The organism is Caulobacter endophyticus (assembly GCF_029543245.1).
Classification (GTDB): Bacteria; Pseudomonadota; Alphaproteobacteria; order Caulobacterales; family Caulobacteraceae; genus Caulobacter; species Caulobacter endophyticus_A.
Genome location: NZ_JARQWV010000011.1, coordinates 55448 through 165533, shown reverse-complemented (window position 1 = coordinate 165533; position 110086 = coordinate 55448). Strand labels below are relative to the sequence as shown.

The window sequence follows — 110086 nt, the reverse complement described above, 5'->3', positions numbered from 1 at the left end:
AGCCCTCCCCATGGCGGGGACGGGTTTGATTATGCGGGCGGTTTGAGCGCGTCTGATTGAATTGGATGAGAAAGTTGCAAGGGGTTGGATTGGTTGGGTTCTTTGATGAATTCGCCGTGGATGGACGCTGCTCTATCCCCGTCCGGGCCGCAAAACGCCCCCCTTCCCCCTTGATGGGGGAAGGGCCGGGGTTGGGGGTGGTTGCGGCGTTTAGGCTTGAAACGACGGTGCGGGTTGAACCGCAGCATCACCCCCATCCCAACCCTTCCCCCATCAAGGGGGAAGGGCTTTGGGGAGCGTCGCCTTCAAGGCTGGCTGGGAGCCGCACCGATACCGCCCAGCACGCGCTGGGCCTGTGCGATCAGCGCCCGCCGACGCTCGGCGGCCTGCGCGTGCTGGCGTTCGACCTCGACCAGGTCGGCGGCGCAGTGGGGGCATTCGGTTTCGTGGGGCCAGACATACTGGTCGCAGGAGCGGCAGACCTTGAGCCGGGGCGGCAGAGCGCCGCCGGCGGCGGTGCGCTGGCGATGGGCCACGTGGACCGCGGCCGGGTTGCGGACGGGCAGGGGGATGGTCTGGGCGCCGGGTATGGCTTCGCGCACCAGGGCGAACTCGCCGATGGCGAAGCTGGCGGCCGGGGCGTCCTTGATCTTGGTCACCCGCTCGCGCCAGCCGTGGCGGGCCAGGTCGAGCACCCGGTGGTGGCAGTAGGGATTGTTGCCGCGCTTGCCCAGCAGCGACTCCGAGGTCCAGGTGCAGCCGGCCCGGCAGACGTCGGCATAGTAGCAGGTGCGGCAGTAGTCGTAGAGCTCCTCGACGTCGCGCACGCGTCCGAAGGCGATCTTTTCGCTGTTGCGCCAGATGTCGGCGATGCTCATCTCGCGCACGTTGCCTGCGGCGTAGAGCGAGGTGGCCAGTGACGGGCAGCCCTTGATCGTGCCGTCGGCCTCGATGCCGATGCCGCCCTGGCCGGCCGCGCAGCCGTTCCAGTGGTCGGCCTCGTCGCCCAGGCCCCGCCACATCCGCTCGTAGGGTCCGAAATAGCCGACATTATTGCCGACGATCATCAGGAGGCCGCGTTCCTGGCCCTCGCGATAGAGGCGGGCCAGCAGCGGCATGACCTCGAGCAACTGGTAGGGCTGGAGCAGGAGGTCGGGATTGTCGACGGCGTTGCCCATGGCCACGGTCAGCTGGATCTGCCAGTGCGTGGCGCCGGCCTCGATGATCCGCTCCATCAGCTGCGGCAGGTGGGCGGCGGTCTCGGCGCCGATCTGGGTGTTGACCGAGACGGCCATGCCGCGGGCCTTGGCCCGCTTAAGGGCGCTGATCGCCTGGTCGTAGGAGCCCGGCACGCCGCGCACGCGGTCGTGCAGGTCGGGCAGGCCGTCGATCGACACGCCGATGCCCTGCAGCCCGGCCTCGGCCGCCTCGTCCAGGCGCTTGTCGGTGAGGTTGCGGGCGCCGGTCTGGACGGCGGTGCGGATGCCGTGGGCGCGGCTCCTGCGGATCAGCTCGATCCAGTCGCGGCGCAGATAGGCCTCGCCGCCGATCAGGGTCAGCTCTCGCGTGCCCAGGGCGGCCAGGTGGTCGATCAGCTCCAGCGCCTCGGCCGGGTTCAGTTCGTCGGGACGGGGGCGGCCGGCGCGCGAGCCGCAGTGCTGGCACTTGAGATTGCAGGCGAGGGTGACCTCCCAGACCACGTGGACGGGGGTCAGCTGTTCGTAGTCCTCGTCCGTGCGGAAGCGGACGGACTTGCCTTCCGGCGTGGTCCGAACGGTGGGCGGCAAGGTGTCGGTCATGCGCGCTCTTTCCTCGAAACGCCATGGCCTGGCCCCCAAACGCGACGGGCAGGCCCCGAAACGCGATGGGCGGGCGACGTCGCCGGCGAGGCGGCGTCGCCCGCGCCTGGCTAGCTCTTGCCGCCTTGCAGCTTGGCGATCTCGACCTTGAGCAGCGCCAGCAGGGTGGGGATATCGCCGTACTCGTCCAGGTGGGCCTGGGCGGCGGCTTCGGCTTCCTTCAGGCGCGAGAGATCGCCCGAGGCGATGGCGTCGGTCACGGCGACGCCGTAGGGCTTGATGTTCATGGCCGGTCAGCCCCCGAGCTTGGCGATTTCGATTTTCAGGGCGGCCAGCAGCGTCGGGATGTCGCCGTACTGCCGGACGTGTTCCTCGGCCTCGGCGGCCAGTTTCTTCAGCTGTTCGAGATCGCCGGCGGCGACGGCGTCGGTGATGGTGACGGCATAGAGCGGTCGGAACGACGACATGGCGTTTTCTCCCCACGGGCGCGCCGACGGCTCCGCCGGTCGCGCGGTTGCGTGCTCGGCGCGGGTGGCGCGCCGATGGTCGTTAAGCTGACGGGCACTTGAAGCTGACGGGTACTGGCGGGGAGCGATGCGCGGCTTGGGCCGCGTCTCATGCGGCGCGAGGCCGACCCCCAGCACGTCGAGGGTCGGTCACACGGAGCGCCTTGTCAATTCAGGATTGTATTGATGAATCGAGTAACTTTGAGTGTTTTTACACAGCCGGACCGGTGGCGACCGGCGCGTCGTCGCGGCCGCCCCATTCGGTCCACGAGCCGTCGTAGACGGCGGCCCGCGGCTTGCCCAGGCGATGCAGGGCCAGCGACACCACCGAGGCGGTGATGCCTGAGCCGCAGGTCGTGGCGATCGGCTTTTCGATGTCGACCCCGGCCTCGGCGAACACGGTCTTCAGCTGGTCGGCGGGCAGCATGGCGCCGTCGGGACCCAGCAGGGCCGAAAGCGGGACGTTGCGCGAGCCGGGAATGTGGCCGCTGGCCAGGCCCGCGCGGGGCTCGGGGACCTCGCCGTTGAAGCGGCCGGCGGCGCGGGCGTCGATCACCTGTTCGCGGCCGGTCTCCAGGTTCTTCTTCATCTGGTCGAAGCTGCGGACGAGGTCGGCCTGCAGGCGCGGGGTGAAGTGGCGCTCCTGCGGGGCGGCGGGGCCGTCCTCGAGCGGGCGGCCTTCGGCGATCCACTTGGGCAGGCCGCCGTCCAGCACCACGACGTCCTCGTGGCCCATGACGCGGAAGTTCCACCACACGCGGGCGGCGGGCAGGATGCTGGTGCTGTCGTAGATGACGATGCGCGAGCCGTCGCCGAGGCCGAGCTTGCGCACTCGCGAGGCGAACTTGACGCCGCTGGCCAGCATGTGGGGCAGGGGCGAGGCCTCGTCGGAGATCTCGTCGATGTCGAAGAACACGGCGCCAGGGATGTGGCCGGCCTCGAACTCTGCCTTCGGGTCGCGCGGCGTGCCGGGCATGAACCACGAGGCGTCGACGATGCGCACGTCCGGGGCGTCGAGGTGGTCGGCCAGCCAGGCGGTCGAGACGAGGGGATCGGCGTGGGTCATGGCTGGCTTCTCACAGGCATACGAACTGAGGGCGGCAACTTCACGTGCGCCGCCCGAGCGCGCAAGCGCCGAAAACCTCGCCCTTCGACAAGCTCAGGGTGAGGTTTTCTAATGCTGGACCTTCAGCTTGTTCCTCATCCTGAGCCTGTCGAAGGACGAGGAACACGCACTGCCTCAAAGCCAGGGCGGCGTCGGCAGGCCCTTTTCGGCCAGGAAGGCGGGGTTGAAGAGCTTGCTCTGGTAGCGCGAGCCGTGGTCGCAGAGGATGGTCACGATGGTGTGGCCGGGGCCCAGGTCGCGGCCCAGGCGTACCGCGCCGGCGACGTTGATGCCGGTGGAGCCGCCCAGGCACAGGCCCTCGTGCTGCACCAGGTCGAAGATCTGCTGCATCATCTCCTCGTCGGAGACGCGGTAGGGGTGGTCGATGGCCAGGCCCTCGAGGTTGGCGGTGATCCGGCCCTGGCCGATGCCCTCGCTGATCGAATTGCCTTCGGCCTTCAGTTCGCCGGCGGCGTACCAGTTGTAGAGCGACGCGCCGCCCGGGTCGGCCAGGCCGATCTTCACGTCCGGCTTGCGCTCGCGCAGGGCCTGGGCCACGCCCGCCAGGGTGCCGCCCGAGCCGACCGCGCAGATGAAGCCGTCGACCTTGCCGCCGGTCTGTTCCCAGATCTCCGGGCCGGTCGTGTCGTAGTGGGCCTGGCGATTGGCGACGTTGTCGAACTGGTTGGCCCAGATCGCGCCGTTGGGCTCGGTCCTGGCCAGTTCCTCGGCCAGGCGGCCGGAGTAGCGGACATAGTTGTCGGGGTTGGAGTAGGGGACGGCGTCGACTTCCACGAGCTCGGCGCCGAGCAGTCGGATGGCGTCCTTCTTCTCCTGGCTCTGGGTGCGCGGGATGACGATGGTGGTCTTGTAGCCCAGGGCCGAGGCGACCATGGCCAGGCCGATGCCGGTGTTGCCGGCCGTGCCCTCGACCACCCGGCCGCCCGGACGCAGCAATCCTCGCGCTTCCGCATCGCGGATGATGCTGAGCGCGGCGCGGTCCTTGACCGACTGGCCGGGGTTCATGAACTCGGCCTTGCCCAGGATCTCGCAGCCGGTGGCCTCGCTGGCGCGGTTGAGGCGGATCAGCGGGGTGTTGCCGATGGCGTCGAGAACGTTGGCGGTGACGGGCATGGTCGAAAATCTGCGGCTTCGCGCGAAGAGGCGCCGTTGGAGGCAACGGTAGATCGCGATGCGGCCGCCCGGATCAACCGAGTTTTCCTGAAAGCGGCGGACGGCGGGTCAGGCTTAGTGGGCGGTGGGCTCGGTCTGGATCACGTTCAGCAGGGCCAGGCCGCCGGCCGCGGCGGTGGCCGCGCACCATGCGCCGCAAAGGCCGTCTATGCCGACGAGGCTGTTCTCGACCGCGTCGGCCATGATGCCCTCGGCCACCAGGGACGACGGCTCGCCCAAGAGCTGGTTGTCGTGCAACTCGCGGCACCAGGCGCCGACCGCCTCGACAGGCGTTTCGGCGTCGAACTGCGAAAGGTAGGTGCCGCCGTGATAGTCGAGGACCAGGGTGAAGAGCGACACGCTTGATCCTCCTCTAGCTGCGCGCCAGGCCAAGCTGGACGACATTGGTGCGTTCGGTGCGGAAGCCGGCCTCGCAGTAGCTGAGATAAAAGTGCCAGAGCCGGCGGAAGCGCTCGTCGAAGCCCAGCGGGCGGATCTGGTCCCAGGCCGCTTCGAACCGCCTGGCCCATTCGGCCAGGGTGTCGGCATAGTCCTGGCCAAAGCGCCGCACGCCGTCCCAGGACAGGCCCGCCTTGTCGGTCTCCTGCCGCAGCCGCGTCTCGCTGGGCAGCATGCCGCCCGGGAAGATATAGCGCTGGATGAAGTCGGTATGCCGGCGATAGCTGTCGAACAGCTCGTCCTTGATGGTGATGATCTGCAGGCCGGCGCGGCCGCCAGGCGTCAGCACGTCGTGGATCTTGCCGAAATAGGTGGGCCAGTACTCCTCGCCGACGGCCTCGAACATTTCGATGGAGGCGACGCCGTCGAACTGGCCCTGCACGTCGCGATAGTCGATCAGGCGGATGTCGGCCTTCTCGGCCAGGCCCTGGTCGAACAGCCGTTTCCTGGCGAAATCGTGCTGGGCCGGCGAGATGGTGATGCCGGTGACCCTGGCCCCGACCTCCCTGGCCGCATACTCGGCGAAGCCGCCCCAGCCGCAGCCGATCTCCAGCACGTGCTTGCCCGGCGCAAGGCCGATGGACTGGGCCAGGGCCTCGTACTTGCGGGTCTGGGCCGCATCGAGCGAGGCGGCGGCGTCCTTGTCGTAGAGGGCCGACGAATAGGTCATCGTCCGGTCCAGCCACTGGGAATAGAAGGCGTTGCCCAGGTCGTAGTGGGCGTGGATGTTGCGCTTGGAGCCGCTGCGGTCGTTGCGGTTCATCCAGTGGAAGATGACGTTGATCAGGTGCATGACGGGATTGCCCCGCACCAGCGCCGCCAGCTTGTCGAAGTTCAGCGCAAAGGCTGTGAGCACCGCCGACAGGTCGGGCGTGTCCCACTCGCCGGCCATGAAGCCCTCGGCGAAGCCGATGTCGCCCGAGGCGAAGGCCCGGCGGATGAAGCGGTAGTCGCGGATGCGGACCACCGCGTCGGGACCCGGCGTCTTGCCATCGATGCGCAGGGGCTTACCCGAGGGCAGGACGAAGGTCAGGGATCCGATCGCCCAGTTCTCGACGGCGATGCGCAGCGCCGTGCGGAAGGCCGGCGGCGCGGCGCGGAGGTCTTCGTCACGCCACGAGGCGGGCAAGGTGTCGGTCATCAGCGCTCCCAATCCCTTGAATGGGACAAGTAAGACCCCCGAAAGCCGAACTGTAAATGGGGCTGCTGGACACCGTTCGCCAGGAGATCAGTCGTCGCCGGCGTCTCCACGCAATTGGCGATAGGCCTCCAGCGCCGCGGCCCGGGCGCGGGGGTGGTCGACGATCGGCTTGCCGTAGACGGCCCTGGCGCCGGCGCTGAGCCGATCGGGGGCGGTCCACGGCTGGTGGATCACGTCTGCCGGCAGGTTGGCCAGTTCCGGGATCCACTGTTTGACGTAAGTTCCCTTGGGATCGAACTTTTCGCCCTGGCCGATCGGGTTGAAGATCCGGAAGTAGGGCGAGGCGTCGGCGCCGCTGCCGGCCACCCACTGCCAGTTGCCGACATTGTTGGCGAGGTCGGCGTCGACCAGGGTGTCCCAGAACCAGGCCTCGCCTTCGCGCCAGTCGATCAGCAGGTGCTTGATAAGGAACGAGGCGGTGATCATCCGTACACGGTTGTGCATGAAGCCGGTGGCCCATAGCTCGCGCATGCCGGCGTCGACCAGGGGATAGCCGGTGCGGCCTTCCGTCCAGGCCTCGAAGCCGCGCGGGTTCTGCGACCAGGGGAAGGCGTCGAACTCGGGCCGGAAGTTCTTCGTCGGCAGATCCGGCCAATGGAACAGGATCGCGTGGTTGAACTCGCGCCAGCCGACCTCGGACAGGAACTTCTCGATCTCGCCATGCGGGGCGTCGCCGGCCTCGGCGGCGGTGCGGGCGGCGGTCCAGACCTGGCGTGGTCCGATCTCGCCGAAATGCAGGTGAGGCGAGAGGCGCGAGGTGGCTTCGAGGCCCGGCACGTCGCGGCCTTCGCCATAGCCGTCGACGGGGCCCGACAGGAAGTCGTCCAGCCGCGCCAGCGCTCCGGCCTCGCCGGGCGTCCAGATGGAAAAGCCCTTGGACCAGTCGGGCGTCTTGGGATGCAGGCCCCAGCCGTCGAGGGCCTCGGTGCGGGGCCAGTGCTCGGGCGCCTCCAGCCGCTTGGGCGCGGCCTCGACCTCGACATGGGTGAGATGCGCGCGGGCCGCCCGCCAATAGGGCGTGAAGACCTTGTAGGGCTGCTTGGAGCCGTTGGCGACGGTCCAGGGCTCGTTCAGCAGGCCGGCGAGGCAGCTCTCGACAACGACGCCGTCGGCCTTGAGCGCCGTCTTGATCTGAGCGTCGCGCTCAATGGCGGCGGGTTCATAGAGACGGTTCCAGACGACCCCGGCGGCGCCGGCGTGGGCGATCACGTCCTTAAGCGCTTCCTGGGCGTGCCCGCGACGGAGGACCAGCTTCGAGCCGATCGCCTTCAGGCTCTCGGAGAGCGCCCGCAGCGACTTGTCGAGCCACCATAGCGAGGCCGCGCCCATCGGCCGCACGCCCGGGGTCTCGTCGAGGATATAGAGCGGGATCACCGGCCGACCGGTGTCGGCGGCGGCCTTCAGGGCCGGGTTGTCGGCCAGGCGCAAGTCGTTGCGCAGCCACACGATGACGGGTCCGGGGACGCCTGGATCGATCCGCACTTGCACCTTTCCGCCGTTGGGGCCACCTGTGGGGCCAATTCGGCGCCACCTTGTTCGCCCCTCTCTAACTCGGAAGTCCCGCCTTGAGTCAGCCCGTCGCCCCCAACGCCGTCATCGAAGTGAAGACGGAGACCGGCAAGGCCGTCCGCATCGGCAACGCCGAGCGCCTGACCCTCATCGCCGGTCCGTGCCAGATGGAGAGCCGCCAGCACGCGCTGGAAACGGCGCATGCGCTGAAGGAGATCGGCGAGCGCCTGGGCGTGGGTCTGATCTACAAGACCAGCTACGACAAGGCCAACCGCACCTCGGCCACGGCCGCGCGCGGCATCGGCCTCTATGACAGCCTGCCGATCTTCCAGGAAATCCGCGAGGTTACCGGCCTGCCGACCCTGACCGACGTGCACGAGATCAGCCATTGCGATCCGGTGGCCGAGGCCGTCGACGTGATCCAGATCCCCGCCTTCCTATGCCGCCAGACCGACCTGCTGCTGGCCGCCGCCAAGACCGGCCGGGCGATCAACATCAAGAAGGGCCAGTTCCTGGCCCCGTGGGACATGAAGAACGTCATCGCCAAGGTGACCGGCGCGGGCAATCCCAACGTCATGGCCTGCGAGCGCGGCGCCTCGTTCGGCTACAACACGCTGGTTTCGGACATGCGGTCCCTGCCGATCATGAAGGAGATCGGCTGCCCGGTGGTGTTCGACGCCACCCACAGCGTGCAGCAGCCGGGCGGGCAGGGCACGTCCTCGGGCGGCCAGCGCGAGTTCGTGCCGGTTCTTGCCCGCGCCGCCGTCTCGATCGGCGTGGCCATGGTGTTCATGGAAACCCACCCCGACCCCGACCACGCCCCGTCGGACGGCCCCAACATGGTGCCGCTGAGCCAGTTCGAAGGCCTGGTGGCCGAGCTGCTCGAGTTCGACGCCCTGGCCAAGCGCAAGCGGGCGGCCTAGCCGTTTCCCTTCTCCCCCTGCGGGAGAAGGTGTCGGCGAAAGCCGACGGATGAGGGGTCGATAGACATCGACCGTTTAGCGATCCAAAAGCAGCGGATGAGGCGGCGCGACCCCTCATCCGACCTCCTTCGGAGGCCACCTTCTCCCGCAAGGGGAGAAGGGCTAACTCTTGCCCCTCCACCCGCCTGTGCCATAACCTGCCCATGTCCAGACGCATCGTTCTCGTCACCGGCGGCGCCGGGTTCATCGGCTCCAACATCGTCGCGAAGCTCTGCGAGGATCCGGCGCTGGACGTCGTGGTCTGCGACTGGCTGGGCCAGGCGGGCGAAGGCAAGTGGCGCAATATCGCCAAGCACCCGATCGCCGACTTCGTCGCGCCCGAGCAACTGTTCGACTGGCTGGCCGAGCGCGGCGCCGAGGTCGAGCTCGTCATCCACATGGGCGCGATCTCGTCGACGACCGAGCCGGACGCCGACCTGATCGTGCAGTCCAACTTCGTGCTGTCGCGCGACATCTGGCGCTGGTGCGCGAAGAACAACACCCGGCTGATCTACGCCTCGTCGGCGGCCACCTATGGCGACGGGGCCCTGGGCTTCGACGGCAAGGACGACATCGACACCCTGATGGGCCTGCGCCCGCTGAACGCCTATGGCTGGTCCAAGGCGCTGTTCGACGTGTTCGCCGTGCGCGAGGCGACCCGCGGCCATGCGCCGCCGCAGTGGGTGGGCCTGAAGTTCTTCAATGTCTACGGCCCCAACGAGGACCACAAGGGCGGCATGAAGTCGGTCGTCTGCCAGATCTGGCCGAAGATCCAGGCGGGCGAGGGCGTGCGCCTCTTCAGGTCGCACCACCCCGACTACGAGGACGGCGGCCAGCTGCGCGACTTTGTCTATGTGCGCGATGTGGCCGACGTGATCGCCTGGCTGGCCAAGAGCCCGCACGTGAGCGGCGTCTATAACCTGGGTTCGGGCAAGGCGCGCTCGTTCAAGGACCTGGCCGAGGCCACCTTCGCCGCCATCGCCCGCGAGCCCGACATCACCTATTTCGACATGCCCGAAGTGCTGCGGGGCAAGTACCAGTACTTCACCCAGGCCGACATGAGCCGCCTGCGCGCGGCCGGCTACAACGCGCCGATGACCTCGCTGGAAGACGGCGTGGCCGACTATGTGGCAGGCTTCCTGAACACGGACGATCCCTACCGCTGACGAGGCCGCCCATGCCCGCCGATCCCGCCGTTGTCGATACCGATTGCTGTGTCGTCGGCGGTGGTCCGGCGGGAATGATGGTCGGGCTGCTGCTGGCCCGGGCGGGGGTGAAGGTCGTCATCCTGGAGAAGCATGGCGATTTCTTGAGGGATTTCCGGGGCGACACCGTCCATCCCTCGACCCTTCAGGCCATGGCCGACCTGGGCCTGCTTACCGACTTTCTGAAGCTGCCGCACACGAAGGTCAGCGCGCTGTCGGCGCAGATCGGCGACGAAACGATCCACCTGGCCGACTTTCGCGGCCTGAAGACCGCAGCGCCCTTCATAGCCCTGATGCCCCAGTGGGATTTCCTCGACTTTCTCGCTGACGCGGGGCGGCGCTACCCGACCTTCGACCTGCGCATGAACGCCAGGGCCGAGGGGCTGGTCGAGCGTGGCGGCCGCGTGGCCGGGGTTCGCGTCGAGACGCCGGAGGGGCCGTTGGAGATCCGCTCGCGCCTGGTGATCGCCGCCGATGGCCGCCGCTCGCTGCTGCGCGACGCCGCCGGCCTGGCGGTCGAGGACCTGGGCGCGCCGATGGACGTGCTGTGGATGCGGCTGTCGCGCAAGCCGACCGACGACCCCGAGGCGCCGCTGGGCCGCGCCAGCGCCGGGCGGATGTTCGTGACCATTCCGCGCGAGGGCTACTATCAGTGCGGCTATGTCGCCGCGAAGGGCAGCTTCGACGCACTCAAGGCGGCGGGGATCGAGGCCTTCCGCCGCCAGGTGGCGCAGGCCGCGCCGGCCATGGCCGACCGGGTCGACGAACTGGAGAGCTTCGACGACGTGCATCTGCTGACCGTGACGGTGGATCGGCTGACGCGGTGGTCGACGCCCGGCCTGCTGTGCATCGGCGATGCGGCTCACGCCATGTCGCCGGTGGGCGGGGTGGGCATCAACCTGGCGATCCAGGACGCCGTGGCGGCCGCCAACATCCTGCATGACGCCTTCGGACCGGACGATGCGGCGCTCGATGCGCGGGCGCTGGCGGTGCAGCGCCGCCGCCTGCCGCCGACCCGCGCCATGCAGGCGTTGCAACTGGTCATCCAGAACCGGCTGGTCGGAGCGGCGCTCAGCGGCCGGGCGTTGAAGGCGCCCGTCGCGATGCGCCTCTTCGAGCGCTTTCCGCGCCTTCGCCGCATCCCCGCCCGCGTGTTGGGTCTGGGCTTTCGGCTGGAGCGCGTGAAGTCGCCCGACGCCTTCTCCGGTTGACCAAGGGGCACGCTTGCGGACCCTTGCCGCGCGCGTAACCTGAACCCCGATAAGTCGCCGCAAAGGCGTCGGTCAGGGAGTGGAACATGGTCGGCATCGCCGCCTGGGGCGCCTATGCGCCGCGTCTTCGCCTCAGCCGCAAGGCCGTCGTCGCCGCCAACGCCTGGGTCGCGCCGGGCCTGGCCGGCAAGGCCAGGGGCGAGCGCTCCATGGCCAATTGGGACGAGGACGCCCTGACCATGGCCGTCGAGGCCGCCCGTGACGCCCTGGGTCCGGAAGACGAGGGCAGGACGGCGGTGGATGCGGCGATCTTCGCCTCGACGACTGCGCCCTTCGCCGATCGCCAGAACGCGGGGATCCTGGCCGCCGCCCTTACGCTGGAGCCGTCGATCGCCTCGGCCGACGTCACCGGCTCGCAGCGCTGCGGCCTTACCGCGCTGGGCCAGGCGCTGGACGCGGCGGCGGGGGGAAAGCGCGTGCTTGTCGCCGCGGGTGAGCATCGCCGGGCTCGCGCGGCCTCGCCGCAGGAGCTCGATTTCGGCGACGCGGCGGCGGCCTTCGTCGTCTCGCCCGAGGGCGGCGCGGCCACGTTCCTCGGCCGGGGCACGGTGACCGACGACTTCGTGGATCACTTCCGCGGCTCGGACGCGCAGTTCGACTATGCCTGGGAAGAACGCTGGATCCGCGACGAGGGGATCGTCAAGCTCGTGCCGCCCGCGATCCGCGCGGCGCTGGAGGCGGCGGGCGTGACCGCCGCCGAGGTCGACCATTTCTGCTTTCCGTCGGTGTTCGCGGGGATGGGCGCGACCCTGGCCAAGGCGCTGGGGATCAGGCCCGAGGCCGTGCGCGACACGCTGGGCGCCCAGCTCGGCGAGGCCGGCTGCGCCCATGGGCCGCTGCTGCTGGCCCATGCGCTGGAGGAGGCCTTGCCCGGCCAGGTCGTGCTGGTGGCGCAGTTCGGCCAGGGCGCCGAGGCGCTGGTGTTCCGCGTCGGCCAGGCTGCCGTTCGCCCCGCCCGCGGTGTTGCAGGCTCGCTCGCCGACCGCCAGGAAGAGACCAACTACCTGAAGTTCCTGGTCTTCAACGACCTGGTCGAATGGGACCGGGGGATGCGGGCCGAAAAGGACAACAAGACGGCTCTCACCACCCTCTATCGCAACCGCGACCAGATCCTGGGCCTGGTCGGCGGCCGCTGCCGCGAGACCGGGGTCGTGCAGTTCCCGCGCACGCGCATTTCCGTGGCGCCCAACAACCCCGCCGTCGACACCCAGGAGCCCTACCGCTTCGCCGAGCGCGCGGCGCAGGTGCTGACCTATTCGGCCGACTACCTGACCTTCTCGATGAGCCCGCCCAATCACTACGGCATGATCGTCTTCGAGGGCGGCGGGCGGATTATGCTCGACATCACCGATGTCGCGCCCGGCGAGGTCGAGACCGGCCTGCCGGTGAAGATGGTCTTCCGGATCAAGGACCGCGACGAGAAGCGCGGCTTCGTCCGCTACTTCTGGAAGGCCGCGCCCGATCGCACGGCCGTCGCGGCGGTCACGGCCCAGGCGGCGGAGTAGGGCGGTGTCAGAGCGCGCGCTTGACGTCGGTGGCGGCGAAATCCTCGCCCTTGAACAGCAGGGGCAGGTCGCGCGCCTTGGCCAGGGCGTAGGCGAAGCAGTCGCCGAAGTTCAGGCCGTGGCGGCCGGCGCTGAAGCGTCGATAGGCGTCGCGAGCGATTGCAAGCAGTTGTTCGTCGAACGCGACGACCGTCAGGTTGAGGTCCGCGACCAGGGCCTCGAAATCCGCCGCCGTCGCCGCGCCGAAGCGGCGATGAATGACGACGTAGGCCTCCAGGCGCGTCGGCGCGGCGACAAGCGGCCTTTCGGTTCTGACGATCGTCTGGAGAAAAGCTTCGCCCTCGGGCTCTCTCTGGAAGACCGCGATCAGGGCCGAGGTGTCGACGACGATCACTTCGGCAAGCCGTCGGCGTCGTACAGCAACTCTTCGTCGGAGCCTTCGCGCACTACGGGGGCGGCGGCGACGCGGTCCTGGATCGCCCGGATGCGCGCCAGCCGCGCCTCGATATCATCCGTCTTTTCAGGCGTGCGCTCCAGGCGCTCGCGCAGCGCCACGACAACGGCTTCGGTCAGGGTTTCCCCCGTCCGTTCCGTCAGTTGTCGGGCCAGCCGGTCGGCCTCGGCGTTGCGGATATAGAGGCTCATGGCTTCGTATATACACCCGATCAATACGCCCGAGAAGGCGAGCTAGGGAGAGACCCAAGATGGCCAGCGGCATTCGCGACAAGGTCGCCATCCTCGGCATGGGCTGCAGCAAGTTCGGCGAGCGCTGGGACGCCGGGCCCGACGATCTGATGGTCGAGGCCTATGTCGAGGCGATGAGCGATGCGGGCATCGAGGCCAGCCAGCTCGACGCGGCCTGGTTCTCGACCCACATCGACGAGATCGGCACGGGCAAGGGCGGCACGCCGCTGTCGATCGCCCTCCGCCTGCCCAATATCGCCGTCACCCGGGTGGAAAACTTCTGCGCCTCGGGCTCGGAAGCGTTCAGGGGCGCGGTCTACGCGGTCGCGGCGGGAGCCGCCGACATCGCGCTGGCGGTGGGCGTCGAGAAGCTGAAGGACACCGGCTATGGCGGCCTGCCGTTCGGCGCGCCCGGCACGCTGGCGCCGCAGGTCATGCCCAACGGCTCGGCTCCCGGCAATTTCGCGCAGCTGGCCAGCGCCTACCGCGCCAAGCACGGGGTCTCCAAGGAAGACCTCAAGCGCGCCATCGCCCACGTCTCGGTCAAGAGCCACGCCAACGGCGCCAAGAACCCCAAGGCCCACCTGCGCAAGCCCATCACCGAGGAGCAGGCGCTGAAAGCCCCGATCATCGCCGAGCCGCTGGGCCTGTTCGACTGCTGCGGGGTGTCGGACGGCGCGGCCGCGGCCATCGTCACCACGCCCGAGATCGCCCGGGCGCTGGGCAAGCATGACCTCGTCACGGTCAAGGCGCTGCAGCTGTCGGTCTCGAACGGCTACGAGAGCCAGTACAACGGTTGGGACGGCAGCCACTTCCACACCGCCCGCATAGCCGCCGGCAAGGCCTACAAGGAGGCCGGCATCGAGCGTCCGCGCGAGCAGATCTCGATGATGGAGGTGCACGACTGCTTCTCGGTCACCGAGCTCGTCACCATGGAGGACCTGTTCATCTCGGCCGAGGGGCGGGGCTGGTGCGACGTGCTGGACGGGTTCTACGACGCCGACGGCGCCGTGCCCTGCCAGATCGACGGCGGCCTCAAATGCTTCGGCCATCCGATCGGCGCCTCGGGCCTGCGCATGCTCTACGAGATGTACCTGCAACTGCAGGGAAGGGCCGGCGAGCGGCAGCTGCGCGACCCGGTGCTGGGAATGACCCACAATCTGGGCGGCGCGCCGGCCAGTAATGTCTGCTCGGTGGCCATCATCGGGCGGGAAGGGGCGTAGTGCGACGCCGCGACCTGGTGTAGTCGAGAGGCATGTCGGGACGCTTCAAGGGCTTCAAGCGCTGGATCTTCGCAGGATGCGTCCTCGTGCTGGGGCTCGTCCTGACGGCGACGTTCTACTGGCGCTACGACATCCTGCGCACGACGCTGGACCCCAAGGTCCCGTTCCAGACCTATGACCCGCCGCCGGCGCCTAACTATGCCGATCCGGCCGCCTGGGCGCTGCTGCCGCGCGGGGCCACGGGGATGGACCGCGCCGCTGACGTGTTCTTCGTGCACCCGACCACCTTCGACGGCGGCCGCGACTGGAACGCGCCCTACGACCAGCCGAAGGCGGGGCGCTATCTCAATCGCGTAGTCCTGCCCAACTACGCCGCGCCGTTCTCGCGGGTGGGGCGGATCTTCGCGCCGCATTACCGGCAGGCCAGCCTCTATACCTTCCTGACCTTGCGCGACGACGCCCGCGAGGCCCGCCGCTTCGCCTATGGCGACGTGCGCGACGCCTTCCGGGCCTGGCGCGAGCGCTACGACCAGGGACGGCCTCTGGTGCTGGTCGGGGTGGAGCAGGGCGCCAGCCTGCTGGCCCGTCTGGTCGCCGAGGAGATCGCGCCAAACGCCGCGCTCCGGGACCGACTGGCCGGGGTCTATCTGATCGAGACGGCCGTGCCCGCCGATGAGTACGGTCCGGCCGCGCCCGTTCCCGCCTGTGCTCGCCGCGACGAGGCCGGCTGCGTCGTGGCCTGGGCCTCGCTGACAGACGGTGATTTCCAGAAGGCCCAGGAGTGGCTGGGCCGCTCTCTCACCTGGATCGGCGGCGACCAACTGGAGAACCTCAACGGCCGCAAGCCGCTGTGCGTCAATCCGCTGCTCGGCGCCCAGACCGACGAACGCGCTCAGGCGAGGCTCAACCTCGGCGCCGTCAACGCCACGGGCCTGGAGTGGGGCGCGCGGCCGGCCTTCCTCAAGCGCCAGGTCTGGGCCCAGTGCGAGAACGGCCTGCTGCACACCGGCCGCCCCAAGTCGGCGTCGCTGCGCGATACCGGCTCTTGGACCGACCGCCGCAAGGTCGACGGCTACAACCTGTTCTGGGCCGATATCGAGGCCGACGCCGCCGCGCGAGTGGCGGCCCTGGGCAAGCGCGGGCCGCCGGTGATCCGGACCCCGTCGACTTAGCCGCAGCGCGAGATCGCCCGTCACGGCGCAGCAGCGCATGTTTTTACCGTCAAGCGTCCGGCCAAGCCGTCGATCCTGCCCTTTGCGTCGATCGCCGAGCTTGTTTCTCTGCAGCTCCACCACTCATGCGCGACTTGTCGCCGCTGGGAGGCGAGCGCGCTTGAACCGCGTCGCAAAAGGTCCACATAAATAACGACCATCCGCCCAGTCCCGGGCGGACGGACTGTACGACTCAGGCGCATCGTCTGAAGTGACGGCAGTCCGCATGGCGAGGCGCGGGTTCTCGCGCCGGCCGGGAGTGAAAATATGTCTGAGATCCGTACGCTTCCTGTGTTGCCCCTGCGGGATATCGTTGTGTTCCCGCACATGGTGGTTCCGCTGTTCGTGGGCCGCGACAAGTCCGTGCGCGCCCTTGAGGAAGTGATGCGCGGCGACAAGCAGATCCTGCTCGTCACCCAGAAGAACAGCGCCGATGACGATCCGGCCCCCGGCGACATCTATGATGTCGGCGTGCTGGCGACCGTGCTTCAGCTGCTGAAGTTGCCTGACGGCACCGTCAAGGTGCTGGTCGAGGGCAAGGGCCGCGCCGCGGTCGTGCGCTTCACCGAGCAAGAAGCCTATTACGAGGCCCAGGTCGGCGAGGTCAGCGAGGACCAGGGCGCCGGCCCCGAGGCCGAGGCGCTGTCGCGCGCGGTCGTCGAGCAGTTCGAGAACTACGTCAAACTCAACAAGAAGGTGCCGCCCGAGGCCCTGGCCGCGATTCCGCAGATCGCCGAGCCGGGCAAGCTGGCCGACAGCATCGCCGCCCACCTGTCGGTGAAGATCGGCGACAAGCAGCACCTGCTGGAAATCTTCGACGTCACCAAGCGCCTGGAGAAGGTCTTCGCCCTCATGGAAGGCGAGATCTCGGTGCTGCAGGTCGAGAAGAAGATCCGCTCGCGCGTGAAGCGCCAGATGGAGAAGACCCAGCGCGAGTACTATCTGAACGAGCAGATGAAGGCGATCCAGCGCGAGCTGGGCGATCCCGACGACTCGCGCGACGAGCTGATCGAGCTCGAAAAGCGCATCAAGAAGACCAAGCTTTCGAAGGAAGCCCGCGCCAAGGCCGAGGGCGAGCTGAAGAAGCTGCGCAACATGAGCCCGATGTCGGCCGAGAGCACGGTGGTCCGGAACTATCTGGACTGGCTGCTGTCGATCCCGTGGGGCAAGGCCAAGAGCAAGAAGATCGATCTGGCCGAGAGCGAGGACATCCTCGACGCCGACCACTACGGCCTGGACAAGGTCAAGGAACGGATCCTGGAATACCTGGCCGTTCAGGCCCGGACCAATTCGCTCAAAGGCCCGATCCTGTGCCTCGTCGGCCCTCCGGGCGTCGGCAAGACCTCGCTTGGCAAGTCGATCGCCAAGGCCACGGGGCGTGAATTCGTGCGCATGAGCCTCGGCGGCGTGCGCGACGAGGCCGAGATCCGCGGTCACCGCCGCACCTACATCGGCTCGATGCCCGGCAAGGTCATCCAGTCGATGAAGAAGGCCAAGACCACCAACGCCTTCGTCCTGCTGGACGAGATCGACAAGATGGGTAGCGACTACCGCGGCGACCCCGCCTCGGCCCTGCTCGAAGTGCTCGATCCGTCGCAGAACTCGACCTTCGGCGACCACTACCTGGAGGTCGACTACGACCTGAGCCAGGTGATGTTCGTCACCACGGCCAACAGCCTGAACATGCCCCAGCCGCTGCTGGACCGCATGGAGATCATCCGCATCCCCGGCTACACCGAGGATGAGAAGCTGGAGATCGCCAAGCGCCACGTCCTGCCCAAGCTGGCCAAGGATCACGGCCTGAAGGACAGCGAGTTCATCGTGCCGGACGCGGCCATCCGCGACCTGATCCGCTACTACACCCGGGAAGCCGGGGTGCGGTCGCTGGAGCGGGAACTGGGCAATCTGGCCCGCAAGACGGTGCGTGACCTGGCCCGCGAGAAGCTGACCAGCATCACGATCGACGACGCGCGCCTGGCCAAGTACGCCGGCGTCAAGAAGTACCGTTACGGCGAGACCGACGAAGTCGACCAGGTCGGCATCGTCACGGGCCTGGCCTGGACGGAGTTCGGCGGCGACATCCTGACCATCGAAGCCGTGAAGATGCCGGGCAAGGGCCGCATGACGGTCACCGGCAACCTCAAGGAGGTGATGAAGGAGTCGATCTCGGCGGCCAACAGCTACGTCCGCTCGCGGGCGACCTCGTTCGGCATCAAGCCGCCGCTGTTCGAGAAGACCGACGTCCACGTGCACGTGCCGGACGGCGCCACGCCCAAGGACGGTCCGTCGGCCGGCATCGCCATGGCGCTCGCCATGGTTTCGGTGCTGACGGGCATCCCGATCCGCAAGGACATCGCCATGACCGGCGAGATCACCCTGCGCGGCCGGGTCACGGCCATCGGCGGCCTGAAGGAAAAGCTGCTGGCGGCCCTGCGTTCGGGTGTGAAGACCGTGCTGATCCCGCAGGAAAACGAGAAGGATCTCGTCGACGTGCCGGAAAGCGTGAAGTCGGGCCTGGAGATCATTCCGGTCTCGACGGTCGACGAAGTGCTCAAGCACGCCCTGGTCGGACCCCTGACTCCGGTGGAGTGGAGCGAATCGGAGGAGCCCCTTTCGGGCCCCGCCAAGGCCGACGACGCCGGGGACGACGCAGTTCTTACGCACTGACAGTAACTTATTGTTGATAAGTAGGGCGGCGCGGGATCTTTCCGCGCCGCCTTCGTTTGACGGGGCTTGCGAAGCCCGCATACTTCCACGCGAGCGAAGCGGCGTAAGCTGTTGCAGCGCCGCCGCTTATTGGCTGGGAGACAAAAATGACCACGAAAGCCGAACTCGTCACGGCGATCGCCGAAAAGGCGGGCATCAACAAGAACCAGGCGAAGGACGCCCTGGAAGCTTTCATCGACACCGTCACCACTTCGCTGAAGTCGGGCTCGGACGTGCGTCTGGTGGGCTTCGGCACCTTCAAGGCCGTGACCCGCGCCGCCGGCACCGCGCGCAACCCGCGCACCGGTGAGACCGTCGAGCGTCCGGCCTCGAAGACCGCCCGCTTCCAGGTCGGCGAAGGCCTGAAGACCACCCTGAACGGCTGATCCCGTTTCGGATTCTAAGGGGCGGGGCGTCGGATCGATGTCTCGCCCTTTTCTATGCGCGCTTCCCATGCCGCCCGACTGCGGCTAGAAGGCGCGACCCTGCGAAGGGGCGGTTAGCTCAGCGGTAGAGCGTCTCGTTTACACCGAGAGGGTCGGGGGTTCGATCCCCTCACCGCCCACCAGGATCTCCAGCGGCGCATGCTGACACCAGGCTGTCAGCGGGCCTTGGGCAGTCTCCCGGCGTTAGACGCCACAAGGGAGATCGTCATGTCCGTCAAGGGAAGCTGCCACTGCGGCGCCACGCAGTTCGAGGTCGAGACCGCGCCGACCGAACTGACCGATTGCAACTGCTCGTTCTGCGCCAAGCGCGGCAATCTCGTCGCCTACTACCAGCCGTCCAGCTTCAAGCTGCTGACCGCTCGTGATCGCGTGTCGACCTACCAGTGGGGCGCGTACATGGGCGCGCACCATCACTGCGCCATCTGCGGCTGCGGGACCTACGGCGAGTTTTCCGATTTCAGCAGCGGCGAGGCCGACTACGACAATCCGCGTATCAGCATCAATGTGCGGCTGCTGGAGAACTTCGACCTGTCGGCGCTGCCGGTCGTGCACCTCAACGGGCGGGATGATTGGTGAGGGGGCGAAGGCGGTCATTCAAGATTTGTCATCTCGGCCGGAGGGCCGCGTTAGCGGTCCGCAGAGCCGGGATCTCCCACGTTTGAGGCGTCGCCGTCGTGGGGGATCCCGGCGCTCCGCTTCGCTACGGCCGGGATGACAATGAAAGTAGCGCTCTAGGGCCAGATCGACATTCAGCCAACCTTGCCATTGCTACCGAGTTCCCCCGCGAAGGCGGGGGCCCAAGCTGTCTTTCGAGGACAGTCAGGGCCGTGGACGACCCGCAGAAGCTGCTTGGGTCCCCGCCTTCGCGGGGAGGAACGGATTTGGGGAACGCCTGTCGGGTGAATGTCGGGCTCGTCTAAACCAGCGCCTCGAGCACCTGAGCCGCATGACGCCCTTCGGCGTCGGCGGTGATCTTTGCGCCCAGCGTCCTGGCGGCCTCGGCATAGGCCGGATCCGCCAGCAGCCGGCCTAGCGCCTCGCCGATCTTCTCCGGAGAAGCATCCGGCGACAGGGTGATCGCCGCGCCGCGATGGGCGGCGCGCATGGCGTTGTCGTTCTGGTCGCGGCCCATCGGCAGGCACAGCAGCGGGACCCCGGCCATCAGCGGGCGCAGGGTCGAGCCGTGGCCGGCGTGGGTGACGAAGGCGGCGGCCTTCCCAAGCACGGCGCCGTGCGGCGCGCTGCGGACGATCTTCACATGGGGCGGGCTCTCGAACTCGGCGGGGTCCAGCGTCGGCCCGGTCGTGACGAGAGCGCGGACGGGCAGGGCGGACAGGGCGGCGATGACGTTGCGCAGCGTCTTTTCCTGCGCCTGGTAGAGGCTGGAGAACGACACCACCACCAGCGGCGCGTCGCCTTCGGGCAAGGCGGAGGGCGCCACCCAGGCCGGATCGGCGAGATAGGGGCCGACATGAGCGAACGGGGCGGGCAGGGGATCGGGCGCGAAGTCGAAGGCCGCGCTGGTGGCCAGCAGGATGGCGTCGGCCGCGTCGAACTGGGCGAATAGATCGTCGAGCGGCGCCAGATCGTGCTCGGCGCGGGCCGCGTTCAGCGCGGGCAGGCCCGACTGGAAGAGGCCCCGCGCCATCTGGGCGACCATGGCGTGCATGGCCTTCTCCTGGTCGTCGGCCGCCGGGGCCATGCCGGCCCCGAACGGCGGGGCGCCGGGGAGGGTGGGCAACGACCAGATGTTGGCCGACAGCAGGGCGAGCTTCGTCTCGCGCGCCTGGGCCGCGACCATCACGCCCAGCAGCAGTTCCTGGGTCACCACGACGTCGGCGGGGAAGTCGTCGAGCGCCTCTAGCACGTCATCGGCGTAGGCCTGCGCCGGGCCGGTCATCACCCGTTCGAGCAGGCGTTCGATCACGGCCATGGGATTGTCGGCCTCGAAGTCGCGCAAGCGATCGTCGTCGCGGGTCTTGCCGGTCTGGAACGGCGCGGTCGTCCAGGCGCGGAACGGAACGCCCAGGGCCTTAGCGTCTGCGGCGTTGGCCGGATCGCTGATCGCCAGCACCTGGTGGCCGCGCGCGATCATGTCGGCGGCGACCATCAGGAGCGGCTGCACGTGGCCGCCGCCTTCCCAGGTGGTGAACAGAAAACGCGCCATGTCGGATACCCCCGTTTGGCTCCTCCTACGACGGGGCGCGCATTCAATCCAGGCGAAGCGAAATATGGTTTTTGCGCCGATGCGCGACGCGACGTAGGGTGGCGTCGAGGCGGCTGGACAACGGTCCAGCTTCGGAGGAACCTCCCGCCGCTCGAGCACCTTATCGCTTGGCGGCCGCGCAATACGGCTCTCTGCAGTAGCGAGGTACGGCGTGATCGATCTTCTGCTGACTCCCCCGCCGAGCCCCGAGGCCGGCGCGCCGCAGGACCAGATTCGATCTCCGATAGGCCGGCCCGCCCGTCTCATCGATACGACGATGCTCTATGCGCCGCGCAGCGGCGGCGTGCGGCGTTATCTGAACGCCAAGCGCGCCTGGCTGGCCGAGAATCGGCCCGGCGTGCGTCACACGCTGGTCGTTCCGGGGCCGCGCGACGCCCATGACGGCCATGGCCGGGTGTCGATCTACGCCGCGCCGCTGCCGTTCGGCGACGGCTATCGCTGGCCGATCGGCAAGACCAGCTGGATGGAACGCCTGATCCGTCAGCGGCCCGACGTCATCGAGGCCGGCGATCCCTACACGCCGGGCCTGGCCGCGCTGAAGGCTGGCGACGCCCTGGGCGTGCCGGTCGTCGGCTTCTGCCATACCGATCTGGGCGCGCTGGCGGCGCTGCACATCGGCGAATGGGCCGAAAAGCCCGTCCAGAAGCGCTGGGCGGCGATCTATCGCCAGTTCGACCAGGCCGTAGCGCCCAGCCACTTCATCGCCGGGCGCCTGATCGAGGCGGGGGTTCGCGACGCCATCGGCCTGCCGTTGGGCGTCGACGTCGACACCTTCCACCCCGCGCGCGGCGACCGGGCGGCGCTGCGCCAGCGCCTGGGCCTGACCGAACGCCACCGGATCCTCGTCTTCGCCGGCCGTCCGGCGCGGGAAAAGAAGCTGGACGTGCTGGTCGATGCGGTCGAGCGGCTGGGCGAGCCCTATGTGCTGCTGCTGATCGGGGCCGGCGCGGGCGCGCGGGCCAGCGATCGGGTGATCTCGATGGACTATCAGCGTGATCCCGAAGCCCTGGCCGCGATCCTGGCCGGCTGCGACGCCTTCGTGCACGCCAACGACAACGAGCCGTTCGGCCTGATCGTGCTGGAAGCCATGGCCTGCGGCCTGCCCGTGGTGGGCGTGGCGGCCGGCGGCGTGGCCGAAAGCGTCGATGAGGAGGTCGGGATCCTGGCCCAGGCGTCTGAAGGCGGGGTGTTCGCCGAGGCGATCGAGGCGCTGTTCGCCCGCGACATGGCGGCCCTGGGCCATGCTGCGCGGCTGAGGGCCGAAACCCGCCACGGCTGGACGCCGGTGTTCGAGCGGCTGACCGAGATCTACGGCCGCCTCAGCGGCTCGCGGGCCTTTCTCGGCGAGGCGGCCGTGGCGGCCGCCTCGCACTAGATAGAAAGAAAGGGACTCAGGCGGCCTTGCGCAGCTCGTCGCGCAAGGTCGCCAGGATCTCGTAGCTGCGCAGGCGCGCGGCGTGGTCGTGGATCTGCGAGGCGGCCATCACTTCGTCGGCGCCGGTGGCCTCGATCACCGCTCGCAGCTTGGCCGCCACGGTCGTGGGCGAGCCGATCGCCGAATAGCGGAAGGTGTTGTTGACGCCGGCCAGCTCGGCGGGCGAGGCGATGGCGGTGATGTCGTCGACCGGCGGCGGCAGCAGGCCGGGATTGCCCCGGCGCAGGGCCAGGAACTGCTGCTGGGTCGAGGTGTGCAGGCGCTGGGCCTCCTCGTCGGTGTCGGCCGCGCAGACCCCGATGCAGATCATGAAGTAGGGCTTGTCGAGCTGGGCCGATGGACGGAAGCCGCGGCGATAGACCTCGACGGCCTGCATCAGCTGTTCCGGCGCGAAGTGGGCGGCGAAGGCGTAGGGCAGGCCGAGCGCCGCGGCCAGCTGCGCGCCATAGGTGCTGGAGCCCAGCAGCCAAAGCGGCACGTCCTGGCCTTCGCCGGGAATCGCGCGCACCGCCTGGTCTTCCGTGGCCGGCTTGAACCAGTGCTGCAGCTCGACGACGTCCTCGGCGAAGCGGTCGACCGAGCCTGCATAGCGGCGAAGAGCGCGGATCGTGGCCTGGTCGGTGCCCGGCGCGCGGCCCAGCCCAAGGTCGATTCTACCCGGATGCAGCGCGGCGAGCGTGCCGAAAGCCTCGGCGATCATCAGCGGCGCGTGGTTGGGAAGCATGATGCCGCCCGATCCGACTCGAATTTTCGAGGTCCCGGCGGCGACGTGACCAATAACCACGGTTGTGGCGGCGCTGGCGATACCGGGCATGTTGTGGTGCTCGGCCAGCCAATATCTGTGGAAACCTAGCGACTCGGCATGTCGCGCCAGGTCCAAAGTATTGGCGAGCGCTTTACTGACCGTTGTTCCTTGAGGAACCGGCGACAGGTCGAGGACGGAAAAAGGGATATCGGCGGACTGGGTCATGTCCGCTACATGGGATGCGACCGGTCGGTAACAACCGTCTGCCGACACAATTTGTCGCAGTCGTTCCAGCGGGCGCGCGCGCAAACGGCAGCGCCAGGCGCTTAAACGAGCAATCTTAAAAAGTGGGGGAGGGGAAAGTGGCGCGAATGACGGGGCTCGAACCCGCGACCTCCGGCGTGACAGGCCGGCGCTCTAACCAACTGAGCTACATCCGCGTCGCGTAAGGCCGCAAAACCCTACGAAGCGCTCGCTTTTACCTCGGATCGCTGCCTTCCAGAAGAAGGTGGCGCGAATGACGGGGCTCGAACCCGCGACCTCCGGCGTGACAGGCCGGCGCTCTAACCAACTGAGCTACATCCGCATTTGCTGTCCGCCGAGGCGGAAGTGCGACCCGCCGTGCGGCGAGGGGCGTCTGATATGTCGGGCTGAGACTCGTGTCAACGGCGATGTCGCAGAACCTGTGGATGGCTTGCAGTTGCGATCGTTTCTCAATGTGCCCCAGGCGTTTGAAGCGTGGGAAATGCTGGGCTACAACGCGGCCGATTCAAGCCAAGGGCTGTCATGACCGCCTTCCTTCTCCAGTATCTGCCGATCGTGATCTTCATCGGGATCGCGGCCGTTATCGGCATCGTCTTCATGTTGGCCGCCGCCGTGCTCGCGCCCAAGGCGCCGGACCCGGAAAAGCTGTCCGCATACGAATGCGGCTTCAACGCCTTCGACGATGCGCGCATGAAGTTCGACGTCCGGTTCTACCTGGTGTCGATCCTCTTCATCATCTTCGACCTCGAAGTGGCGTTCCTGTTCCCGTGGGCCGTCACTCTTATGAAGTTGCCTGCCGACGTCGCCGCCTACGCCTTCTGGTCCATGCTGGCCTTCCTGGGCGTTCTCACTGTCGGCTTTATCTACGAATGGAAGAAGGGCGCCCTCGAATGGGAGTGATCGTTCCCGCCAACGGCTCGCCGCCCAATGGCTCGTCGCTGATCCCGGCGGGCTCCGCCGGTCGCTCGACCGTGCAGGGCTATGACCCCAAGCTGCACGACGCCTTCTTTGACGGCGTCTCCCAGCAGCTGGCCGACAAGGGCTTCATCACGGCCGCAGCCGACGACCTCATCACCTGGGCCCGCACGGGCTCGCTGATGTGGATGACGTTCGGCCTGGCCTGCTGCGCCGTCGAGATGATGCACTCGGCCATGCCGCGCTACGACCTGGAGCGCTACGGCTTCGCCCCGCGCGCCAGCCCGCGTCAGTCGGACGTGATGATCGTCGCCGGCACCCTGACCAACAAGATGGCCCCGGCTCTGCGCAAGGTCTACGACCAGATGCCCGAGCCCCGCTACGTCATCTCGATGGGCAGCTGCGCCAACGGCGGCGGCTACTACTATTACAGCTACAGCGTCGTGCGCGGCTGCGACCGCGTCGTGCCGATCGACATCTACGTGCCGGGCTGCCCGCCCACGGCCGAAGCGCTCGTCTACGGCGTGCTGCAGCTCCAGAAGAAGATCCGTCGCACGGGGACCATCGAGCGATGAGCCAAGACCTCGAAGCCCTCGGCCAGGCGATCGTCGCCAACTCGGCCGGCGCGATCTCGTCGTATCACGTGGCGTTCGGCGAGCTGAACGTCCTGGGTTCGGCCAATCGCGTGGTCGAGCTGCTGACCTACCTGCGTGATCACCCCGACTACCGCTTCCACCAGCTGGTGGACCTGACGGCGGTCGACTACCCCGAGCGCGCCGCGCGCTTCGACGTGGTCTACCACCTGCTGTCGATGGTGAAGAACGTCCGCATCCGCGTGAAGGTGCAGACCGACGAAGACACCCCGGTTCCGAGCGCCACGCCGGTGTTCCCGGTCGCCGACTGGTTCGAGCGCGAAGCGTTCGACATGTACGGCGTGTTCTTCGAAGGCCACCCCGACCTGCGCCGCATCCTCACGGACTACGGTTTCCACGGCCACCCGCTGCGGAAAGACTTCCCGATGACGGGTTATGTCGAGGTCCGCTACGACGACGAGCTCAAGCGCGTCGTCTACGAACCCGTGAAGATCACCGAGTACCGCGCATTCGACTTCCTCTCTCCGTGGGAGGGCGCCAAGTACGCCCTGCCGGGCGACGAGAAGGCGGAGAAGGCTTAAGTCATGACTGGCACGAACGCTCCCGCCGCGGCGACCGACTTCTTCCGCGACGAACCGACCGTTCCGGCGATCCCGGAAACCCCGGTCCGCAAGTTCAACATCAACTTCGGCCCTCAGCACCCGGCCGCGCACGGCGTGCTGCGTCTGGTGCTGGAGCTCGACGGTGAAATCGTCGAACGCGTCGATCCGCACATCGGCCTGCTGCACCGCGGCACCGAGAAGCTGATGGAAGCGCGCACCTACCTGCAGAACATCCCGTACTTCGACCGCCTCGACTACGTGGCGCCGATGAACCAGGAACACGCGTTCTGCATGGCGATCGAAAAGCTGCTGGGCGTGGAAGTGCCCAAGCGCGGCCAGATCGTGCGCGTGCTGTTCTGCGAGATCGGCCGCATCCTGAACCACCTGCTGAACGTGACGACCCAGGCCATGGACGTCGGCGCCTTGACGCCGCCGCTCTGGGGCTTCGAAGAGCGCGAAAAGCTGATGATCTTCTACGAGCGCGCCTGCGGCGCTCGTCTGCACGCCAACTACTTCCGTCCGGGCGGCGTCCACCAGGACCTGACCCCCGAACTGATCGACGACATCGAGAGCTGGGCGAAAGCCTTCCCGAAGGTGTGCGACGACATCGAGGGCCTGATCACCGACAACCGCATCTTCAAGCAGCGTAACGTCGACATCGGCGTCGTCAGCAAGGAAGACGCCTGGGCCTGGGGCTTCTCGGGCGTGATGGTGCGCGGTTCGGGCATCGCCTGGGACCTGCGCCGCAACCAGCCGTACGAGAACTACAACGAGTTCGAGTTCGACATCCCGCTGGGCAAGAACGGCGACTGCTACGACCGTTATCTCTGCCGCATGCAGGAAATGCGCGAGAGCACCAAGATCATCCTGCAGGCCGTGGCCATGCTGCGCGCCACGCCGGGCCCGGTGCTGAGCGAGGACAACAAGGTCAGCCCGCCTCGTCGCGCCGAGATGAAGCGCTCGATGGAAGCCCTGATCCACCACTTCAAGCTCTACACCGAGGGCTTCAAGACGCCGGAAGGCGAGGTCTACGCTGCCGTCGAAGCCCCCAAGGGCGAGTTCGGCGTGTACGTCGTCAGCAACGGCACCAACAAGCCGTACCGCTGCAAGATCAAGGCTCCGGGCTTCTCGCACCTGGCCGCCATGGACTGGATGAACCGCGGCCACCAGCTGGCCGACGTTTCGGCCATCCTGGGCTCGCTCGACATCGTGTTCGGCGAGGTCGACCGATGAGCCTCGAGAGCATCGCCCAGGCCCAGCTCGACGCCTACAACGCCCAGGATCTGGACGCTCACTGCGCCCATTTCTCGGACGACGTGGTCGTGGCCGGCCTGAACGGCGAGGTGGCGCGCACGGGCATCGAGGCCTACCGCGCCTTCTACGCCAAGACCTTCGCCGAGTTCCCCAAGAACAACGCCAAGCTGCTGAACCGCATCGTGGTCGGCTCGAACGTGATCGATCACGAGCACGTCGACCGCGGTAACGGCGACGAACCCTTCCAGGTCGCCGCCATCTACACCTTCAAGGGCGACAAGATCGTCCGCGTGGATTTCGCCCGATGAGCGTCCGTCGTCTCGCCAAGGAACAGCCCGAGAGCTTCGCTTTCTCGAAGGAAAGCCAGGCCAAGGCCGACTGGTGGAAAGCCAAGTACCCCGCCGCCCGCAAGCAGTCGGCGGTCATTCCGATGCTGTGGCTGGCCCAGAAGCAAGAGGGCTGGGTGCAGGAGCCCGCGATCCAGGAGATCGCGCGTCAGCTCGAGATGCCGGTCATCCGCGTTCTCGAAGTGGCCACCTTCTACGTGATGTTCCAGCTGGCCCCGGTGGGTAAGACCGCCTTCGTCCAGCTGTGCGGCACCACGCCCTGCCAGCTGCGCGGCGCGCTTGACCTGCGCTCGGTGCTGGAAAAGAAGATCGGCCCGGCCCACAGCGTGTCGGCCGACGGCAAGTTCAGCTGGGAAGAGGTCGAGTGCCTCGGCGCCTGCTGCAACGCCCCGATGGCCGCCATCAACGACTACTACTACGAAGACCTGACGCCGGAGAGCCTGGCCCAGATCCTCGACGACTTCGCCGCGGGCAAGGCCCCGCAGCCGGGCAGCTATGAGGGCCGCAAGTCCTCGGAGCCGAAGGACAAGATCCAGACCCTGACCGATCCGAAGCTGTACGACGGCTCGGCGGCCAAGAAGATCAAGATCCCGAACCTGCCCGAGAAGCCCAAGAAGACCAAGGCGGAGCCCGCCGCCTGATGACCGACGTGGCCGTCCAACAGAAGAAGCGCTTCACGACGATGATCGCCATCGACGTCGTGTGCTTCCTGCTGGCCGGCGCGGCGATCGTCGGCCACGTGGCCTTCGGCGTGGGCTGGCTGCTGCCGGCCTTCGTCCTGGCCATCGTGGCGGGGCTCGGCGCTCAGATCTGGTTCGTGGCCGGGTGGCTCAAGGCCACCAAGCCGCAGGACCCGCAAGCGGGGAGGGCGCCATGAGCGACGACCTCGCCGACAAGCGGCGGGCCTATGTGGCCACGATCCGGAGCCTGTACCGCAAGGAACGGGCCTTCGGGTTCCTGGCCAGCCTGGCCGGGGTGCTGCTGCTGATCTGGGGCCGGGAGGTCCCCGGCGCGCCAGCCTGGGCTACGCCCACAGGTCTTTTGGTGATCGGCGCCGGTTGGCTGCTTTTCGCCTATGTCATCGTCCGGCGGACGCGCTATGTCCGCACCCATCCATTCGATCCGCAAAGCTAGAGTCATGGTCGGTATCCTCGAAGACAAGGATCGCATCTTCACCAACCTTTACGGGCTCCAGGACTGGGGTCTGGAAGGTGCGAAGGCGCGCGGTTGCTGGAACGGCACCAAGGATATTCTGGACGCCGGGCGCGACTGGATCATCGAGAACATGAAGAACTCCGGTCTGCGAGGCCGTGGGGGCGCTGGTTTCTCGACCGGTCTGAAGTGGTCCTTCATGCCCAAGGAAGTGAAGGAAGGTCGTCCGCACTATCTCGTCGTCAACGCCGACGAGTCCGAGCCGGGCACCTGCAAGGACCGGGAGATCATGCGGCATGACCCGCACCTCCTGATCGAGGGCTGCCTGATCGCCTCGCGCGCCATGCTGGCCCACGCCTGCTACATCTACATCCGCGGCGAGTACGTCTTCGAGCGCGAGCGCCTGGAAGCCGCGATCAAGCAGGCCTACGAGGCCAAGCTGGTCGGCAAGGACAACATCCACGGCTGGGACTTCGACATCTACGTCCACCACGGCGCCGGCGCTTATATCTGCGGTGAAGAGACCGCCCTGCTGGAAAGCCTGGAAGGCAAGAAGGGCCAGCCGCGCCTGAAGCCGCCGTTCCCGGCCGGCGCCGGCCTCTACGGCATGCCGACCACGGTCAACAACGTCGAGAGCATCGCCGTCGCCGGTACGATCCTGCGCCGCGGCGCCTCGTGGTTCGCCGGCTTCGGCCGCCAGAACAACGCCGGCACCAAGCTGTTCTGCGTCTCGGGCCACGTGAACCTGCCCTGCAACGTCGAAGAAGCCATGAGCATCCCCTTCCGTCAGCTGATGGAAGACCACTGCGGCGGCATCCGCGGCGGCTGGGGCAACCTCAAGGCCGTCATCCCGGGCGGTTCGTCGGTGCCGATGATCCCGGCCGAGCAGTGTGAAGACCTGCCGATGGACTTCGACGCCCTGCGTAACCTGAAGTCGGGCCTGGGCACCGCCGCCGTCATCGTCATGGACAAGTCCACCGACCTGGTCCGCGCCATCGCCCGCCTGTCGTACTTCTACAAGCACGAGAGCTGCGGCCAGTGCACGCCGTGCCGCGAAGGCACCGGCTGGATGTGGCGCGTCATGGAACGCATGGCCACCGGCGAAGCCGATCCGAAGGAAATCGACACCCTTCTGGACGTCACGACCCAAGTCGAGGGTCACACCATCTGCGCCCTGGGCGACGCGGCCGCCTGGCCGATCCAGGGTCTGTTCCGCCACTTCCGCCACGAGGTTGAAGAGCGGATCGCTTCCTATCGTAGCGGTCGCCTGCACGTGCAGGGCGCCAAGCTGATCGCGGCGGAGTAACGAGAATGGCAATCGCCAAGGTCAACGGCGTCGAGGTCGAGTTCGAACCCGGCATGACGGTTCTGCAGGTCGCGGAACTGGCTGGGGAAGAGATCCCGCGCTTCTGCTATCACGAGCGTCTGAGCATCGCCGGCAACTGCCGCATGTGCCTGGTCGAGGTTAAGCCCGGTCCGCCGAAGCCGCAGGCTTCGTGCGCCCTGCCGGCCGCCGAGGGCCAGGAGATCTTCACCAACACCCCGATGGTCAAGAAGGCCCGCGAAGGTGTGATGGAGTTCCTGCTCATCAACCACCCGCTGGACTGCCCGATCTGCGACCAGGGCGGCGAGTGCGACCTGCAGGACCAGGCCGTCGGCTACGGCCGCGACGACAGCCGCTACGACGAGAACAAGCGCGCGGTCGAAGAGAAGGCCATGGGCCCGCTCATCAAGACCGTGATGACGCGCTGCATCCAGTGCACCCGCTGCGTCCGCTTCATCACCGAAGTCGCCGGCTCGCCGGAAATCGGCCTGATCTCGCGTGGCGAAGACGTTGAAATCACGACCTATCTGGGCGCCGCGGTGACCTCGGAACTGTCGGCCAACGTGATCGACCTGTGCCCGGTCGGCGCCCTGACCTCCAAGCCGTACGCCTTCGAAGCCCGTCCGTGGGAACTGAAGAAGACCGAAAGCATCGACGTGATGGACGCGCTCGGCTCGTCGATCCGCGTCGACGGCCGCGCCAACGCCGTTCTGCGCGTGCTGCCGCGCATCAACGAAGACGTCAACGAAGAGTGGATCTCCGACAAGACCCGCTACGCCGTCGATGGCCTGCAACGCCAGCGTCTTGACCGTCCGTACGTTCGCGTCGACGGCAAGCTGAAGCCGGCCACGTGGGCTGAAGCCTTCGCCGCCGTCTCGGCCAAGATCAAGGCGACCGCCCCTGAGCGCATCGGCGTCATCGCCGGCGACCTGCAGGACGCCGAAAGCCTGAAGGCGACCAAGGACCTCTTCACCGCCCTGGGCGTGAAGAACCTCGACGCCCGCCAGGACGGCGTCGCCCTGGGCGCCGGCCCGCGCGAAAGCTGGCTGTTCAACTCGACCATCGCCGGCATCGAAGACGCCGACGTCGTCCTGTTCGTCGGCACGAACCCGCGCCTCGAGGCTCCGGTTCTGAACGCCCGCTTCCGCAAGCAGTGGATCGCCGGCAAGACCCGCTTCGGCGTCATCGGCGAGCAAGCCGACCTGACGTTCGACTACGACTACCTCGGCGCCGGGGCCAAGACCCTGTCGGGCCTGGCCAAGGCCAAGAACGACTTCGTCGCCGCCTTCAAGGCCGCCGAGCGTCCCGCGATCATCATCGGCCAGGGCGCCATCGCCCGCGCCGACGGCGCGGCGATCCTCAAGGCCGCCGCCGGCCTCGCCAAGACCTTCAAGGTCGTCCGCGAAGGTTGGAACGGCTGGAACGTGCTGCACACCGCCGCCGCCCGCGTGGCCGGCCTCGACCTGGGCTTCGTCCCGGCCGAGGGCGGTCTGGCCGCCGGCGACATGCTGAAGCCGGGCGCGCTGGACGTGCTGTTCCTGCTGGGCGCCGACGAGTGCGAAAGCGCCGCCAGCGACGCCTTCAAGATCTACCTTGGCACCCACGGCGACGCCGGCGCCCACAAGGCCGACGTCATCCTGCCGGGCGCCGCCTACACCGAAAAGAACGGCCTGTACGTCAACACCGAAGGCCGCGTCCAAATGGGCAAGCGCGCCGTGTTCCCGAAGGGCGAGGCCAAGGAAGACTGGTCGATCCTGCGGGCGCTGTCGGAAACCCTGGGCCACAAGCTGCCGTACGACAGCCTGGACCAGCTGCGCGCCAAGCTGTTCGCCGATCACCCGACCTTCGGCCAGATCGACTTCGCCCCGGGCTCGGTCCCCACCGTGTTCGACCTCGCCGCCGTCGGCGGGGAAGGGGAGGCGACCGACGCTCCGTTCGAGAGTCCGGTGAAGGCCTTCCACCTGACCAATCCCATCGCGCGCGCCAGCGTGACCATGGCCGAGTGCGCGGCCAACGTCTCGGCCGCCTCCAAGATCGCCGCGGAGTAAGCCGTGAACGAGATCAATCCGCTTCTCTGGTTCGGCCTCACGCTCGGCGGCATCCTGCTGGTCGTGATCTGGGTTCTGCTGAGCCTGGCCTTCCTGCTGCTGGCCGACCGCAAGATCTGGGCCGGCGTCCAGATGCGCAAGGGCCCCAACGTCGTTGGTCCCTTCGGCCTGCTGCAGTCCTTCGCCGACTTCGGCAAGTTCGTGCTGAAGGAAATCGTCATTCCGGCCGGCGCCGACAAGGCCATCTTCCTGCTGGCCCCGCTGATCAGCCTGGTTCTGGGCTTCATCGGCTGGGCCGTGGTGCCGTTCGCGCCGGGCTGGGTCGTCTCCAACCTGAACGTCGGCATCCTCTACCTGCTGGCGATGAGCTCGCTGGGCGTCTACGGCATCATCATGGGCGGCTGGGCTTCGAACTCGAAGTACCCGTTCCTGGGCGCCCTTCGTTCGGCGGCGCAGATGGTGTCGTACGAAGTCTCGATCGGCCTGATCATCATCACGGTGATCCTGCTGGCCGGCTCGATGAACCTGTCGACGATCGTCGAGGCCCAGTCGGGCTGGATCTGGAACTGGAACGTCTTCGGCGGCGGCCTGAAGAACATCGTCCTGCTGCCGGTCATGGTGATCGCCATGGGCATGTTCTACATCTCGGCCCTGGCCGAGACGAACCGCCCGCCGTTCGACCTGCCGGAAGCTGAATCCGAACTCGTGGCCGGTTACCAGGTCGAGTATTCCTCGACCCCGTACCTGCTGTTCATGGTCGCCGAGTATTCGAACATCGTTCTGATGTGCGCCATGATCAACGTGCTGTTCTTCGGCGGCTGGAACCCCGGCTTCCCGACGGACTTCATGGCCACCTGGCCGACTTTCGCGGCCAACCTGCTGCTGGCCTTGGTGTTCTACGCCAAGATCTGCTTCTGGTTCTTCATGTTCGCCATGGCCAAGGCCATCGTGCCCCGCTACCGCTACGACCAACTGATGCGCCTGGGCTGGAAGGTCTTCCTGCCGATGTCGCTGGTGCTGGTCGTCCTGGTCGCGGCCTGGCGCGTCTTCTCGCCGGTGGCGGGATGAGGCGTCCGTTCGCCTTGGCCCTGACGGGGCTGGTCCTGATCTCGACGGGCGCCTGCGCGTCCGCCGAGCAGGCCGGTTCCTATTCGCTGGGGCGAGGGATCGTGAACTACGACGAGCTGCGTCGGGCCGGCGACAAGTGCCAGGCCGAAGGCGGATCGTTGCAAGCCAAGATGGACGGGGGAGATCCCGCCCAGCTTTCGAACTACACCTGCGTCATTCCGAAGGTTAAGCGGCCATGATGAGTCGTATCACCCAAGCCGTCAAAGGCGTCGCCCTGCTGGACTTCGCGGGCGCCTTCGGCCTGGCCATGAAGTATCTGGTCGCGCCGAAGAAGACCGTGATCTATCCGAACGAGCGCGGCCCGCAGTCGCCCCGTTTCCGCGGTGAGCACGCCCTGCGTCGCTATCCCAACGGGGAAGAGCGCTGCATCGCCTGCAAGCTGTGCGAGGCCATCTGCCCGGCCCAGGCGATCACCATCGAAGCCGAACCGCGCGAGGACGGCAGCCGCCGTACGACCCGGTACGACATCGACATGGTCAAGTGCATCTACTGCGGCCTGTGCCAGGAGGCCTGCCCGGTGGACGCCATCGTCGAAGGCCCGAACATCGAGTTCGCGGTCGAGACGCGTGAAGAGCTCTACTACGACAAGGAAAAGCTGCTCGACAACGGTGACCGTTGGGAACGGCTGATCGCGAAGAATCTGGAGTTGGACGCTCCGTACCGCTAAACGGTCGGCGCGAATCCGAGTTGGCGGCGTGTGCTTCGCACGTCGCTGTTATTTGAACTTATCAGGGGAGCACCTGGGCCAATGGCCTTGCAGGCGATAGCTTTCTACTTGCTGGCGTTCGTGACCATTGCGGCGGGTCTTCTCGTCGTTTCGGCCAAGAACCCCGTGCACTCGGTGCTCTTCCTGATCACCGCCTTCTTCTCGGCCGCAGGCCTCTTCGTCCTCCTGGGCGCGGAGTTCCTCGCGATGCTGCTGATCGTCGTCTATGTGGGCGCGGTCGCGGTGCTGTTCCTCTTCGTCGTCATGATGCTCGACATCGACTTCGAAGCGCTTCGGGACGGCTTCGCCCAGTACCTGCCGATCGGCGGTCTGGTCGGCGGCGTCCTGACGATCGAGATGATCATGGTCGCCGTCAGCGTGGCCACCAACGGCGCGGCCGCCAAGAACGCCGCTCCGCTGGCGTCGCCGGGCGGTGTCAGCAACACCGAGGCCATCGGCCGGGTGCTCTACACCGACTACATCTTCTTCTTCCAGGCGGCGGGCCTGGTGCTGCTGGTCGCGATGATCGGCGCCATCGTCCTGACTCTGCGTCACAAGCCGGGCGTCAAGCGCCAGGACATCGGCAAGCAGGTCGCCCGCACGCCCAAGACCGGAATGGAACTCGTGCAGATCAAGCCGGGCGAGGGGATCAGCGAATGATCGGCCTTCCGCATTACCTCATCGTCGCCGCCATCCTTCTGACGATCGGCGTCTTCGGGATCTTCGTGAACCGCAAGAACATCATCGTCATCCTGATGTCGATCGAGCTGATCCTGCTGGCGGTGAACATCAACCTGGTCGCCTTCTCGGCCTACCTGCACAACGTGGTGGGCCAGATCTTCGCGATGTTCGTGCTGACCGTGGCGGCCGCCGAGGCGGCCGTGGGCCTCGCCATCCTGGTGACCTTCTTCCGGAACCGCGGCGACATCGCGGTCGACGACGCCAGCATGATGAAGGGCTGACCCAGTGCAATCGCTCGTCACCATTCTCGTCTTCGCCCCGCTGCTGGGCGCGATCATCGCCGGCCTGTTCGGCCGGCGGATCGGCAACGTCGCTTCGCAAGCCGTCACCACGGGCCTGCTGATCCTGGCCTGCGCGCTGTCGTGGGTCACCTTCAGCCAATGGACCTGGGGTCACATGGAGGCCTTCACGGTCTCGCTGCTGCCCTTCATCCACGTGGGCGACTTCATCGCCAACTGGTCGATCCGCATCGACGCCCTGTCGGCGACCATGCTGATCGTGGTCACGACCGTCTCGGCGCTCGTGCACATCTACTCCTGGGGCTACATGGCCGAGGACGACAGCAAGCCGCGCTTCTTCGCGTACCTGTCGCTCTTCACCTTCGCCATGCTGTCGCTGGTCACCGCCGCCGACTTCATGCAGCTGTTCTTCGGCTGGGAAGGCGTGGGTCTGGCCTCGTACCTGCTGATCGGCTTCTGGTTCAAGAAGCCCTCGGCCAGCGCGGCCGCCATCAAGGCCTTCGTCGTCAACCGCGTCGGCGACTTTGGCTTCGCCCTCGGCATCATGACCGTCTACTGGGCGTTCGGCACGATCAACTTCGCCGAGCTGTTCCCGATGATCCAGGCGGGCGCCGCCCGCAGCTGGCAGTTCGCCGGCCATAGCTGGCCGCTGGTCGACATCGCCTGCTTCCTGCTGTTCATCGGCGCGATGGGCAAGTCGGCCCAGTTCTTCCTGCACACCTGGCTTCCGGACGCCATGGAAGGCCCGACCCCGGTGTCGGCCCTGATCCACGCGGCCACCATGGTGACCGCCGGCGTCTACATGCTGTGCCTGCTGTCGCCGATGTTCGAGTACGCCCCCGTGGCCAAGAACATCGTCACGGTCATCGGCGCGGTGACGGCTCTGTTCGCCGCCACGGTCGGTCTGACCCAGAACGACATCAAGCGCGTCATCGCCTACTCGACCTGTTCGCAGCTGGGCTACATGTTCTTCGCGGCCGGCGTGGGCGCCTATCAGGCGGCCATGTTCCACCTGTTCACGCACGCCTTCTTCAAGGCCCTGCTGTTCCTGGGCGCCGGTTCGGTGATCCACGGCATGCACCACGAGCAGGACATGCGTCGGTACGGCGCCCTGGCCAAGATGCTGCCGGTGACCTTCATCGCCATGACGATCGGCACGATCGCCATCACGGGCCTCGGATTCCCGCCGCTGCACCTGGGCTTCGCCGGCTTCTACTCGAAGGACACCATCATCGAAGCCGCGTTCGCCGCGGGCGGCCACAACCAGATCGCCATGTTCGCGTGGGTGATCGGCGTGCTGGTCGCGGGCCTGACCTCGTTCTACTCGTGGCGCCTGGCCTTCTTCACCTTCAACGGCAAGGCCCGCTGGGGTCATGACGACCATGGCCATGATGCGCACGGCGCTCACGGCCACGACGATCACGCGCACGCCGCCCATGGTCATGACGACCACGCCCACGGCGCGCACGACGATCACGGTCATGACGACCATGGCCACGGCCATGATCACAAGCCGCACGAGAGCCCCTGGGTGATGCTGTTCCCGCTGGTCGTGCTGTCGATCGGCGCGGTCGCCGCTGGCTTCGTCTTCACCGGCTACTTCGTGGGTCACCACGAGGCCGAGTTCTGGCGCGGCGCGATCTACAACGCCCCGACCAACCACGTGCTGCACGACGCGCACAACGTTGCGACCTGGGTGAAGTGGAGCCCGCTGATCGCCTCGCTCATCGGCCTGGCCATCGCCGTCTACGTCTACCTGATCAAGGGCAACGAGCGGCTGGGTCTCAAGCTCGCCGAGCGCAAGGGTCCGCTGTACGTGTTCTTCTACAACAAGTGGTTCTTCGACGAGCTGTACGACGCCACCTTCGTGCGCGCCGCCAAGTTCCTCGGCGACCTGTTCTGGAAGGGCGGGGACCAGAAGATCATCGATCGCCTGGGTCCCGACGGCGTCAGCGCCGTCTCCTACGCCGTCGGCCGCAAGACGGGCAAAGCCCAGACCGGCTACGTCTACCACTACGCTTTCGTCATGCTGCTCGGCGTCGCCGGCCTGCTGACGTTCGCCCTTTACGCATTCCGTTGAGGACGGATCGATGACTGGTCTGCTCAGCCTTACGACCTTCGCTCCGCTCGTCGGCGTGGCCCTGATCCTGGCGGCTCGCGCCGCCAAGGGCGCGGGCGCCGCCACCGACACCCTGGCCAAGTGGATCGCGCTCGCGACCACTCTGGTGACCTTCGCCCTGGCGCTGGTGCTGACGCTCCAGTTCGACGCCAAGAACCCGGGCTTCCAGTTCGTGGAAGACATCGCTTGGTTCGCCGGCCTGCATTACCGCATGGGCATCGACGGCATTTCGGTGCTGCTGGTCCTGCTGACCGCCTTCCTGCTGCCGATCTGTATCGTGGCCAGCTGGAAGTCGGTCGAGAAGCGCGTCGTCGAGTACCTGATCGCCTTCCTGGTCCTCGAGACCCTGGTGATCGGCGTGTTCTGCGCGCTGGACCTGGTGCTGTTCTACCTCTTCTTCGAAGGGGGCCTGGTGCCGATGTTCCTGATCATCGGCATCTGGGGCGGCAAGCGCCGGATCTACGCGGCCTACAAGTTCTTCCTCTACACGCTGCTCGGCTCGGTGCTGATGCTGGCGGCCATCCTGGCCATGATCTCGATCGCCGGCACCTCGTCGATCCCCGAGCTGATGTCCTACAAGTTCGCGCCGTGGATCCAGACCTGGCTGTGGCTGGCCTTCTTCGCCTCGTTCGCGGTGAAGATGCCGATGTGGCCGGTGCACACCTGGCTGCCTGACGCCCACGTGGAAGCCCCGACGGCGGGTTCGGTCATCCTGGCCGGCATCCTGCTGAAGATGGGCGGCTACGGCTTCATGCGCTTCAGCATCCCGATGTTCCCGAACGCCTCGGAGATGTTCCAGCCGCTGGTGTTCGCCATGTCGGGCATCGCCATCGTCTACACCTCGCTGGTCGCCTTCCGTCAGACCGACATCAAGAAGCTGATCGCCTATTCGTCGGTCGCCCACATGGGCTTCGTGACCATGGGCATCTTCTCGGGCAACGCCACCGGCGAGCAGGGCGCCCTGTTCCAGATGATCAGCCACGGCGTCATCTCGGGCGCGCTCTTCCTCTGCGTCGGCGTCGTCTACGACCGCATGCACACCCGCGAGATCGCCTTCTATGGCGGCCTGACCAACCGCATGCCGCACTACGCCTTCGTGTTTCTGCTGTTCACGATGGGCAACGTCGGCCTGCCGGGCACCTCGGGCTTCGTCGGCGAAATCCTGACGATGACCGGCGTCTATCAGGCCTCGACCTGGACGGCGATCGTGTCGGCCACTGGCGTGATCCTGTCGGCGATGTACGCCCTGACGCTGTACCGCCGCGTCATGTACGGCGAGATCGTCAACCCGGAACTGAAGACGATCACCGACCTCGACGCGCGCGAGATCGTGCTCTTCGTGCCGCTGATCATCATGACCCTGGTGCTCGGCATCTATCCTAATCTTGTGTTCAACCTGACCGCGTCGTCCGTCGACGGGCTCGTCGGCGCCTGGCGCGCCGCCGTGGGCGGGTGAGGGGCCCCATGACGTTCTCCGCCAACATCTCCCTCGTCCTGCCGGAACTGCTCCTGGGCGTCTCCGCCCTGGTGCTGCTGGTCTGGGGCGCCTTCGCCAAGAAGACCTCGCCGGTCTTCACCGGCGCCGCCGTCCTGGCCCTGCTGGCCGCCGCCGTGCTGGCGGCGATCAGCCCGCACGGTCACGCCTTCAACGGCGTCTACTCGGCTGACGCCGCCTCGGCCTTCGCCAAGGTCGCGATCTTCGTGTTCAGCGCCATCGCCGTCGTGCTGGGCGACCGCTGGCTCGCCGCCCGCGGCGACCAGAAGTTCGAGTTCCCGGTCCTGGTCGTGCTGTCGGCCGTCGGCATGGGCATCACGGCCTCGGCCGGCGACCTGATCAGCCTCTATATCGGCGTCGAGCTGCAATCGCTGGCCCTGTACGTCCTGGCGGCCTTCCGCCGCGACGACGCCAAGGCCTCGGAAGCGGGCCTGAAGTACTTCGTGCTGGGCGCGCTGTCGTCGGGCATCCTGCTGTACGGCGCCTCGCTGATCTACGGCTTCGCCGGTTCGACCCGCTTCGCCGATATCGCCGCCGCCTCACACGGCGCTCACGGCCTTGGCCTGCTGTTCGGCCTGATCTTCGTGATCTGCGGCCTGGCGTTCAAGGTTTCGGCCGCCCCGTTCCACATGTGGACGCCGGACGTCTACGAAGGCGCCCCGACTCCGGTCGTCGGCTTCTTCGCCGCCGCGCCGAAGCTGGCCGCCATGATGATGTTCGCCCGCGTGCTGGGCGACGCCTTCCCCGACGCCGTGTCGCAATGGCGCCAGGTGCTGATCATCGCGGCCCTGCTGTCGGTGTTCGTCGGCGCCTTCGCGGGCCTGGCCCAGACCAACCTCAAGCGCCTGTGGGCCTATTCCTCGATCGCCAACGTCGGTTACGCCCTGCTGGGCGTGGCCACCGGCGGCGAGACCGGCCTGCACTCGATGCTGATGTTCATGGTCCTCTACATGGTCGACGTCACCGGCTTCTTCGCCTGCCTCCAGGCGCTGAGCCGCGACGGCAAGCCGCTGGAGACCATCGAGGACATGGCCGGCCTGGTGAAGGAACGTCCGGGCATCGCCCTGGCCATGACCGCGTTCTCGCTGTCGGCCCTGGGCCTGCCGCCGTTCTCGGGCTTCTGGGCCAAGTTCTACGTCTTCAAGGCCGCCATGGGCTCGGGCGACGTGCCGCTGCAGTGGGCCGCCGTCCTGGGCCTGGTCGGCAGCGTCGTGGCCGCGTTCTACTACCTGCGCCTGATCAAGGCGATGTGGTTCGACGCGCCCGTCGGCGCGGTGGACAAGCCGCAACCGACCGCTCGCGCGATCGGCTTCGCCGCGGCGCTGTTCTCGTTCCCCGTCGTGCTGGTCGCGCTGGTCTGGCTCGACCCCGCCGCCAAGCTCGCGGCGGCCGCTTTCGGCCACCTCTGACGTGACGGGCGGCCCCCCGTTCGACAACGGGGCGGGCAAGGGGCCGCCCGTCGTCGTTTTCGACGAGATCGACTCGACGAACGCCGAGGTCCGCCGCCGCGCAGAAGCGGGGCGGACCGAGCCCGTCTGGATCGTCGGCCTGCGGCAGACCGCGGGCCGGGGCCGCCGGGGCCGCGCCTGGGAAACCGGCGACGGCAACCTGGCCGCCACGCTTCTGCTCACCCTCGACAAACCGCCGGCCGAAGCCGCCCAGGTCTCGTTCGTCGCCGCCCTGGCGGTGGCCGACCTGCTGGCGACCTACGTGCCCGAGCGCCTGGTCAGCCTGAAATGGCCCAACGACCCGATGGTGGGCGGCCTCAAGATCAGCGGTATCCTCATAGAGTCCGGCAAGTCGCCGGACGGCGGCCTGTGGCTGGCCGTTGGGATCGGGGTGAACCTGGCCCGCAAGCCCATCGACAGCGAGCGCCCGACCACGGCCCTGCCGACCTGGCGCGCCGAGCCGCCGCCGTCGCCCGTCGAGGCGATCGGGGTGCTGGCCGCGTCGTTCGACCGCTGGCTGGACGTCTGGATGCGCCTGGGCTTTCCCGCCATCGCCGACGCCTGGACCGCCAAGGCCCACGGAATGGGCGAACTATGCATCGCCCGGCTCGGCAACGAGACGGTCGAGGGCATAGCCGAGGGCCTCGACGGCGATGGGGCCTTGCGCCTGCGCCTGGCTGACGGCCAACTGCGCCGGATCACCGCCGGCGACGTCTTCTTCGGAGCTTCGTGATGCTGCTGGCCATCGAACAGGGCAACACCAACACCATGTTCGCCATTCACGACGGCCAGTCGTGGATCGCCCAGTGGCGGGCCGCCACCGAGAGCACCCGCACCGCCGACGAGTACGTCGTGTGGCTGTCGCAGCTGATGTCGATGCAGGGCCTGGGCTTCCGCTCGCTGGACGCCTGCATCATCTCCAGCGTCGTGCCCCAGTCGCTGTTCAACCTGCGCAACCTGTCGCGTCGCTACCTGAACGTCGAGCCGCTGGTGATCGGCGAGAACGCCCGTCTGGGCGTCGACATCCGCATCGACAAGCCGTCCGAGGCCGGCGCCGACCGCCTGGTCAACGCGGTAGGCGCCAGCATGGTCTACAAGGGCCCGCTGATCGTAATCGACAGCGGCACGGCCACCACCTTCGACGTCGTGGCCGCCGACGGGGCCTTCGAGGGCGGCATCATCGCCCCGGGCATCAACCTTTCCATGCAGGCCCTGCACGAGGCGGCCGCCAAGCTGCCCCGCATCGCCATCCAGCGTCCCGGCAAGATCGTGGGCACCGACACGGTCGGCGCCATGCAGTCGGGCGTGTTCTGGGGCTACATCTCACTCATCGAAGGGCTCGTCTCGCGCATCAAGGAAGAGCGCGGCGAGAACCTGACCGTGGTCGCCACCGGCGGCGTCGCCTCGCTGTTCGAGGACGCCACCGACAGCATCGACCACTTCGACCCCGATCTGACCATCCGTGGTCTCCTCGAAATTCACCGCCGCAATACCCACCTAGAGTCCGAATGAAAAAGCAAACCAACGACGAACTCGTCTTCCTGCCGCTGGGCGGGTCGAACGAGATCGGCATGAACTTCAACCTGTACGGCTTCGGGCCCGCCGACGACCGCAAGTGGATCGTCGTCGACCTCGGCGTCACCTTCGGCGACCAGACGACGCCGGGCGTCGAGATCATCCTGCCCGACCCCGAGTACATCGTGCCCTATGCGGACGACATCCTCGGCATCGTCCTGACTCACGCCCACGAAGATCACCTGGGCGCCGTCGCCTGGCTGTGGCCGCAACTGAAGGCGCCGGTCTACGCCACGCCCTTCACTGCCTTCCTGCTGCGCGAGAAGCTGCGCGACGCCAACCTCCTGGACGAGGTCGAGATCATCGAGGTGCCGCTGAGCGGCAGCTTCGACCTTGGCCCCTTCCACCTGGAAATGGTCACCCTGACCCACTCGATCCCCGAGCCGAACGGCCTGGCGATCAAGACCCCGCTGGGCACGGTCCTGCACACCGGCGACTGGAAGATCGATCCCGATCCCCAGCTGGGCGCGGCCACCGACGTCGACGCCCTGCGCCGCCTGGGCGACGAGGGCGTGCTGGCCATGGTCTGCGACAGCACCAACGTCTTCGTCGAGGGCGAGTCCGGCTCGGAAGCAGACGTCCGGGTCGAGCTGAACAAGCTGATCGGCAGCCTGACGGGCAAGATCGCCGTGGCCTGCTTCGCCTCGAACGTGGCGCGCATGGACACCGTGATCCGCGCCGCCCAGGCCGCCGGCCGCAAGGTCTGCCTCGCGGGCCGCTCGATGCACCGCATGGCCGCCGCCGCCCGCTCTGTCGGCCTGCTCGAGGGCCTGGACCCGTTCGTTACCGACGATCAGGCCAAGCACATGCCGGAAAACGAGATCCTCTATCTCTGCACCGGCAGCCAGGGAGAGGCGAGGGCGGCCCTGGCCCGCATCGCCGAGGGCAACCACCCGCACGTCAAGCTGTCGTCGGGCGACCACGTGGTGTTCAGCTCGCGCGTGATCCCGGGTAACGAGATCCCGATCCGCAACCTGCAGAACAAGCTGGCCGACCGCGGCGTGCGCCTGCACACCGAGCGCGACACCCCCGGCATCCACGTCAGCGGCCACCCGTGCCGCGACGAGCTGAAGCAGATGTACCAGTGGGCCCGCCCGCAGATCGCGGTGCCGACCCACGGCGAGCGCCGCCACCTGCTCGAGCACGCCGCCTTCGCCAAGGATCTGCAGGTCCCGCACGCCGTCAGCCCGCGCAACGGCGACATGGTGCGCCTGGCGCCGGGTCATCCGGAGATCATCGACGAGGTGCCGGCCGGTCGCCTGTACGTCGACGGCGGCGTCGTGACGCCCGAGAACGGCGAGGCCCTGCGCGAGCGTCGCCACGCGGCGTTCAACGGCGTGCTGGCCGTGTCGATCGTGCTGGACGGCCGCAACAAGATCGTCTCGGGCCCGCAGGTCCGTGGTCTGGGTCTGGCCGGCGACGAGGAATACCCCCTCGACGAAGCGCTCGACGACCTGGCGGAAGAGGCCGAAGAGGCGTTCAAGCGCCTGTCGGGCGACGACCGCGAGATCGACGAGACCATCGAGAACGCCATCTCGCGCGCGGTGAAGAAGGCCGCCTTCCGCATCTGGGAACGCAAGCCGGTCGTCGAGACGACCGTCCTGCGCCTCTGACGTCCGAATGAGCATCGACGACCAGACCCCGCCTGATCCCCGCGAGCCGCCGCCGCGGCGCGAGGGGATCTTCGGCCAGGGGCCGGCCGTCATCTGGTTCGAGGCCTGGCCGGTCCTGGTGACCCTGGGCCTGATCTGGATCGTCTTCGCCGCCCAGCTGGCCAGCGCGCCGCTGGGGCTGGAGGAGCGGATGCTCAGCTACGGCGCCTTCCACCCCGGCAACTTCCGGGACGGCCTGTGGTGGACGCCGCTGACCTCGATGTTCCTGCACGCCGGCTGGCTGCACGTGGTGATGAACTCGGCGGCTCTGGTCGCCCTGGGCCCCGGCATCGCCCAGCGCCTGGGGCGCGATGCCGTCGGCGGCCTGCTGTTCGCAGGCCTTTATCTGGGCTGCGGTCTGGCCGGCGTGGCGCTGGCCGGGCTGATGATGCCCGACGCCTGGCTACTGGGTGCGTCCGGCGCCATCTGCGGCCTGTGGGGCGCGGGCGCCCGCCTGGTCGGGCCGGGCAGGGAAGAGCTGCATCCGATCTTCTCCAAGGCCGTCGGCCGTTCGGCCCTGTCCTTCGGCGTGATGAACCTGATCGTCGTGGTCGCCGCCGGCGCCTACGGCTTGGCCAGCCAGCAGGGCCTGATCCTCGTCTCCTGGCAGGCCCATCTGGGCGGCTTTGTCCTGGGTCTTGTGCTGGTTGGCGTGCTGCCCGTCCGCTTCCACTGGCTGAGGGGCCTTCGCGGCGCTTGACTGCCGCGACCGGAGGCGCGGTTAGTTGGTCTCCAACACCGCACCAGCCCGGGACAGGAACCATGATCGGCAGGCTCAACCACATCGGCGTCGCCACGCCCTCTATCGACGAGTCGGTGAAGATGTACCGCGAGCTGCTGGGCGCCACCTCGGTGACCGAGAAGTGGGCCATGCCCGAGCAGGGGGTCTGGGTCTGCTTCGTCAACCTGCCCAACAGCCAGATCGAGCTGATCGAGCCCTACGGCGAGAAATCCCCGATCCACGCCTTCCTGGCCAAGAACCCCAAGGGCGGTCAGCATCACGTCTGCTTCGAGGTCGAGAACATCTACGAAGCCCGTGACGCTCTGGTCGCCAAGGGCGCGACCGTGCTAGGCGAGCCCAGGATCGGCGCCCATGGAACGCTGATCATCTTCGTTCACCCCAAGGACATGGGCGGCATGCTCGTGGAATTGATGGAAAGCCCCAAGGACGCGCATCACTGATGGGCCCGATCACCAGCGTCGCCATCTTCCTGACCATCTGGTGGACGGTGCTGTTCGCCGTGCTGCCGCTGGGCACGCGCAGCTATCACGAGATGGGAATCGAGCCGCCGCCCGGGGCCGATCCCGGCGCGCCGGTGAACCCCAACCTGAAGCGCAAGTTCTTCACCACCACCTGCGTGGCGGTCGTGCTGTTCGCGATTCTGTGGCTGGTGGTGAAGTTCCAGTTGGTCAGCCTGCCGGACCTGCCCTCGACCTACTGAAAACTTTTGCAGCCGCAGGCTGGGCGCCCAAGGGTTGTGCGACCTGCGATCTCCTGCCCGCCAAACGCCCATGTCTTGGGCGAAACGCGCGGAGCTTGTACGCCGGCGGCAATCGCATGCCCCAACAGCCGTTCGAGAGTCGTAGATTGTCATGACGAGGCCGGGTTCGGCCTTGCTCTGTGGCGTCTTCCCCGACGATGAACTTGAACGGCCGCGCGATTGAACCGCGCGGCCTTCTTTTCGTTTAGCTTGGCCAGAAGGCGTCGGGCGAAGGGAGAGGGCGGGCTCATGGCCCAACTCTTTCGACAGTCAGCCGCCTTCGACACCCAAAGCGTCATCTTTTCGCCGCGCGCGTTGCCAAGCTGAACGGCGACCGGCTATCTCAACGCCTCGAATACTCCCGGAGACGTCTCGTCCATGCGCCTGTCGCGCTACTTCCTGCCCGTCCTGAAAGAAGCTCCTTCCGATGCCCAGATCGCTTCGCACCAGCTGATGCTGCGCGCGGGCATGATCCGCCAGGAGGCCGCCGGCATCTATGCGTGGCTGCCACTGGGCCTGCGGGTGCTCAACAAGATCGAGCAGATCGTCCGCGAGGAAATGGATCGCGCCGGCGCCATCGAGCTCTTGATGCCGACCCTGCAACTCGCCGACCTGTGGCGCGAGTCGGGCCGCTACGACGCCTACGGTCCGGAGATGCTGCGCATCACCGACCGTCATGAGCGCGAGCTGCTGTACGGGCCCACCAACGAGGAGATGGTCACCGAGATCTTCCGCGCCTCGGTGCGGAGCTACAAGGACCTGCCCAAGAACCTCTATCACGTGCAGTGGAAGTTCCGCGACGAGCGCCGTCCGCGCTTCGGCGTGATGCGCGGCCGCGAGTTCCTGATGAAGGACGCCTACAGCTTCGACCTCGACGCCGAGGGCGCGCGCAAGTCCTACAACCGCATGTTCGTGGCCTACCTGAACCTCTATGCCCGCATGGGTCTGAAGGCCGTGCCGATGCGCGCCGACACCGGCCCGATCGGCGGCGACCTGTCCCACGAGTTCATCGTGCTGGCCGAGACGGGCGAAAGCGCCGTCTTCTGCCACAAGGACCTGGTCGAGATGGATCCGCCCGGCGCCGACGTCGACTGGTACGGCGACCTGCAGCCGCTGGTCGACCAGCGCACGGCCCTCTACGCCGCCACCGAGGAAATGCACGACGAAGCCGCCTTCGACGCCATTCCCGAGGGCGATCGCCTGTCGGCCCGCGGCATCGAGGTCGGCCACATCTTCTCGTTCGGCACGAAGTACTCCGAGCCGATGAAGGCCCTGGTCATGGGCCCGGACGGCAAGGAAGTGCCGGCCCAGATGGGCAGCTACGGCGTCGGCGTCTCGCGCCTGCTGGGCGCGATCATCGAGGCCAGCCACGACGAAGGCGGCATCATCTGGCCGGAAAGCGTCGCGCCGTTCCACGTCGGCATCGTCAACATGCGCCAGGGCGACGCGGCCTGCGACGAAGCCTGCGAGGCCGCCTACAAGGCGCTGCAGGCCGCCGGCGTCGACGTGCTCTATGACGACACCGATGCTCGTGGGGGCGCCAAGTTCGCCACCATGGACCTCATCGGCCTGCCCTGGCAGCTGATCGTCGGCCCCAAGGGCGTCGCCGAGGGCGTGGTCGAGCTGAAGAACCGCAAGACCGGCGAGCGCGTGTCCGAGCCGCTCGACGCGGTTCTGGCCCGCCTGACCGGCAAGGCCGCCGCCTGATGGCGTTCGGCGCGGGGCCTTTCGGGATCTGGGAACGGACGGTCGCCTGGCGTTACCTGCGCACCAAGCGCAGAAACGGCGGCGTCGCCCTGATCTCGATCATTTCCTTCGTCGGGGTGATGCTGGCGGTGTTCGCCCTCATCACCGTGATGAGCGTCATGAACGGCTTCCGCGCCGAGCTCCTCGGCCGGCTGCTCGGCTTCAACGGCCACATCTACGCCCAGGGACCGCTGGTGAACGGCCCCGACCGCGAGGGCGTGATCGCGCGCATCAAGGGCGTGCCGGGCGTCATCCAGGCCGCGCCTCTGGTCGAGGCCCAGGCCATGGTCATCGGTCCCAACCAGGTGACCGGCGCCATCGTCCGCGGCGTCAATCCCGCCGACCTGCGCGGCATGAAGCTGATCTCCGACAACATCAAGCAGGGCTCGCTCAAGGGCTATGGCGAGGGCGAGTACGGCGGCGACATGGTGCTGATCGGCGACCGCATGGCCCGCAACCTGGGTCTTTCGGTCGGCGACCCGATCACCCTGATCTCGCCCTCGGGCCCGGCCACCGCCTTCGGAACCTCGACGCGTGAGAAGGACTACGTCGTCGGCGGCGTGTTCAGCGTCGGCATGAGCCAGTTCGACGAGAGCTACGTGATGATGCCGCTGGCCCAGGCGCAACTATTCTTCGGGCGCGACACGGCCATCGACTATGTCGAGGTCAAGCTTACCGATCCCGACGACGCCAAGCTGACCAAGGCCGCCATCGAACAGGCCGTCGGCCCCGGCGCTTTCATCACCGACTGGATGGACAAGAACGCCAGCTACTTCAACGCCCTGCAGGTCGAGCGCAAGGTGATGCGGCTGATCCTCTTCATCCTGGTGGCCATCGCGACCCTGAACATCATCTCGGGCCTGGTCATGCTGGTTAAGAACAAGGGCCGCGACATCGCCATCCTGCGCACCATGGGCGCCAGCCAGTCGTCGATCCTGCGGATCTTCGTCATGGCCGGGGCATCCATCGGCCTGGCCGGCACCCTGACCGGCCTGCTGCTGGGCGTGCTTTTCTGCGCCAACATCACCGCCATCCAGAACTTCGTCGAATGGGCGACCGGCACGGCGGTGTTCAGCGCCGACATCTATTTCCTGGCTCACATCCCAGCCAAGATCGACTGGACCGAGGTGGGCGCCATCGTCACCGTTTCCACCCTGATGAGCGTGCTGGCCACCCTGCCGCCGGCGCTGCGGGCTTCGCGCCTCGATCCGGTTGAGGCCCTTCGCTATGAGTAGCCCCGTCCTTTCGCTGCGCGGCGTCGAGCGCACCTACGTCACCGAGGCCGGCAAGCTGACCGTGCTGCGCGGCGCCGATCTCGACGTCTATCCGGGCGAGGTCGTGGGCCTGATCGGGCCGTCGGGTTCGGGCAAGTCGTCGCTGCTGCACGCCGCGGGCCTGCTGGAGCGCCCGGACGCCGGCATCATCGCCGTCGACGGCCGCGACTGTTCCAAGCTTTCCGAGCGCCAGCGCACCAAGGTTCGGCTGTCGACCGTGGGCTTCGTCTACCAGTTCCACCACCTGCTGCCCGAGTTCTCGGCGGTCGAGAACGTGGTGCTGCCGCAGATGATCGCCGGGCGCCGTCGCGCAGAGGCTCGCGAGCGCGCCGTCGGCCTGCTGAGCCAGCTGGGTCTTGCCGCGCGCGTCGATCACCAGCCGGGCCAGATGTCGGGCGGCGAGCAGCAGCGCGTGGCCATTGCTCGCGCCCTGGCCAACAGCCCCAAGGTGCTGCTGGCCGACGAGCCGACCGGCAATCTCGACCCGGCGACCTCGGCGGCGACCTTCCAGGCGCTGTACGACCTGGCGCGGGGGCAGGGCGTCGCCGCCCTGATCGCCACCCACAACATGGAACTGGCGCGCTACATGGACCGCGTGTTCGCCCTGCGCGACGGCCACCTGGAGCCCCAGACGTTCTAGGCACGGGCGAGAACCTCGCCCTTCGACAAGCTCAGGGTGAGGTTTCCTGGTGCGTGGCCTTGCCCTGTTCCTCATCCCGAGCCTGTCGAATGGCGAGGAACACGCACCAGACTGAATTCAGAGTAGCGCCTGCCGCATAGCCGCGAAGAACCCCGCCTGGTCGATCTTCTTGATCACCCGGGCGTTGGGTTCGCGACGCTTGAGGGCCGGGTCGGCGATCTCGATATCCGGCAGGATCGAGTGCGAGACGCTGAGATAGCCGCGGGTCAGCTCGCCCATGGTTTCCACGTCGATCACGCAGCGCTCGGCTTCCAGCACCAGGGCCTCGTCCAGCATGGCTGCGCAGGTCAGGGCGTCGGGGTGCAGGCTGCCGTCCAGGCCCTCGGTGTCGCGGGCGAAGGCCAGCGAGGCCTCGTTGACCTTGGTGAAGAACTTGGCGCGCGGCGTGCCCAGGGCGTCGAGTTCAGCCAGCTGCGCCGTGGTCAGCAGGCCGTCGCGCAGGGTCTCGGTCCAGGTCACGACATGCAGGTCGAAGCCGGCGTTGACGACGATCTTGGCCGCCTCGGGATCGACATAGAAGTTGTACTCGGCCGCCGGCGTGACGTTGCCGACGCCGTTGTCGGTGCCGCCCATCACCCAAAGGGCCTTGGCGGCCTGGGCGATGCGGGGCTCGCGCAGCACGGCCAGGGCGATGTTGGTCAGCGGCGCCTGGGCCAGCAGGGTGATCTCGCCGGGCGCTTCCATCACCCGCCGCACGATCTCGTCGGCCGCGTGGCCGGTGGAGGGGCGCTGGACGGTCTTCGGGAAGGCCGCGTCGCTCATCCCGTCCTCGCCGAACACGTAGGCGGCGTCCAGCGGCAGGCGGCTGAACGGTCTGCCGGCGCCCAGATAGACCGGAACGCCGGCCGCCTCGCAGGCCTCCAGCGTCACCAGGGCGTTCTCGGCGTGCTGATCGAAGCCGACATTGCCGTGGCTGATGGTGATGGCCTCGACGCTGACGCCTGGGCGGCGCAGGGCGAGCATCAGGGAGAAGACGTCGTCTCCGGCGGTGTCTGTGTCGATGATCAGGCGCATGGCGCGGCTTCTGCCGTGTTCCGGCCGGGAAGGCCAGAGCCGCCCGGTTGATCCGCGACCTTGCGCCGCGCGCGACAAAAAAGCTCGCAACTTGCCTGTGGACTATTGCGATGAGAACAAAGGGGGAATATAGAACAAAAAGGCAACTGGCCGACGAGCTGTGGAGGGATGTTATGGTCCGGATCGCGCGTGAGTCTTTGGCGCTTGTATCTGTCGCCGGGTTCGTCTGGATGATGTGTTCGGTCGCCCAGTTGGTGGCCTGAGTCGGAAAGCAGCGAGGTCGAGGTCATGTCGGGTGTTGAGGGTCAGGGTTTCGTCCACCTTCGCGTCCGGTCGGCCTATTCGCTGCTGGAAGGGGCCATCAAGGCCGACAAGATCCCGGGCATGGCCGCCGCTGGCGGCATGCCCGCCGCCGGGATCACCGATCGGGCCAACCTGTTCGGCGCCCTGGAATTCTCGGTCTATTCCAAGGACAACGGCGTTCAGCCGATCATCGGCTGCGCCCTGCCGGTGAAGGGGATCGGCGCCAAGCCGTCCGAGCGTTGGTCGCGTGAGCCGACGATCACCCTGCTGGTGCAGAACGAGCGGGGCTATCTGAACCTCTCGGAGCTGTCGTCGCTGGCCTATCTGGAAAGCGGCGAGCTGGCCGAGCCGGTGGTGCCCTGGGCCAAGGTGGTCGAGTACTCCGAAGGCCTGATCCTGCTGTCGGGCGGAACCGACGGTCCGGTCGACAACCTGTTCGCCGCCGGCAAGACCGCCGAGGGCGTCGCGGCCCTGGCCGAGATGCAGAAGGTGTTCGGCGACCGCTTCTATGTCGAGCTGCAGCGGCACGGGCTGCCCCAGCAGGCGGCGGCCGAGCCGGGGCTGGTGGACTGGGCCTATGAGCACGACGCCCCGCTGGTGGCGACCAACGACTGCTACTACGCCAAGCCCGAGCTTTACGACGCCCACGACGCGCTGCTGTGCATCGCCGACGGCTCGTTCGTGGGTCAGGACGAACGCCGTCGGGTGACGCCCGAGCACTGGTTCAAGCCGGTCGACGAGATGCGCAAGCTGTTCGCCGACCTGCCGGAGGCCTGCGACAACACCCTCGACATCGCCCGTCGTTGCGCCTTCATGGTCAAGAAGCGCGATCCCATCCTGCCCAGCTTCCCCACCGGCGACGGCCGCAACGAGGCCGAGGAACTGGCGCACCAGGCCCGTGAAGGCCTGCGCATGCGCCTCGAGGGCCTGACCCTGGCGATGGATGAGCGCGTCTACTGGGAGCGGCTCGACTTCGAGCTCGGCATCATCGTCAAGATGGGCTTCCCCGGCTACTTCCTGATCGTTTCCGACTTCATCAAGTGGGGCAAGGATCACGGCATTCCGGTGGGGCCGGGGCGGGGGTCGGGCGCCGGCTCGCTGGTCGCCTGGGTGCTGACCATCACCGACCTCGACCCGCTACGCTTTGGCCTGCTGTTCGAGCGCTTCCTCAATCCCGAGCGGGTTTCCATGCCCGACTTCGACGTCGACTTCTGCCAGGAGCGCCGCGAAGAGGTGATCGCCTACGTGCAGGACAAGTACGGCCGGGACCGCGTGGCCCAGATCATCACCTTCGGTTCGTTGCAGGCCCGCGCCGTGCTGCGCGACGTCGGCCGGGTGATGCAGCTGCCCCTGGGCCTGGTCGACCGCCTCTGCAAGATGGTGCCCAACAACCCGGCCGCGCCGGTGACCCTGGCCCAGGCGATCGATATCGAGCCGCGCCTCAAGCAGGCCAAGAACGAGGACGCCAACGTTTCCAACTGCCTGGACGTGGCCCTGCAACTGGAAGGCCTGTTCCGCAACGCCTCGACCCACGCCGCCGGCGTGGTGATCGGCGACCGGCCGCTGACCCAGCTGACCCCGCTCTACAAGGATCCGCGTTCGGACTTCCCGGCCACCCAGTTCAACATGAAGTGGGTCGAAAGCGCAGGCCTGGTGAAGTTCGACTTCCTGGGCCTGAAGACCCTGACGGTGCTCGACCGCGCGGTGAAGCACCTGCGCAAGCGCGGCATGGAGGTGGATCTGGGCCGCCTGCCGTTCGACGACGCCAAGAGTTACGAACTGCTCGCCTCGGGCCAGACGGTCGGCGTTTTCCAGCTCGAAAGCCAGGGCATGCGCGACACCCTGCGCAAGATGCGCTGCGGCTCGATCGAGGAGATCACCGCGCTGATCTCGCTCTATCGTCCGGGTCCGATGGACAACATCGACACCTTCGTCGACTGCAAGTTCGGCCGAAAGCCCGTCGACACCCTGCACCCGTCCCTCGAAGGCGTGCTGCGCGAGACCTACGGGGTCATCGTCTACCAGGAGCAGGTGATGCAGATCGCCCAGATCCTGGCCGGCTACAGCCTGGGCGAGGCCGACCTGCTGCGCCGCGCCATGGGTAAGAAGAAGAAGGAGGAGATGGATCTCCAGAAGATCCGTTTCGTCTCCGGCGCCAAGGAGAAGGGCGTTCCCGAAGAGCAGTCGGGCTCGATCTTCGAACTGGTGGCCAAGTTCGCCGGCTACGGCTTCAACAAGAGCCACGCGGCCGCCTACGCCCTGATCGCCTACCAGACGGCCTGGTTGAAGGCCAACACGCCGGTCGAGTTCCTCGCCGCGTCGATGAGCCTCGATATCTCCAACACCGACAAACTGGCGGTCTTCCACCAGGACGCTCGCCGCTTCAACATCACGGTGCGGGCCCCGGACGTGAACCGCTCGGGCGCCGACTTCGAGGTCGAGAACGGCGAGGTGCTCTACGCGCTGGGCGCCGTCCGCAATGTCGGCCTGGAAGCGATGAAGCATCTGGTCGCCGTGCGCGACGAGGGCGGTCCGTTCCGCGACATCTTCGACTTCGTCGAGCGCGTGGACCCCAAGCAGGTCAACAAGCGCGCCATCGAAAACCTGGCTCGCGCCGGGGCCTTCGACTCGTTCAACAAGAACCGCGCCCAGCTGTTCGCCAACGCCGACGTGCTGATCGCCCACGGCCAGAGCGTGGCGGCCGATCGCCAGGGCGGCCAGCACGCCCTGTTCGGCGGCGACGCGGCCGCCAGTCGTCCGCGCCTCAAGAAGGTCGAGCCCTGGACCCAGGTAGACCTGCTCGACGAAGAGTTGTCGGCGATCGGATTCTACCTGACCGGTCACCCGCTGGAGGACATGGTCGGGATGCTGCGCCGGCGGCGCACCGTAATGCTGACCGAGGCCATGGCCCAGGCCGAGGCCGGCGCCGAGGCGCTGCGCATGTGCGGCATCGTCCGCCGCCGCCAGGAGCGCGCCTCCCAGAGCGGCGAGCGTTTCGCCTTCGTGTCGCTGTCGGACCCGTCGGGCGAGTACGAGGTGCTGTTCCCTCCGGAATCCCTGCGCAAGTGCCGCGACGTGCTCGAGCCGGGCAAGGGCGTGGTCATCAAGGTCCGCTCCAAGGCCCGTGACGGCGAGGTGCGCTTCTTCGGCGACGACGCCGAGCCGATCGAGAAGGCCATCGAGAACGTGGTGGCGGGCCTGCGCGTTCACCTGTCGCCGGCCGCCACCGAAATCGAGGCCCTCAAGCGCCGTATCGAGCCGGCCATGACCCAGAAGGGCGGCGAGATCAGTTTCGTCGCCGCCCTGGGCGGCGGGCGCGAGATCGAGCTCAAGCTTCCGGGCCGCTACACGCTGGATGCTTCGCTGCGCGGGGCGCTGAAGACCGCGCCAGGCGTGGCGCTGCTGGAAGACATCTAGCGTCCGAGTTTCCGTTGTTAGCGTTCGAGTTTCCGGTGTCGAGGCTTGGTTCGCATCGGTCTTGCAGTCGAAGAAGCTGGGGCGTTCTGCGCGTGGTCCTGGGCTGGAGACGGAGTCGCGAGCGACTGGTCCTTGGTCCAGGGACGGCGGCTCGCGGCGGAGAATGATTGGCGCCGGGCTATGTCGGGCGCGTTGGTCGGGTGTTCGTCCGGCCGGGGTGGCATGGCGGCGGCCTCATGAAGTGAGGCGTTGTCGGGTCCCGACCGCGGCTCGCACCTGAGAGTGTCGGTAGGCCCTTATGCCAGGTGGGAAACGCATCGGGGCCGCGGAAGATCTGATGGAAGGCCTGGGCCGTGAGCCAGCCCGGCGCTCTTGGGAGGATGCGATGACGATGCACGCTGGCGGTTGTCAATGCGGCAAGGTCCGCTTCGAGGTCGAGGCTGACCTGTCGCAGACCATCACCTGCAACTGCTCGCGCTGCGGCAAGCTGGGTTCGGTCCTGGCCTTCGCGCCGATCGACGCGTTCCGGCTGCTGTCGGGCGAGGAAGCCCTCACCGAGTACCGGTTCAATACGGGCAAGATCCAGCATCTGTTCTGCGCCGATTGCGGCATTGAGGCCTTCGCTCGCGGCGAGGCGCCCAACGGTGCGAAGATGGCGGCTATCAATGTCCGATGCGTCGACGGTGTCGACGTATTTGCTCTGGAGCCCCAGCAGGTGGACGGCAAGTCGTTCTAGCAAAGACCCTCGGGCGCGCGGGCCGGCAGTCACCCGACGATCGCTTCCGGATTCGTTCCTGCGTGCGAGGGCGGGGACAGGTGGAGGGCGTGGGGCGTTCGACCCGCGCCTTTCTCTTGGGGCTCAGCTTGGATCCAGCTTTCATGGGCACGCTCAGCCAGGGGCGCGGGGATCGTTGCCTATCGATCGGCATGGGGGCGGCGAGCAGGTTCCTTGGTCCCTCTGGACCTGTTGCGTCCGCGCTGGACTGGCTTCAGGCCCGCCACAGCGCGCGCTTTCGGTCGGGGAACGACGGTTCGGATGGGCATGAGGGCGTTCCGGGGAGGAGGAGGGCGGTCGCTCAGCTCGGCGCCCGGCCCGGAGCCGGCGCGCGTCAGCCCGAGAGCTGCCTTGCCCCGGGCGTGAGGTGTTCGGCGCGTTCATGAGCAGACGCGGCGCCTGCATGGCGGGCGCTGTCTGCGCCCCGCAGGCCTGGCCGTCACGTTCTCCAGGGATCAGCGGGCGGTGAACCCGGCCACGGCCGGAACCGCGGGCACGCCGGCCTCCGAGGCGAACGTTCGGAAGCGGGCGTCGTTGAACCCGACCTCTTAACTGCGCCCGGCCTGGACGGTGCAGGCCAGGGGGAACCTGCGCCGGTCCGTGGCGGCCTGGCGTCGCAGGCCGGGAAGGTGGCCGGGTTCCGGGTTACGAAAGACCAGCCGGCGGGGACCACGGCGCCGACCGCAGGGGAGGCGGCGACAACGCGCGGCGGCGTGGGCGACTTGGGTGCGGCGTGTTCGGCGACGGCCAGGGCGGCGAAGGCGCCGATTGCGACGGCCAGGGCGGTGATCATGGAAGCTCCGGCGATGAGGGGCCAGGCGGCCCGTCGTGAACGGCCCAGCGCAGGGTCTTGGCGGAGCGCCCTGGGCGGGGCCACCCCGATTTTCTCGTCCCAGGTTTCTCGTGGCGTTGTCCGGGGCGCAGCGACGGCCACGAGCCGCGCCAGCTGGCGTGCTGCCAAGGCCGGTCTTGCGACGGGCCTCGCGCAGGCGTTCAACGACCGCGCCTTCGCTGACCCCAAGCGCGATGGCTCCGCGCCAGGAGCAGCAGGGCCTTGCGCCCGGCGTCCGAAAGGCGGGAAAGGCCGGGCATCGGCATTCGGCTCACGGTTCGCGAACTGCGTGCGGCGCCGAGCATATTCAACCTTCTTGGCCCGCGGCGGGCAATCTCGTGCCGGCGCGGATGGCCAGGAGGTCTGTTGCGACGCCGCCGACGGCGAAGCCATGCGTGCAGCGGCGGATGTCCGGAAAGAAAGCCCCTTCCGGCCGGCGTCCGTCGGGAAAGGCTTGCATTCCCGACGTTTCACGACTATCTGCGCGCCATTCCACACGTGGACGTTCGGCAGCGTCGGGGAGACATCCCGTCGTCGCCGTTCCGGTCCCGCCTCCAGAATGGTCTGGAGCGGGGGTGTCCACGGAGGTTCAACCGGAAAAAGGATAAAGGCCCGATGGCTCTTCCCGAATTCTCCATGCGTCAGCTCCTCGAAGCCGGCGCCCACTTCGGCCACCAGACGCACCGCTGGAACCCGAAGATGGACCGCTACATCTTCGGTTCGCGCTCGAACATCCACATCATCGACCTGTCGCAGACCATCCCGCTGCTGCACCAAGCGCTGGTGAAGGTCCGTGAAGTCGCCGCCGCCGGCGGCCGCGTGCTGTTCGTCGGCACCAAGCGCCAGGCTTCGGATCCGGTCGCCACGGCCGCCAAGCGCTGCGCCCAGTACTACGTCAACCACCGCTGGCTCGGCGGCACCCTGACCAACTGGCGCACCGTCTCGGGCTCGATCGCTCGCCTGCGCGAACTGGAAACCGTCCTGTCGGGCGAAGGCCTGGGCCGTTCCAAGAAGGAACTGCTGCAGCTGACCCGCGAGCGCGACAAGCTGGAACTGTCGCTGGGCGGTATCAAGGACATGGGCGGCATCCCCGACATCATGTTCGTGATCGACACCAACAAGGAAGCGATCGCGATCCTCGAAGCCCGCAAGCTGAACATCCCGGTCGTCGCCATCCTCGACACCAACTGCGATCCGGACGGCATCACGTACCCGATCCCGGGTAACGACGACGCCGCCCGCGCCCTGCAGCTGTACTGCGACCTGATCGCCGACGCCGTCCTCGACGGCCTGGCCGCCGGCCAAGCCGCTTCGGGCGTCGACCTGGGCGCTTCGGCCAACCCGGTCGAGCCGGCCCTGGCCCGCGAACTGGCTCCGGAAGCCGCTGCTGAAGAAGCCGCTGCTCCCGCCGCCGACGAATCGGCCGCCGGCTGATTTTTCTTCGGCCGCCGGTCTCCTCGGGAGAACGGCGGCCGTCGCGCTACCGACACGCGACCGGGCTATCAAGCCCGGTCGCTAAACGTTTGAATCTGGAGATTTTCCATGGCTGAGATCACGGCTGCGCTGGTCAAGGAACTGCGCGAGAAGTCCGGCGTCGGCATGATGGACTGCAAGAAGGCCCTGGCCGAGAACAACGGCGACATCGAGGCCTCCATCGACTGGCTGCGCGCCAAGGGCCTGTCCAAGGCCGCCAAGAAGGCCGATCGCGCCGCCGCCGAAGGCCTGGTGGCCATCGCCGTGTCGGAAAGCGGCGCGGGTGAAACCGCCACCGCCGTCGAAGTGAACGCCGAAACCGACTTCGTGTCGCGCAACGACCTGTTCCAGGTCGCCGCCCGTCAGATCGCCGGCGCCGCCCTGGGCACCGACGGTTCGATCGACGCCATCACCAGCGCCAAGCTGGCCGGCGGCGAGACCGTTCAGGACCATCTGACCAACCTGATCGCCACGATCGGCGAGAACATGATGGTCCGTCGCGCCGCCAAGCACACCGTCGAGAACGGCGTCGTGGCCTCGTACGTCCACAACGCCACCGCGCCGGACCTCGGCCGCATCGGCGTGCTGGTCGCCCTCGAGTCGACCGCCGGCGACAAGGCCGCCCTGCGCGAGCTGGGCCGCAAGATCGCCATGCACGTGGCCGCGACCGCCCCGCTGTCGCTGTCGCCGGAAGATCTGGACCCGGCCGCCATCGAGCGTGAAAAGGCCGTGTTCACCGAGCAGGCTCTGGAGTCGGGCAAGCCGGCGTCGGTCATCGAGAAGATGATCGAAGGCCGCATCCGCAAGTTCCTGGAAGAAGTCGTGCTGCTGAAGCAAGCCTTCGTCATGAACCCGGACCAGACCGTCGAGCAGCTGGTCGCCGAAGCCGGCAAGACCCTCGGCGCGCCGATCGTCGTGAAGGGCTTCACCCGTCTCGCCCTGGGCGAAGGCGTGGAAAAGAAGCAGGACGACTTCGCCGCCGAAGTCGCCTCGATGACCGGCCAGGCCTAAAGGCCAGCTAAGACAGTGAGGGCGGCGGGCCTGGGTCCGTCGCCTCCATGGTCGACAAAGCAAGGGCGCGGCGCGTTTGACGCGCGCCGCGCCCTTTTTTTGCGCTTGAACGGCGACACGCCGGTCCGGCGCAAAACCGATCCCACTTTTGTGTAACGCGCTCTATGGTGCGTGCCGACGACTCAGGAAGAGCCCGGTCCATGTCCGATCCCATCCCCGCCAAGCCGTACCGTCGTCTTCTGCTGAAGGTTTCGGGTGAAGTGCTGATGGGCGACACGCCCTACGGGATCGACACCAACACCGTCCAATCCGTCGCCCAGGACATCGCCGAGATCGTCAAGTCGGGCGTCGAGCTGTGCCTGGTGATCGGCGGCGGCAACATCTTCCGCGGCATGGCCGGCGCGGCCAAGGGCATGGAGCGCTCCAGCGCCGACTACATGGGCATGCTGGCCACGGTCATGAACGCCCTGGCCATGCAGGACGCCCTCGAGCGCATCGGCGTCGAGACCCGCGTGCAGTCAGCCATTCCGATGGCCACGGTCTGCGAACCCTATATCCGCCGCCGCGCCCAGCGCCACCTTGAGAAGGGCCGCGTGGTGATCTTCGCCGCCGGCACCGGCAACCCGTTCTTCACCACCGACACCGCCGCCGCCCTGCGCGCCGCCGAAATGCAGTGCGACGCCCTGTTCAAGGGCACCAGCGTCGACGGGGTCTACACCGCCGATCCCAAGAAGGATCCGAACGCCCAGCGCTACGACCGCCTGAGCTACATGGACGTGCTGGCCAAGGACCTGCGCGTCATGGACGCCTCGGCAGTCGCCCTGATGCGCGACAGCAACATCCCGATCGTGGTGTTCTCGATCAAGGGGCGGGGCAACCTGCTCAGCGTGCTGCGTGGCGAAGGCACGCACACCGTCGTCGCGAACGCCTGATTTCATAAAGCGAAGAGAGCCCACGCCATGGCCGCCGCCGAAAAGCCCGTCCTTTCCCGCTACAAAGACCGCATGGACAAGGCCGTGCTCGCCCTGAAGGACGAGTTCGGCTCCCTGCGCACCGGCCGCGCCTCGGCCAGCCTGCTCGACCAGGTGATGGTCGAGGCCTACGGGTCGACCACGCCGCTGAACGCGGTGGCCTCGATCAGTGTCCCTGAGCCCCGCCAGATCAGCGTCAGCGTCTGGGACCGCGGCGTCGTGGTCTCGGTCGAGAAGGCCATCCGCGCTTCGGGCCTGGGCCTGAACCCGGTGGTCGAGGGCCAGAACCTGCGTATCCCGATCCCGCCGCTGACCGAGGAGCGCCGCAAGGACCTCTCGAAGATCGCCGGCAAGTACGCCGAGCAGCAGAAGATCGCCGTGCGCAACATTCGTCGCGACGCCAACGACGACCTGAAGAAGGCCGAGAAGGACAACGCGGTCAACGAGGACGAGCGCAAGAAGATGGAGGCCGAGGTCCAGAAGCTGACCGACGAAGCCATCAAGCGCATCGACGAGGCCTTGAAAACCAAGGAACAAGAGATCATGCAGGTCTGACCGTCCTCTCTGGTCAGACCCGATCAGCGGGCTCCTGGGGGATGAGAAGGGAAGGCTAAGAGCGCATGTCGCCGAAGACCGGCCTGCAGACCAAGACCGCGCGCCCCGGGGGCGAGGCCGGCGCGGGACTGCATGCGGCCATCATCATGGACGGCAACGGCCGGTGGGCCAAGCGCCGCGGCATGCCGCGCGCGCTGGGTCACCGGGCCGGCGTCAATGCGCTCAAGCGCACGGTCGAGGGCGCGCCCTCGGCCGGCGTAGGCGTGCTGACAGTGTTCGGCTTCTCGACCGAGAACTGGCGCCGTCCGGCCCAGGAAGTCTCCGAACTGATGGGCCTGCTCAAGGCCTATGTCGAATCGGACCTTGAGCGGCTCAGCCGTGAAGGCGTCCGTGTGCGGATCATCGGTCGCCGCACGGGCCTGTCGCCCGACGTGCTGGAAGTGATCGAGCGGGCCGAGCGCCGCACCGCCCACAACGACAGCTTCCTGCTGCAGGTGGCGTTCAACTATGGCGGCCAGGCCGATATCGCCGACGCCGCGCGCCGGTTCGCCGAGCAGGTGGAGCGGGGGGAGGCGAGGGCGGCTGACCTGAACGAGGCGATGTTCGGCTCGTTCCTGTCGACCTCGGCGGCGCCGGCTCCGGACCTTATCGTGCGCACCAGCGGCGAGCATCGGATCTCGAATTTCCTGCTGTGGGAATGCGCCTACGCGGAACTGGTGTTCCAGGACGTGCTGTGGCCCGATTACGGGCCCGAGCACCTCGCCGCCGCCGTCGCGGAATATCGTAGCCGTGACCGGCGCTATGGAGGCATTGCGGCCGATGACGTCGCCGTCGCCGGCTAAGCGCTTCAACTGGGGCAATCTGGGTACGCGCGTGGTTTCGGCCACGGTGCTCGTACCCACGGTCGTGGCCGCCGTCTGGTTCGGCCAGGTGTGGTTCCTGCTTCTGTTGGCCGTCTGCACCGCGCTGCTGGCGCGGGAGTGGGGCATGATGAGCGCCCCCAAGGCCCCGGTCGGCGTCGCCATCGCCGTGGGCGTGGCGGTGCTGATCTCGCTCGTCGCGGCGTTCCGCGGCCACTACATCCTGACTTGGCCGCTGGCCGCCGCCGGCGCCGCCGCAGCCGCCCTGCTGGCGCGCGGCGCGGTCGAGCGCCGGGCCGACGCGGCCTATGGCGTGATCTACATCGCGCCGGCCTGCATCACCCTGCTGTGGCTGCGGCTCAGCCCGGCCGGCCTGTCCTGGACCCTGCTGCTGTTCGCGGTGACCTGGTTCGCCGACATCTTCGCCTATGTCACGGGCAGCATCCTGAAGGGGCCCAAGCTGTGGCCCCGGTTCTCGCCCAACAAGACCTGGTCGGGTTTCTTCGGCGGCCTGCTGGCCGCGGCTCTGGCGGCGGTCGGCGTCGACCTGCTGGCCCAGGCCCTGCCGCGCCTGCCCGACATGGACCTGACCTGGCCGGTGGCCGCCGTCATCGGCTTCCTGGGCGGGCTGGCCACCATGACCGGCGACCTTTGGGAATCGATGCTCAAGCGCCGCTTCGGCGTGAAGGACTCGGGCGACCTGATCCCCGGCCACGGCGGGCTGCTCGACCGGGTCGACGGCCTGATGTTCGCCGCCATCGTCATCGCCGCGGTGCGCCTGTTCGACCAGTGGGGATGGCTGCCTTGACCGTTCGTAAGGTGGTGGTGCTCGGCTCGACCGGCTCCATCGGCGTTTCCACCCTCGATCTCTTCGAGCAGTCCAAGGTTCCGGTCGATATCCTGGCCCTGGCGGCCGGCCGCAATGTCGAGCGACTGGCGCAGCAGGCGCTGCGCTGGCGTCCGAAGGTGGCGGTGATCGAGGACGAGGCCCTGCTGGGCGAGCTGCGCGAGCGCCTGGCCGGGTCAGGCGTCGAGGCCGCCGCCGGTTCGGCGGCCGTTGCGCAGGCCGCGGCCATGGGCGCGGACTGGGTGATGTCGGCGATCGTCGGCGCGGCGGGCCTTGCGCCCACCCTGGCGGCCGCCCGCACCGGCGCCGTGGTGGCCCTGGCCAACAAGGAAAGCCTGGTCTGCGCCGGGCCCGAGCTGCTGCGGATCTCCCACGAGGCCGGCGGCACGGTGATTCCCGTCGATTCCGAGCATTCGGCCATCTTCCAGGTGCTGCAGCCGGCCTGCCTGGACCGCGTAGCGCGCCTGATCCTGACCGCTTCGGGCGGCCCGTTCCGCACCTGGACCCGCGAGCAGATGGCCGCCGCCACGCCCGAGCAGGCGATCGCCCATCCCAACTGGTCGATGGGCGCCAAGATCTCGGTCGATTCCGCGACGATGATGAACAAGGGGCTCGAGATGATCGAGGCCTCCTACCTGTTCGACACGCCCGAGGAGCGCATCGGCGTCGTCATTCACCCGCAGTCGGTGATTCACAGCCTGGTGGAGTACACCGACGGCTCGACCCTGGCGCAGCTGGGGCCGCCCGACATGCGCAGCCCGATCTCCTATGCCTACTCCTGGCCCGAGCGCCTGGCATGGCCGGCCAAGCCCCTGGATCTGGGCGCCTACGGCCAGCTGACCTTCGAGGATCCGGACCTTTCGCGCTTCCCGCTGCTGGGCGTCGCGCGCGAGGCGTTGCGTCTCGGCTGCGGGGCGCCGACCGCCATGAACGCGGCGAATGAAATCGCCGTCGCGGCTTTCCTTGACCGGCAGATCGGCTTTCTCGATATTGCCGCGTCGGTTGAGGGGACGCTGGAACGCATGAACGGGGTAGGGGACCTCGCCGTAACGGCAGGTGACGTTCTTGATACAGCCGTCATGATCGACGGTTCCGCTCGCCGTATTGCGGCCGAGGTTGTCGCTCAAAAGCGGCATTAGGAAGTGACCGGGGAGCTCTGATTCCAAGCCGATGATCGGTCTTCTGATCGCGATCGTGTCCATGGTCATCGTGCTGTCCGTCGTGGTGACGGTGCACGAGCTGGGACACTATTGGGCCGCGCGGGCCTGTGGGGTGGCGATCGATCGCTTCTCCATCGGCTTTGGCTCGCCCCTGATTTCCTGGCGCGACAAGCACGGCGTGGAGTGGCGGATCGCCTCGATCCCGCTGGGCGGCTACGTGCGCTTCGCCGGCGACGAGAACGCCGCCAGCGTGCCCGACCAAAACGATCTCGACGAAATGAAGCGCGAGATCGCTGATCGCGAAGGCGCCGCCGCGCTCAAGCAGTACTTCCATTTCAAGCCGGTCTGGCAGCGGGCGATCATCGCCGCCGCCGGTCCGATCGCCAATTTCATCCTGGCCATCCTGGTCTTCGCGGTGATGCAGGTGGCCATCGGCGACCTCAAGACCCAGGTCATCGTTCACGGCGTGGAGCCGGGCAGCGCAGCCGCCGCCGCCGGCTTCCAGCCCGCAGACGTGATCGTGAAGATGGACGGCAAGGCCGTCGAGAACTACCGCGACGTCTCGGCCTATGTCAGCCTGCGCGCCAAGCTGCCGGTCGAGTTCACCGTGCAGCGCGCCCAGCAGGAACTGAAGCTGACCGCCACGCCGGTGCTGGTCGAGCAGAAGGACGAGATCGCCGGCCGCGTGAAGGTGGGCCGCCTGGGCGTATCTCTGACCGGCCGCGGCTATTTCGAGCGCTCCTCGATCTGGATGGCCGTCCCCCGCGCCACGGTGCAGGTCTGGGACATGCTCAAGACCATCGGCTTCTATCTCGGGCGCCTGGTGACCGGCCAACTGCCGGCCGACCAGATCAGCGGCATCATCGGCATCGGCAAGACCGCCGGCGCGGTGACCCAGGCCAGCGTCGAGGGCGCGCCCGACGTCAAGACCATGATCATCCGCACGGTCGCCAGCCAGGCCATCCTGATCGCCAGCCTGTCGGTCAGCATCGGGTTCATGAACCTGCTGCCGATCCCGGTGCTGGATGGCGGGCACCTGCTGCTCTACGCCTACGAGGCCGTCTTCCGGCGTCCCCTGCGGGCCGACTTCCAGGCCGCGGGTTTCCGCGCCGGCCTTGCCTTGATCCTTTGTTTCATGCTGTTCGCGGCGTGGAACGACCTCAACCGCTACGACGTGTTCAAATTCATCGGCGGCCTGTTCACGTGAACGATCGCCGCCCGTCCATGATTGGTCCCATGAGCAAAATTCGCGCCCATAGCGCCGCGTTCGCCACCGGCGTTGCGCTTCTCTTCGGCTCCACCGCCCTGATCGCGCCGCAGGCGGCGTTCGCCCAGGCCCAGGCCTCGGGCGTGGTCCAGCGCATCGTCGTGCAGGGCAACGAGCGGATCGAGGCGGGCACCGTGCTCTCTTATCTGCCGATCCAGCCCGGCGAGACGGTCGATCCGGCCCGCCTCGACCTGGCGCTGAAGACCCTCGGCCGCACCGATCTGTTCGCCGACGTCTCGATCGAACTGGTCGGCGGCGACCTGGTGGTCAAGGTCGTCGAGAACCCGATCATCAACCAGGTGGTCTTCGAAGGGAACTCGGCCCTCAAGGAAGACAAGCTGAAGGACGAAGTGCAGATCCGTCCGCGCGGCATCTTCACCCGCGCCAAGGTGCAGGCCGACGTCCAGCGCATCATCGAACTCTATCGCCGTTCGGGCCGCATCTCGGCGACCGTGACGCCGAAGGTGGTCGAGCTGCCGCAGAAGCGCGTCGACCTGGTGTTCGAAATCAACGAAGGCCCCAAGAGCGGCGTCCTGGGCGTCAACTTCCTGGGCAACAAGGAGTTCTCGGACAACGAACTCTCCGACGTCATCGTCACCAAGGAGTCGCACTGGTACAAGTTCCTGACCAGCAACGACAACTACGACCCTGACCGGATCGAGTACGACCGCGAACAGCTGCGCAAGTACTACCGCAACCGCGGCTTCTTCGACTTCCGCGTCGTGGCCACCACGGCCGAGCTGGCGACCGACAAGAACGGCTTCGCGGTCACCTACACGATCGACGAAGGCCCCAAGTACAAGTTCGGCAAGGTCACCGTCGAAACCGAGCTGAAGAAGCTGGACGGCAACCTGCTGGCCCAGATCCTGCCGATCAAGACCGGCCAGATCTACGAGGACGAGCGTATCGAGCAGGCCACCGACGCCCTGACCTTCGCGGCGGGCGCGGCGGGCTTCGCCTTCGTGGACGTGCGTCCGCGCTATGTGCCCAACCGCGAGACCCAGACGGTCGACGTGGTGTTCTCGGTGCGTGAAGGCCCGCGCGTCTACGTCGACCGCATCGACATCGTCGGCAACACCGCCACGCTGGACTACGTCCTGCGCCGCGAAATGGAAGTGGCCGAGGGCGATGCCTACAACCGCGTCCTGGTCGACCGGTCGCGCAACAACATGCGCCGCCTTGGCTTCTTCAAGGACGTGACCATCGAGGAGGTGCCCAGCACCGCCCCGGACCGCACCAACCTGCGGGTCAAGGTCGAGGAACAGCCGACGGGCGAACTGTCGTTCAGCGCTGGCTACAGCTCGGTCGATCAGCTGGTGCTCGATGTCGGCGTCACCCAGCGCAACTTCCGCGGCCGCGGCCAGAACCTGCGCGCGCGCGTGTCGGTGGGCTCGCTGCGGCAGCAGGTCGACTTCGCATTCACCGAGCCGCGCTTCCTGGGCCGCAATTTGGCCGCGGGCGTGAACCTCTATTCGTACCGATATGACCTCAGCGAGTTCGCGGCTTACGACACCAAGTCGTTGGGCGGCGGCTTCACCATGGGCTTCGGTTTGACGCAGAACACCTCGATGAGCTTGCGCTACACGCTGCGCCAGGACGAGGTGGACGTGGCCGACAGCTACTGCATCCCCGGCCAGAACACCGTCTCGACCGTGCTCTGCGCCCAGCGCGGCGCCTACATGACCTCGCTGTTCGGCTACGGCCTGCGCCTGGACAAGCGGAACGATCCGCTGCGTCCGACCCGCGGCTTCTTCGCCGACCTCAACCAGGACCTTGCCGGCTTCGGCGGCGACGTGAACTACCTCAAGACCGAGGTCGACGGCGGCTGGTACTGGGGTTTCAACAAGGACTTCGTGTTCAGCGCCACCGGTTCGGCGGGCTACATCGAAGGCTGGGGCGGCGACAGCGTCCGCATCAACGACCGTTTCTACAAGGGCGGCCAGTCGTTCCGCGGCTTCGAGACGGCCGGTATCGGCCCGCGCGACACGCTTACCGACAACAGCGCCCTGGGCGCCAAGCTGTACGCGATCGGTTCGCTGGAGCTGACGATCCCGACCTTCCTGCCCGAGCAGTACGGCATCAAGGCCGCGCTGTTCTCGGACTTCGGCACCGCCGGCCAGCTGGACGACGTTGACCGCCAGACTTCGCCCGGCGTGTTCAGCACGACGATCAAGGACAACCTTGGTCTGCGTGCTTCGGCCGGCGTCAGCATCGACTGGAAGTCGCCGATGGGACCGATCCGGTTCGACATCAGCCGCATCCTGGCGAAGGAAGACTACGACCGGACGGAAACCTTCCGGTTCTCCACCTCCACTCGTTTCTAATCTCCACAAGGCTTCAGACGACATGTCCTCCAAGTTCTTCGCCGCCGCCGCTTCGGGCCTGGCCGCGTTCGCCGTGGCCTCGGGCGCCTTCGCTCAAGCCGCCGCCCCGCTGGCCAAGGCTCCGGCCGCCCCGGCCGCTCCGGCGATCACCCACGGCGCTCCGATCGCCAGCCTCTGCGTGTTCTCGGCCGGCGCCGTGCGCGGCACCTCGGCCACCGGCAAGGCGCTCGACGCCCGCCTGAAGGCCCTGCAGACCACCGCCGAGTCGCCGCTGGCCGCTCGCGAAAAGGCCCTGCAGACCAAGATCGACGCGTTCAACGCCGCGGCCAAGACCCCGGCCGCCGACATCAACGCCCGTGAAAAGCAGAAGGCCGACCTGGAGCTGGAGCAGAGCGCCCTGCAGCGCGACGCCGCCCACACCCAGATGGAACTGGTCGCCACCGCCGACGCCGCCCAGCAGACCTACTCGGTCGAGCTGCAGCCAGCCGTGATCTCGGCCTACCAGTCCAAGCAATGCGGCGTGCTGCTCGAGCGCAGCGCTGTGGCCATCTTCAACCCGGCCATGGACATCACCCCGCAGATCGTCAGCGCCCTGGACGCCCGCGGCAAGGCCGCGTCGTTCCAGGCCCTGGAGCGCACCAAGCTGACCCCGCAGCAAGCCGCCCAACTGGCCGCCCAGCTGCAGCGCTAAGCACTGGAAGCGCCCGCTCGGCCTTTGCGGCCGGGCGGGCGCTTTCCGTTACGGCATTGACTCGGGGCGGCTTTGGGCCGCCTACACTTCGTCCGTATCGGGCGATTCCCGGGACGGCCGTCGTCGAGAGGTTTCCATGCCGGACCCCCGCTTTTTCGAGACCCTGGGTCCGGTTTCCGTGTCCGATCTGGCTGTCGCCGGCGGCGCTGAACTGGCCGATCCGGGCCTTGGCGAGCGCCTGATCGCCACCGTCGCGCCGCTGGACGGCGCCGGGCCGGACGCCGTTTCCTTCCTTTCCGATCCCCGTCGCGCCAAGAACCTGTCGGCCTGCAAGGCCGGGGCGATCTTCATGCGTCCGCAGCATCGCGAGTTCGCGCCTGAAGGCTGCGCCGTGCTGCTGACCCCGCATCCGCAGGCCGCCTGGGCGGCCGCGACCGCGCGTCTTTACGCGCCGCGCCGCCACGAGGCCGGCGCTGCCGCCATCCATTCCACCGCCGTGCTGGAGGAGGGCGTGCGCCTTTCGCCGGGCGTGATCATCGGCCAGGACGCCCGTATCGGGCGTGGCACGACGATCAGCCCCGGCGCCGTCATCGGCCCGGGCGTCGCCATCGGCCGCGACTGTTTCATCGGCGCCAACGCCGTGGTCGGCTTCGCCCTGATCGGCGACCGGGTCAGCCTGCATGCGGGTTCGGTGATCGGGGAGGCGGGCTTCGGCGCGGCCCCCGGCGCCAGGGGCGTGGTCGACCTGCCGCAGCTGGGCCGCGTGGTCCTGCAGGACGGCGTGACGCTGGGCGCCAACAGCTGCATCGATCGCGGCGCCTTCGACGACACCACGGTGGGCGAGAACACCAAGATCGACAATCTGGTCCACGTTGCGCACAACGTGCAGCTGGGCCGTAACTGCGTGCTCGCGGCCTATACGGGGCTGTCGGGCACCACGGTCGTCGGCGACGGCGTCGCTTTCGGCGGCAAGGCCGGCGTAGCCGACCACTTGACGATCGGCCCCGGCGCCAGCATCGGGGCGTCCGCCTCGGTGTTCAAGGACGTGCCGGCGGGCGAGACATGGACAGGGTTTCCCGCGCGACCGATCAAACGGTGGCTGCGAGAAACCGCATGGCTGTCGCGCAGCGCGCGCAGCCGGGGGATGAAAGACGAGGCATGAGCCAGACCGAAACCGCGGCCCCGCAGACCGACATCGACATCGCCGAGATCCTCGCCCGGATCCCGCACCGCTACCCGTTCCTGCTGGTCGACCGCGCCGAGGCCTACGAGCCGCACAAGTCGATCGTCGGCATCAAGTGCGTGACGGTGAACGAGCCGTTCTTCCAGGGCCACTTCCCGGGCAATCCGGTGATGCCCGGCGTGCTGATCATCGAGGCCCTGGCCCAGACGGGCGCGGTGCTGATGAGCAAGTCGCTGGAAGTCGACACCGCCGGCAAGACCATCTTCTTCATGTCGGTCGACAACGCCCGCTTCCGCAACCCCGTGCGCCCGGGCGACGTCCTGCGCATGGAGGTCGAGGTGCTGCGCGCGCGTTCCAGCATCTTCAAGTTCAAGGGCGTGGCCAAGATCGGCGACAAGGTCGCCGCCGAGGTCGAGTTCGCCGCCATGGTCGTGGAGACCCCGACGAAATGACGAAAATCCATCCGACCGCCATCGTCGACGCCGGCGCCCAGCTGGGCGAAGACGTCGAGATCGGGCCGTTCTGCATCGTCGGCCCGGACGTGACCCTGCAGGCCCGCGTGCGCCTGCTGTCGCACGTGGTGGTCGATGGCGTCACCACCATCGGCGAGGACACCGTCGTCCACGCCTTCTCGGCGCTTGGCGGTCCGCCGCAGCATCTGGGCTACAAGGGCGAGCGCACGGAACTGGTCATCGGCGCCCGCAACGTCATCCGCGAACAGGTGACGATGAACACCGGCACCGCCTCGGGCCGCGGCGTCACCACGATCGGCGCGGACGGCTTCTTTATGGCCGAGGCCCACGTGGCCCACGACTGCGCGGTCGGCGACAATGTGGTTCTGGCCAAGGGCGCGACCCTGGGCGGGCATGTCGACGTCGGCAATTTCGTGTTCGTCGGCGGCCTGGCGGCCATCCACCAGTTCTCGCGCGTGGGCCGCTACAGCTTCATCGGCGGCCTGGCGGCGGTGACCAAGGACGTCATCCCCTACGGCTCGGTGTGGGGCAACCACGCCCACCTCGAGGGCCTGAACCTCGTCGGCCTCAAGCGCCGGGGCTTCTCGCGCGAGGCGATCAACGCCCTGCGTTCGGCCTATCGCATGATGTTCGCCGACGAAGGCACCTTCCAGGAGCGCCTGGACGACGCGGCCGAGACCTATGCCTCCATTCCCGAGGTGATGGAGATCATCGCGTTCATTCGCGACGACGGTAACCGCCCGCTTTGCCTGCCCGAGCGCGAGGTCTGATCTTGCGCAAGCTTGGACTGATCGCCGGCGGCGGGGCCCTGCCGATCGAACTGGCCGCCCATTGCGAGCGCGCCGGACGGCCGTTCTCGGTCATGCGCGTCAGGGGCTTCGCCGATCCGTCGCTGGAGCAGTATCCCGGTATCGAGGTCGGCATCGCCGAGTTCGGCAAGGCCTTCAAGGCGCTGAAGGAAGAGGGCTGCGAGGCCGTCTGCTTCGCCGGCGTCGTCGATCGCCCCGATTTTTCGGCCCTGATCCCCGATTTCCGGGGCGTGAAGGTGCTGCCGGGCTTGATCAAGGCCGCACGCGAGGGCGACGACGCCCTGCTACGCCGCGTGCTGACAGAGTTCGAGAAGGAAGGCTTCGTCGTCGAGGGCGCCCACGAGGTGCGCGGCGAGATGACTTTGCCGGCCGGCCCGCTGGGCCGCTACGCCCCGCGCGAGCAGCACGGCGCCGACATCGACCGCGCCCTGGCCGTGGCCCGCGCCATCGGCGGGCTGGACGTGGGGCAGGGCGCCGTGGTCTGCGATGGTCTCGTTCTGGCCGTGGAGGCCCAGGAGGGCACCGACGCCATGCTGCGCCGTGTCGCCGACCTGCCGCAGGCGATCCGGGGCTGCCCCGAGGCGCCCAAGGGCGTCCTGGCCAAGGCGCCCAAGCCGATCCAGGAGACCAAGGTCGACCTGCCCACCATCGGCGTCGCCACCATCCAGCGCGCCGCGCGCGCCGGCTTGGCCGGGGTGGTGGGCGAGGCGGGCCGCCTGCTGATCGTCGACCGCGACCAGGTCATCGCCTGCGCCGACGACCTGGGCCTCTTCGTCTACGGCGTCGAGCCGCGCTGATGTCTTCCGCCCGGCCGCTGACGGTCATGCTGGTCGCGGCCGAGGCCTCGGGTGACAATCTCGGCGCGGGCCTGGCAAAGGCTCTGCGGGCGCGGTTGGGCGACAAGGTGCGTTTCGTCGGCCTGGGCGGCGCGCGCATGGCGGCAGAGGGGGTGGAGAGCCCCTTCGACATTTCCGAACTCTCGATCCTGGGCTTGTTCGAGGGGCTGAAGGCCTATCCGCGCGTGCTGCGCCGGCTGAAGGACGTCGAGGCCCTGGCGGTGCGTGAGAAGCCCGACGTGGCCGTGCTGATCGACGCCTGGGGCTTCAACATCCGTCTGGCCAAGCGTCTGCGGGCGCTGGATGCGTCCATGGCGCTGATCAAGTACGTCGCGCCGCAGGTCTGGGCTTCGCGGCCCGGGCGGGCCGGGACCCTGGCCCAGGCCGTCGACCTGCTGCTGGCCACCCAGCCGATGGACAAGCCGTTCTTCGACGCGGTGGGCCTGCCCAGCGTCTTCGTCGGCAATCCGGCCCTGGCCCGCGATTTCAGCGGCGCCGACGCCGCCCGGGCCCGCGCCGCGATCGGGGCTGGTCCCGACGATCCGATCCTCGCCGTCCTGCCGGGCAGCCGGCCGTCCGAGATCGAACGCGTGCTGCCCGCCTTCGAGGACGCCGTGCGCATCCTCAAGGCCGACCGCCCCGGCCTGCACGTCGTCGTGCCCGCCGCCCAGACCGTGGCGACGGCGGTCAAGGCGCGCGTCGCCGGCTGGCCGTTCCGCGCCCACGTGATCGAGGACGACCGGGCCAAGGACGACGCCATGAAGGCCGCCACGGTGGCCCTGGCTTGCAGCGGCACGGTGACCATCGAACTGGCCCTGGCAGGCGCGCCGATGGTGGTCGGCTACAAGATCGGCGCGATCACCTACAGCCTCCTCAAGCGTCTGATGACGCCGCGCTGGGTCACGCTGTTCAACATCGCCGCCGACAAGGAGGTGGCGCCCGAACTGCTGCAGCACGACTGCACGGGCGAACGCCTGGCGGCCGAGCTGGCCAGGCGTCTCGACGATCCAGCGCTGCGCCAGCGTCAGGTGGCCGAGCAGTACGCGGCGCTGGAGCGCCTGGGGCGCGGCATGCCCGATCCGGCCGAGGCGGCGGCCGAAGCCATGCTCGACTTCCTGGAAAAGCGAGCCGCCAAGGCAGGTTAAGACCCGCTTCACGCCTGTGGATTAATCCTACGGCAACCTTCCGCGCCTTGCGCCGCCGTGGAGCCCGCCGTGTCGGTCCTGCCGATTGGAACCGTCGTTCCGAACCTCGCCTCGGTGCAGCCGACGGCGACGATTGCATCCGCGGGTCTTCAAGGCGGCCAGACGGGGCAGGCGGGCCTGCCGCCGCCGGCCATGCTGGCCCAGATGGCCATGGCCGAGGCGACCGAGGCGCTGGGCAAGATCGCCGCCCAGCCCGGCGCAACGCCCGACGCGCCCGACACCGTCGAAAGCCTGCTGAAGGGCGGCGCCACCGGCCAGGCGCGCGAGATCCTGCTGTCCAGCGCCACCGTCCAGGCCAAGGTGGTCTCCGACATGGTCGGCCGCGCGGCCTCGACCCAGGCCGGCATGGCCCCGTTGCTGGCCGACCTGGAGCGGGTCACGGCCTCGCCACAGGCGCCGGCCCTGGTGCGTCAGGCCGCCGCCAACATGCTGGCCCTGCGCTCGCCCATCGATGGCGCTGTCACCGCCGGCGAGATCCGCCAGGCCTTCGGCCGTTCCGGTCTGTTCATGGAAAGCCGCCTGGCCGAGGAGGCGTCCGCGCCGGGCGCCGCGCCCCTGGCCGCCAAGGACCTCAAGGCCGCCATGCTGGTGCTGCGCGCCGCCGTGGCCAGCTGGAGCGCCCAGACAGGGCCCGGACCGTCGGCGACGGCGACGTCGACCGCCGCGCTCCAGGCGCCGCAACAGTCTCCGACACAGGGCGCGGCGACTTCCGTGCCGGCCCAGCCCGCAGCGTCCCAGCTTGGCGCGCAGGCGGCCGCTTCAATGCTTCCAGGGCTGCCGCCGCAGGGAGCCGCCCCCGCCGCCCCTGAAGGTGAAGCCCCGCCGCCCGCCACGACCGCTTCCGCCGCGGCGGACGATCCCGCTGTCGAGTCGCCGGTCGCCCGTTTCCTGGCCGCCGTGGCGCCGCGCCCGGCTCCGCAACAAGCCGCCCAGCCTGCCGCCGCCCTGTTCGTCCTGGCCCAGGAGGCCGCCGCCGGCTTCGAGGAGGCGCCCGTCGTCCGGCCGATCGTGACGCCGCTCGCTCCGCCGCCCGGCAAGGGGCCGCCGCCGCCCTTCGCCGGCGGACCCGTGGTCGCCCAGCCCGCAGCGTCTTCGACTCTCGCGCCTGACGCCCGTCCGGCCCTGGTGGCCCAACAACTGGCCAAGGGCGTCGACGCCGCCCTGGCCCGGCAGGAGTTGCTGCAGGCCGCCTCGCTGCCCGAACGGACCGAGGCCGCGCGTCCTGCCGACGGCCGCCTGGTCGATGACAAGCCCGGACCCCGCTGGGTGTTCGATGTGCCGTTCGCCACGCCGCAAGGCTCGGCCGTGGCCCAGTTCGAGATCAGCCGCGACGGCGGTGGGGGCGGGGCCGCAGGCGGTGTCGCCGAGGCCCGCACCTGGAAGGTCCGCTTCTCGCTCGATGTCGAGCCCATGGGCCGCATCGACGCCCAGTTGGCGCTCACCGGCGAGCGGGCGCGCGTCTCGCTGTGGGCCGAGCGTCCCGAAGCCATGGCCCGCCTGCGCGGCGGGGAAGAGATGCTGAACGCCGCCCTGCGCGAGGCCGCCCTGGAGCCGGAGGTGGCGTTCCACGCCGTCGCGCTTCCCGTCGCCGCGCCGGCCGCGCCCGGCCGCTTCCTGGACCAGGCCACATGACCCGCGTCTCGGGCCCCCGCATCGCCGTCGCCCTGCGCTACGACGAGCCGAACGCTCCGCGCGTGGTCGCCAGCGGCCGCGGCTGGGTGGGCGACAAGATCGTCGAGACCGCCCGTGAGCACGGCGTGCCGCTGGAGGAGAACCCGGCGCTGGCCCAGGCCCTTTCGACAATTCCGATGGAGGAGGAGATCCCGGAGGCGCTCTATGTCGCCGTCGCCGAGATCCTGGGCTTCATCCTGCGCTCGGCCAATCGTAACTGACACCAAGAAAGTTACGGTAGGGGGCTGGGCCACGCCCGCGCGGCGCCTATATCGGCCTGGACCCCTTCGAGGAGCTTCCATGACCGACCTCTCGGCCTTCCCGATCGCCAGCCGCTGGCCCGCCGCTCATCCCGACCGCATTCAGCTCTATTCGCTGCCCACGCCCAACGGCGTGAAGGTGTCGATCATGCTGGAAGAGGTGGGCCTGCCGTACGAGCCTCACCTGATCGACATCGGCAAGAACGAGACCTGGACCCCGGAATTCCTCAGCCTCAACCCCAACGGCAAGATCCCGGCGATCATCGATCCCGACGGTCCGGGTGGTAAGCCGCTGGCGCTGTTCGAGAGCGGCGCGATCCTCGTCTATCTGGCCGAGAAGACCGGCAAGCTGCTGCCGGCCGATCCGGCGGCGCGCTACGAGACCCTGCAGTGGGTGTTCTTCCAGATGGCCGCCGTCGGTCCGATGTTCGGTCAGCTGGGCTTCTTCCATAAGTTCGCCGGTCGCGAATACGAGGACAAGCGTCCGCTGGAGCGCTATCGCGCCGAAAGCCAGCGCCTGCTGGGCGTGCTGGAAACCCGCCTGGAAGGCCGCGACTGGATCATGGGCGATGACTACACCATCGCCGACGTCGCCACCCTGGGCTGGGTGCGCAACCTTGTCGGCTTCTACGAGGCGGCCGACCTCGTCGACTTCAAGAGCCTGAAGAACGTGCCGGCCTGGCTGGAGCGGGGCCTGGCCCGTCCGGCCGTGCAGCGCGGTCTGAACATCCCGGCGCGCGGCTGATCCCGCAGCGGGGCGGGCGGCGACAGCCGTCCGCTCCGGCGCCATAAGCAGGCCACCTCTCAACGGCGGTCGATTCTGATGTCGCTCTTTCCCGAACTCGACGGCCCGCCGTCCGACCGCCTGTTCTTCGGTATCTTTCCCGAAGCGCCGGTGGCCGAGGCCATCGCGGGACGGGCGCGCGATCTCAAAGCCCGCCTCGGCCTTTCGGGCGCGCCGCTGACGCCGGACCGCTTTCACGTCACCCTGCATCACATCGGCGACTATGCCGGCCTGCCGCGCGGCATCGTCGCCCAGGCGCTGGAGGCCGGCGAGGCGGCGTCCTCGGCCGCGCCGTTCGAGGTCGCCTTCGACAGGGCCGCCAGTTTCAACAACCGCGGCAACAACCCGTTCGTCCTACAGGGCGGGGAGGGGCTGGTCGTTCTTCACGACTTCCAGAAGGCCCTGGGCCTCTCCATGGCCCACGCCGGTCTCGGCAAGCAGGTCGCCAGGCAGTTCAATCCGCACGTGACTCTGCTCTATGACCGCGCCCTGGCGCCCGAAACCCCGGTGGAGCCGGTGTCATGGACCGTCCCGGAGTTCGTGCTGATTCACAGCCTGCTGGGCCAGACCCGTCACATCGTGCTCGGGCGCTGGCCCCTGAAGGGATGATCTAGCGGTCCTGCACGTTGCCCGAATGGGTGGTGTTCTGGCGCAGGTTCCCGTGGCGACCCTGTTCGGACAGGTTAACGTCGGCGTTGCCGGGATCGGGCGATTGCAAGCCCTCGCGGCCGGCGTGCCCCTCGATGTCGGGCTTCTGGCCCTTGAAGGCGCGCTGTTCGGGCGGGATGGGCGGGGCCTTGGACATGGCTTCCTCCTTTTGATTGTCGGAAGAAAACCGTCGGGATGGGCGGCCCGTTCCCAGCGCAGCGCTCGGGCTCAGGCCGCTGGCGGCGCCGGGCGCGAGACCACGAAGGCCGCGCAGGCGGCCATGATCGCGCCGACCAGCAGGCCCAGCCAAAGCTTGGGCCGCGCGGCGATAAGGAAGATCGCCATGCCGCTCGCCATGCCCAGGCAGGCGAAGACCTTGGCCTTGCGCGGGATCGCGCCATTGGCCCGCCAGGCGCGAACCGATGGGCCAAAGCGCGGGTGGTTCAGCAGCCAGGCCTCGAGCTTGGGCGAAGAGCGCCCGAAGCAGCCGGCGGCGAGGATCAGGAAGATCGTCGTCGGCATCAGCGGCAGGAACGCGCCGATGATCCCGAGCGCCGTGAACGCCAGGCCCGCGACCAGATAGCCGACCCGCAGGCCCCGCGAGGTCGGCAGGGCCGCCGCCGGGGCGTCCAGTTCTATGGCCGGCGGTTCAGCCGAAGGCGGCGTCGACATAGGCCTGCACCCGTGAGAAGGCGGCTTGTGCGCCCGCGATGGCGCGCGCTTCGCCCGCCTCGTCCAGTCCCGCCGCGTCGAGGGCGGCGGTGAACTGGCGCCAGTGGGCGGCGCGGCCGTCAGGATGACCGGCAAGGTGGCGCGCGCCGAGGTTCTCGTCGAGCCCCAGCTTGGCGGCCGCCTTGAACAGGAAGGCCGCGCCCAGGTTCGAGCCCTCGGCCACGTAAAGCCAGCCCAGCGCCGTGGCCAGGTCCGGCTCGGCGTCGGCGGTGAAGGCCGGCGGCGGCAGGTCCGAAAGGGCAGGCAGGCCAAGGTCGGCCCGGTCGGCGGCGATCTGGGCCAGACGGCGGCGTCCGTCCAGGTCGGGCAGGCGCTGGGCCAGTTCCGGGCGCTGGTACAGGCCGTCGATGTCACGGTGAAAGCGGTACTGCACCTCGAGAAACCGGCCGTAGCGCTCGCGGTCAGCGAAGGGCTGGCCGGCCATGATGCTCTTGTCGAGCCGATCGTGCGTCGCTTCGGTTCCGGCTTTCAGGCGCTTGGCCAGGGTGGGGGCGAGGGAGGGGTCTTGGGCGATAGCGAGATCGGTCATGGGCCTAATGTCGTCCTGTCGCGACTGAGACGCAACTGCTCTAGGTCAAATCCGTCCGCGCCTCGGGCGAAAATGCTAAGCGGGGAGGGAAGGGCCCGACTCACGGGCGGAATTTCTGGAGCGCGCCCCGGTGACGGTGACGATCTACGGCATCAAGGCCTGCGACACGATGAAGAAGGCCCGCAGCTGGCTCGACGAGCACGGCGTGGCCTATGCCTTCCACGACTACAAGGTCTCCGGCGCGAACCGCGCGGACGTCGAGCGTTGGGTCGAGGCGCTGGGCTGGGAAACGGTTCTGAACCGCGCCGGCACGACCTTCCGCAAGCTGCCCGACGCCGACAAGACCGGCATCGACGCCAAGAAGGCCGTCGAGCTGATGCTGGCCCAGCCCTCGATGATCAAGCGGCCCATGCTGGACGTCGACGGCAGGCTGCTGGCGGGCTTCAAACCCGATCAGTACACCGCCATTCTCGCCTGACGGGCGAAACGCCGCTTGCGCGATTGACGCGAGTTGGCGAACTTTGGGGCGACAAGGTCCGCATCCAGCGGCTAAGTCTTGGGGAAACAGCCGGTTCGTCCGGCGGCAGGGCATTGAGTGGGCGTGACTTCGGGGCTTCCGTACGATCTGGCGATCTTTGATTTCGACGGCACGCTGGCCGACAGCGGAGCCGTGGTGCTGAAGCTCGTCAACCCGATGGCCAGGATGTACGGCTTCAAGAGCGTCACCGACGAGGAAGTCGAGATGCTGCGTGGTCGTCCCAACCGCGAGATCATCAAGTATCTCGGCGTCTCGGCCTGGAAGATCCCGATCATCGCCGCCCACGGCAAGAAGCTGATGGCCGCCGAGATCGGTTCGATCGGACTGTTTCCGGGCGTTCCGGACATGCTGAAAGCCCTTTCGGCCGGCGGCGTGCGCCTGGCCGTGGTCAGCTCCAACAGCGAGGCCACCATCCGCACCGTGCTGGGGCCGGACCTGGCCAGGCTGATCGACCACTACGGCTGCGGCGCCTCGCTGTTCGGCAAGGCCAAGAAGTTCACCAAGGTCATCAAGACCGCCCGGGTGAAGCCGGGTCGGGTGATCTCGATCGGCGACGAGACCCGCGACATCGACGCGGCCAACGCGCTGGGCCTGGCCTCGGGCGCCGTCACCTGGGGCTACGCCACCCGCCAGCTGCTGGTCGACCATGCGCCGACCGTGCTGCTCGACGCCGTCGACGACATCGTCGCGCGCCTGACGCCGCACCGCGCCGTCGCGGCTGTCGCCACGGCCTGATCCGCCTTACGAAAGTTTCATCTCGGCGGGCGCCTCCAAACGGCGCCGTCGAAGCCTCTTCCCTGTACGAGACGAAAGCGACAGGCTCTCGTCGACACAATCCGAGGGGAACAGGTCATGGAACTTGGAATCCTGGTGCCGTTGGCGCCGTTCATCATGGTCGTCTGCATCGTCGTCATCCCGATGTGGCTCAAGAGCCGCGATCGCCGGGAGATGCAGGCCACCGTCCGCGCGGCCATCGAGAAGGGCCAGCCGCTTCCGCCCGAACTGATCGAGGCGCTGAGCAAGGAAGTCAAACCGCCGAGGGAATCGTCCGCCCTGCGCGACATGCGCGTCGGCGTCATCCTGATCGCTGTCGGCGCCGGCCTGGCGGTGCTGGGCTTCATGCTGGGCCAGATCGCCGACGAGGCTCTGCACCCCGTCATGGGGGCGGCCGCCATCCCGGCCCTGATCGGCGTGGCCTACGTCATTCTGAGCTTCTTCAACCCCAACAAGGGTCACCGGCTGGACGCCTGACGCAGCCGCCTGGGGGAAGAGGGGACTTTCATCATGGGCATCGAACGCCCGCCCACCACCGGTCACGATGTCGAGCTGGCGGCCCTGGCCGCCACCGGCGACCGCCGGGCCTACGGGGAGCTGGTGCGCAGGCACGGCTCGGCCGTGAGAGGCCTTTTGCGTCGCCTGGGCGCCGACCCGGCCACCGCCGATGACGTCGCCCAGGACGCTTTCCTGGTCGGCTTCGAACAGATCGCCGACTATCGCGGCGAGGGGGCCTTCGGCGGCTGGATCAAGAAGACCGCCGCGCGACTCTATCTGCGCAAGGTCAAGCGCGACGCGCGCCTGATCTTCTCGGACGCCGCGCCCGAAGAGCCGCCCGCCTCGGCCGGCACGCCGGGCGACAGGCTCGATCTCGACGAGGCGCTGAAAAGCCTGTCGCGCGGCGAGCGCCTGTGCGTTTCGCTCTGCTACGGCGCGGACTGGTCACATTCGGAGGCTGCTGAGGCCTTGAACATCCCGATCGGCACGGTCAAATCCCATGTCAAACGTGGTCTGGATAAACTCAGGGCCAGACTGGCCCCGCCCACGGACGCTTCGGCGCGGAGGGAAGGTCATGGCTGATCGAGACTTCGACGCCCAGCTCTCGCGGCTGTTCGCCGACCCGCCGGCGTTTCCCGACGCCGAGGCCTTTCACGCTCGCGTGGAGAGCCGCCTGGACCGCGGGTGGACCCTCCGGCGGCTGGCGATCGGCGCGGCCGGCGGCGTGGCGGGCCTCTTCGCAGTGGTGCAGTTGATCACCAGCCGCTTCGCGACCGACCTGCGCCATGCGTCCAGCGAGGGCGTTTCGGGCGTGGACCTGGGCGTCGACAAGCTGATGGCCCAGGTGAATCAGTTCGTCGCCACCCCGGCCAGCGTAGAAACCCTTTGGCTCGGCGCCGCCCTTGCGGCTATCGCTCTGACCTTCGCCGTCACCCGACTGGTCGAAGAGTTCTAATCCGGAGAGCGGCCTGGCCGCGCTCCGGTCGTCGTAATAGAGCCGGAGCGAGTCTTGTCCGCCCATCGTCAGGAGACGGTCCGCCGTCTCGCCGCCCCCGATATCGCCGCCCGCAAGGGCGGCGTTCCGATCGTCTGTCTCACCGCCTACACCGCCCCGGTCGCAGCCGCTCTCGACGACGCCTGCGACGTCCTGCTGGTCGGCGACTCGCTTGGCATGGTCGTTCATGGCCTGCCCAACACCGTCGGCGTCACGATGGAGATGATGATCCTGCACGGCCAGGCGGTCATGCGCGGCTCGCGCAAGGCCATGGTCGTGGTCGACATGCCCTTCGGCTCCTACGAGGGTGCGCCCGAAGAGGCCTACGCCAACGCCGTCCGCATCATGAAGGAAACCGGCGCCCAGGCGGTGAAGGTCGAGAGCGGCCCCACCGTGCCCGACACCATCCGCTACCTCGTGGATCGCGGCGTGCCGGTCATGGGCCACGTGGGCCTGCGCCCGCAGGCCGTGCTGGTCGACGGCGGCTTTAAGGCCAAGGGCCGCGACGAGGAAGGCCGCCAGAAGATCCTGGCCGAAGCCCGCGCCACCGCCGACGCCGGCGCTTTCGCCGTGGTCATCGAGGGCGTGGCCGAGGCCCTGGCTCGCGAAATCACCGAAGCCATCGCCCCGCCGACCATCGGCATCGGCGCCTCGGCCGGCTGCGACGGTCAGGTGCTGGTCAGCGACGACATGCTGGGCCTGTTCGACTGGACGCCCAAGTTCGTCCGCCGCTACGCCGACCTGAAGGGCGCGATCGAAAAGGCCGCCGCCGACTACGCCCGCGACGTGCAGGACCGCAGCTTCCCGGGCCCGGCCGAGACCTACTACGCCAAGAAGGATTGAGGCGACGATCCTCCCCCTGAAGGGGGAGGTGGCCCAGAGGGCCGGAGGGGGAAGTCACTGCAGCGATCGGCATGTCCGCCAACGGCTGAGGCGCTTCCCCCTCAGTCGCTCCGCGACAGCTCCCCCTTCAGGGGGAGCATCTGGCGGACGAGCGCCAGTAGTTGTCGTTCCCTTCCAAACCAGGGTTCCCCGCCGTTGCGGCGGCGGCGGACACGCTATAGGTTCGCCGCCTGCGTCGCGGCCCGCGCCCCGACTCCTGATGTTTCAACCTTGCGTCGTCCGGACCCGTCCGGTCCCCGACGCCCCGGCGCCGCCGGCGCCCGTACCGGAGCCTCGTTCGTGGTCGATGTGTTTGACGAGGTCGAAGAGCAGCTTCGCTCCGACCGCTACAAGACCCTCGCGCTGAAGTCGCTGCCCGTCCTGGGCGCGGTGGCCGCGATCGCGGTCCTGGGCGTGGGCGGCTGGTGGGGCTGGACCGCCTATGAGAGCAGCCGCGCCAACAAGGCGTCGGAAGCCGTGCAGGCGACCCTCGAATCCTACGAGAAGGAAGGGCCCGCCAAGGCCTTCACCGAGTTCGAGAAGCTGTCGAAGGAAGGCAACGCCGGTTACCGCGCCCTGGCCTTCATGCAGATGGGCGGCATTCGCCTGGACGAAGGCAAGACCAAGGAAGCCGTCGGTTATTTCGACGAAGCGGCCAAGATTGCTCCCGATCCTGTCATGGGTGACATAGCGCGCCTCAAATCCGCCTTCGCCCTCATGGACACGGCTCCTTATCAGGAGATCGAGTCGAGGCTGACCCCGTTGACCGGCGAGAAGAGCCCTTACCGCGTGCAGGCCAAGGAAGCCCTGGCGTTCGCCAAGCTTCAGGCCGGCAAGACGGCTGACGCTCGCGGCGACTTTGTCGTGCTTTCGCTGCTCTCCGACGCCTCGGACGACGTCCGCCAGCGCGCCCAGGCGGCGATCCAGATGATCGACTCCGGCTCGGCCAAGGCCCTGCCGGCCGCCGTCAAGGCCGCCGCCGCGCTGCCGCCGCCGATCCAACTCGCGCCCGGCCAGCTGCCGCCGGGCCTGCAACCCCAAGCTCAATGAGCCGCCGACCCATGACTCTGAAGCGTTCCCTGCTGCTCGCCGCGATGATGTCGGCCGCGGTGTCGGTGACCGGTTGCTCGACGGTGTCGAAGCTCAACCCCTTCGGCAAGGACGAGAAGAACAAGGCCCAGGCCAGCCAGGGCCAGCGGATCTCGGTCATCGCCTTCGACCAGAAGGTCGAGGCGGCCGACGGCCTGAAGGGCGTCGACTTCTTCCTGCCCGAGCCTCAGGCCCAGGCCGACTGGCGCCTGCCGGGCGCCACGCCCGAGCAGTCGGTCGAGCACGTCGCCGCCGGCAAGGACTTCGTGATCGCCTGGCGCAAGGGCTTTGGCCAGAAGGCCAACCGCACCTTCCACATCACCGCCAACCCCGTCTCGGCCGAGGGCAAGATCTTCGTGCTCGACGGCGAAGCCAAGGTCTCGGCGCTTGACGCCGTCACCGGCGAGACGCTGTGGCGCAAGGACCTGCGTCCGGCCCGCCAGCCGGGCAAGCGCGGTTTCCTGGGCATCGGCGGCCGCAAGGACGACACCAAGGGCTTCGGCGGCGGCGTCGCCTATGCCGACGGCAAGCTCTACGTCTCGTCGGGCTTCCGCTTCGTGGCCCAGCTCGACGCCGCCACGGGCAAGGAAAACTGGCGCCAGGCCACCAGCACGCCGGTTCACGCCGCGCCCACCGTCGCCGACGGCCGCGTGTTCGTGGTGTCGACCGACAACGAACTGCTGACCTTCGCGGCCGCGGACGGCACGCCGGGCTGGACCTATCAGGCCCTGATCGAGCCGGCTCGCATCCTCGGCGCGTCCAGCCCCGCCATCAGCGGCGACACCGTCGTCGCCGGCTTCGCCTCGGGCGAACTGGTCGCCCTGCGCACCGGCAACGGCAACGACCTGTGGAGCGAGGCGCTCAGCCGCGCCAGCCGCACCAACGCCCTGTCGGAAATCCGAGACATCGCCGGCCGCCCGGTGATCTACAAGGGCGACGTCTACGCCGTCAGCCACTCGGGCGTCTTCGCCGCCACCGACCTGCGCACCGGCCAGGCGCGCTGGACCCTGCCGGTCACCGCCATCACCACGCCCTGGCCCGCCGGCGACGTGGTCTATGTGGTCGACAAGGCCGGCCAGGTGATCTGCGCCTCGCGTGACGGCGGCCAGGTGCACTGGATCCGCGACCTGAACGAGACCGACAAGCTTTCCAAGAAGCAGAAGAAGAAGCTGTCCAAGCGTCCGCGCCTGTGGTCCAGCCCGATCCTGGCTTCTGGCCGCCTGATCACGGTGTCGAGCTATGGCGAGGCCGTGGCCCTGAACCCGAAGACCGGCGCCACGGAAAAGACCCTGAAGATCGGCGCGCCGGTTCTGCTGGCTCCGATCGCCGTGGGCGACAAGATCTACGTCACCACCGACGAGGCGGATCTGATCGCGATCCGCTGACGCCTTCCGGGGCCTTCCAAGGCCCTGGTGAAACCGCAAACCCGTCCCGGGCCCGGGCTGGCGAATCGCCGGCCCGGGCTTGTTGCTTTGCCGGGACCAGAAAAATCGACTACTGACCGCCTATGCCTTTGAAACTCGCCATCGTCGGCCGCCCCAATGTGGGCAAGTCCACGCTGTTCAACCGCCTCGCCGGCAAGAAGCTGGCCCTGGTCGACGACCAGCCGGGGGTCACCCGCGACCGTCGCTTCGCGCACGGCCGCCTGGGCGACCTTGATCTGGAGCTGATCGACACCGCCGGCTTCGAGGACGTCACCGACGAAAGCCTGGAATCGCGAATGCGCGCCCAGACCGAGCTGGCGATCGACGAGGCCGACGTGGCCCTCTTCGTGTTCGACGCCCGCGAGGGCCTGACGCCGCTCGACAAGATCTTCGCCGAGATGCTGCGCCGCCGGAACAAGCCGGTGGTGGTCGCCGCCAACAAGTCGGAAGGCAAGCAGGCCGAGATCGGCGCCGCCGAAGCTCACCAGCTTGGCCTGGGCGCGCCGATCCCGATCAGCGGCGAGCACGGCGAGGGCATGGCCGACCTCTACGCGGCGCTCCTGGCGGTCACGCCCGAGGAACTGCAGGAAGAGTTCGAGGACTACGACGACACCAAGCCGATCAAGATCGCCATCATCGGCCGTCCGAACGCCGGAAAGTCGACCCTGGTCAACCGCCTGATCGGCGAGCAGCGCCTGCTGACCGGCCCCGAGGCCGGCATCACCCGCGATTCGATCTCGGTCGACTGGACCTGGGACGGCCGCAAGATCCGCCTCGTCGACACCGCCGGCCTGCGCAAGAAGGCCAAGGTCAACGAGAAGCTCGAGAAGCTCTCGACCCAGGACACCATCCGCTCGATGACCTTCGCCGAGGTCGTGCTGCTGGTGATGGACGCCACCCATCCGTTCGAGACCCAGGATCTGCAGATCGCCGACCTGGCCGAGCGGGAAGGGCGCTGCGTCGTCTTCGTTCTGGCCAAGTGGGACCTGATCGAGGATCCGGGCCAGATCCTGAAGGAATTCAACGAGCACGCCGAGCGCATGCTGCCGCAGCTGCGCGGCGCGCCCGTCGTGGCGCTGTCGGGCGAGACCGGCCGCGGCGTCGAGCGCCTGATGCCGGCCGTGATCAAGACGCACCGCGACTGGTCGACCAAGGTCAAGACCCGCGACCTGAACGACTGGCTGCAACTGGCCATGCAGCGGCACCCGCCGCCCGCCGTGAACGGTAAGCGTGTGAAGCCCAAGTACATGGCCCAGACCAAGGCCCGTCCGCCGACGTTCGTGCTGTTCTCCAGCCGCGCCGACCAGATGCCCGACCACTATCGCCGCTATCTGGTGAATAGCCTGCGGGAGAGCTTCGACCTGCCGGGCGTGCCGCTGCGCATCACCATCAAGTCGGGCGCCAACCCCTATGCCGACGCCGACCAGGGGTATGTCGTCAAGGGCAAGCGCGCCTTCGAGAAGAAGGAAGCCGAGAAGGCTCGCCTGAAGGCCTCGCGCAATACGGTCAAGAAATCGGCCCAGAAGGCGACGGTTTCGGCCGAGCTTCCCGAGGCCAAGGCGGCGGATGCCGGCAAGGCCGCCGTGAAGTCGGTCAAGCCGCAAGGTCCCAAGGCCCAGAAGAAGGTGTCGACCGCGCCGAGCTACAAGGTCGGCACGAAGTCGGCCGGCGGCAAGGCCGGCGGTCCGCGCCGTCCGGTGGCGGGCTCGCGCGTCGTGCGCGGCAACAAGACCCCCGGCGGTCGCCCCAAGGGCCGCTAGAGGGCGTCAGGGGAGGAGTTAGAACTCCTCCCAGTCCTGGCCGACGGCCACGCCGCCGCCGGGGCGGAACGACTGGGCGATACGGGTCTGGGCGGCGGCCACCGGGTTCTCGGCGGCCGGGCGTTGAGCGGGAGCGGGGCGCGACGGCACCTGCTCCAGCGGGCGGCCGGTCTCGAAGCGCGAGACCAGTTCAGCCAGCGACGAGGCTTCATTGCGCAGGCAGGCGGCCGCGGCGGTGGCTTCCTCGACCATGGCCGCGTTGCGCTGGGTCACCTGGTCCATCTGGTTGATGGCGGTGTTGACCTGGTTCAGGCCCGAGGACTGCTCGTGGGCCGACTGGGCGATCTCGGAAATCAGAGTGTCGATCTCGGCGATGCGGTCGACGATGCCGGTCAGCGAGTGGCCGGTGTCGCCCACCAGCTTGGCGCCGCGCCCGACCTGGGCGCTGCTGTTGGCGATCAGGGTCTTGATCTCCTTGGCCGCCTCGGCCGAGCGCTGGGCCAGGGCCCGCACCTCCTGGGCGACGACCGCGAAGCCGCGACCGGCCTCGCCGGCGCGCGCGGCCTCGACGCCCGCGTTGAGGGCGAGCAGGTTGGTCTGGAAGGCGATCTCGTCGATCACGCCGATGATCTGGCCGATCTTGCCCGAGCTCTGCTCGATCTCGCCCATGGCGGCGATGGCGTCGCGCATGATCTCGCCCGAGCGGGTGACTTCCTGGCGGGTGGTCGAGGCGGCGGTGGAGGCCGCGCGGGCCCCTTCGGCGCTACGGCGCACCGTGGCGGTGATCTCGTCCAGCGCCGCCGCGGTCTCTTCCAGGGCGGCGGCCTGTTGCTCGGTGCGCTTGGAGAGATCTTCCGAGGCCGTGGTGATCTCGTTGGAGCCGTTGTGGACCCCTTGCGTCGAATGGCCGATCTCGGTCATGGCCTGGCGCAGCGACTGGAGGGCGGCGTTGTAGTCGCTCTTGATCGAGGCGAAGCGGCCATCGAATGCGGCCGTGATGTCGGCGGTCAGGTCGCCCCCGGCCAGGCGCTTGAGGTTGTCGGCCAGGGTCAGCACCACGGCGCCCTGTTCGGCCTCGGTGCGGCGCAGGGCCTCGTTGGCCATCCGCTCCTGCTCGGCCTGGGTGATGTCGGTGCAGAACTTGATGACCTTGCAGGGCTTGCCTGCGGCGTCGAACACCGGGTTGTAGGCTCCCTGGATCCAGATCTCGACGCCGCCCTTGCCCTGGCGCTGGAACTTGCCGGCGAAGAACTCCCCGCGGCCCAGGTTCAGCCAGAACTGCTTGTACTCGTCGCTGCGGGCGAAGTCCGGGTCGGCGAACATGCTGTGATGGCGGCCGCGGATCTCGTCCAGCGAGTAGCCCACCGTCTTCAGGAAGTTGGTGTTGGCCGTCAGGATGGTGCCGTCGAGCTGGAACTCGATGACGGCTTGCGAGCGATGGATCGCCGCGACGGTGGCTTCCAACTCGGCGAGACGCTCGTCGGCCGCGGCGCGGCCACGCTTGAACGCAAACGGCATTGTTCAAACCCCCGAGGGATCGCGCCCAGGCAGCGCTGCATCCTTAGGGTGAGACTTCGAGTCTTATTCCATGCTTAACGAGCGCCGGTTTCCGAAAGCGTCATCTGCGTCAGGTTGTCGCAGTTTAGTGTTTTTGGGGCTTGTGTCGTGGAGTCGACCATCAGCTCAACCGCAGAAAATCCGTATTTTCCGTCAGTTGCGAAAGTTTCCGGATTAATCTGTATTGTATACGGTCCAACTAAACCTGCGAATGTTTACGAGGTTCAGTCAGGCGTTGACGCTTGCTGACTCTTGACCTCGTTCCTTGAAGCGGACCACGCCCTTGGGCGGCTCGCGGTCAGGGCGAGCCAGGTCGACGACGAAGGGGGCGATCTCGGCCGGGTCCTGCACCGTCATGGGATCCTCGCCCGGAAAGGCGCCGGCCCGCATCTTGGTGCGCATGGCGCCGGGGTCGATGCAGAAGGCGCGGACCTTGGTGTTCTCCATCTCGTCGGCATAGCAGTCGACGATAGCCTCCAGGCCCGCCTTGGACGCGGCGTAGGCGCCCCAGAAGGCCCGGTGGCTCTTGGCGACGCTGCTGGTCAGGAAGATGGCCCGGGCGCCGTCAGAGGCGCGCAGCAGCGGGTCCATGGCCCGGATCAGCCGCCAGTTGGCCGTCAGGTTGGTCGACAGGATCATGTCCCAGCCCTTGGGGTCCAGGTGACCGACCGGCGTGAGCGCGCCCAGCACGCCGGCCGCGCCGACCAGGATGTCGAGCTTGCCGAAGCGCTGGTGCAGGGCCGCGCCCAGGTGATCCAGGCCGTCGGCCTCGCGCAGGTCCAGAGGGACCAGGGTGGCGTGCTCGCCGGTGGCGGCGAAGATCGCGTCGTCCAGGGCCTCCAGCGCGCCCTGGGTGCGGCCCAGCGCGATGACATGGGCGCCGGCCTGGGCCAGGCCCAGGGCGATGGCGTTTCCGATGCCGCGCGTGGCGCCGGTGACGAGGGCGATGCGGCCGGCCAGCGGCGTGTCGGTGGTGGTCATGAGCGTTTCCTTTCGCCTCTGGCGGGCGATATTGAAGATCAGGCCTCGTCGGCCGGGCGCGCGGCGTAGCGCTGCGCCAGGACCGAGCAGGCCATCAGCTGGATCTGGTGGAAGATCATAAGGGGCAGCACCAGTACGCCGGCCGTGGCCCCTGGGAACAGGATGCCGGCCATGGGCACGCCGGTCGCCAGGCTCTTCTTGGAGCCGCAGAACACGATGGCCACCTCGTCGGGCTTGGAGAAGCCGAGCAGACGGGCGCCCCACATGGTGGCCAGCATGACGAGCGTCAGCAGCACGCCGCAGACCAGCAGCAAAGTGATCAGCTCCAGCGGCGAAACCTTGCGCCACAGGCCCTCGACCACGGCGGCGCTGAAGGCCGAATAGACCACCAGCAGGATCGAGCCGCGGTCGACGCGCCCCACCAGGGTCTTGTGCTTCTCGATCCACTTGCCGACCAGCGGCCGGGCGATCTGGCCGGCGATGAACGGGACCAGCAGCTGGATGATGATCGACTTGATCGAGTCCCAGCCGCCGACGTCGCCGTGGGCGTTCATGAGCAGGCCGACCAGCACCGGCGTCAGGAAGATGCCGAAAAGGTTCGAGGCCGAGGCCGCGCAGACGGCGGCGGCGACGTTGCCGCGCCCGATCGAGGTGAAGGCGATCGACGACTGGACCGTCGAGGGCAGGCAGGCCAGGAACACCATGCCCGCGGCCATGGTCGGCGTCAGCACGCCCACCTTGCTGATCGCAAGGCCCAGGATCGGGAACAGCACGAAGGTGAAGGCCAGGATCGTCAGGTGCAGGCGCCAGTGGGTGACGCCGGCGACGACGGCCTCGCGCGACAGCTTGGCGCCGTGCAGGAAGAACAGCAGGGCGATGGCCAGCTTGACCACCCAGCCGGTGATCACGGCCGCCTGTCCCTGGACCGGCAGGAACGAGGCCAGCACCACCATGCCGAACAGGGCGATGATGTAGGCGTCGATCTTCAGCTTGGAGAGGACGGCGGAGACGGGATTGGCCAAGAAGCGACTCTCAAATGGATCCTCGCCCGGTCCGTCCGGGCGATCCGAGCGGCCGAAAGATCAAGATGAGCGGGCCGCATACCGGGGGTAGCGCAGCTTGGGTCCTCCGAACAAGCCGGAGGACCCTGCAAAGGCGCTGATTAGGCGCTGACCAGCAGCGACAGCTGCTTTTCGGCCTGGTCGTTGCGGCCTTCGGCGATCTCGCGGTCGGTCAGGCGGGTGGGGTAGTCGCCGGTGAAGTAGTGGTCGGTGAACTGCGGGGCGGCCGGATCGCGCGGGGCGCAGTCCAGGGCTTCGTAGAGGCCTTCCACCGACAGGAAGCCCAGCGAGTCCACTTCCAGGAACTTGGCCATCTCTTCCAGCGACTTTGTGGCCGCCAGCAGCTGTTCGCGCTCGGGCATGTCGATGCCGTAGAAGTCGGGCCACTTGATCGGCGGGCTGGCCGACCGCAGGTGCACTTCCTTGGCGCCGGCCTCGCGGACCATGCGGACGATCTTCAGCGAAGTGGTGCCGCGCACGATCGAGTCGTCGATCAGGATGACGCGCTTGCCTTCCAGCACGGCGCGGTTGGGGCTGTGCTTCATGCGCACGCCCAGTTCGCGCACGCCTTGCGTCGGCTGGATGAAGGTGCGGCCCACATAGTGGTTGCGGATGATGCCCAGGTCGAAGGGCAGGCCGCTTTCGGCCGCGTAGCCGATCGCCGCCGGAACGCCCGAGTCGGGCACAGGCACCACGACATCGGCCTCTACGCCGGTCTCGATGGCCAGGCGACGGCCCATGCGCTTGCGCACTTCATAGACCGAGCGGCCGTTCACGACACTGTCGGGACGGGCGAAATAGACGTACTCGAACACGCAGGGGCGGGCGGCCGGGGCCGCGAACGGACGCAGCGACTTAACGCCGGTGTCGCTGATCACCACCATCTCGCCGTGCTCGACGTCGCGCACGAAACGGGCGCCGATCATGTCGAGGGCGCAGGTTTCCGAGGCCAGGACCGGCTTGCCGTCCAGGTCGCCCAGCACCAGCGGACGGATGCCCAGCGGATCGCGGATGCCGATCATCTTCTTGTTGGTGATGGCCACCAGGGCGTAGCCGCCTTCGATCTGGCCCAGGGCGTCGATGAAGCGGTCGACGATCTTGGCTTTGCGCGAGCGGGCGATCAGGTGGAGGATGACTTCGCTGTCCGAGGTCGACTGGAAGATCGCGCCTTCCTGCACGAGGCGCTCGCGCAGGGTCAGGAAGTTGGTCAGGTTGCCGTTGTGAGCCAGGGCGAGACCGCCGGTCTCGAGGTCGGCGAACATCGGCTGGACGTTGCGGATGAAGCTGCCGCCGGCGGTGGAATAGCGGGTGTGGCCGATGGCCATGTTCCCCGGCAGGCGCTGGACGAGGTCGGCGCCGGTGAAGGCGTCGCCGACGTGGCCCATGTGGCGTTCGGTATGGAAACGGCTGCCGTCGAAGGCGGCGATGCCGCAGGCTTCCTGGCCGCGGTGCTGCAGGGCATGCAGGCCCAGCGCGGCGATGGCGGCTGCGTCACGGGCGCCGAAAACGCCGAACACGCCGCATTCCAGGCGCAGCGTATCGTCCTCGGGATCGCGCCAGGGCGCGGACGAGAAGCGGTCGGTCGACTGGCCGATAGACGTCATTGCGATTTCTCCACCAGGTCGTCGAGCTTCCGACGCTGGTCCTTATCATAGCCTTCTTCGCCGCGCTCGGCGTTGGACGGTTTGTCGCTGGTCCCGTCGCGGACGGCGTCCTCGATGGCCGGGGCCAGCTTGCCGGCCAGGCCCGCGCCCTTGGGGGCGAACACCTTCAGCACCCGGGCGCTGGCGTTGGACAGCGGATAGAACATCGACTCCGACACCCAGGCCGGCACGCGGTCGCGCGGCGTGGCCATGTGGAAGACGAGGTTGAAGACGCCCAGCACCACCAGCGCGCGCAGCAGGCCGAAACCCAGGCCGACCAGGCGGTCCAGCAGGCCCAGCGTGCCATCGGCGTGCAGGGTCTTGGTCAGCTGGCCGCCGATCAGGCGCAGCGCGACGAAGGCGATGACGAAGGTGACCAGGATGGCGGCGGCCGTCGCCGCCCAGTCCGGGTCCATGAATTCGCGAAACAGCGGGCCGGTCAGGCGCAGGCCCAGCAGGGCCACCACGGCGGCGAGGATGAACGACAGCGCCGAGGTCAGCTCCCGCGAGGCGCCGCGGAAGAAGCCTACGGCGCCGGAAACCAGCAGGATCAGTCCGGCAATGATGTCGAACGGCGTCACGCGTGCGAGCTCCAGATGTCGTTCTCGATTCGGCGGACCGCGTCGGCCAGTCGCGCCGCGCCGGCCACCGGCAGGGCGCCGCCGCCTTCGGGCAGGCCCGACAGCGGTCCCAGCGCGCGGCCGAACCCGAGCTTGGCGGCTTCCTTCAAACGCGACTCCATTCGGCTCACGGGCCGGATCTCGCCGGAGAGGCTGACCTCGCCGAACACCACGCAGTCCTGCGGCAGGGCGACATCCATGGCCGAAGAGGCCAAAGCGGCCGCCGCCGCGAGGTCGGCGGCGGGTTCGGTGATCCTCAGCCCGCCGGCGACGTTCAGATAGACGTCCTTGTCGCCAAAACCAAGGCCGCAGCGCGATTCCAGCACGGCCAGCACCATGGCCAGGCGTCCGGAGTCCCATCCGACCACGGCGCGCCTGGGCGTTCCGTATGCGGAAGGCGCGACCAGGGCCTGGAATTCGACCAGGACGGGACGCGATCCCTCGATGCCGGCGAACACCGCGGCCCCCGCCGCGCGCTCGCCGCCTTCGTTGAGGAACAGGGCCGAGGGGTTCTTCACCTCGCGCAGGCCGACATCGCCCATCTCGAACACGCCGATCTCGTCGGTGGCCCCGAAACGGTTCTTGGCGCCGCGCAGGATGCGGAACGGATAGCCGCGCTCGCCCTCGAAGCTGAGCACGGCGTCGACCAGGTGCTCGACCACGCGCGGACCGGCGATCTGGCCGTCCTTGGTGACGTGGCCGACCAGCAGGATGGCCACGCCCTTCTGCTTGGCCAGGCGGACCAGCTCGGTGGCGCAGGCGCGCACCTGGGTCACGGTGCCGGGGCCGGCCTCGTGGGCGTCGCTCCACATGGTCTGGATCGAGTCGATGACCACAAGGTCGAACCTGTCGCGCTTCAGCCCGTCGAGGATGTCGCGCAGGCTGCTTTCTGCGGCCAGCTTCACCGGCGCGCCGGCCAGGCCCATGCGGTCGGCCCGGCCGCGGATCTGCTCGACGGCCTCTTCGCCCGAGATGTAGGCGCAGGCCACGCCCCGGCTCGAGGCGTTGGCGCAGACCTGCAGCAGCAGGGTCGACTTGCCCACGCCCGGGTCGCCGCCGATCAGTATCGCCGAGCCGGGCACCACGCCGCCGCCGCAGACCCGGTCGAACTCGTCGACGCCGGTCAGGATGCGGGGCGGGGCGGGGGTGTCGCTTTCCAGGCCGGTGAACTGCAGGCCGCGCGAGCGCGTGGCCTTGGTGGTCGCCATCGCGCCGGGCGGGCGCACGCCGACCTCCTCGACGAGGGTGTTCCAGCTCTGGCAGGCGGGGCATTGCCCGGCCCACTTGGTCTGGACCGCGCCGCAGGACTGGCAGGCGTAGGCGGCGCTGTCGCGGGCCATGGGGTCTCCTGATTCTCGAATGGGTGCAGATTACAGGCTGGGGTCGCCCTGCGCCAAAGCCGGACGCAGGGGGCCGGCGCGATGTCGCCGAACCTTGTTCCCGTTTCGGCTGTGATCGGTGTAGATAAGTACTGGGGGGCGCAGATTCAGGATCTTGCTGGAGGCGCCTAGATGTCCGTGGTCGAACCCGGAGCCGTTTCTTCCGATCTCGTGGGCCGCGTTAAGCGGATCCTGCTGACGCCGTCGCCCGAATGGGAGCGCATCGACACCGAGCCCGCCACCATCAAGGGGCTCTATGTCGGCTATGTCTGCATTCTCGCAGCGATCCCGGCGGTCGCGGGCCTGGTGGGCAGCCTGGTGTTCGGCCAGGGCATTCCGGGCGTTGCGACGATCCGGCCCTCGCCCGTCGGGGCGATCATCGGCGCGGTCGTGGGCTATGGGCTGTCGCTGCTGTCGGTGTTCGTGCTCAGCCTGATCATCGACGCCCTGGCTCCGTCGTTCGACGGCCAGAAGAACAAGCTGCAGGCCTTCAAGGTGGCGGCCTATTCGGGCACCGCCGGCTGGGTGGCAGGGATCTTCGGCCTGTTCCCGCCGCTGGCGATCATCGGCGGTCTGCTGGGTCTCTACGGCCTCTACCTGCTCTATACGGGCCTGCCCCGCGTAATGAAGGCTCCGAAGGAGAAGGCGATCGGCTACACGATCGTCACCGTCATCTGCGCCATCGTGCTCTATGTCATCGTCGGCGCCGTCACGGGCTTCGTCGTCGGCGCGGCCGCGATCGGCGGCGGCCTGGCGGCCTCCAAGGCGGTCTCGTCCGACACCGCGTCGGTCACGGTCAACGGCGCGACCTTCGACACCTCGCGCATCGAGGCGGCCACCAAGCGCATGGAAGCGGCGCAGGCCGGCAAGGTCTCGTCGGCCTCGCCCGAGGCGCTGAAGGCGCTGCTGCCGGGCGGCGTCTCCGGCTATGCCCGGACCTCGCTCGAAAGCCAGTCGGCCGGCGCGGACGGCCTGGCCATCGTCTCGGCAAAGGGCGAATACGAGAAGGACGGCAAGCGCTTCACCCTGTCGGTGACCGATCTGGGCGCGATGTCCGGCATGGCGGCCCTGGCGGGCGCGATGAACGCCCAGAGCTCGACCGAGACTGACAACGGCTACGAGAAGGTCGGCCAGGTAAACGGCCAGATGACCACGGAGAAGTGGGACCGTCAGGCTAGTTCTGGTGGCTACACTGTCGTGGTGGCCGATCGCTTCTCGGTCGAGGCAAATGGCGAGGCGGGGGGCATCGACGACCTCAAGCGCGCCGTCGCCTCGGTTGATGCCGGCAAGCTGAAGAGCCTGGCGCGCTAGGCGGGAAGGGGGCGGGGCGTCAGGCCTCGCCCAGCACGACGCGGCGGGCGCGGCCGGCCAGGCGGACGAGCAGTTCGTAGGCCGTGGTGCCCGCCGCGGCGGCGGCTTCGTCGACCGGCAGGTTGGGGCCGATCAGCTCGACCATCGCCCCGGGGCGGGCGGCGTCGCAATCGGTGACGTCGATGGCGATCAGGTCCATCGACACGCGGCCCAGCAGGCGGCGGCGCGCGCCGTCGAACCACACGTGGCCGGCGGGGCTGGAGCCGCGCAGCACACCGTCGGCATAGCCGCAGGCCAGCACCGCCACCCGCGTCGTCTCGCTGGCCGTGAAGGCCGCGCCGTAGCCGATCGACTCGCCGCGCGGCACGACCCGCACCTGCAGGATCGGCGCTTCCAGCGTGGCCACGGCCGCAAGGCGGTCGTCGGCCACGTCGCGAGGGCCGCCGCCGTAGAGGGCGATGCCCGGCCGGCACTGGTCGAAATGATAGTCGCCGCCCAGGAACACCCCGGCCGAGTTGGCGAGACTCCTGCGGGCGTTCGGAAACAGCGCCGCCGCATCCTTGAAGCGGGTCAGCTGGCGGGCGTTGAGCGGATGTTCCGGCTCGCCGGCGCAGGCCAGGTGGCTGACCACCAGCGAGACGTTCAGATGCTTGAGCCGGTCCATCGAGGCCGTCAGCACGGCGGCCTCCTCGTGCCGCAGGCCAAGGCGGTTCATGCCGGTGTCGACGTGGATCGCCGCCTCCAGCACGCCCTTGCCGGCCTGGCTGTTCCAGGCCTCGACCTGGGGCAGGCTGTTGAGCACCGGGATCAGCCCGGCCTGGACCAGCGTCGGACCCGAGCCCGGCGTCGCGCCGTCCAGCACGTGGATCTTCGCCTCGCGCTCGCCCAGCGCCTTGCGCAACGCCACGCCCTCGGACAGGCGGGCGACATAGAAGCCGCGCGCGCCTTCATCCCACAGGCGGCGGGCGACGAGCCCCGCGCCCAGGCCATAGCCGTCGGCCTTCACGGCCGGCGCCAGCTCGGCGTCGCCGGCCGTCGCCTTCAGCAGGGCGTAGTTGGCCGCGAGGGCGTCGAGGTCGAGGGTCAGGCGGGCGTCGGTCACGGGGCGGCTCTAGCACCCTCGGCGCGCCGAATGAAGGGCGTAGGCGGGAAAGTCCGGCGCTGAAAAGGCAACCTTAAGTTTCGTGATCTATCCATTTCTGCAACGCAATGGAGATCCCCCGAATGGAGACGACGAGCGGAGCCGCCGCGGCCAGGCCCTTCGGCCGTCGGGCGACTGCTCCCATGGCCCGTTGCCCGGACTGCGGCGACGCCCTGCACGGCGCCGTCTGCGCGAGGTGCGAGAATGACGCCCGGCCCGCCGCTCCCCGCCGCCGCGAGGCCGGCGGTGAAGACAGCATCCTGGGCCTGGTGCGCGAGGCCGCGCGGAGCGTGGCTGATCTGGGCGGCTCGGTCTGGCGCACGCTCTGGCGCGTGGTGGTCTCTCCCGGGCGGCTGTCACGCGATTGGTGGGAAGGCCGCAGGGAGGGCCTCGTCTCGCCGGTGCGGCTCGTTTCGGGCTTGCTCCTGTTGCTGTCGGGGTTCGGCGCGCTGGCCTATCGGGTGAACGCCAGCGGCCTGGACTTCGACATCGTCGGCCAGACCCAGTGGCGAACCTATCTGATCGTCGGGGCCGTGGCCGTGGTGATGGGCTTCGTGACGCCGGCGACCTTGCCCGCCACTCTTCGCAGAAGCCACTACGAGAACCTCGTGGCGGGGCTCTACGAAGGCGCCTTCATCGCCCTGATCCAGATGCTGGTCCCGTTCGTGATGCTCATCGGGGCGCTGATCGGCAGGGAGACTTCGCTCATCCCGGTGGCGACGGTCGTGCTTTCCATCGCCATCCTGCCGGTGACGTTCGCGCCGCTGCTGACCTTGCTTCACCTCTACGCCCACCTGCGCAGCGCCTACGGCATGAGCCGCGTGGGCGCGGTCGGGCGCACCTTGCTTACAGGTTTGGTCAGCCTGCTGCTGTTCCTGGGACTGTGGTTCCAGTTGCTCGCGAACGGGCTGGTTCCCGGCTGACTGAGGTTCGGCTCACCGCGTCGCCCCAAGTCAACGCGTCGCCAGGAACTGGCTCACCAGCGCCTCGACGCCGCTGGCGACGATCTGCACGCCGATGCACATCAGCAGGAACGCCATCAGCCGCGACATCACCCGCGCGCCATTGACGCCCAGCAGGGACAGCACCCGGTCCGAGGCGCGATAGAACACCCAGACCATCAGCGCGATGACGGCGACCGCCAGGCTGGCGCCCATGAAGAACGGCACCACCGAATGGCCCTCGACCGGGCGCTGCGACGACAGGGCGATGGCCACCGAGATCGCGCCGGGACCGGTGGTGAACGGCATGGTCAGGGGGAAGAAGGCCATGTCCTCGGCGCGCGCCTTGGCGGGCGAGCTGGCCTGGTCGGCCTTTCGCTCTTCGTGTTCCTCGGGCGCCATCAGCAGGGCCCAGGCCCGGATCGCCACCACCAGGCCCCCGGCCACCCGCAGCGCGCCCAGGCTGACGCCGAAGAAGTTCAGCACGTAGCCGCCCAGCAGCAGCGAACCGAGCAGGATGAAGAAGGCGTAGACCGCGATCGTCGGCGCCAGGCGCTTGCGCGTCTCGGCCGGGTGGTCGGCCAGCATCTGGTGGAAGATCAGCGCCGCCCCGACCGGATTGACGATCGAGAACAGGGCCGGAAAGGCCAGCAGAAACGCCCCGATGAAGGTCGAGACGGGCAGGGGGCTGAATTCCATGATGCGCGCTCGACTCCTGAATCGCGCGCCGAGCGTTGCCCGACGCGCATCCAGAGGTAAAGCGCGAGGCGGTTATTCGTCGTCGCCGCCGCGCATCTGGTGGAAATAGTGGTCGCGCGACAGGTTGCCGAAGCGGGTGGTGTCGCTGTTGAACGACAGGCGCACCGTGCCGATCGGACCGTGACGCTGCTTGGCGATGATCACCTCGGCCAGGCCTTGCAGCTTGTCCATTTCCTCTTGCCAGGTCAGGTGCTCGGGCGTGCCCTCGCGCGGCTCGGCGCGGCCCACGTAATAGCTTTCGCGGAACACGAACCACACCATGTCGGCGTCCTGCTCGATCGAGCCGGATTCACGGAGGTCGGACAGCTGCGGGCGCTTGTCGTCACGGCTTTCGACCTGACGCGACAGCTGTGAGAGGGCGATGACCGGGCAGGCCAGTTCCTTGGCCAGGGCCTTCAGGCCCATGGTGATCTGCGAGACTTCCTGCACGCGGCTGGCGTTCGAACCGAGGTCCGAACCCGTCACCAGCTGCAGGTAGTCGACCACGATCAGGTCCAGGCCGACCTGGCGCTTCAGGCGTCGGGCCCGGGCGGTCAGCTTGGCGATCGAGATACCACCGGTGGCGTCGATATAGAGCGGCGCTTCCTGCAGCTCCATGGCCGCGTCGCGCACGCGTCCGAACTCGCTGGCGTCGATCTCGCCCTTACGCAGCTTGTCGCCCGACACGCCCGAAGCGTCGGCCAGCATACGCAGCGCCAGCTGCTCGGCGCTCATTTCCAGCGAGTAGAAGGCCACGACGCCGCCGCTGACGGTCTTGCGGCTGCCGTCGGGCTGGGGCTCCCAGGCGTACTTCTTGGCGACGTTGAAGGCGATGTTGGTCGCCAGCGCCGTCTTGCCCATCGACGGACGGCCGGCCAGCACGATCAAGTCCGACGGGTGAAGGCCGCCGATCTTCTGGTCGAGGTCGATCAGGTCCGAGGCCAGGCCCGACATGCCGCCGTCGCGCTGGAAGGCCTCGGCGGTCATCTCGACGGCGCCGCGCAGGGCGTCGCCGAAGCTGACGAAGCCCGAGCTGGCGGTGCCGCTTTCGGCCAGGGTGTAGAGCTGCTGTTCGGCCGCTTCGATCTGGTCGCGGGCCGGGCGCTTCTCGTCGCCGTGGCCGTGGGCGGCCGAGGCGATCTCGCCGCCGATGCGGATCAGGTCGCGGCGCAGGGCCAGGTCGAAGACGGCTCGCGCATAGTCGCCGACATTGGCCGCCGGCGGGGCGCGGTCCACCAGGTCGGCTAGGTAGCGGATGCCGCCAAGCTCCTCGAAGGCCGGATCGCGCTTGAACTCGTCGGCCAGCAGGATGGGCTCGGCCAGCTGGCCCTTGCGGATGTGAGTCTCGATCGAGCTGAACAGCCGCTGGTGGAAAGGCTCGTAGAAGTGGCGGCCCTGCAGGCTGTCGGTCAGCCGCTCGTAGGCGGAGTTGTCGTACAGCAGCACGCCCAGCAGCGCTTGCTCGGCTTCCAGGTTGTGCGGCGCGACCGCGATCTGAACGTCGTTTTCGGCCGGTGGGCGCAGGTCGAGGGCAGGTACGAGAGACATCGCCATAAGTTAACGCGAACGCCGTCCGGGCGCTCGAAAGAGCATCGTGAACGGCGAAGATGAATGGGGATGTTCTGTGTATATCTCTGTGAACGACAAAAGGGGACGCAGCGCGGGCTGCGTCCCCTTCGAGGCTCACCCTGGGTCAGGCTACCAGTTGTAGCTCAGGCGGGTGTAGACGAACCGGCCGTTGAAACCGAACGGCGAGTAGTTGGGGAAGCCGACCACGCCGCTGGTGCTGTTGACGGCTGCGGGCGTGCGGTTGGGGTACTCGTCGAACAGGTTGTTGGCGCCGACCGCCCAGGTCAGCTTTTCGGCGAAGGTGCGGCGGGCTTCCAGGTCGATCACCGCCTTGCGGCCGGTCCAGTAGTCCAGCGAGGTCGTGGCGTTGGGCTGCAGCACCGTGCCGTAGCCGGTCAGCTTCAGCGTCGCGCCCCACGGACCCTTGCTCCAGTCGCCGCTGGCCACGAACTTCGTGCGCGGCGTGCCGCGTTCGAAGGTCTGGACGTTGACGCGGGCGAAAAGCGCCGGCGGGACCGGCAGCGACGACAGGGTGTTGGTCGTCGGCAGGCGGGTGACCTCGGTCTCGTTGTAGTTGCCCGCCAGGGTCAGGTCGAAGCGCCCGGCCTCGGCCGCGTCGAGGCGGTAGCGCACCACCACGTCCACGCCCTTGGTCGTCGTGTCGACGCCGTTGATGAAGAAGCGCGCTGTGGTCACGCCATAGGGGGCGAGCAGGGCGTAGATCGCCTGCTGGGTGGCCGTGCCCGTGGCGCTGCCCTGGATGTTCTCCGAGAGCACGATGCGGTTGTCGATGTCGATCTGGTAGGCGTCGACCGTCACCTCGAACGGGCCGCGGTGATAGACGAGGCCCAGCGAGTAGTTGGTGCTCTCTTCCGGCTCCAGCGCCTTGGCGCCCAGCACGGCCGAGACCGGGCTGGTGGCCGGGAAGGTGCCGACCTCGGTGGCCGTGCCGCTGATGATGTTGGTCGAGGTGGCGGTGAAGTACTGCTGCTGCAGGGCCGGGGCCCGGAAGCCGGTCGACACCGCGCCGCGCACGGCGAAGCCGTCGAGGATGTCGTAGCGGGCGGCGATCTTGCCGGTGGTCTTGGTGCCGAAGTCCGAATAGTCCTCGAAGCGCGCGGCGATATCGACGTCCAGCTTGTCGGTCACCTGGCTGTCGAGGTCGACATAGAAGCTGTAGTTGTCGCGGCTGACGTCGACGGCGTTGCTGGGACGGAAGCCCGGGAAGCCCTGCGCGCCGGCCGCCAGGCCGTTATAGCCGCCGTTGGCCCACGAGGCCTGCTCGCCGGCGACGATGTCGTAGCTTTCCTTGCGGTACTCGGCGCCGAAGGCCAGGGTCGAGGGCTGGGCGAAGGCGGCGATGGTCACCGGGCGGGTGACGTCCAGCGAGGCCACGGCCTGGCGATAGCGCATCGAGCCGGCCTTGAACGAGGTGGGCGAGGTCGGGCCGTACGAGGCGTTCAGGCTGTCCTTGACCCCGTATTCGATGTCGTTCTGGCCGTAGGTGAAGCTGGCGTCGATGGTGTAGGCGCCGGCCTCGCCCTTGGCGCCGAAGGCGGCGTTGTAGTCGTCGATGTCGGTGGCGATCTTGGGCAGGAAGCCGCTCGGATAGATCGACGGAATGTTGGCGGCGTTGTTGGACAGGCGCGGGAAGGCGGCGCTTTCGCCGTCGCGGTGCTGGTAGCCCAGCCAGCCATAGGCCTTCCAGGTCTCGCCGATCGGAACGCCGGCGTTGGCGAACAGCGACTTGCTCTCGACCTCGGCGTCGCCGTAGCGGCCGGTGACGACGCCCGGGCTGAACGCCGACGAGACGTCGCTGCGGTTGGTCGGGTTGCGCTTGGACCAGTCGGCGGTGACGGTCAGATAGCCGTCTTCGCCGATGCCGAAGCCCTGCCAGACCGAGGCGGTGTAGGTGACGCCGTCATTGGCCTTGCGGCCGTCGGTGTCGCGCGCCGTCTTCACCTCGGTGTCGTAGAGTCCGTAGCTGGCGGTCGCGCCGCCGCCGCTGCGGGCCTCGCGCAGGCGCAGGTTGACGACGCCGGCGATGGCGTCAGAGCCGTACTGGGCCGCCGCGCCCTCACGCAGGATCTCGACGCGGTCGAGGGCGGCGGTCGGGATGGTGTTGAGGTCGAAGGCGGCCGAGCCGCGGCCGACCGAGCCGTTGACGTTGACCAGGGCCGCGGCGTGGCCGCGCTTGCCGTTCAGCAGCACCAGGGTCTGGTCGGGCGCCAGGCCGCGCAGGGTGGCCGGACGCACCGAGTCGGTGCCGTCCACGGCCGATGGGCGCGGGAAGTTCAGCGACGGCGCCAGGGTCGACAGCGCCTGGGCCAGTTCGGTCGAGCCCTGGCGGGTCAGGGCCTTGCTGTCGACCACGTCGACCGGGGAGACGGTGTCGAGACGCGAGCGGCCGGCGGTGCGGGTGCCGGTGACGACGACCTCTTCGACGGCGGTCTGGTCGTCCGTGGTCTGAGCGTTGGCGGTGGAGACGGCCAGGGCCGAAGCCGAGGCGGCCGCGAGCAGCAGCAGTTGAGTACGCATGATGTAATCCCCTCGAAACGCTGTCGGTCGGGGGCGCTTTCGCGTCTGGTTCTGGCCGACAGGCGGTTAGACGGGTGCAACCTGCGCGAACGTGGATCGTCCTACAATCTGAGCAATTCTAGCTTTCGGCGCAGAAAAAAACGGCGCGGATTGCTCCGCGCCGTTCTCATTCGTCTGCGAAGGTCCTGAAAAATCAGGCTTCGTAGTCGCCTTCTTGCGAACCGGCGCCGCCTTCCAGGAGGTCCTGGGCGGCTTCGGCGTCGGCCAGACGCTCTTCCTCGAACTGCGAGGCGATGACGTTTTCGCCGCGCGCTTGGCGCTCGGCTTCGTCGGCGCTGCGCGCGATGTTGAGGGTGACCGTGACGGTCACTTCAGCGTGCAGCTTCACCTTCACTTCGTGGACGCCGAGCGTCTTGATCGGCTTGTCCAGCACGATCATCGAGCGGTCGACCTTGCCGCCTTCGGCCTTGATGGCGTCGGCGACGTCACGGCCAGCGACCGAACCGTACAGCTGGCCGCTTTCGCCAGCCTGACGGATCAGGACGTACTGGGTGCCGTCCAGCGAGTCACCGGCCTTGCCGGCCGATTCACGGTTGCGGACGTTGCGCGCTTCGATTTCGGCGCGCTGCACTTCGAAGGCCTTCAGGTTCGCCGCGTTGGCGCGGAGAGCCTTCTGACGGGGCAGCAGGAAGTTACGGGCGAAGCCGTCCTTCACGGTGACGACGTCGCCCAGGACGCCCTTGCCTTCGACTCGTTCGAGCAGGATCACTTTCATCGTGGCGTCTCCCTTACTTCACGACGTAGGGGAGCAGAGCCAGGAAGCGGGCGCGCTTGATGGCCTTGGCCAGTTCGCGTTGCTTCTTGGCCGACACCGCGGTGATGCGCGACGGAACGATCTTGCCGCGCTCGGAAACGTAACGCTGCAGCAGCTTCACGTCCTTGTAGTCGATCTTCGGAGCGTTGGCGCCCGAGAACGGGCAAACCTTGCGGCGACGGAAGAACGGACGGCGGGCGCCGCCGGCGGCGGCGGCCGGAGCCGCGGCTTCGGGAGCAGTCGTATCGGTCATGATCTATTTCTCCCTTACGCTTGCGGGGCGAAGTCTTCGCGCGGACGCTCGGAACGCTCAGGGCGGTCCGAACGCTCGGGGCGATCGCTGCGCTCACGGTCGCGACGGGCCAGAACCGGCGACAGTTCCAGGTCCAGCTCTTCCACGCGGATGGTCATGAAACGCAGCACGTCTTCGTTGATCGACAGCTGGCGTTCCATTTCCTTCACCGCCGGCGCCGGGGCGTCGATGGCGAGCAGGGAATAGTGGCCCTTGCGGTTCTTCTTGATGCGATAGGTGAGGTTACGCAGACCCCAGTATTCGATCTTGGCGATGTGACCACCACCTTCTTCGATCAGGGTCTTGATTTGCTCGTTGAGAGCTTCGGCCTGTTGCGGCGAGATGTCCTGCCGCGCGATGACCACGTGTTCGTAGAACGCCATGTTTTCCTTCTTCCGTTATGGAAAGCGGCGCGGGCGGCGGCGGAAGTCCGACGACCACGATGGATCCTGTGCGACGAGCGGGATAATCCCGGCCCCGTGAGGGGTTCGCTCAAGACCGCCTTCCGTGAGAACGCGCGCTACTACAGGAAACCGACGGCGGAGGCAAGGAAACGATGGGTCTTGCCCTGGGCGCCCTCTGCATCCACTGGTGCGGTTGCATAGAGGGGCTTGCAATCATGAAACGCATCGTAGCGGCCGTCGCGGCCTTTTCCATCGTCCTGGGCGCAGCCAGCCCCAGCGCGGCGGCCTCGGAGCGCGCTCGCGAACTGGCGCATCGCTACGTCTCGGCGATGGACATGAAGAAGAATTTCGCGCCGATGCTCGATAACCTGATGGCTGCCATGCTGCAGCAGCAGATGGCCTCGGCCAAGGGGGACGCCGAGGCCAAGGCCCTGGTCGGCAAGGCCGTCCGGGAGGCTTTCAGCGAAAGCGTCGAGGCGGGCATGCTCGACAGGATGATGGCGGCCATGGAGCCGGCGATCGCCGAGAGCTTCTCCGAAGACGAACTGCAGGCGATGGTCGATTTCTACGAGAGCCCGATCGGCCGCTCGATCATCGCCAAGATGCCCAGTTTCGGGGTGAAGTCCTCGGCCGCTGTGGTCGCGGTCATGCCCGAAATGCAGGCGGACCTCGAAAGGCGCTTGCTCGCCAAGCTGGCGGCCATCAAGCCGCAGAATAGAGAAATAGGCTTTCGCAGCGGAAGTCAGCTTGCCGTTAATACCTTGGGTGGTTAGGGAAGGGGCATGCGGGGTGCAACCGTAAAGAGCCTGATCCTTGGCGGCGCGTTCGCGCTGTCGATGACGGCTGCCCCGGTGCTGGCCCAGGCGATCAGGAAGCCCGACCTGTCGGTGTCGTCCAACGACGGCCGCTTCACCGGCTACTCGGCGGCCCTGCCTCTGGACCTCTCGTCGGACGCCGACAGCACCACCTTCGTGGCCAAGGTCGCCGGCAGCGTCGAGCAGCCCACCTACGATTTCAACCTGAACATGACGGCCAAGGCCGAAGAGGGCCCCAGCCCCCGCGCTCTGGCGCTGGGCGCGTCGCTGAACAAGCGCGAAGCCGGCTTCCGCTCGTCGCTGTCGCGCCTGTTCGGGTTCGGCGACCTGCCCAAGTCGAACTATGTCAGCGTGTCGGTCGACATGAACGCCACGCGCTCGATGATCCTGCCGACCTCGGTTCCGATCGCTCGCGCCAATGTGCGCTCGGCCCTGACGCTCGACGGCCGCCAGATCGCCTCGATCGGCCTGGGCGGCGGCACCATGGGCGACGAGGGCGTCGACTTCAGCCTGATCCGTCCGTTCGACATTCCGGCCGAGTTCTCGGTCAGCGTCCGCGCCGAGGACGAGCGCGTCCAGGACGGCCGCTTCATGGTCAAGCTGGTCAAGACCAACTGGTGACCGTCGGCGCAGCCGCGCCGCTTTCCCGACAATTCGCCGGAAGATCCCCGAGCGCCTGTCCGACCAGCGGGCGCCGGCGAGGGCGGGTTTGCGCCCGCGCTGGAGGCTTTCCCTCCTGATCGCTCCACCAGAGGGGGAGCGGATACATGCAAAAGTCGGTTCTATGGGGCGCGTCGACCTTGGCCATGCTGGTCGGCGCGGCGCCGGCCCTGGCCCAGGAGGCGCCGGTTGCGGTCGAGGACCTGGTCGTCACCGCCCAGCGGCGCGAGCAGAAGCTGCAGGACGCGCCGGTCGCGGTCAGCGCCTTCGGGGCCAAGGCCCTGGACCAGCTTCAGATCAACAGGGCAGAGACCCTGGGCGCGGCCGTGCCCAGCCTCTACGTCTCCCAGATCAGCGCCTCGCCCTCGACGGTGCAGGTGGCCCTGCGCGGCGCGCTGGACCAGACCGGCGGCATGATCACCTCCGAGCCGCCGGTCGGCATCTATGTCGACGACGTCTATCAGGCCCGCCTGTCGGTCGCGAACCTCGACCTGGCCGACGTCGTGCGGGTCGAGGTGCTGCGCGGCCCGCAAGGCACGCTCTACGGCCGCAACTCGATGACCGGCGCCCTGAAATACGTCACCCGCCAGCCCGGCGACGCGCCCGGCGGTTTCGTCGAGGCCTCATGGGGCGACTACGGCCTGCAACGCTATCGCGGCAGCGCCGGCGGCAGGATCACCGACCATGTCGGGGGCACGGTCTCGGCCCTGTTCTCCGACCGTGACGGCTGGCAGCAGAACACCGCCCTCAAGCGCCGCGTGGGCGAGCGCCGCGACGCCGGCGCGCGCTTCTCGCTCGGCCTGATCGACACCGGCCCGCTCAGCGCGACCTTCTCGGCCGCCTACGCCCGCACCGACACCGACGGCCAGCATTTCTCGCCGCTCGACCCGGTGACCCTGGCGCCTCTGGCCGGCGGCGCGTTCGGCTCGACCCGCTCGCCGCTCAACACCGACACCAAGACCGAGCAGAAGAGCCTGGCCCTGCACCTGGGCTATGACCTTTCCGGTGTCCAGCTGAAGTCGATCACCGCCTACCAGCGCCTGGACGACCGCTGGAACCTCGACTTCTCGGGCGGCCTGGTCACCGGCTCTGGCCTCGTTCCAGGCTTCCTGCGCGGCAGCTCGACCCAGCAGGAGCAGGCCAGCCAGGAGTTCCAGGCGCTGGGCGAGGCGTTCGAGGGCCGCCTGCAATGGATCGGCGGCCTGTTCTGGTTCAAGGAGACTGGATCCCAGGTGCTGTCCGACACCGTCGGCTCGGGCATCTACGGTCCGTTCCCCGTGCCGCTGCTGCCCACGACGATCCACGCGACCTCGGAAAGCATCGCCGCCTACGGCCAACTGGAATGGCGCTTCACCGACCGGCTCAAAGGCTCGGCCGGCCTGCGCTGGACCCGGGACGAAAAGACCATCGCCGGCACGATCCAGAACGGCCTCGTCGCCTATCCGCCCAGCCTGACCAGTCGTTCCAATGAAGGCGAATGGAAGGTCTGGACCCCGAAGTTCAATCTTCAGTACGACGCCGGCGACGACGTCATGGTCTACGGCACGATCGCCCGGGGCTACCGCGCCGGCGGCTTCGTGGCCCTGTCGATCGCCGAGCCGTCGATCTTCACCAAGGCCTACGATCCCGAATCCGCCTGGTCCTACGAGGCCGGCGCCAAGATCGAGGCCTTCGACCGCCGCGCCCGCCTGAACCTGGCCGCCTATGTCCAGCAGCTGAAGGACCTGCAGCAGAACGTCATCAGCAACGGCTCGATCCTGACCCAGAACGCCGCCGAGGCCCGCATCGCCGGGCTCGAGCTCGAGGCGGCCGCCACGCCGGTGAAGGGCCTGGATCTCTTCGCCTCGCTGGCCCTGACCGACGCCGAGTACGAGAAGCTCGATCCCGCCACCGCCGCCGCCCAGGCCGGGGCCAAGACCTTGCCGCTGATCTCCAAGGTCCAGGCCCAGGTCGGTGGTTCCTGGCGGATCGAGCCGGAGGCGCTGAAGGGCGGGGCGATCATCGTCTCGGCCGACTACAGCCATCGCGGACCGCGCTACGCCGAGGCGACCAATGCGGAGGCCGGCCGCATCGGCTCGGTCGACCGCGTCAACGCCAGCCTCGCCTGGGAATCGCCGTCGGCGGCCTGGCGGGTGTTCGTGCAGGGCCGCAACGTCTTCGACGCCGAGGACTACGTCTCCGGCGCCGTCTTCATCCCCGGCCTGATCGTCTACCGCCTGGCCGACGAGCCGGCCATGTGGAGCGCGGGCGTGAAGGTGAAGTTCTAGATTCCCCTTCCGTCGTCATCCCGGGCGAAGCGTAGCGGAGAGCCGGGACCCAGGGGCCGGCGCACCGCGCTGGCCAAGGCGTGGGCGCTTGATCGGAGTACCGCATCCAGTCCCTCTGGGTCCCGGATAGCCGCTGCGCGGCTTCCGGGATGACGATGAGGGGGCGAGAAGCGCTGCCGCCTTACTTCTTCTTGTAGGCCTTCACCGCTTCCATGGTCTTGGTGACGTGGCCCTGGAAGTTGAAGTCGCTGTAGGCCAGCAGGATCTTGCCGTCCGGCGCGATGACGTAGGAGGTGCGGTTGGACATGTTGTCCTTCAGCGGCAGCTTGACGTCGTAGTCCTTGATCAGGGCGGGGCTCGCGGCGGCGACCGCGAACTTGTCGCGGCAGTGCTCCTTCGAGAAGTCCTTGATCCGGTCGACATTGCCGCCGGTGACCCCGATCACGGTGGCGCCCAGCTTCTCGAACTCGGGCGTCGCCTCAGCGAACTCGTGAGCCTCGGCCGTGCAGCCCGAGGTGTAGGCGGCCGGGAAGAAATAGAGCACCACCGGGCCCTTCTTCAGGGCCTTGCTCAGCTTGAACTCGAAGTCCTTGCCGGCCAGGGCGCCGGGGGCGGTGAAGTCGGGAGCCTTGTCGCCGGGCTTCAGGGCGGCCAGGGCGGGAGCGGCGGCCAGCAGGCTGAAGGCGGCCAGCGAGGCGGCGACGGCGAGACGTTTCATCTTACGGGCTCCGAGAGGGATTGCGCGTTCAGCTACGGCGTGGCCAGCAATGTGGACGTGCCCCAACGGAAAGCAAGTATCGGCAAAACAGCGGTCCGGCTTGCCCAGTCCCCGGCTTTCCCCTAACCCTCCGCGCCCAAGACATTGAATCTTAGAGGAGCGGGCCGTCATGAGCATCGCCTTCATCTTCCCGGGGCAAGGCAGCCAATCGGTCGGCATGGGCGTCGAGCTGGCGGAGGCCTTCGCGTCCGCCCGCGAGGTGTTCCAGGAAGTCGACGACGCCCTGGGCCAGAAGCTGTTCCAGCTGATGCGCGAAGGTCCCGAGGGCGACCTGACCCTGACCGAGAACGCCCAGCCGGCCCTGATGGCCGTCAGCCTGGCCGTCACCCGCACGCTGGAGAAGGAATTCGGCGTCGGCATCGACCGCGCCGCCTTCGTCGCCGGTCACAGCCTCGGTGAATATTCGGCCCTGGCCGCCGCCGGCGCCATCAGCCTGGCCGACACCGCGCGCCTCCTGAAGCTGCGGGGCCAGGCCATGCAGCGCGCCGTGCCGGTGGGCGAGGGCGCCATGGCCTCGCTGATCGGTCCCAAGACCGACATCGCCCTGGCCGAGGCCGCCGCCGCCGCCGGTTCGGAAGTCGGCGTCTGCGTCGTCGCCAACGACAACAACAACGGCAATGTCGTGATCTCCGGCGCCAAGGCCGCGGTCGACAAGGCCATCGAGAAGGCCAAGGAACTGGGCGCCCGCGCCATTCCGCTGAACGTCTCGGCGCCGTTCCACTGCCCGCTGATGCAGCCGGCCGCCGACGAGATGGCCGCCGCCCTGGCCGGCGCCACGATCCTGGCTCCGCGCGCGCCGCTGGTGGCCAACGTCACCGCCGCCCCGGTTCACGATCCGGACGTCATCCGCAGGCTGCTGGTCGAGCAGGTCACCGGCCGCGTTCGCTGGCGCGAGAGCATGACCTGGCTGGCCGGCGAGGGCGGCGTCACCCGCTTCGCCGAGGCCGGCGCCGGCAAGGTGCTGTCGGGCATGGCCAAGCGCATCGCCCCGGACGCCGAGGCGACCCCGCTGAACAGCCCGGCCGACCTGGAAGCCTTCGCCCAGTCGCTCTGATGTAGACGTCGTGCGTTAGCCCTCGCCCTTCGACAAGCTCAGGGTGAGGGCTAATGTTCACGGCGGATCATTCGGGGTCCTCTTCCTGAGCCCGTCGAAGGACGAGGATCCCGCACCCCAATCCCTCCGAACCGGAGAACTCAAATGTTCGACCTTACCGGCAAGACCGCCCTCGTCACCGGCGCCACCGGCGGCATCGGCGGCGCCATCGCCCGCGCCCTGCACGGCCAGGGCGCCCATGTCGTGCTCTCGGGCACCCGCGAATCGGCGCTGACCGAGCTGAAGAACGAACTGGGCGAGCGCGCCTCGTTCGTGGTGGCGAATCTTTCGGACGCCGAACAGGTCGACGGCCTGGTCGCCAAGGCCGAGGAAGCCGCCGGCGCCCCGCTGGACATCGTCATCGCCAACGCCGGCATCACCCGCGACGGCCTGATCGTGCGCATGAAGGACGAGGACTGGGACACCGTCATCAAGGTGAACCTGGAAGGCTATTTCCGCCTGGCCCGCGCCGCCGCCAAGGGCATGATGAAGCGCCGCGCCGGCCGGATCATCGGCATCACCTCGATCGTGGGCGTCACCGGCAACCCCGGCCAGACCAACTACGCGGCCTCCAAGGCCGGAATGATCGGGTTTTCCAAGGCCTTGGCCCAGGAACTGGCCAGCCGCGGCGTGACCGTCAACTGCGTTGCCCCCGGCTTCATCGCCAGCCCGATGACCGACGCCCTGAACGACCAGCAGAAGGCCGGCATCCTGTCGACCATCCCGGCCGGAAAGCTGGGCGAGGGGAGCGATATCGCCGCGGCCTGCGTTTACCTGGCCAGCGATCAGGGCGGTTACGTCACCGGTCAGACCTTGCACGTCAACGGCGGCATGGCCATGATCTAGGCGAACGCCGCCTTGGTCCACAACGGCCATGCTTCTTGGCGGCTGACCCGCTGGTCACCCGAAAAGGAACGTGATAGGCGGTGACCCGACATCTCGCGGACGGTGAAACAGAGTTCATACCGTCCGCGGGTAAACAGATTTCAAAACGAGGGACTAACAGAATGTCCGACATTCTCGAGCGCGTGCGTAAGATCGTCATCGAACACCTGGATGCCGATCCCGAGAAGGTCACCGAGAAGGCCAGCTTCATCGACGACCTGGGCGCCGACAGCCTCGACAACGTCGAGCTCGTGATGGCGTTCGAAGAAGAATTCGACATCGAAATTCCGGACGACGCCGCCGAGCACATCCAGACGGTTGGCGACGCCGTGAAGTTCATCACGGAAAAGACCGGCGCCTAAGGGCGTCGGGTTCGTACCCTCACGGGCGAACAAGACTATCAGCCGCCGCGCAGCACGGGCTATTGCCATCGTGCGCGCGGCGGTTTTCGTATGTGGCCAAGATTCGCGCCGCAACCTGGCTTAGGGCTTTCGCCTTTCGTTCAGGCCGGCGCGTCGGAAGGTTTGGGAGCAATCCATGCGTAGAGTCGTCGTCACCGGGCTGGGCCTGCTGACTCCTCTGGGCCAGGGCGTCGAAGTGTCCTGGAAGAACATCGTGGCCGGCAAGTCCGGCGCGGGCCGCATCACCGCTTTCGACCCGACCGACTATGCCTGTCAGGTCGCGTGCGAAGTGCCGCGGGTCGATGGTCGTGGCGGCGGCGGTCCGGACATCGAGGGTTCGTTCGACCCCGACCAGACCATGAGCCCGCGCGATCAGAAGCGCGTCGACGACTTCATCCTGTACGGCATCGCCGCCGCGGACGAAGCCGTGAAGGATTCGGGCTGGGTTCCGGAAACCGACGAGCAGAAGTGGCGCACGGGCGTCATCCTGGGCTCGGGCATCGGCGGCCTGTCGACCATCGCCGACACCGCGCTTGAACTGGAAGCCAAGGGTCCGCGCCGCGTCAGCCCGTTCTTCATCTCCTCGGCCCTGATCAACCTGATCTCGGGCCAGGTCTCGATCAAGTACGGCTTCAAGGGCCCCAACCACGCCGTGGTCACGGCCTGCGCCACCGGCGCCCACGCCATCGGCGACGCCGCGCGTCTGATCAAGTACGGCGACGCCGACGTGATGATCGCCGGCGGCGCGGAAGCGGCCGTCTGCAAGCTCGGCATCGCCGGCTTCATCGCCTGCCGCGCGGTCGCCACCGACTTCAACGACACCCCCGAAAAAGCTTCGCGTCCTTACGACAAGGACCGCGGCGGTTTCGTCATGGGTGAAGGCGCCGGCGTCCTGGTGCTCGAGGAATACGAGCACGCCAAGGCCCGTGGCGCGAAGATCTATGCCGAAGTGGTCGGCTACGGCCTGTCGGGCGACGCCTATCACATCACCGCTCCGTCGGAGAACGGCGAAGGCGGCGGTCGCGCCCTGGCGGCGGCCGTCAAGGACGCGGGCCTCCAGCCCTCGGACATCGACTACATCAACGCCCACGGCACCTCGACCATGGCCGACGGCCTGGAAGCCGGCGCCGTGGCCGCGTTCCTCGGCGATCACGCCAAGAACGTGGTGATGTCGTCGACCAAGTCGATGACCGGCCACCTGCTGGGCGCGGCCGGCGCCATCGAGTCGATCTTCTCGATCCTGGCCATCCGCGACCAGATCGCCCCGCCGACCATCAACCTCGACAATCCCGACGTCGACGTGCCGATGAATCTCGCGCCCCACAAGGCCGTGCCGATGAAGATCGACGTGGCCGTGTCCAACAGCTTCGGCTTCGGCGGCACCAACGCCTCCGTCGTGTTCCGTAAGATCTCGTGAGCCAGATCTCGTGAGCAAGCCGCCGCGTCCGCAAAAGAAGGCTCAGGCGCCCAAGCGGGCGTCGAAGGCCCGCAAGCGGGAGACCGCCACCCTGGGACGTCGCCTGGCCGCCATGGCTGGCGGCGGCCTGGTGGTCGCCGCGGTCGCGGCCCTCGCCGTCGGCGGCGGGGCGGTCTGGCTCTACGGCGGGCCGGGTCCCAAGGCCAAGAACGGCGAATACACCTCGGTGGTGCTCCGCCGCGGCGCCAGCGTCTCGGAAATCGCCGGGGCGCTGGAAGCCGGCGGGGCGATCCGCTCCTCGTCGCTGTTCCTGACCGCCGCCCAGGTTACAGGCGCGGCGCGTCGGCTGAAGGCCGGCGAATACGAGTTTCCCAACCGCGCCTCGCTCTCCACCGTCCTGGCCATGGTCCGCGACGGCAAGGTCGTGCGCCACCAGGTCACCGTGCCCGAGGGCGTGACCTCGGAGATGGTGGTCGAGATCCTGCAGCGCTCGCCGGTGCTGGTCGGCGACGTGCCGACCCCGCCCGAAGGGGCTGTCCTGCCCGAGACCTACCAGGTCGAGCGCGGCGAGGAGCGGGCCGCCGTCCTGCAGCGGATGATGGACGACCGCGATAAGGTGCTGAACGCCCTGTGGGAGCAGCGCCAGCAGGGCCTGCCGTTCCAGACCAAGGACGAGGCCGTCACCCTGGCCTCGATCGTCGAGAAGGAAACGGCCCTGGCCAGCGAGCGTCCGCGCGTCGCGGCCCTGTTCACCAACCGCCTGCGCTTGGGCATGCGTCTCGATACCGACCCGACGGTGATCTACGGCATCACCCGCGGACGGCCGCTGGGCCGGGGCCTGCGTCGCTCGGAACTCGACACCGTCACGCCCTACAACACCTACAAGATCACCGGCCTGCCGCCGACGCCGATCGCCAATCCGGGCCGCGAGGCCCTGGCGGCGGTGATGAACCCGCCCAAGACCGACGAACTCTATTTCGTCGCCGACGGCACGGGCGGCCACGTCTTCGCCAGGACCTACGAAGAGCACGAGCGTAACGTCGCCCAGTGGCGTCGCATCGAGCGTGAGGCCAAGGCTTCGGAAGCAGCAGGGAACTGACCATGGCGCTGTCGGGCATGACCGGGTTCGCGCGTGTCGAGGGCGCTCTGGGCGACTGGAGCTGGGCCGTCGAGGCGCGTAGCGTCAACGGCCGCAACCTCGAGACCCGCTTCCGGGGCCCGCCGGGCCTGGAAAGCCTCGACCGCGCCGCCCGCGACGGGGCGCAAGGCCGCTTCCAGCGCGGCCAGCTGACGCTGGGCGTACAGGCCCGCAAGGCCGAGGCCGCCGCCGCCCCGCAGGTCAATGTCGAGGTGCTGGAACGCTACCTGAAGGCTGGTTCGCCCTATGTGGCCACCGGCATGGTCGGCAAGCCCAGCCTTGACGGCCTGCTGGCCCTGCGCGGGGTGATCGAAGTCCGTGAGGACGACGAGGATCCCGACGCCCGCGCCGCCCTGGAAGCCGCCATCGCCGCCAGCATCCACCAGGCCCTCGACGGCCTGAAGATCGCGCGGCTGGAGGAGGGCGCTTCGCTCTCACCCGTGCTGACGGGCCTGGTCGATCGCATCGAGACCCTCACGGGCCTGGCCGCCGCCGAGGCCGAGGGCCAGCCGTCCATCCTCAAGCAGCGCTTCGAGCGCCGCATGGCCGAGCTGCTGGGCGAAAGCGCCTCTCAGGACCGCATCCTGCAGGAAGCCGCCGCCCTGGCGGTCAAGGCCGACGTCCGCGAGGAGCTCGACCGCCTGGCCGGTCACGTGACCGCCGCCCGCACCCTGCTGGCCAGCGACGGCGCTTCGGGCCGCCGCCTGGACTTCCTCTCGCAGGAGTTCATGCGCGAGGCCAACACCCTTTGCAGCAAGTCGGCGCTGACCGCGCTGACGGCCCACGGCCTCGAGCTGAAGGCCACGATCGAACAGTTTCGCGAACAGGTTCAGAATGTCGAATAACCCGGCCGAGAAGAGCGGCCGCAAGCACCGCGGC

The 110086-nt window shown here is 68.0% G+C and carries 110 protein-coding genes and 3 tRNA genes (1 of these 113 only partly in view); 81 read left to right on the top strand and 32 right to left on the bottom strand.

From position 1 onward, the window contains the following. Positions 1–305: 305 nt before the first annotated feature. From P7A99_RS12740 to P7A99_RS12705, 8 genes are all read right to left on the bottom strand, one after another. The gene (locus tag P7A99_RS12740; protein WP_277794210.1) at positions 306–1799 is read right to left on the bottom strand and encodes a GDL motif peptide-associated radical SAM/SPASM maturase; all 1494 of its coding nucleotides are present in this window, start codon (positions 1797–1799) and stop codon (positions 306–308) included. Positions 1800–1909: 110 nt separating this feature from the next. Next, positions 1910–2086 (bottom strand): DUF1843 domain-containing protein, encoded by a 177-nt coding sequence (locus P7A99_RS12735; RefSeq protein WP_277794209.1) that lies wholly within the window; start codon positions 2084–2086, stop codon positions 1910–1912. 6 nt (positions 2087–2092) lie between these two features. Continuing rightward, positions 2093–2266: a DUF1843 domain-containing protein gene (locus tag P7A99_RS12730; RefSeq protein ID WP_277794208.1), complete on the bottom strand. Its 174-nt coding sequence runs from the start codon at positions 2264–2266 to the stop codon at positions 2093–2095. A 250-nt stretch (positions 2267–2516) separates the two neighbouring features. Continuing rightward, the gene (sseA, locus tag P7A99_RS12725) at positions 2517–3371 is read right to left on the bottom strand and encodes a 3-mercaptopyruvate sulfurtransferase (protein WP_277794207.1); all 855 of its coding nucleotides are present in this window, start codon (positions 3369–3371) and stop codon (positions 2517–2519) included. A gap of 174 nt (positions 3372–3545) precedes the next feature. Continuing rightward, positions 3546–4544 carry a cysteine synthase A gene (locus tag P7A99_RS12720; protein ID WP_277794206.1) on the bottom strand — a complete coding sequence of 333 codons (999 nt, stop codon included), beginning with the start codon at positions 4542–4544 and terminating at the stop codon, positions 3546–3548. A 114-nt stretch (positions 4545–4658) separates the two neighbouring features. Beyond that, positions 4659–4943 (bottom strand): hypothetical protein, encoded by a 285-nt coding sequence (locus P7A99_RS12715; RefSeq protein WP_058348305.1) that lies wholly within the window; start codon positions 4941–4943, stop codon positions 4659–4661. A gap of 13 nt (positions 4944–4956) precedes the next feature. After that, on the bottom strand, positions 4957–6183 hold the full coding sequence (locus tag P7A99_RS12710) for an SAM-dependent methyltransferase (RefSeq protein ID WP_277794205.1): 1227 nt from the start codon (positions 6181–6183) through the stop codon (positions 4957–4959). Positions 6184–6270: 87 nt separating this feature from the next. Then, complete coding sequence (locus P7A99_RS12705) at positions 6271–7731, bottom strand: cryptochrome/photolyase family protein (RefSeq protein ID WP_431307668.1); 1461 nt, start codon at positions 7729–7731, stop codon at positions 6271–6273. A 77-nt stretch (positions 7732–7808) separates the two neighbouring features. On the opposite strand from P7A99_RS12705, the gene kdsA reads away from it, so the two are divergent. The 4 genes from kdsA (at position 7809) to P7A99_RS12685 (ending at position 12695) form a co-directional block, all read left to right on the top strand. Beyond that, complete coding sequence (kdsA, locus tag P7A99_RS12700; RefSeq protein ID WP_277794203.1) at positions 7809–8675, top strand: 3-deoxy-8-phosphooctulonate synthase; 867 nt, start codon at positions 7809–7811, stop codon at positions 8673–8675. A 203-nt stretch (positions 8676–8878) separates the two neighbouring features. After that, on the top strand, positions 8879–9880 hold the full coding sequence (rfaD, locus tag P7A99_RS12695; protein ID WP_277794202.1) for an ADP-glyceromanno-heptose 6-epimerase: 1002 nt from the start codon (positions 8879–8881) through the stop codon (positions 9878–9880). An 11-nt stretch (positions 9881–9891) separates the two neighbouring features. Beyond that, positions 9892–11130 carry an FAD-dependent oxidoreductase gene (locus P7A99_RS12690; RefSeq protein ID WP_277794201.1) on the top strand — a complete coding sequence of 413 codons (1239 nt, stop codon included), beginning with the start codon at positions 9892–9894 and terminating at the stop codon, positions 11128–11130. Positions 11131–11216: 86 nt separating this feature from the next. Then, a complete protein-coding gene (locus tag P7A99_RS12685; protein WP_277794200.1) occupies positions 11217–12695 on the top strand; it encodes an OB-fold domain-containing protein in 1479 nt (492 codons plus the stop codon). 7 nt (positions 12696–12702) lie between these two features. Here P7A99_RS12685 and P7A99_RS12680 read toward each other — a convergent pair whose 3' ends face one another. Then, positions 12703–13089 carry a type II toxin-antitoxin system VapC family toxin gene (locus P7A99_RS12680; RefSeq protein ID WP_277794199.1) on the bottom strand — a complete coding sequence of 129 codons (387 nt, stop codon included), beginning with the start codon at positions 13087–13089 and terminating at the stop codon, positions 12703–12705. After that, on the bottom strand, positions 13086–13340 hold the full coding sequence (locus P7A99_RS12675) for a type II toxin-antitoxin system VapB family antitoxin (RefSeq protein WP_277794198.1): 255 nt from the start codon (positions 13338–13340) through the stop codon (positions 13086–13088). Before P7A99_RS12675 ends, P7A99_RS12680 begins: the two co-directional genes overlap by 4 nt. 59 nt (positions 13341–13399) lie before the next feature. Here P7A99_RS12675 and P7A99_RS12670 point away from each other — a divergent pair, with 59 nt between their 5' ends. From P7A99_RS12670 to P7A99_RS12645, 6 genes are all read left to right on the top strand, one after another. Beyond that, positions 13400–14602, top strand: a complete 1203-nt coding sequence (locus P7A99_RS12670; protein WP_277794197.1) for an acetyl-CoA acetyltransferase — start codon at positions 13400–13402, stop codon at positions 14600–14602. Between the two features lie 32 nt (positions 14603–14634). Then, positions 14635–15774, top strand: a complete 1140-nt coding sequence (locus tag P7A99_RS12665) for a DUF3089 domain-containing protein (RefSeq protein ID WP_277794196.1) — start codon at positions 14635–14637, stop codon at positions 15772–15774. A gap of 306 nt (positions 15775–16080) precedes the next feature. Then, complete coding sequence (lon, locus tag P7A99_RS12660) at positions 16081–18480, top strand: endopeptidase La (RefSeq protein WP_277794195.1); 2400 nt, start codon at positions 16081–16083, stop codon at positions 18478–18480. Positions 18481–18626: 146 nt separating this feature from the next. Then, positions 18627–18905 (top strand): HU family DNA-binding protein, encoded by a 279-nt coding sequence (locus tag P7A99_RS12655; protein ID WP_058346343.1) that lies wholly within the window; start codon positions 18627–18629, stop codon positions 18903–18905. Positions 18906–19012: 107 nt separating this feature from the next. After that, positions 19013–19087: transfer RNA gene (locus tag P7A99_RS12650), tRNA-Val, on the top strand. Positions 19088–19172: 85 nt separating this feature from the next. Then, positions 19173–19541 (top strand): GFA family protein, encoded by a 369-nt coding sequence (locus P7A99_RS12645; protein ID WP_277794194.1) that lies wholly within the window; start codon positions 19173–19175, stop codon positions 19539–19541. Between the two features lie 340 nt (positions 19542–19881). On the opposite strand, the gene P7A99_RS12640 is transcribed toward P7A99_RS12645, so the two are convergent. Further along, a complete protein-coding gene (locus P7A99_RS12640; protein ID WP_277794193.1) occupies positions 19882–21132 on the bottom strand; it encodes a glycosyltransferase in 1251 nt (416 codons plus the stop codon). 271 nt (positions 21133–21403) lie between these two features. On the opposite strand from P7A99_RS12640, the gene P7A99_RS12635 reads away from it, so the two are divergent. Beyond that, positions 21404–22567: a glycosyltransferase family 4 protein gene (locus P7A99_RS12635; RefSeq protein ID WP_431307670.1), complete on the top strand. Its 1164-nt coding sequence runs from the start codon at positions 21404–21406 to the stop codon at positions 22565–22567. A 16-nt stretch (positions 22568–22583) separates the two neighbouring features. Here the strand turns inward: P7A99_RS12635 and P7A99_RS12630 are convergent, their stop codons facing one another. The 3 genes from P7A99_RS12630 to P7A99_RS12620 form a co-directional block, all read right to left on the bottom strand. After that, positions 22584–23597, bottom strand: a complete 1014-nt coding sequence (locus P7A99_RS12630; RefSeq protein WP_277794192.1) for an LLM class flavin-dependent oxidoreductase — start codon at positions 23595–23597, stop codon at positions 22584–22586. 138 nt (positions 23598–23735) lie between these two features. After that, a tRNA-Asp gene (locus P7A99_RS12625) sits at positions 23736–23812 on the bottom strand. Positions 23813–23881: 69 nt separating this feature from the next. Next, positions 23882–23958: transfer RNA gene (locus P7A99_RS12620), tRNA-Asp, on the bottom strand. Between the two features lie 200 nt (positions 23959–24158). Between P7A99_RS12620 and P7A99_RS12615 the strand changes: the two genes are divergently transcribed. The 27 genes from P7A99_RS12615 to P7A99_RS12485 all read left to right on the top strand — a co-directional run bounded on the left by P7A99_RS12615 (position 24159) and on the right by P7A99_RS12485 (position 48115). Next, entirely contained in the window at positions 24159–24536 is a 378-nt protein-coding gene (locus tag P7A99_RS12615; protein ID WP_165255182.1) for an NADH-quinone oxidoreductase subunit A, read from the top strand. Next, on the top strand, positions 24506–25126 hold the full coding sequence (locus tag P7A99_RS12610; protein ID WP_277794191.1) for a NuoB/complex I 20 kDa subunit family protein: 621 nt from the start codon (positions 24506–24508) through the stop codon (positions 25124–25126). Before P7A99_RS12615 ends, P7A99_RS12610 begins: the two co-directional genes overlap by 31 nt. Beyond that, the gene (locus tag P7A99_RS12605; RefSeq protein WP_277794190.1) at positions 25123–25725 is read left to right on the top strand and encodes an NADH-quinone oxidoreductase subunit C; all 603 of its coding nucleotides are present in this window, start codon (positions 25123–25125) and stop codon (positions 25723–25725) included. Before P7A99_RS12610 ends, P7A99_RS12605 begins: the two co-directional genes overlap by 4 nt. Positions 25726–25728: 3 nt before the next feature. Beyond that, a complete protein-coding gene (locus P7A99_RS12600) occupies positions 25729–26979 on the top strand; it encodes an NADH-quinone oxidoreductase subunit D (RefSeq protein WP_101719850.1) in 1251 nt (416 codons plus the stop codon). Then, positions 26976–27308, top strand: coding sequence for a nuclear transport factor 2 family protein (locus tag P7A99_RS12595; protein WP_277794189.1), 333 nt, complete (start codon positions 26976–26978; stop codon positions 27306–27308). The genes P7A99_RS12600 and P7A99_RS12595 overlap by 4 nt, the downstream gene beginning before the upstream one ends. Beyond that, positions 27305–27988 carry an NADH-quinone oxidoreductase subunit NuoE gene (gene nuoE, locus P7A99_RS12590; RefSeq protein WP_277794188.1) on the top strand — a complete coding sequence of 228 codons (684 nt, stop codon included), beginning with the start codon at positions 27305–27307 and terminating at the stop codon, positions 27986–27988. The genes P7A99_RS12595 and nuoE overlap by 4 nt, the downstream gene beginning before the upstream one ends. Further along, positions 27988–28224: a hypothetical protein gene (locus tag P7A99_RS12585; RefSeq protein ID WP_277794187.1), complete on the top strand. Its 237-nt coding sequence runs from the start codon at positions 27988–27990 to the stop codon at positions 28222–28224. Before nuoE ends, P7A99_RS12585 begins: the two co-directional genes overlap by 1 nt. Further along, positions 28221–28481 carry a hypothetical protein gene (locus P7A99_RS12580; RefSeq protein WP_101719846.1) on the top strand — a complete coding sequence of 87 codons (261 nt, stop codon included), beginning with the start codon at positions 28221–28223 and terminating at the stop codon, positions 28479–28481. The genes P7A99_RS12585 and P7A99_RS12580 overlap by 4 nt, the downstream gene beginning before the upstream one ends. Positions 28482–28485: 4 nt before the next feature. Then, positions 28486–29805 carry an NADH-quinone oxidoreductase subunit NuoF gene (gene nuoF / locus P7A99_RS12575; protein ID WP_058346355.1) on the top strand — a complete coding sequence of 440 codons (1320 nt, stop codon included), beginning with the start codon at positions 28486–28488 and terminating at the stop codon, positions 29803–29805. Positions 29806–29810: 5 nt separating this feature from the next. After that, positions 29811–31871 (top strand): NADH-quinone oxidoreductase subunit NuoG, encoded by a 2061-nt coding sequence (gene nuoG, locus P7A99_RS12570; RefSeq protein ID WP_277794186.1) that lies wholly within the window; start codon positions 29811–29813, stop codon positions 31869–31871. 3 nt (positions 31872–31874) lie between these two features. Next, positions 31875–32939: an NADH-quinone oxidoreductase subunit NuoH gene (gene nuoH, locus P7A99_RS12565; RefSeq protein ID WP_101719843.1), complete on the top strand. Its 1065-nt coding sequence runs from the start codon at positions 31875–31877 to the stop codon at positions 32937–32939. Continuing rightward, complete coding sequence (locus P7A99_RS12560) at positions 32936–33178, top strand: hypothetical protein (protein WP_277794185.1); 243 nt, start codon at positions 32936–32938, stop codon at positions 33176–33178. Before nuoH ends, P7A99_RS12560 begins: the two co-directional genes overlap by 4 nt. After that, positions 33175–33666: an NADH-quinone oxidoreductase subunit NuoI gene (nuoI, locus tag P7A99_RS12555; RefSeq protein WP_058346359.1), complete on the top strand. Its 492-nt coding sequence runs from the start codon at positions 33175–33177 to the stop codon at positions 33664–33666. The genes P7A99_RS12560 and nuoI overlap by 4 nt, the downstream gene beginning before the upstream one ends. A gap of 81 nt (positions 33667–33747) precedes the next feature. Then, on the top strand, positions 33748–34365 hold the full coding sequence (locus tag P7A99_RS12550) for an NADH-quinone oxidoreductase subunit J (protein ID WP_101719842.1): 618 nt from the start codon (positions 33748–33750) through the stop codon (positions 34363–34365). Beyond that, complete coding sequence (gene nuoK / locus P7A99_RS12545; protein ID WP_101719841.1) at positions 34362–34667, top strand: NADH-quinone oxidoreductase subunit NuoK; 306 nt, start codon at positions 34362–34364, stop codon at positions 34665–34667. The genes P7A99_RS12550 and nuoK overlap by 4 nt, the downstream gene beginning before the upstream one ends. A 4-nt stretch (positions 34668–34671) precedes the next feature. Continuing rightward, on the top strand, positions 34672–36765 hold the full coding sequence (gene nuoL / locus P7A99_RS12540; protein WP_277794184.1) for an NADH-quinone oxidoreductase subunit L: 2094 nt from the start codon (positions 34672–34674) through the stop codon (positions 36763–36765). A 10-nt stretch (positions 36766–36775) separates the two neighbouring features. Further along, complete coding sequence (locus P7A99_RS12535; RefSeq protein ID WP_277794183.1) at positions 36776–38260, top strand: NADH-quinone oxidoreductase subunit M; 1485 nt, start codon at positions 36776–36778, stop codon at positions 38258–38260. 8 nt (positions 38261–38268) lie between these two features. Continuing rightward, positions 38269–39708 carry an NADH-quinone oxidoreductase subunit NuoN gene (gene nuoN / locus P7A99_RS12530; protein ID WP_277794182.1) on the top strand — a complete coding sequence of 480 codons (1440 nt, stop codon included), beginning with the start codon at positions 38269–38271 and terminating at the stop codon, positions 39706–39708. Between the two features lies 1 nt (position 39709). Beyond that, positions 39710–40480 (top strand): biotin--[acetyl-CoA-carboxylase] ligase, encoded by a 771-nt coding sequence (locus P7A99_RS12525; protein WP_277794181.1) that lies wholly within the window; start codon positions 39710–39712, stop codon positions 40478–40480. After that, a complete protein-coding gene (locus P7A99_RS12520) occupies positions 40477–41259 on the top strand; it encodes a type III pantothenate kinase (protein WP_277794180.1) in 783 nt (260 codons plus the stop codon). The genes P7A99_RS12525 and P7A99_RS12520 overlap by 4 nt, the downstream gene beginning before the upstream one ends. After that, positions 41256–42935 carry a ribonuclease J gene (locus tag P7A99_RS12515; protein WP_277794179.1) on the top strand — a complete coding sequence of 560 codons (1680 nt, stop codon included), beginning with the start codon at positions 41256–41258 and terminating at the stop codon, positions 42933–42935. The genes P7A99_RS12520 and P7A99_RS12515 overlap by 4 nt, the downstream gene beginning before the upstream one ends. 7 nt (positions 42936–42942) lie before the next feature. Further along, the gene (locus P7A99_RS12510) at positions 42943–43674 is read left to right on the top strand and encodes a rhomboid family intramembrane serine protease (RefSeq protein WP_277794178.1); all 732 of its coding nucleotides are present in this window, start codon (positions 42943–42945) and stop codon (positions 43672–43674) included. Between the two features lie 62 nt (positions 43675–43736). After that, positions 43737–44156, top strand: a complete 420-nt coding sequence (mce, locus tag P7A99_RS12505; RefSeq protein WP_101719833.1) for a methylmalonyl-CoA epimerase — start codon at positions 43737–43739, stop codon at positions 44154–44156. After that, positions 44156–44416 (top strand): DUF1467 family protein, encoded by a 261-nt coding sequence (locus tag P7A99_RS12500; protein WP_277794177.1) that lies wholly within the window; start codon positions 44156–44158, stop codon positions 44414–44416. The genes mce and P7A99_RS12500 overlap by 1 nt, the downstream gene beginning before the upstream one ends. A 417-nt stretch (positions 44417–44833) precedes the next feature. Further along, positions 44834–46162 (top strand): proline--tRNA ligase, encoded by a 1329-nt coding sequence (gene proS, locus P7A99_RS12495; protein ID WP_277794176.1) that lies wholly within the window; start codon positions 44834–44836, stop codon positions 46160–46162. Continuing rightward, a complete protein-coding gene (locus P7A99_RS12490; RefSeq protein ID WP_277794175.1) occupies positions 46162–47436 on the top strand; it encodes a lipoprotein-releasing ABC transporter permease subunit in 1275 nt (424 codons plus the stop codon). The genes proS and P7A99_RS12490 overlap by 1 nt, the downstream gene beginning before the upstream one ends. Next, the gene (locus P7A99_RS12485) at positions 47429–48115 is read left to right on the top strand and encodes an ABC transporter ATP-binding protein (RefSeq protein WP_277794174.1); all 687 of its coding nucleotides are present in this window, start codon (positions 47429–47431) and stop codon (positions 48113–48115) included. The genes P7A99_RS12490 and P7A99_RS12485 overlap by 8 nt, the downstream gene beginning before the upstream one ends. A 117-nt stretch (positions 48116–48232) precedes the next feature. Here P7A99_RS12485 and P7A99_RS12480 read toward each other — a convergent pair whose 3' ends face one another. Further along, positions 48233–49189 (bottom strand): nucleoside hydrolase, encoded by a 957-nt coding sequence (locus P7A99_RS12480; RefSeq protein WP_277794173.1) that lies wholly within the window; start codon positions 49187–49189, stop codon positions 48233–48235. Between the two features lie 110 nt (positions 49190–49299). On the opposite strand from P7A99_RS12480, the gene sidA reads away from it, so the two are divergent. The 22 genes from sidA to P7A99_RS12370 all read left to right on the top strand — a co-directional run bounded on the left by sidA (position 49300) and on the right by P7A99_RS12370 (position 73505). Next, positions 49300–49452: a cell division inhibitor SidA gene (gene sidA, locus P7A99_RS25155; protein WP_347276691.1), complete on the top strand. Its 153-nt coding sequence runs from the start codon at positions 49300–49302 to the stop codon at positions 49450–49452. Between the two features lie 25 nt (positions 49453–49477). Continuing rightward, positions 49478–52909, top strand: coding sequence for a DNA polymerase III subunit alpha (gene dnaE / locus P7A99_RS12470; protein WP_277794172.1), 3432 nt, complete (start codon positions 49478–49480; stop codon positions 52907–52909). Positions 52910–53294: 385 nt separating this feature from the next. Continuing rightward, on the top strand, positions 53295–53645 hold the full coding sequence (locus tag P7A99_RS12465; RefSeq protein ID WP_277794171.1) for a GFA family protein: 351 nt from the start codon (positions 53295–53297) through the stop codon (positions 53643–53645). Positions 53646–55131: 1486 nt separating this feature from the next. Then, on the top strand, positions 55132–55950 hold the full coding sequence (rpsB, locus tag P7A99_RS12460; protein WP_277794170.1) for a 30S ribosomal protein S2: 819 nt from the start codon (positions 55132–55134) through the stop codon (positions 55948–55950). 108 nt (positions 55951–56058) lie between these two features. After that, positions 56059–57000 (top strand): translation elongation factor Ts, encoded by a 942-nt coding sequence (tsf, locus tag P7A99_RS12455; protein WP_277794169.1) that lies wholly within the window; start codon positions 56059–56061, stop codon positions 56998–57000. 200 nt (positions 57001–57200) lie between these two features. After that, positions 57201–57932 carry a UMP kinase gene (gene pyrH, locus P7A99_RS12450; RefSeq protein ID WP_277794168.1) on the top strand — a complete coding sequence of 244 codons (732 nt, stop codon included), beginning with the start codon at positions 57201–57203 and terminating at the stop codon, positions 57930–57932. 27 nt (positions 57933–57959) lie between these two features. Beyond that, positions 57960–58526: a ribosome recycling factor gene (gene frr / locus P7A99_RS12445; protein ID WP_277794167.1), complete on the top strand. Its 567-nt coding sequence runs from the start codon at positions 57960–57962 to the stop codon at positions 58524–58526. 65 nt (positions 58527–58591) lie between these two features. After that, the gene (gene uppS / locus P7A99_RS12440; RefSeq protein ID WP_277794166.1) at positions 58592–59368 is read left to right on the top strand and encodes a polyprenyl diphosphate synthase; all 777 of its coding nucleotides are present in this window, start codon (positions 58592–58594) and stop codon (positions 59366–59368) included. Continuing rightward, positions 59346–60194, top strand: coding sequence for a phosphatidate cytidylyltransferase (locus P7A99_RS12435; protein WP_277794165.1), 849 nt, complete (start codon positions 59346–59348; stop codon positions 60192–60194). The genes uppS and P7A99_RS12435 overlap by 23 nt, the downstream gene beginning before the upstream one ends. Next, positions 60182–61372 (top strand): 1-deoxy-D-xylulose-5-phosphate reductoisomerase, encoded by a 1191-nt coding sequence (gene dxr, locus P7A99_RS12430; RefSeq protein ID WP_277794164.1) that lies wholly within the window; start codon positions 60182–60184, stop codon positions 61370–61372. The genes P7A99_RS12435 and dxr overlap by 13 nt, the downstream gene beginning before the upstream one ends. Before the next feature lie 31 nt (positions 61373–61403). Then, positions 61404–62600, top strand: a complete 1197-nt coding sequence (locus P7A99_RS12425; RefSeq protein WP_277794163.1) for a M50 family metallopeptidase — start codon at positions 61404–61406, stop codon at positions 62598–62600. 17 nt (positions 62601–62617) lie between these two features. Next, positions 62618–64984 carry an outer membrane protein assembly factor BamA gene (gene bamA, locus P7A99_RS12420; RefSeq protein WP_277794162.1) on the top strand — a complete coding sequence of 789 codons (2367 nt, stop codon included), beginning with the start codon at positions 62618–62620 and terminating at the stop codon, positions 64982–64984. 22 nt (positions 64985–65006) lie between these two features. Next, on the top strand, positions 65007–65675 hold the full coding sequence (locus P7A99_RS12415; RefSeq protein WP_277794161.1) for an OmpH family outer membrane protein: 669 nt from the start codon (positions 65007–65009) through the stop codon (positions 65673–65675). Between the two features lie 136 nt (positions 65676–65811). After that, complete coding sequence (lpxD, locus tag P7A99_RS12410) at positions 65812–66837, top strand: UDP-3-O-(3-hydroxymyristoyl)glucosamine N-acyltransferase (RefSeq protein ID WP_277794160.1); 1026 nt, start codon at positions 65812–65814, stop codon at positions 66835–66837. After that, entirely contained in the window at positions 66834–67310 is a 477-nt protein-coding gene (fabZ, locus tag P7A99_RS12405) for a 3-hydroxyacyl-ACP dehydratase FabZ (protein ID WP_101712959.1), read from the top strand. Before lpxD ends, fabZ begins: the two co-directional genes overlap by 4 nt. Continuing rightward, positions 67307–68101 carry an acyl-ACP--UDP-N-acetylglucosamine O-acyltransferase gene (gene lpxA, locus P7A99_RS12400; protein WP_277794159.1) on the top strand — a complete coding sequence of 265 codons (795 nt, stop codon included), beginning with the start codon at positions 67307–67309 and terminating at the stop codon, positions 68099–68101. Before fabZ ends, lpxA begins: the two co-directional genes overlap by 4 nt. 2 nt (positions 68102–68103) lie before the next feature. Next, on the top strand, positions 68104–68937 hold the full coding sequence (gene lpxI / locus P7A99_RS12395; protein WP_277794158.1) for a UDP-2,3-diacylglucosamine diphosphatase: 834 nt from the start codon (positions 68104–68106) through the stop codon (positions 68935–68937). Next, positions 68937–70121, top strand: a complete 1185-nt coding sequence (gene lpxB / locus P7A99_RS12390; RefSeq protein ID WP_277794157.1) for a lipid-A-disaccharide synthase — start codon at positions 68937–68939, stop codon at positions 70119–70121. Before lpxI ends, lpxB begins: the two co-directional genes overlap by 1 nt. A gap of 69 nt (positions 70122–70190) precedes the next feature. Continuing rightward, positions 70191–71813 (top strand): flagellar hook-length control protein FliK, encoded by a 1623-nt coding sequence (locus P7A99_RS12385; RefSeq protein WP_277794156.1) that lies wholly within the window; start codon positions 70191–70193, stop codon positions 71811–71813. Further along, the gene (locus tag P7A99_RS12380; RefSeq protein WP_101720286.1) at positions 71810–72073 is read left to right on the top strand and encodes an EscU/YscU/HrcU family type III secretion system export apparatus switch protein; all 264 of its coding nucleotides are present in this window, start codon (positions 71810–71812) and stop codon (positions 72071–72073) included. Before P7A99_RS12385 ends, P7A99_RS12380 begins: the two co-directional genes overlap by 4 nt. 79 nt (positions 72074–72152) lie before the next feature. After that, positions 72153–72857, top strand: coding sequence for a glutathione S-transferase N-terminal domain-containing protein (locus tag P7A99_RS12375; protein ID WP_277794155.1), 705 nt, complete (start codon positions 72153–72155; stop codon positions 72855–72857). Between the two features lie 78 nt (positions 72858–72935). Further along, positions 72936–73505 (top strand): 2'-5' RNA ligase family protein, encoded by a 570-nt coding sequence (locus P7A99_RS12370; protein WP_277794154.1) that lies wholly within the window; start codon positions 72936–72938, stop codon positions 73503–73505. Position 73506: 1 nt separating this feature from the next. On the opposite strand, the gene P7A99_RS12365 is transcribed toward P7A99_RS12370, so the two are convergent. The 3 genes from P7A99_RS12365 to P7A99_RS12355 all read right to left on the bottom strand — a co-directional run bounded on the left by P7A99_RS12365 (position 73507) and on the right by P7A99_RS12355 (position 74805). After that, the gene (locus tag P7A99_RS12365; RefSeq protein ID WP_277794153.1) at positions 73507–73701 is read right to left on the bottom strand and encodes a hypothetical protein; all 195 of its coding nucleotides are present in this window, start codon (positions 73699–73701) and stop codon (positions 73507–73509) included. A gap of 71 nt (positions 73702–73772) precedes the next feature. After that, the gene (locus tag P7A99_RS12360) at positions 73773–74216 is read right to left on the bottom strand and encodes a YbaN family protein (protein ID WP_277794152.1); all 444 of its coding nucleotides are present in this window, start codon (positions 74214–74216) and stop codon (positions 73773–73775) included. Further along, entirely contained in the window at positions 74194–74805 is a 612-nt protein-coding gene (locus P7A99_RS12355; RefSeq protein ID WP_277794151.1) for a biliverdin-producing heme oxygenase, read from the bottom strand. Before P7A99_RS12355 ends, P7A99_RS12360 begins: the two co-directional genes overlap by 23 nt. A 130-nt stretch (positions 74806–74935) precedes the next feature. On the opposite strand from P7A99_RS12355, the gene P7A99_RS12350 reads away from it, so the two are divergent. The 9 genes from P7A99_RS12350 (at position 74936) to der (ending at position 82764) form a co-directional block, all read left to right on the top strand. Further along, positions 74936–75283, top strand: coding sequence for an ArsC family reductase (locus P7A99_RS12350; protein WP_277794150.1), 348 nt, complete (start codon positions 74936–74938; stop codon positions 75281–75283). A 123-nt stretch (positions 75284–75406) separates the two neighbouring features. Further along, positions 75407–76078: an HAD hydrolase-like protein gene (locus P7A99_RS12345; RefSeq protein ID WP_277794149.1), complete on the top strand. Its 672-nt coding sequence runs from the start codon at positions 75407–75409 to the stop codon at positions 76076–76078. 117 nt (positions 76079–76195) lie between these two features. Then, positions 76196–76594 carry a DUF6249 domain-containing protein gene (locus tag P7A99_RS12340; RefSeq protein ID WP_277794148.1) on the top strand — a complete coding sequence of 133 codons (399 nt, stop codon included), beginning with the start codon at positions 76196–76198 and terminating at the stop codon, positions 76592–76594. A gap of 33 nt (positions 76595–76627) precedes the next feature. After that, positions 76628–77197 carry an RNA polymerase sigma factor gene (locus P7A99_RS12335; protein ID WP_277794147.1) on the top strand — a complete coding sequence of 190 codons (570 nt, stop codon included), beginning with the start codon at positions 76628–76630 and terminating at the stop codon, positions 77195–77197. Further along, positions 77190–77570: a hypothetical protein gene (locus tag P7A99_RS12330; RefSeq protein ID WP_277794146.1), complete on the top strand. Its 381-nt coding sequence runs from the start codon at positions 77190–77192 to the stop codon at positions 77568–77570. The genes P7A99_RS12335 and P7A99_RS12330 overlap by 8 nt, the downstream gene beginning before the upstream one ends. A 54-nt stretch (positions 77571–77624) precedes the next feature. Continuing rightward, a complete protein-coding gene (gene panB, locus P7A99_RS12325) occupies positions 77625–78452 on the top strand; it encodes a 3-methyl-2-oxobutanoate hydroxymethyltransferase (protein WP_101720295.1) in 828 nt (275 codons plus the stop codon). 339 nt (positions 78453–78791) lie between these two features. Further along, the gene (locus P7A99_RS12320; protein ID WP_277794145.1) at positions 78792–79541 is read left to right on the top strand and encodes a tetratricopeptide repeat protein; all 750 of its coding nucleotides are present in this window, start codon (positions 78792–78794) and stop codon (positions 79539–79541) included. 11 nt (positions 79542–79552) lie between these two features. Next, positions 79553–80965, top strand: a complete 1413-nt coding sequence (locus P7A99_RS12315) for a PQQ-binding-like beta-propeller repeat protein (RefSeq protein ID WP_431307667.1) — start codon at positions 79553–79555, stop codon at positions 80963–80965. A gap of 122 nt (positions 80966–81087) precedes the next feature. Beyond that, positions 81088–82764: a ribosome biogenesis GTPase Der gene (der, locus tag P7A99_RS12310; RefSeq protein ID WP_277794143.1), complete on the top strand. Its 1677-nt coding sequence runs from the start codon at positions 81088–81090 to the stop codon at positions 82762–82764. Positions 82765–82782: 18 nt separating this feature from the next. Here der and P7A99_RS12305 read toward each other — a convergent pair whose 3' ends face one another. The 6 genes from P7A99_RS12305 to radA form a co-directional block, all read right to left on the bottom strand. Continuing rightward, entirely contained in the window at positions 82783–84282 is a 1500-nt protein-coding gene (locus P7A99_RS12305) for a methyl-accepting chemotaxis protein (protein ID WP_277794142.1), read from the bottom strand. Between the two features lie 267 nt (positions 84283–84549). Next, complete coding sequence (locus tag P7A99_RS12300; protein ID WP_277794141.1) at positions 84550–85302, bottom strand: SDR family NAD(P)-dependent oxidoreductase; 753 nt, start codon at positions 85300–85302, stop codon at positions 84550–84552. 38 nt (positions 85303–85340) lie between these two features. Then, positions 85341–86324, bottom strand: a complete 984-nt coding sequence (locus tag P7A99_RS12295) for a bile acid:sodium symporter family protein (RefSeq protein WP_277794140.1) — start codon at positions 86322–86324, stop codon at positions 85341–85343. Positions 86325–86464: 140 nt separating this feature from the next. Then, a complete protein-coding gene (gene purF / locus P7A99_RS12290) occupies positions 86465–87967 on the bottom strand; it encodes an amidophosphoribosyltransferase (RefSeq protein WP_277794139.1) in 1503 nt (500 codons plus the stop codon). Further along, positions 87964–88587 carry a CvpA family protein gene (locus P7A99_RS12285; RefSeq protein ID WP_277794138.1) on the bottom strand — a complete coding sequence of 208 codons (624 nt, stop codon included), beginning with the start codon at positions 88585–88587 and terminating at the stop codon, positions 87964–87966. Before P7A99_RS12285 ends, purF begins: the two co-directional genes overlap by 4 nt. Beyond that, positions 88584–89966 (bottom strand): DNA repair protein RadA, encoded by a 1383-nt coding sequence (gene radA, locus P7A99_RS12280; RefSeq protein WP_277794137.1) that lies wholly within the window; start codon positions 89964–89966, stop codon positions 88584–88586. The genes P7A99_RS12285 and radA overlap by 4 nt, the downstream gene beginning before the upstream one ends. A 171-nt stretch (positions 89967–90137) precedes the next feature. Between radA and P7A99_RS12275 the strand changes: the two genes are divergently transcribed. Continuing rightward, the gene (locus P7A99_RS12275) at positions 90138–91316 is read left to right on the top strand and encodes a Yip1 family protein (RefSeq protein WP_277794136.1); all 1179 of its coding nucleotides are present in this window, start codon (positions 90138–90140) and stop codon (positions 91314–91316) included. 19 nt (positions 91317–91335) lie between these two features. Here the strand turns inward: P7A99_RS12275 and alr are convergent, their stop codons facing one another. Further along, positions 91336–92418: an alanine racemase gene (gene alr / locus P7A99_RS12270; RefSeq protein WP_277794135.1), complete on the bottom strand. Its 1083-nt coding sequence runs from the start codon at positions 92416–92418 to the stop codon at positions 91336–91338. Positions 92419–92600: 182 nt separating this feature from the next. On the opposite strand from alr, the gene P7A99_RS12265 reads away from it, so the two are divergent. Beyond that, positions 92601–93380, top strand: a complete 780-nt coding sequence (locus tag P7A99_RS12265) for a DUF3667 domain-containing protein (RefSeq protein WP_277794134.1) — start codon at positions 92601–92603, stop codon at positions 93378–93380. A 30-nt stretch (positions 93381–93410) separates the two neighbouring features. Here the strand turns inward: P7A99_RS12265 and P7A99_RS12260 are convergent, their stop codons facing one another. The 6 genes from P7A99_RS12260 to rpsF all read right to left on the bottom strand — a co-directional run bounded on the left by P7A99_RS12260 (position 93411) and on the right by rpsF (position 99732). Beyond that, complete coding sequence (locus tag P7A99_RS12260) at positions 93411–94097, bottom strand: MarC family protein (RefSeq protein ID WP_277794133.1); 687 nt, start codon at positions 94095–94097, stop codon at positions 93411–93413. Positions 94098–94169: 72 nt separating this feature from the next. Then, positions 94170–95690, bottom strand: coding sequence for a replicative DNA helicase (locus P7A99_RS12255; RefSeq protein WP_277794132.1), 1521 nt, complete (start codon positions 95688–95690; stop codon positions 94170–94172). 144 nt (positions 95691–95834) lie between these two features. Then, positions 95835–98243, bottom strand: a complete 2409-nt coding sequence (locus P7A99_RS12250; RefSeq protein ID WP_277794131.1) for a TonB-dependent receptor plug domain-containing protein — start codon at positions 98241–98243, stop codon at positions 95835–95837. 193 nt (positions 98244–98436) lie between these two features. Further along, positions 98437–99018: a 50S ribosomal protein L9 gene (rplI, locus tag P7A99_RS12245; RefSeq protein WP_277794130.1), complete on the bottom strand. Its 582-nt coding sequence runs from the start codon at positions 99016–99018 to the stop codon at positions 98437–98439. A gap of 13 nt (positions 99019–99031) precedes the next feature. Beyond that, complete coding sequence (rpsR, locus tag P7A99_RS12240; RefSeq protein WP_058346420.1) at positions 99032–99310, bottom strand: 30S ribosomal protein S18; 279 nt, start codon at positions 99308–99310, stop codon at positions 99032–99034. Between the two features lie 14 nt (positions 99311–99324). Continuing rightward, a complete protein-coding gene (rpsF, locus tag P7A99_RS12235; RefSeq protein WP_165255280.1) occupies positions 99325–99732 on the bottom strand; it encodes a 30S ribosomal protein S6 in 408 nt (135 codons plus the stop codon). Positions 99733–99905: 173 nt separating this feature from the next. On the opposite strand from rpsF, the gene P7A99_RS12230 reads away from it, so the two are divergent. From P7A99_RS12230 to P7A99_RS12220, 3 genes are all read left to right on the top strand, one after another. Beyond that, positions 99906–100526, top strand: a complete 621-nt coding sequence (locus P7A99_RS12230; protein ID WP_277794129.1) for a DUF2059 domain-containing protein — start codon at positions 99906–99908, stop codon at positions 100524–100526. Between the two features lie 9 nt (positions 100527–100535). Continuing rightward, on the top strand, positions 100536–101189 hold the full coding sequence (locus P7A99_RS12225; protein WP_277794128.1) for a hypothetical protein: 654 nt from the start codon (positions 100536–100538) through the stop codon (positions 101187–101189). A gap of 146 nt (positions 101190–101335) precedes the next feature. Further along, positions 101336–103495, top strand: a complete 2160-nt coding sequence (locus P7A99_RS12220) for a TonB-dependent receptor (RefSeq protein WP_347276690.1) — start codon at positions 101336–101338, stop codon at positions 103493–103495. Positions 103496–103676: 181 nt separating this feature from the next. On the opposite strand, the gene P7A99_RS12210 is transcribed toward P7A99_RS12220, so the two are convergent. Then, entirely contained in the window at positions 103677–104213 is a 537-nt protein-coding gene (locus P7A99_RS12210) for a peroxiredoxin (RefSeq protein WP_277794127.1), read from the bottom strand. A gap of 169 nt (positions 104214–104382) precedes the next feature. On the opposite strand from P7A99_RS12210, the gene fabD reads away from it, so the two are divergent. From fabD to gmk, 7 genes are all read left to right on the top strand, one after another. After that, the gene (gene fabD / locus P7A99_RS12205) at positions 104383–105327 is read left to right on the top strand and encodes an ACP S-malonyltransferase (RefSeq protein WP_277794126.1); all 945 of its coding nucleotides are present in this window, start codon (positions 104383–104385) and stop codon (positions 105325–105327) included. A 144-nt stretch (positions 105328–105471) separates the two neighbouring features. After that, positions 105472–106212, top strand: coding sequence for a 3-oxoacyl-[acyl-carrier-protein] reductase (gene fabG / locus P7A99_RS12200; RefSeq protein ID WP_277794125.1), 741 nt, complete (start codon positions 105472–105474; stop codon positions 106210–106212). A 161-nt stretch (positions 106213–106373) separates the two neighbouring features. Next, positions 106374–106613, top strand: a complete 240-nt coding sequence (locus tag P7A99_RS12195) for an acyl carrier protein (RefSeq protein ID WP_007672577.1) — start codon at positions 106374–106376, stop codon at positions 106611–106613. 175 nt (positions 106614–106788) lie between these two features. Next, positions 106789–108069 (top strand): beta-ketoacyl-ACP synthase II, encoded by a 1281-nt coding sequence (fabF, locus tag P7A99_RS12190; protein WP_277794124.1) that lies wholly within the window; start codon positions 106789–106791, stop codon positions 108067–108069. Positions 108070–108079: 10 nt separating this feature from the next. Continuing rightward, positions 108080–109168, top strand: coding sequence for an endolytic transglycosylase MltG (gene mltG, locus P7A99_RS12185; protein WP_431307666.1), 1089 nt, complete (start codon positions 108080–108082; stop codon positions 109166–109168). A 2-nt stretch (positions 109169–109170) separates the two neighbouring features. Next, entirely contained in the window at positions 109171–110052 is an 882-nt protein-coding gene (locus P7A99_RS12180) for a YicC/YloC family endoribonuclease (RefSeq protein WP_277794123.1), read from the top strand. Further along, positions 110042–110086, top strand: the beginning of a protein-coding gene (gene gmk, locus P7A99_RS12175) for a guanylate kinase (RefSeq protein ID WP_277794122.1). The gene runs 612 nt beyond the window's last position; only the first 45 of its 657 coding nucleotides appear in the window; it begins with the start codon at positions 110042–110044; its stop codon lies off the right edge, out of view. Before P7A99_RS12180 ends, gmk begins: the two co-directional genes overlap by 11 nt.

Bases quoted from the DNA above. Each gene is read 5' to 3' on its own strand.
- pyrH (WP_277794168.1), top strand. From the start codon at position 57,201: ATGTCCGATCCCATCCCCGCCAAGCCGTACCGTCGTCTTCTGCTGAAG.
- nuoI (WP_058346359.1), top strand. From the start codon at position 33,175: ATGATGAGTCGTATCACCCAAGCCGTCAAAGGCGTCGCCCTGCTGGAC.
- P7A99_RS12300 (WP_277794141.1), bottom strand. From the start codon at position 85,302: ATGACCACCACCGACACGCCGCTGGCCGGCCGCATCGCCCTCGTCACC.
- P7A99_RS12435 (WP_277794165.1), top strand. From the start codon at position 59,346: ATGACGTCGCCGTCGCCGGCTAAGCGCTTCAACTGGGGCAATCTGGGT.
- P7A99_RS12260 (WP_277794133.1), bottom strand. From the start codon at position 94,097: ATGGAATTCAGCCCCCTGCCCGTCTCGACCTTCATCGGGGCGTTTCTG.
- P7A99_RS12670 (WP_277794197.1), top strand. From the start codon at position 13,400: ATGGCCAGCGGCATTCGCGACAAGGTCGCCATCCTCGGCATGGGCTGC.
- fabD (WP_277794126.1), top strand. From the start codon at position 104,383: ATGAGCATCGCCTTCATCTTCCCGGGGCAAGGCAGCCAATCGGTCGGC.
- P7A99_RS12370 (WP_277794154.1), top strand. From the start codon at position 72,936: ATGTCGCTCTTTCCCGAACTCGACGGCCCGCCGTCCGACCGCCTGTTC.
- lon (WP_277794195.1), top strand. From the start codon at position 16,081: ATGTCTGAGATCCGTACGCTTCCTGTGTTGCCCCTGCGGGATATCGTT.
- radA (WP_277794137.1), bottom strand. From the start codon at position 89,966: ATGGCCCGCGACAGCGCCGCCTACGCCTGCCAGTCCTGCGGCGCGGTC.
- lpxB (WP_277794157.1), top strand. From the start codon at position 68,937: ATGTCTTCCGCCCGGCCGCTGACGGTCATGCTGGTCGCGGCCGAGGCC.
- P7A99_RS12665 (WP_277794196.1), top strand. From the start codon at position 14,635: ATGTCGGGACGCTTCAAGGGCTTCAAGCGCTGGATCTTCGCAGGATGC.
- P7A99_RS12600 (WP_101719850.1), top strand. From the start codon at position 25,729: ATGACTGGCACGAACGCTCCCGCCGCGGCGACCGACTTCTTCCGCGAC.
- P7A99_RS12365 (WP_277794153.1), bottom strand. From the start codon at position 73,701: ATGTCCAAGGCCCCGCCCATCCCGCCCGAACAGCGCGCCTTCAAGGGC.
- P7A99_RS12230 (WP_277794129.1), top strand. From the start codon at position 99,906: ATGGGTCTTGCCCTGGGCGCCCTCTGCATCCACTGGTGCGGTTGCATA.
- P7A99_RS12375 (WP_277794155.1), top strand. From the start codon at position 72,153: ATGACCGACCTCTCGGCCTTCCCGATCGCCAGCCGCTGGCCCGCCGCT.
- P7A99_RS12740 (WP_277794210.1), bottom strand. From the start codon at position 1,799: ATGACCGACACCTTGCCGCCCACCGTTCGGACCACGCCGGAAGGCAAG.
- P7A99_RS12710 (WP_277794205.1), bottom strand. From the start codon at position 6,183: ATGACCGACACCTTGCCCGCCTCGTGGCGTGACGAAGACCTCCGCGCC.
- mce (WP_101719833.1), top strand. From the start codon at position 43,737: ATGATCGGCAGGCTCAACCACATCGGCGTCGCCACGCCCTCTATCGAC.
- P7A99_RS12255 (WP_277794132.1), bottom strand. From the start codon at position 95,690: ATGGCGATGTCTCTCGTACCTGCCCTCGACCTGCGCCCACCGGCCGAA.
- P7A99_RS12330 (WP_277794146.1), top strand. From the start codon at position 77,190: ATGGCTGATCGAGACTTCGACGCCCAGCTCTCGCGGCTGTTCGCCGAC.
- P7A99_RS12225 (WP_277794128.1), top strand. From the start codon at position 100,536: ATGCGGGGTGCAACCGTAAAGAGCCTGATCCTTGGCGGCGCGTTCGCG.
- lpxA (WP_277794159.1), top strand. From the start codon at position 67,307: ATGACGAAAATCCATCCGACCGCCATCGTCGACGCCGGCGCCCAGCTG.
- rpsB (WP_277794170.1), top strand. From the start codon at position 55,132: ATGGCTCTTCCCGAATTCTCCATGCGTCAGCTCCTCGAAGCCGGCGCC.
- P7A99_RS12595 (WP_277794189.1), top strand. From the start codon at position 26,976: ATGAGCCTCGAGAGCATCGCCCAGGCCCAGCTCGACGCCTACAACGCC.
- P7A99_RS12585 (WP_277794187.1), top strand. From the start codon at position 27,988: ATGACCGACGTGGCCGTCCAACAGAAGAAGCGCTTCACGACGATGATC.
- purF (WP_277794139.1), bottom strand. From the start codon at position 87,967: ATGACGTCTATCGGCCAGTCGACCGACCGCTTCTCGTCCGCGCCCTGG.
- P7A99_RS12380 (WP_101720286.1), top strand. From the start codon at position 71,810: ATGACCCGCGTCTCGGGCCCCCGCATCGCCGTCGCCCTGCGCTACGAC.
- P7A99_RS12220 (WP_347276690.1), top strand. From the start codon at position 101,336: ATGCAAAAGTCGGTTCTATGGGGCGCGTCGACCTTGGCCATGCTGGTC.
- P7A99_RS12675 (WP_277794198.1), bottom strand. From the start codon at position 13,340: ATGAGCCTCTATATCCGCAACGCCGAGGCCGACCGGCTGGCCCGACAA.
- P7A99_RS12355 (WP_277794151.1), bottom strand. From the start codon at position 74,805: ATGACCGATCTCGCTATCGCCCAAGACCCCTCCCTCGCCCCCACCCTG.
- P7A99_RS12720 (WP_277794206.1), bottom strand. From the start codon at position 4,544: ATGCCCGTCACCGCCAACGTTCTCGACGCCATCGGCAACACCCCGCTG.
- P7A99_RS12550 (WP_101719842.1), top strand. From the start codon at position 33,748: ATGGCCTTGCAGGCGATAGCTTTCTACTTGCTGGCGTTCGTGACCATT.
- P7A99_RS12510 (WP_277794178.1), top strand. From the start codon at position 42,943: ATGAGCATCGACGACCAGACCCCGCCTGATCCCCGCGAGCCGCCGCCG.
- dxr (WP_277794164.1), top strand. From the start codon at position 60,182: ATGGCTGCCTTGACCGTTCGTAAGGTGGTGGTGCTCGGCTCGACCGGC.
- P7A99_RS12535 (WP_277794183.1), top strand. From the start codon at position 36,776: ATGACTGGTCTGCTCAGCCTTACGACCTTCGCTCCGCTCGTCGGCGTG.
- P7A99_RS12515 (WP_277794179.1), top strand. From the start codon at position 41,256: ATGAAAAAGCAAACCAACGACGAACTCGTCTTCCTGCCGCTGGGCGGG.
- sseA (WP_277794207.1), bottom strand. From the start codon at position 3,371: ATGACCCACGCCGATCCCCTCGTCTCGACCGCCTGGCTGGCCGACCAC.
- frr (WP_277794167.1), top strand. From the start codon at position 57,960: ATGGCCGCCGCCGAAAAGCCCGTCCTTTCCCGCTACAAAGACCGCATG.
- tsf (WP_277794169.1), top strand. From the start codon at position 56,059: ATGGCTGAGATCACGGCTGCGCTGGTCAAGGAACTGCGCGAGAAGTCC.
- nuoE (WP_277794188.1), top strand. From the start codon at position 27,305: ATGAGCGTCCGTCGTCTCGCCAAGGAACAGCCCGAGAGCTTCGCTTTC.
- uppS (WP_277794166.1), top strand. From the start codon at position 58,592: ATGTCGCCGAAGACCGGCCTGCAGACCAAGACCGCGCGCCCCGGGGGC.
- der (WP_277794143.1), top strand. From the start codon at position 81,088: ATGCCTTTGAAACTCGCCATCGTCGGCCGCCCCAATGTGGGCAAGTCC.
- P7A99_RS12335 (WP_277794147.1), top strand. From the start codon at position 76,628: ATGGGCATCGAACGCCCGCCCACCACCGGTCACGATGTCGAGCTGGCG.
- P7A99_RS12465 (WP_277794171.1), top strand. From the start codon at position 53,295: ATGACGATGCACGCTGGCGGTTGTCAATGCGGCAAGGTCCGCTTCGAG.
- P7A99_RS12690 (WP_277794201.1), top strand. From the start codon at position 9,892: ATGCCCGCCGATCCCGCCGTTGTCGATACCGATTGCTGTGTCGTCGGC.
- P7A99_RS12615 (WP_165255182.1), top strand. From the start codon at position 24,159: ATGACCGCCTTCCTTCTCCAGTATCTGCCGATCGTGATCTTCATCGGG.
- nuoN (WP_277794182.1), top strand. From the start codon at position 38,269: ATGACGTTCTCCGCCAACATCTCCCTCGTCCTGCCGGAACTGCTCCTG.
- P7A99_RS12315 (WP_431307667.1), top strand. From the start codon at position 79,553: ATGACTCTGAAGCGTTCCCTGCTGCTCGCCGCGATGATGTCGGCCGCG.
- P7A99_RS12685 (WP_277794200.1), top strand. From the start codon at position 11,217: ATGGTCGGCATCGCCGCCTGGGGCGCCTATGCGCCGCGTCTTCGCCTC.
- rpsF (WP_165255280.1), bottom strand. From the start codon at position 99,732: ATGGCGTTCTACGAACACGTGGTCATCGCGCGGCAGGACATCTCGCCG.
- fabF (WP_277794124.1), top strand. From the start codon at position 106,789: ATGCGTAGAGTCGTCGTCACCGGGCTGGGCCTGCTGACTCCTCTGGGC.
- P7A99_RS12610 (WP_277794191.1), top strand. From the start codon at position 24,506: ATGGAAGAAGGGCGCCCTCGAATGGGAGTGATCGTTCCCGCCAACGGC.
- P7A99_RS12630 (WP_277794192.1), bottom strand. From the start codon at position 23,597: ATGACCCAGTCCGCCGATATCCCTTTTTCCGTCCTCGACCTGTCGCCG.
- bamA (WP_277794162.1), top strand. From the start codon at position 62,618: ATGATTGGTCCCATGAGCAAAATTCGCGCCCATAGCGCCGCGTTCGCC.
- P7A99_RS12580 (WP_101719846.1), top strand. From the start codon at position 28,221: ATGAGCGACGACCTCGCCGACAAGCGGCGGGCCTATGTGGCCACGATC.
- fabG (WP_277794125.1), top strand. From the start codon at position 105,472: ATGTTCGACCTTACCGGCAAGACCGCCCTCGTCACCGGCGCCACCGGC.
- P7A99_RS12640 (WP_277794193.1), bottom strand. From the start codon at position 21,132: ATGGCGCGTTTTCTGTTCACCACCTGGGAAGGCGGCGGCCACGTGCAG.
- P7A99_RS12250 (WP_277794131.1), bottom strand. From the start codon at position 98,243: ATGCGTACTCAACTGCTGCTGCTCGCGGCCGCCTCGGCTTCGGCCCTG.
- P7A99_RS12275 (WP_277794136.1), top strand. From the start codon at position 90,138: ATGTCCGTGGTCGAACCCGGAGCCGTTTCTTCCGATCTCGTGGGCCGC.
- P7A99_RS12730 (WP_277794208.1), bottom strand. From the start codon at position 2,266: ATGTCGTCGTTCCGACCGCTCTATGCCGTCACCATCACCGACGCCGTC.
- nuoF (WP_058346355.1), top strand. From the start codon at position 28,486: ATGGTCGGTATCCTCGAAGACAAGGATCGCATCTTCACCAACCTTTAC.
- proS (WP_277794176.1), top strand. From the start codon at position 44,834: ATGCGCCTGTCGCGCTACTTCCTGCCCGTCCTGAAAGAAGCTCCTTCC.
- P7A99_RS12645 (WP_277794194.1), top strand. From the start codon at position 19,173: ATGTCCGTCAAGGGAAGCTGCCACTGCGGCGCCACGCAGTTCGAGGTC.
- sidA (WP_347276691.1), top strand. From the start codon at position 49,300: ATGAGAACAAAGGGGGAATATAGAACAAAAAGGCAACTGGCCGACGAG.
- P7A99_RS12490 (WP_277794175.1), top strand. From the start codon at position 46,162: ATGGCGTTCGGCGCGGGGCCTTTCGGGATCTGGGAACGGACGGTCGCC.
- rfaD (WP_277794202.1), top strand. From the start codon at position 8,879: ATGTCCAGACGCATCGTTCTCGTCACCGGCGGCGCCGGGTTCATCGGC.
- nuoK (WP_101719841.1), top strand. From the start codon at position 34,362: ATGATCGGCCTTCCGCATTACCTCATCGTCGCCGCCATCCTTCTGACG.
- rplI (WP_277794130.1), bottom strand. From the start codon at position 99,018: ATGAAAGTGATCCTGCTCGAACGAGTCGAAGGCAAGGGCGTCCTGGGC.
- P7A99_RS12735 (WP_277794209.1), bottom strand. From the start codon at position 2,086: ATGAACATCAAGCCCTACGGCGTCGCCGTGACCGACGCCATCGCCTCG.
- P7A99_RS12560 (WP_277794185.1), top strand. From the start codon at position 32,936: ATGAGGCGTCCGTTCGCCTTGGCCCTGACGGGGCTGGTCCTGATCTCG.
- dnaE (WP_277794172.1), top strand. From the start codon at position 49,478: ATGTCGGGTGTTGAGGGTCAGGGTTTCGTCCACCTTCGCGTCCGGTCG.
- rpsR (WP_058346420.1), bottom strand. From the start codon at position 99,310: ATGACCGATACGACTGCTCCCGAAGCCGCGGCTCCGGCCGCCGCCGCC.
- P7A99_RS12305 (WP_277794142.1), bottom strand. From the start codon at position 84,282: ATGCCGTTTGCGTTCAAGCGTGGCCGCGCCGCGGCCGACGAGCGTCTC.
- P7A99_RS12425 (WP_277794163.1), top strand. From the start codon at position 61,404: ATGATCGGTCTTCTGATCGCGATCGTGTCCATGGTCATCGTGCTGTCC.
- P7A99_RS12360 (WP_277794152.1), bottom strand. From the start codon at position 74,216: ATGTCGACGCCGCCTTCGGCTGAACCGCCGGCCATAGAACTGGACGCC.
- P7A99_RS12195 (WP_007672577.1), top strand. From the start codon at position 106,374: ATGTCCGACATTCTCGAGCGCGTGCGTAAGATCGTCATCGAACACCTG.
- P7A99_RS12500 (WP_277794177.1), top strand. From the start codon at position 44,156: ATGGGCCCGATCACCAGCGTCGCCATCTTCCTGACCATCTGGTGGACG.
- P7A99_RS12655 (WP_058346343.1), top strand. From the start codon at position 18,627: ATGACCACGAAAGCCGAACTCGTCACGGCGATCGCCGAAAAGGCGGGC.
- P7A99_RS12480 (WP_277794173.1), bottom strand. From the start codon at position 49,189: ATGCGCCTGATCATCGACACAGACACCGCCGGAGACGACGTCTTCTCC.
- nuoG (WP_277794186.1), top strand. From the start codon at position 29,811: ATGGCAATCGCCAAGGTCAACGGCGTCGAGGTCGAGTTCGAACCCGGC.
- P7A99_RS12415 (WP_277794161.1), top strand. From the start codon at position 65,007: ATGTCCTCCAAGTTCTTCGCCGCCGCCGCTTCGGGCCTGGCCGCGTTC.
- P7A99_RS12605 (WP_277794190.1), top strand. From the start codon at position 25,123: ATGAGCCAAGACCTCGAAGCCCTCGGCCAGGCGATCGTCGCCAACTCG.
- P7A99_RS12265 (WP_277794134.1), top strand. From the start codon at position 92,601: ATGGCCCGTTGCCCGGACTGCGGCGACGCCCTGCACGGCGCCGTCTGC.
- fabZ (WP_101712959.1), top strand. From the start codon at position 66,834: ATGAGCCAGACCGAAACCGCGGCCCCGCAGACCGACATCGACATCGCC.
- P7A99_RS12340 (WP_277794148.1), top strand. From the start codon at position 76,196: ATGGAACTTGGAATCCTGGTGCCGTTGGCGCCGTTCATCATGGTCGTC.
- lpxD (WP_277794160.1), top strand. From the start codon at position 65,812: ATGCCGGACCCCCGCTTTTTCGAGACCCTGGGTCCGGTTTCCGTGTCC.
- P7A99_RS12210 (WP_277794127.1), bottom strand. From the start codon at position 104,213: ATGAAACGTCTCGCCGTCGCCGCCTCGCTGGCCGCCTTCAGCCTGCTG.
- P7A99_RS12180 (WP_277794123.1), top strand. From the start codon at position 109,171: ATGGCGCTGTCGGGCATGACCGGGTTCGCGCGTGTCGAGGGCGCTCTG.
- P7A99_RS12485 (WP_277794174.1), top strand. From the start codon at position 47,429: ATGAGTAGCCCCGTCCTTTCGCTGCGCGGCGTCGAGCGCACCTACGTC.